The following is a 107,285-nucleotide window of genomic DNA, read 5'->3' as shown; positions in this document are numbered from 1 at the left end:
CCCTGTACGACCACCGAGACCACCTCGTCGGCGTCGTTTCGAACCGGTTGCAGCGAGATGTCGAGATGGATTCGCTCCCCGTCGCCGCCGACGTTCGTCGCCTCGAACCGGACGAACTCGCCGTCCGCGGCACGTTCGACGTGCGTCCGCAGTTCCGCCGCCTGCGCCTCGTCGTGGGTCCACCACGGCGTCTCCCAAAACAGTTCGTCGATTACCGCCGTCGCCTCGACACCGCCGAACGACAGCGCCGTGTCGTTGACCCGACGGAGCCGCCCTTCCGGCGTCAACACGCCGATGAACGAAGTGGGGTCCTCGAACATCGCCTCGTACTGCCACACCTTCGCTCGGTCGGACCCGCTCGCTCCCTCGGACATACCGTACCGCTGTGACCCGGCCGTTATCACTCTGACTCTTCGGTTCGACCCATCGTCGCCAGACAGAAGGCCTATAGGAGTACTCGGAAACGCCCGGGCATGAACGTGGACGAGGAGTTCACCTTACCGATTGCACTTTTCATGCTCGCCAGTCTCGCAAATATCGCCCTCGGCGTCTCGGTGCTCGCCGTCGCCTGGTTCGCCATCGGCGTCGCCTTCGCCGTCGTCGGCGTCGTCTTCGGCGGCGACGCCGACCCCGTCGCCGACCTGACGCGGCGGACGTAGCCTTTTTAGGTCGATTACGCACAGAACAGAGTATGTCTAACGCGAAAGGTGACCGTCGTGAACGCGAACTCGTCAACAAACTCGACGAGGCGGGCTTCGCGGTGATGCGCGCGCCCGCAAGCGGCGGCGCGACGACCCGCGAACTCCCGGACGTGCTCGCCGGCAACGGCGACCGGTTCTACGCGATCGAGGCGAAGTCGAGCGCGGGCGACCCCATCTATCTCACCGGCGAGGAGGTCGAAGCGCTCATCTTCTTCGCGCGGAACTTCGGCGCGAAGGCCCGTATCGCGGTCCGATTCGACCGCGAGAGCTGGTACTTCTTTCACCCCGGCGACCTCTACGTCACCGACGGCGGCAACTACCGAGTGAAAAAGGAGACGGCGCTGGCCGACGGCGAGGACTTCGCGGAGTTCGTCGGCCAGTCGACGAAGACGACTCTCGGCGACGTCGAACCCTGAACGATCGACGGCCGTCGTCGTCTCCCTCTCTGTTCTGCTCTCCTGTTTTCTCGTCTTCTCTGCTCTCCTGTCCTTCGTCTTCTCTTCCTCTTCGTCATCTCGCGTTCGTTCTCGCGTCGCTCCCGCTCTCGGTGCGACGGGTGGGGCGAAAAACGGCGCGTTGGTGCCCGAATCAGGCTTCCGCGAGCGGGAACTGCGACTGGAAGCTATCGGGCCGCGGCCGGTCGGTCTCCTCGCGGTCGACGTGGCGGAGCCGCGACGCCGGGAAGCTGTAGCGGCGGGCGCGGTCGAACTCCAGTTCGCCGTCGACGGCGCGGACCGACCCGAGGTAGACGGCTTCGACGACGGGTTCGTGGTCGCCGTAGTCGGCGTTGGTCTCGTAGTCGGCGACGGTGCGGCTGGTGCCGTCCTCGACGACGACTTCGTCGGCGCGGCGGTGGACGACGTTCGTGACGACGAGCGCTGATCCGCTCTCGCGGTCGCGGACGAACTCGCCGCTCTCGAAGTCGTCGTCCGCACAGAGCTGCGGGCCGGTCGTTTCGAACGGGACGAACACCGACTGGCCGCAGACCGCACAGACCGACCGTCGCTCGGTCGGCGCGGGTTGGCGTCGCTCGTTCACCTCGATGGCGACGCGGCGCAGGTGTTTGCAGCGTGCGCCGCGGATGGCGTAGTCGGGACAGGTGCACGAGCGCTCTTCGAGGTCGACGACGTACGTCCCGCTGTCGGTCTCGACGACGTAGCGGCGGTCTCTGAGCGGTCTGACGGCCATCGGGTCCGCACGGGCGCGCAGCGACCGACCTTCGTAGCCGTCGGCTGGTAACGTGGCCTTGCGAATCGCGGATGACGCGGATGCGTTTCGTGAGTGCGTCATGATTTCACCGGGGCGTGGGCGGCACTCCCCGTATCAGTAGAGAGGGTCCGGAGACACCTAAACCTTCGGCTAGTGCGTTCGAAACGCGCAAATTCGGCAAAATCGCTCACCTCGATTTGGCGGTCCCGAGCGAGTATCCATTGGAACGCTGAAACGTATCTCAACCTCGGAGGCGACCGCGAACCGGTGGACCGAGAACCGACGCCACCCGTGTTCTCCGACAGCGCGGCATCGAAGATGTTTTACTCCGTTCGCGGGAAGGCGGTGCCATGGAACTCGATGGGGAGACGCTGCGTGAAATCGTCGTCTCCGTTATCGCCGTCAGCCTCTTCATCGCCGCCGCCCTCTACATCGGGACGGCGTACGGCGGGTCGAACCTCGACCCGACCGGCGGACTCGCACTCGTCGCCAGCATCGCGCTGTTCGTCGTGCTGATGGCTATCGTCGGCGTCTTTCTCTCGCGGTAAGCGGCGGATTCGCCGCTCGCCACTCTCTCGTCCGAGAGGAATCAGTCGGCGGCGTTCGTCCCGCGTTCGCCCTCGTCGTCGAGCGCTCTGGCGTAGTACGCCAGCGGGTGCGTGATGGTCTCGCAGCGCTCGTCTTTGTTCACGCAGTCGCCGTAGGCGGCCATCGTCGCGCACGAGGGCGGGGCGTACTGCGTGCCCGCCTCGTCGCGTAGATACTCGGTCTGATAGCGAATCTCCTCCTCGTCGAGCGCAGAGTCGCGGTAGACGGCGACGATCTCGTCGGTGTCCATCCCGATGCCGGTGAGAAACGCCGTCAGCGCGAAGCGCGAGTGGTGGTCCAACTCCGCGCCGCGTCCGACGCGTTCGAGCAGATGTTTCATGCACGGCGGAAAGAGCTCGGGAACGACCGTGTCGATGCGGCCGACGGGTTTCCGGTCGGCCAGCAGGCCACGCAGCGAGTCGACTTCCGCGTCCAGCGCCTCGGCGATGGCGTCGTCGCCGACGACGAACGGGAGCCCCTCGGCCACTTGGCGGCGGACCGCCTCGCGGAGCAGTTCGTACAGTTCCTCGCGGATGATTCGCACCTCGCCGTCTGCGACTTCGCGGTTGACCAGTCGCCAGCGCTCGCCCCAACCGGGCTCGGAGAGGGTGAGATACGTACCGAGCGCGACGCGATAGGCGTCGTCCTTGCGCGTCTGCGCCGTCGCCTGCGCGTCGGCTTCGGGTCGCACCTGGTCGGTCAACTCGAACTCCGTGAGGAAGTCGTCGAGTTCGACCGTCACCGTGTCCGTGCTCTTGAGGCCGTCGTCGGTCGACTCGAAATCCTCGGTGAAGCGGTCGTACGCCGTCGCCGCCTCGGCTTGGGCGTACTTGCGAACGGCGGCGGGCGCGTCGATGAGCGAGACGAGGATGCGCGCGACGGGGTAGGAGAGCAGTTCGTCGCGGGTGGACCACTCGCCGGGCGTCTCGCTCTCGACGGTGCCGGCCATCAGCGCGCGTTCGACGCGTTCGAGGGCGCGCGAGACCGCGGGGTCGTCGGTCGTGACGAGTTCGGAGAGCGCCACACCGGACTGGCCGACGGCCTCTCTCGCGGCCGCGAAGAACGGGTAACGGGCGTGACGCGCGTTCATGGAGCGTACGGTTTCCGGTAGGCATGGATAAATACGGCGGTTGGCTGGCGCCCCCGCGAGCGTCCCTTAAACGTCGGTGAACTCAGGCGGTAGCGGAGCCGCTACGAGTACCGGTGACGGTCGGTTTTCGTAGAAGCGGATGCTGAGGTGTCCGCACGTCACTCGCCACGAGACGTCACTCGCCACGAGTGTGGATTTCACGCCGGTGCGGTCTGTTCCTGTCGGGAAAACAGCTTACAACCGCGTTCGAAGGTAGCTCAGCAGGCCGTCGTCGGATTTCCGTTCGATACCCTTGTCGGTCACAGAGTCGTCCTCCAACAGCTCGGTCGCTGGCCAGCCGTCGAGTTCCGTTCCCAGATAGTTCCGGCCGGTGTGTTGACCTCTCATAGCAACTGTACGAGGGACCGGACACGGAAAGATATCACGATAGTGATAATTCCACATTAACGATTGGGGAGGTTCGGAGTCGTTTCTTATCGATTTCCGCTGTCACGTTGCCTCGGATAGTGTCGAGTAGTCGTGTTCGTAGTGTTCAGTCAGCGGCAGAGTACCGCTACCGGGCGAACCGAGAGTCCGCACCGTCCGCCTCAGCCCTCCCCAGCCTCACAGTCGGCACGAGCGCCGACTGCTCCCTCGCGCATCTGTCGCGCTCAGGGAGGAGCGCTCCGGCGCGCGCCAGCGGACGGCTCTGTCCGTCCGCTCCCCGTGCGAGGTCTCCGAGAGCGAAGCGACCGGAGGCTCGGAGTGACTGCACCGTTCTAGTGGACGAGTGGACGGTGCGAACGAGTCGGTTGGGGAGAGTGAGGCGTCTCGGTGTGTCCGGCAATCGGAGTCGTCTCCCTCGTCTCGTTTCTCGAACTGCTGGTCGGGATGCCCGACCCTTCGACTCCCGGTCTGCCGTGGCTCCGACCGCGACCGTAGTCGGGCGATAGCAACCACGCAAGCTAAGGTCACCGACCGAAAACCACGGACAGACCGTGCCGCGCTTCGACTACCCCTGTCCGGGCTGTCTCACCACCAACAGCCTGCACGACGCCGACTGCCGCTTCGAGGGCACCGCGTGGCCCGAGGTGGAGAAAGCGTACACCGACATCGTCTCGCTGCTTTCGGCGGGGCCGAAACACGAAGAGAGCCTGCCCGACGCCGTCCACGGCGAGTGGGGACCGCTGCACGTCGCGGCGCTCGACCGCCTGAAGTACGACGAGCGACTGCGCGAGGAGAACGGTCGTCTCGAACTACTCACCGCCGCCGAGTACAAAGAGATGGTCTCGGAGCCGACCAGAGAGCCGATGAAGACCCTGTATCGAAAGGGCAGCTACCCCGGCTGTCACGACAACGCGGTGTTCGCGATGATCGCGTGGTACGAGATGGTCGGGCTCTCGTGGGCCGAGGCGAAGGAGAACGTCGTCACGTGGCTCCGCGAGAGCGGCACGTGGACCCGCGGCGGGTTCGAGGAGGCCTCGCCCGAACAGCTCGTCGAGAGCAAGCGACACGTCTACGAGGCCGGCTACGGCTGGAAGGAGAAAGCGCAGGCAGCGAAAGCCGTCATCGACCGGCACGGTTGAGCCGTATTCGGTGCGCGAACGCTCGTACCCTCCTTTCAACGACCTCTCAGCCGCGATAGAGTTAGGCCCGCAGACCGCCTCTCTGTCCCCAATGAGTACGCCTCGCGCAGCGACGGCGACAGACGCCGTACGGAACCCTCGCCGGGCGCTCGCTATCGTCGTCGCCGTCGTCTTCGTCGACCTCCTCGGCTTCGGGGTGGTCATCCCGATTCTCCCCTTCTACGTCCGGAGCTTCGGCGTCAGCGACGTGTTCATCGGCCTGCTCGCCGCCTCCTACTCGCTGCTGCAGTTCGGCTTCGCGCCGTTTCTCGGCCGCCTCTCCGACCAGCGGGGCCGCCGCCCGGTCATCATGCTCTCGCTCGCCGGAAGCGCCGTCGCGTGGACCATCTTCGGCCTCGCAGCGGAATTTTCGTCTCTTTTCGGCTTCACGGCGGGCGTCGCGGTGTTGTTCGTCTCACGGATGCTCGCCGGCGCGATGGGCGGCAACATCGCCGCCGCCCAGGCGTACATCGCCGACATCACGCCCGCCGAGCGTCGCGCCGAGGCGCTGGGTCTCGTCGGCGCCTCGTTCGCGCTCGGCTTCGTCTTCGGCCCCGCCATCGGTGGTCTGTTCGCCAGCGACGCCGTCGTCGCCGTTGCAGGGGACATATTCCCCACGTTCGTCCCCGCGACGCCCTTCTCGCTGCCGAGTTTCGCCGCCGCCGGCCTCAGCCTCCTCAGTTTGGGCTTCGCGGCCCTGTTCCTCGAAGAGCCGGCGCGGACGCGCGGCACCGCCCCCCGGACGACGCTCGTCTCGCAGTTCGCCGACGCGCTCGGAGACGGGAACCTCCGAGGTCTCGTCGTCTCGTTCTTCCTGGTCTCCGTCGCGTTCTCGGGCATCCAGGTGATGTTCATCCCGTTCGCGGCCGACGTCTACGGCTACCAGGAGACGCAGACGGCGTTCCTGCTCACCTACATCGGCGTGTTGGGCGTATTCAACCAGGGGCTCCTCGTCGGGCGGCTCTCGCGGCGCTACCGCGACTCCTCTATCGCCGTCGCCGGGGCAGTCGTACTGCTCGTTGCACTCGCCGCGATTCCGTTCTCGCCGCAACTCGGCGCGTTTCTCTCGATTCCGACCGACGCTGCCCCGGCGTACCTCACGCCCGCGCTTCTGGCGCTTCTGGTCGTCCTCGCGCTGCTGTCGCTCGGCAACAGCCTGCTGAACGTCGCGCTGACGACGCTCGTCTCGAAGGCGACGAGCGCCGAGACGCAAGGCAGCGCCTTCGGCGTCACGCAGGGTGCCGGAAGCTTGGGTCGGACCGTCGGCCCGCCCGCGATGGCGGCGTTGTACGTATTCACCTACTGGTCGCCGTTCGTCGCGGGGGCGCTGCTCATGCTCCCGATTCTGGCGATTCTCGTGGGTATCGCGCGCGGAAGGTTCGGCGTCCAGGCGGACGAGAGAGCGGACCGAGCGGTCGGCGAGACCGACGGTGGGGACACGGAAAACGAGTAGGTACGAAACGCGGTCGAAATCGGAGACGGAGAGAGAACGAGACGAAGTCGGAGCGACTCAGTCGCTCTGGATACGCGGAGCCAGCATGTACGTCACGTGGCCCATGCCCTCGCCGAACTCGTAGTGAAGTTTGACGGGGAACTCCTCGCCGAGTTCGACGGTGACCTCGGTGTCGGAGGGAATCGCCTTGTTCATGTCCTTGAGGTAGTCGAGGCTGAACAGCGAGTCGGCGGGACCGGCGACGAGGTCGATGAGGTCGTCGCGGCCGAGTTCGAGGTCGACGTCGTCGGTGTCGCCCTCGGCTTCGATGTGGAACGTCTCGTCGTCCTCGTCGACGCGGAGGCCGATGTGGTCCGACACCATGTCGGCGGCCTTGATACCGCGGTCGAGATGGGTGCCTTCGACGACGATGGTCGCCGGGAGGTCGAGATCCGGGATGTCCGGTTCCTGCCGGATGGAGTCGGGGTCGATGAGCGCGAGCGTGTAGGAGAGGCCCTCGATCTGGATGTGAAGCTTTCGCGTCTCCTCGTCGAGTTCGAGGTGGACGAGGTCGCCGGTGTTCGCCATCCCGGCGATGTCCTCCAGTCGGGAGAGGTTGACGCCGATGACGCCGCCGTCTGCTTCGTAGGACTCGAACGCCGCGGCGTCGAGCGAGAGGTCGACCATCCCCACGTTCGCGGGGTCGACGGCCCGAATTGCGAGTTCGTCCTCTTCGAGTCGTATCTTACACTCGTCGACCAGCACGCTCACGGAATCGAGCGCGTCCCGGAGCGTCGACGCGCTCACGATGGCCTGGAACATATGTGGCGACCTACGAGAGGGGTATTAAAAATACCCGCGGTTTAGTGCGTGCGCGTGCGCGCATGAGCCCCGTGAGTCGGGTGGTTTCACCGTTCGCGCGGCTCTCTGAAACGCCGCTTGCGTCCGCCGAAGCCTCCGAGCCGTGCCTGCATACGCAAGCAGTCGAACTGTCAGTCCCTCTGTTGTACGTTCGTTGAGCCATGACAGAACTCGAAACGTCGCGGGAGTTGTCGCGTGCGGAAGTCGCCGCGTATCTCCGTGAGTTCGCGGACGAACTCGACCGTCAAAGCGACGGCACCACCCAGCACGGAGACGAAGCACACCCAACGGAGACTCCCAATCGGACGACCGGAGGCTCGACCGATTCGCAGACGACGGGGACGACCGACGCGACTCGCACGTCGCGCAACTCGCCGGACACCGCGACGACGACGGAGGACAACACCGTCGACACCGCGGAGGCGACGTCCAGCGACGCGGCCGACGGCAACCGAAGCCACGCGGACACTGACTACCGGAAGGTGACGTTCCTCGTCGGTAACGACAGCGCCACCATCAACCCGCCGGAGACCGTCTCCTTCGACGTGGCCGTCGACTCCGACTCGTCGCTGATGGAGGCCGGCACCCGCGAGCGCGTCGATTTCTCTATCTCGTGGGACGCCGACAGCGTCCCCGAGGACGACGAACTGCGTATCGAGTAGTCGGCGGGCCGACTCGCTCGCCCCCGAACGAAGGCGTTTTTCGGCTTCGCGCGCAATCTCCGGCAAATGGCGCGCAAAGACGAATACTACAACCGGGCCAAGCAGGAGGGCTACCGCGCCCGCTCGGCCTACAAACTCCAGCAGCTCGACGAGACCGCGAACCTCCTCCACCGAGGGGCGTCGGTCGTCGACCTGGGGGCCGCCCCCGGCGGGTGGCTGCAAGTCGCCGCCGAGGAAGTCGGCCCCGAAGGCACCGTCGTCGGCGTCGACCTCCAGCGCATCAAGTCGTTAGAGGCCGACAACGTCGAGACGATTCGCGGCGACATGACCGAGAACGAGACGAAGGAGAAGTTGCTACAAATCGTCGGCGAGGACGGCGCGGACGTCGTCATTTCCGACATGGCACCGAACATGACCGGCGAGTACTCGCTGGACCACGCCCGCTCGGTGTACCTCGCCCGGCAGGCGTTCGAGGTGGCGATGGACGTGCTCGACGCCGGCGGCGACTTCGCCGTGAAGGTGTTCGACGGCCAGGACCTCCAAGACCTGAAAGACGACATCGAACCCGAGTTCCAGTACGTCCGCGAGGTCCGGCCGAAAGCCTCCCGAAAACAGTCCTCCGAACTCTACCTCGTCGCCAAGGGTCGAATCACCGCGCCCGTCGCCGTCGGCGACGAACTCAACCTCGAAATCACCGACACCGGAAACGAAGGCGACGGCATCGGCAGAGTCGACGGGTTCACCCTGTTCGTCGCCGACGCCGAGGAGGGCGAAACGGCCCGCGTCCGCGTCACCGACATCAAACCGAAGTTCGGCTTCGCCGAGCGCGTCGACGTGTAATCGGTCGGGCGCGCCGCCACGCCGCCACACCATCACGCTGCCGTTCTCTTCATCCCCACACGAAGTCGAGCGCCAACTCGGTCCGACACCGCTCGTCGGGTCTGACGCGTCCGTGACAGCGGCCGACGGCGACGATATCGCCGAACGAGAGGTACTGTTCGCAGTTCGGACAGCGGATGCCACCTTCCATCCAGTCGCTCTCGGTGAGACGCGTGCGACGTGTGGACTTCATGATTCTTGTTAGCTACTGTCGAGGATAAGTACCAATGTCGCGCTCCGAGATTGTCTCGGTCAGCAGCGCGTCGCCTCCCGGACGGGTACGCCGACCACGTCCGCTTACGCGCCGGCGTGCTCCGCTTACGCGTCGGCACACGCGGACACGCCCGCTACGCCGAAACCCGCTCTCGGTCGTCCGCCGACCGGCGGAGCAGGCCGACGACGGCGTAGACGAACGGCGTGTCCGCGACGGCGATGAGCAGTTTCAAGATGTACTGGCCGACGACGAGCGAAATCACGACCGGAACCGGCGTCGCCTGTCCGATACCGAGTACCGTCGGCGCGACGAGGAAGCCGACGGTGACGAACAACACCGTATCGAGCGCCTGACTCGTCGCCGTCGACGCGACGTTGCGGAGCCACAGATGGCTCCCGTCGGTCGCCTCGCGGATGCGGTGGAAGACGAGCACGTCCCAGTTCTGGCTGACGAGGTAGGCGACGAGGCTGCCGAGGACGATGTTCGCGCTCGGAGCGAGCACGGCCGCGAACTGGCCGCCGAACCCGGGGTCGAGCGCGGGCGCGGCGATGGTTCCGGCCACGAGCGCGAGCACGACGAGGTTCATCCCGAAGCCGACGTTCACCATCCGCTGGGCCGCCTTTCGTCCGTATAGCTCCGAGTAGCAGTCGGAGGCGAAGAACGTCAGCGCGTACGCCAGCGCCGCGCCGGGGAGCGCGAGGCTATCGCCGACGACGGGCAGCGACAGCGGCAGGTCGAACGCCAGCAGTTTCGCCGCGGTCAGTTGCGCGGTGACCAGCGCCGTGACGAACAACCCGACGAGCGCGACTTCGCCCGTCGTCAGGCGCGATTCACGCACTGTCGTCCTCGCTATCGTTCTTTCCGCCGACGTCGTCGTCGTCGTCCAATCGCCCGTGCCGGTCGTCTATCTCGTCAAGGAGGTCCAGCGTCTTGCGAATCGACGCCCGGATGGCGTCGCTTCGGTTGACGAACTTCTTGTCGTCGCCGACGTGTTCGTCGAGGTCCGCGAGCAACTCGTCGGGGACTTCGACGCTTATCTTAGCCATATCCGCCATATCGAAGGCGAGCACTTACGTGTTACACTCTCGGTCCGCCGTTCGGTGGCAAAATCGGCCGGCTGGGACGTGTTCTGTCATCGTCTTTCCGGAGGGTCACCCGCCGACTCCGAGCGTCGCGGCCGACGCGGACGGCCGCTCGATTCAGGCGTCGCTCGTTCCGGGGGCGGGCGCGAGGTCGCGCCGCCCGCCGAGCGTCAGCACGAACAACACCGCGAGGCCGACGCCGTAGGCGACCATCAGCGGAACCGTCACCATGAACATCGTGATGATGTCTGCCGGGGTGAAAAGCGCCGCGACGGTGAGAATCCCCACAGTGACTTCCCGCCAGCGCCCGCGCATCCGGCGGTACGAGAGGCCGATGGTGTTGAGAAGCACCATCAGAACGGGGATGTCGGCGAGGATGCCGATGCCGGCGGTGGTGAAGAAGATGAGCCAGAAGAAATCCGTGATCTGGTAGCTGATGACGACGTTCGCCGCCAGCGCGTCGGCGGCCAGATACGAGATGACCGTCGGGGCGACGTAGATGTAGCCGAGGTAGAGTCCGCCGAGGAGACCTGCCAGCAGGACGCCGGCCCACCCGAAGATGACGCTCCGGTGGCCGCGGACGAAGTTCCGCTCGCGGAGCGCGGGCCACGCGAAAAAGGCCAGAAGCGGGAGCGTCGCGATGACCGCGACGAGCGTCGAGAACTTCACCTCGAAGATGAGCGCCTCGACGGGGTGCAGCGTGATGACGTTCACCTCTTCGATGTCGAAGACTGCGGGCATCTGTGAGAGGAATCCCTTGTAGATTGCACCGATACCGCCGCTATAGAGCCACGCGAACGTCCCGGCGAGGACGAGCATGAACCAGCCGATGAGGATGAACGACCGCGAGCGGAGGCTGTCGACGATGAACGCGAGGTCCTTGTAGTAGCCGCCGATGTCGTCCTCGTCGCGCTCGCCGTCGGTGAGCCCCTCCAACAGCGTCCCGCTGGCTCTGGAGGCTCTGTCGCCCACGTCGTCTTCGACGACGCCGACGCCCGTCTCCCCCTCGGGTTCCTCTTCGCGGCTCTCCTCGGCCTCGTCGAACCGGTCGAGGATGGCTTGGGCTTTGGCGTTGTCCCCGTCGTCGATGGCGGCGCTGGCGTAGCCCATCGCCTCCTCCTCGGTGAGGCCGGCGAACGCCTCCGGTGGGGCCGCGCGGACGCCCGCCGCGTCGAGTCCGGTGAGGTCGATAGCCGCCGGGTCGCCCGTCTGCCCGCCGACCTGCGGGCCGGCGGTCGCTTCGATGTCGCGGTAGAGCCCGTAGAAGAGGCCGAGCAGCAGGCCGACGACGCCCGCGACGGCCGAGTAGACGAGAATCGTCGTCTCCGCTCCGTACGGGAGTTGGTCGGCGACCGGCACCACCCGATAGCTGCTGCCGAGCCACGCGAGACCACGGTTCACCTGTTCGACGCCGCCGTAGCTGTAGAACGCGTTGATCGCCCCGCCGAACAGCACGATGAAGCCGAGGATGACGTTCCACTGCGTGCGGACGGTCCGCCCGAGGTCTATCTGTTGGCTGCCCCGTTTGGCGGTGACGACCACCTTTGCGAGATAGAGGCTCACGCCGTAGAGCACCAAAAGCGGCACCGCCCACATAATCTGCGTGAACGGGTCCGGCGGCGAAAAGAACGCGCCGAAGACGAAGATGAGGACGACGGCGTGTCGCCACTTGTCGCGGAACGTCTCGTACTGGACGATACCGCTGTAGGAGAGCCCCGTGATGGCGAGCGGCATCTGGGCGGCGAACCCGAACGAGAGCGTGAGCAGGAAGATGAACTGCGCCCACTTCACGATGGAGTACCGCGGCGAGAAGCCGACGGAGATGGCGTTGCTCGCCAGGAACTTGAACATCAGCGGGAAGAACAGCGAGTAGCCGTACACCAGCCCCGCGAAGAACAGCGCCGCCGCCATGAGACCGATGACGACGATCTTCCACGGTTTGACCGGCGACTGCGGCCACATATCGCGCTCTTTGAGCGCGTCGCGAGAGAAGTAGATGAATATCGGAAGGGCGACGATGATGCCGGCGACGATGCTTATCTTCCCCTGGAGGAGGATAACGTCGAACGGCGTCTGCGCGATAAAGCGGACGTCCTCGGCCGTCGCCGCGTTCATCTGCGCCTGAGTGACGTTCTTCAGAAACTCCCAGACCCACAGTTGGAGCGCGTAGAACGTCCCGAGAAACCCGATAAGAAAGACGATAAAGACCTTCTGGAGGTCTTTTTGGGCCGAACGCAACATCGCGCCGGCCGTTTCCCGCCCCGCGTCGAGCGTCTGGCGGGTATCCTCGTCGAGCGCGCTGGACATAGGTGTAGGAAACCGTCTCGCGGTTATCAATCTTTTCTCACCGGTGCGCTGACGCGCAGATGAAAAAGGCCTATAACGGCACCGCGCCGTAGTGGAGATGAATGGGCGAGGAAGCGAACTCGACGCCCGGCTTCTCCGAGGTGTCCACGGATTCGACTGTCGAGTCGGTAGAGACGGCTGACGCCGACGTTTCGACATCGAAACCCGACGACGCCGTCGCTTCCGAACCGGACAAAGCGGTCGACGACGGCCTGTTCGGCGACGGTCCCGCCTCGGACCAAGAGATGCCGCTCACAGAGCACATCGAGGAGATGATGCGCCGCCTCGCCGTCGTCTTCCTCTTCGGCGGTCTCGCCACGCTCGCGGCCTATCCGGTCGCCGCCGATCTCATCAACTACCTGTGGGCGTCGTACATCCCCGACCCGGTGACCAACCGACCGCACGTCTACGGGCCGCTGGAACTCATTCTCACCGAACTGAAGGTGGCCGGCCTCGCCGGCGTTATCGTCGGCTTACCCGTCTTCGTCTACGAAACGTACCGATTCATGCACCCCGGGCTCTATCCCCGCGAGCGCCGCTACTATCTCGCCGCCATCCCCACGAGCCTCGTCCTCGCAGTCGTCGGTGCGGCGTTCTCGCACTTTCTCGTCCTCCCGTTCGTCTTCGACTACTTCACCGTCTACACGACGAGAGCCGTCGAAGTCGCCTTCGCGCTGAAGGACACGTTCAACCTCATCGTCCTTCTGACCGCGTACATGTCGGTGGTGTTCCAGATTCCGCTGTTCATCATGCTCGCGGTGATGATGAACCTCGTCACGCGACTCTGGATGGAGGACAAGCGGCTCCTGTTCTGGGGCGCGTTCGCCGGCATCTCCTTCATCGCGACGCCGGACCCGACGGGGATGGCTCCCATCATCGTCGCCGTCACGATGATCATCCTCTTCGAGGGGACGCTGGCGCTCCTTCGGTGGACCGGCAACTGACGTTTCGACCTCGACTGCGACTCCGCGTCCGCCGCCTCCGTCCTACGTCGACTTCGACTGCGACTCCGCGCGCTGCTTGAGCGCGTCGTTCATCCCGCGCAGTGCGTCGTCGAGCGCGTCGCGTTTCGGGAGCATCGCGGTGGCCGCGCCTCGGACGTTGGCAGTCTGTTCGAGACGCGTCCGCCCCGCCGAGAGCGGCTTCAATCTGAACTCGTGATCGACGGCGTACGCGCCGGGAATCGGCGAACGCGCCCGCCAGTGGATGCGCCGATTGGGTTTCACCGCCGTCACCTTCGCGGGGAACCGCATCGGCGAGACGCCCTTCGGGTCGAGTCTCACCGACAGCTTCGAGCCCTGTTTGGGTCGTCCCTCGACGCTGAGTGCAGGGTTCCACGCGTCGTACTCGTCGAAGTCGGTGAGCACGCGCCACACGGTCTTCGGCGATGCGTCGATTTCGGTCGACTCGGTTCGTTTCATTCGACACCTCTACTCGGTTTGCGCGGTTCAATCCCCCGACCGTCAAAAAGAGCGTCTGTAGCGGAGATGCGACCGTCTCCCGATGGTGAGTACGCTGCGGGCGACCTCGTCACTCCGGCGTCCCGACGTGCAGGGGGCGAGGGCGTGTCTCCGGAGAGGCCCCTGAAGAAGCGCGAAAGAGCGCGCCGCCGACTCAGTCGTCTTCACCGACCGGATACTCCCGGGCGAACACGTCGGCGACGAGTGGGTCGTCGTCCCCCTCTTGGCCGGCCTCGTACGCCGCGTTCGCCGGACTGACGCTTCCGGTGGCGTAGCCGTGGAGGTCGAGCGTCACGTGGTCGAAGCCGACCTCGGAGAGATGCTCGCGCGCCGCGCGAACGAAGTCGCCGTCGAGCGCCCGCTCGAACTCCTCTTCGGCGACCTCGATGCGCGCGAGGCCGTCGTGGTCGCGGACGCGGAACTGCGAGAACCCCCACGTTCGCAGCAGTCGCTCCGCCTTCTCGACGCGGGTCAGCCGCTCCTCGGTCACTTCGAGGCCGGTCGGAATCCGCGAGGAGAGGCAGGCCATCGACGGTTTGTCCGCGACTGAGAGGCCGTAGCGGTCGGCGATCTCTCTGACTTCCGCCTTCGTCACGTCGTGGGCCAGAAGCGGCGAGAACACCTCCAACTCCTTCACCGCGCGGAGGCCGGGCCGGTGTCCTTCGCCGGGGTCGGAGGCGTTCGTGCCGTCGCAGACGGTGCCGATGCCGAGGTCGCGGGCCGTCTCGTACATCTTGCCGAGGCGCATCGTCCGGCAGTGGTAACACCGTTCGCCGTCGTTGGCGACGAAGTCGGGGTTGTCGAGTTCGGAGAACTCTACGAGCTCGTGCCGGATGCCGATCTCCTCGGCGACGCGCCTCGCGTCGTCGAGCTCTTCGGCCGGGAGCGTCTCGCTTTTGGCGGTACAGGCGACCGCGTCGTCACCGAGAGCGTCGTACGCGAGCGCAGCGACGACGCTCGAATCGACGCCGCCGGAGAACGCGACGACGACGCCCTCGCGGTCGGCGAGGGCGTCGACGACGGCGTCGACTTTCGCATCGAGGTCCATGACCGCCGTTGGCCGCGCCGCGTCAAAAGCCCGTTGTCCACGGCACGGCCTCCGCCCCGGCGTCCGGGTGCGAGCGTTCGGCCCCAACAAACACTTTGCTGGCGACCCTACTCGACGTGAGGTGGCCGAGATGAGAAAGACACCCGGAACGGCGGACACGACGAACAACCTCGGCGGGTTCCCGAACGAGCACGACGGCGCGAACTACGTCGGGACGACCGCTCGCGGCGTGCCCGTCTACTACGACGACGCGTCCAACGAGCGACTCACGGCCGAGATGCAGGAGGGAGCCGACGCACCGAGTTGGACCGATCGCCAGCGACTCGGCGACGACGAGGGCCTGAGCGACGTCCTCGACGATTTCGAGTGGGACGAGCTCACCGACTACGCGAAGGCGCACCTCCCCGGCATGAGCGCCGACGACGAGTCGGCGTCCGGCGAGAACTAGCCGTCCTGGTCGGTCGAAACCCGACCCCATCCACGGCTTTTCAGGCCCAACGCTGACAGTAGCCGGTGTCGACGTTCTACGCGGAGACGATGACCGACTACGAGCTCCACGAACCCGAGTTCTCGGGGACGACGGAGGGAGAGTGGGACGCGCCGCAGGAACAGGACTTCGAGACGGACGAGCTCTCGGAGATCGCCGACCACTTTCTGCTCTCGGCATCGGGCTTTCCGCCCGAAACGTTCACCGACCTCAAACTCCCGGTCGTCGACCCCGACGGCGATCTGAACAAACGCGCGCTGCAGACCGCAAAGAGCGGCGGCCACGGCGTCGGCGCTATCGACGACATCGACGAGGAGACGAAGGCTAACACCGAAAACCTCATCGACGAACTGGCGAACGACAACTTCGAGGACGCAGCCTTCGACGACGAGTGAGCCTCGGAGTCCGCCTTCGTCGCTCGCCGCCGCCTGCTTTCGTCGCGTCGCTCCGCGAACGTTTTTATCACCCGGCGCGGTAATCGCGGGCGAATGGAGTTCGAGGCCATCCCGGGAGTCGGCGAGAAGACCGCCGCCTCGCTCGCCGAACTCGACGACGCCGAGTCGGCGCTCAGAGACGGCGACGTGGCGACGCTCTCGCGTGCGCCGGGTATCACCGAAGGACGCGCCGCCGCCATCGCTCGCGCGGCGATTCGAGCCGAACACGGCGACGACGGCGACTTCCTGGCGACCGACCGCGCCCGCGAACTCTACCGCGACGTCCTCGGGTTGCTACAGGAGCGCGCGGTCACCGAATACGCCGAGAAGCGCCTGGAGACGCTGTTCCCGACCGCCTCCGAGTCCAGAATCGAGGAGGTCAGGACGTTCGTCGAATCGGCGCTCGAACGCACGCCCGATCCGGCGGTCCTCGACGCCCTCGCCGACGTGGAGGCGCTCCGCGCGCCGTCGAATCTCCGCGTCCGCGAGCGCTGTCTCGCAACGGTCGACGCCGAGCGATACGCCGAGGCGAAGGCGACGTTTCCGGAACTCTCGGTCGAAATTGTCGAGGACGCCCACGACCTCGCGGAACTCGCGCGGTCGTACTCGACGGTCGTCGCCCTCGACGAGGCGTTCGCGGGCGTCGACGTCGACGGCGACGTGCGCGTCCGCCCCGACGCCGCAGACCAGCCCGAGGAGATCGTCCCCGAGCGCCTGCTCGCTTTCTTCGCGGAAAACCGCGAGCGTCTGCTCGCGGCCGTGTCGGTTCACGAGACCGCCGGCCTCGACCCGGCCTGTTCGCCCGAGAACCTCCGCGACGCGCTGACGCGCGTCGACGAGAACGGCGAACTCGTCGGCGACGCGGAACTCGACCGCCTCACCGCCGCCGTCGACGATCTCGACGCGGCCGTCTCGACCGCCGAGTCGGCGGCCAACGACCACCTCAGAACCGCCATCAGCGAGCAGGACGTGACCATCCAGGGCCAGGACTTCCTCTCGCTCGTCGAACAGGGTGCGCGCGTCGATAGCTTGCTCTCGCGCGAACTCGCCGACGAGTACGATACCGCCGTCGAGACGGCCCGCGAACACCTCGCAGACGCGCTCTTGCTGGAGGAGGGCGAGTACGACCTCGCCGAACGCGTCTTCGGCGGCGACCCGACCTTCCCGGTCGGCCACAACGAGGAGGCCGTCTCCAGACTCCGGACGGAGTTGAAAGCCGGCCGTGATCGCCGCGCGGCGACGCTGAAAGCCGACCTCGCGGCCGACTTGGCGGCGCTCCGAGACCCCGTCGAGACGCTCGTCGCCGATGCGCTGGAACTCGACGTCGAACTCGCCGTCTCCCGGTTCGCCCGCGACTTCGACTGCGCGCTTCCCGCGTTTTCCGGCTCGGGATTCGAGTTCGAGGCGGGCCGCTCGCCCCTCCTGGACGTGTCGTTCGAGGAGGTCGACCCCGTCGACTACGGCGTCTCCGGCGTGACGCTCCTGTCGGGCGTCAACAGCGGCGGGAAGACGTCGACGCTCGATCTGGTCGCCGTCGTCGTTATCCTCGGACAGATGGGGCTGCCCGTCCCGGCCGAACGCGCCCGCCTCGAACGCGTCTCCGAACTCCACTACTACGCAAAAAGTCAGGGGACGCTCGACGCCGGGGCGTTCGAGAGCACGCTCCGCGACTTCGCGGCGCTCACAACCGGCGCGTCGGGCCGTCTCGTCCTCGTCGACGAACTGGAGAGCATCACCGAACCCGGCGCGAGCGCCCGCATCATCGCCGGGATTCTGGAAGCGCTCCACGAACAGGGAACGACCGGCGTGTTCGTCTCCCACCTCGCCGACGAGATACGCGAGACCACCGACTTCGACGTCGCCGTCGACGGTATCGAGGCCGTCGGCCTCGTCGACGGGGAACTTCGGGTGAACCGCTCACCCGTCAAGGGCCACCTCGCGCGCTCGACGCCGGAACTCATCGTCGAGAAACTGGCCGGCGAGGCGCGAGACGACGCCGAACGAGCGAACGGCCGCGGCGACGAGGCGATGTCGCGTCGCGGGTTCTACGCGCGACTGCTGGAGAAGTTCTGAACGCTCGTCCGAACATTCAAATTCGTTTAAGTGTATGTTTAGGCTCTCTCAATCGCTGTGACGGCTTCTTTCACTTTCACTCCGGAGTTGGCAAACGGTTAAGTAGCCGCCGAAGCGTGGTGAAAGTGATGGCTGACGACCCCGACGGGGGGATGCTCTCGTGGGACGAGACGGTGTTCAGAGACGAACACGTCTTCGAGATCGACTACGTTCCAGAGACGTTCCGCCACCGCGAGAGCCAACTGCAGAGCCTGCAGTACGCGCTTCGTCCGGCCGTTCGCGGCGCACGCCCGCTCAACACGATGGTTCGCGGTCCGCCGGGGACCGGGAAGACGACCGCCGTTCAGAAGCTGTTCGGCGAACTCAGCGGGCAGACGGACGTGCGCACGGTTCGGGTCAACTGTCAGGTCGACTCGACGCGCTACGCCGTCTTCTCGCGCCTGTTCGAGAGCATCTTCGAGTACGAACCGCCGTCGTCGGGTATCTCGTTCAAGAAGCTGTTCGGCCAGATCACCGACCGGTTGGTCGAGGAGGACGACGTGCTCGTCGTGACGCTCGACGACGTGAACTACCTGTTCTACGAGAACGAGGCCTCGGACACGCTGTACTCGCTGCTTCGGGCCCACGAGGCGCACAGCGGCGCGCGCATCGGCGTCATCATCATCTCCTCGGACCTCTCTTTGGACATCATGGACGAACTCGACACCCGCGTCCAGAGCGTCTTCCGACCCGAGGAGGTGTACTTTCCCGTCTACGACACCGACGAGATCGTCGATATCCTCCGCGAACGCGCCCGAATCGGCTTCCACGACGGCGTCATCGGCGCGCCCGAACTCGACCGCGTCGCCGAACTCACCGCCGAGAGCGGCGACCTCCGCGTCGGCATCGATCTACTCCGCCGGGCGGGACTGAACGCCGAGATGCGCGCCTCGCGGACGGTGACGCTCGAAGACGTCGAACACGCTTACGACAAGTCGAAGTACGTCCACCTCTCGCGCAGCCTCCGCGGGCTGTCGGACTCCGAACGCGCGCTCGTCGGGGTGCTCGCCGACCACAACGGCGAGCAGGCGGGCGAAGTGTTCGAGGCGTTCCACGCCGACACGGGACTGGGCTACACGCGCTACTCCGAGATCATCAACAAACTCGACCAACTCGGCGTCATCAAAGCCGACTACGCCAACGTCGAGGGCCGCGGCCGCTCGCGGACGCTGACGCTCTCGTACGACCCCGACGCGGTGTTGGACCGTCTCGACTGACCTCCCGCATTTCGGTTCTCACTCGTCCATCTCGCGGGCCAGCGCCCCCGGAAAGCGCGTTCTGACGCCGCGGACGAGCACCGCGAGGACGAACGCTCCGATTCCGTTCGAGGCGAAATCCAGCGCGATATCGCGAACGCCGTGAATCGCCAGGTACGCCTGCCCGCCGAACACCCGCGCGGCCACCTCCGTCGAGAACTCCAGTATCTCCCAGACGACGCCGAACGCGAGCACGAAGACGAACATGTAGACGTAGACGAACTCGTCGGGGAACTCCACGTCGTCGGAGTGCAGTTCCAGCGCCCGCGTGACGGCGTAGCCGCATCCGGCGACGACGCTGCCGGAGAGCACGTGCGTCAGTTGGTCGTACCAGCCGAAGACATCGTACAGACCGACCATCCCGAGCGTGTGGAGAAACACCGCCGTCGTCACCCACAGCGTCAACCCCGCGTTCATCGGCAGGCCGTAGTCGCGCCGTAGCACCGCCGGCAGGAATGTGACGAGCAGCGGGAGCGTTCCGTTGACGACGAGTCCGAACTGTCCGCTGACGACGCCGTAGGCGGCGATACCCGCCAGGGCCAGCTGCATCAGCCGGACCGCGCCATGCTGATAAACGGCTGGAACGCCCAGACGCTCCGTGAGTACCGTCATCGGCGTTCACCCCCACCGAGGCGACGCTCGACGCCCTCGTCGACGGCCTCGTGAAAGCCGTACTCGAACACGACGCCGACGACCACCCCGACGGCCGTCGCGCCAACGAGTTCCCACATCACGGGGTCGACGCCGCCGAGGTACGACGTTCCGAAGTAGGCGTCCGAGACCCAGCGTAGAACCGTCCAGACGGCACCGACGGCCATCGTCGTCGTGGCGACGAACGCCGCCGAGAACCGCGGCGACATCTCGACTTCGGTGAACGCCTCCAGGTCGACGATGAGGATGAGTGTCACGGCGACGACCCAGAGATACGTCGAGACGACGCCGAACGGCGTGAACCGCTGTCCGACTGCCGCGACGACCGCCAGTCCGACGACGCTCCACGGAAGCGTTGCGCGTCGCTCCCGAGTGAGGAGCGCCGGAGCCGCGGCCAACAGCGCCGAGAGGAACGCGAACGTCGTCGTCGCGTCCGCACCGCTTCTGAGCCCCACGACGCTCACCGCGACCAGAGCGGCGACCAGCAGCCACGAGACGGCGACCTCCACTTCGCTCCTCGTTCGACCGAGCATGGTGGCACGTTCGGTCGCCACCCGTGTAATTTCCCCGCCGATTCTCACTGCGTGTTCGACAGGCCGCCGTCGACGACGATGGACTCGGCAGTGACGTAGTCCGAGAGGTCGCTGGCGAGGTACAGCGCCACGTCTGCGACGTCCTCCGGCTGACCGGAACGTCCGGCCGGAATCTGTTTCATGAACTGCTCTTCGCTCTCGGAGCCGATTATCGGCACGTCCTCGGTCGTCATCTTCGTCTCGATGAGGCCCGGATGGATAGCGTTGACGCGGATGCCGTCGCCGCCGAGCGCACTCGCCGTCGCGTACGTCAGCATCCGGACTGCGCCCTTCGTCCCGCAGTAGGTGACGTAGTCGCCGGAGCCCTCCAGTCCGGCGACGCTGGAGAGATTGATGATGCTGCCGCCGCCGTTCTCGCGCATCCGCGCCGCGGCCGCCTGCGTGCCGAAGAAGACGCCTTTGACGTTCACGTCGAACATCTGGTCGAACTGGTCTTCGGTGACGTCGGCGAACGCCTCGCTGCGGAAGATGCCCGCGTTGTTCACCATCACGTCCACACCGCCGAACTCCTCGGCGGCCTCGACGGCGTTCTTCAGGTCGTCGGTGTTCGACACGTCGCACTCGACGAACGTCGCCTCGGCGTCGGTCTCCTCCTGTACCTTCTCGTGCGTCGGCGTCCCGCCCTCTCGCGGTTCCTCGCGAATGTCGGCGACGACGATGTCTGCACCCTCGTGGGCGAACGCCATCGCCGTCGCTCGGCCGTTCCCGCTCGATGCACCGGTGATGACCGCCGCCTTGTCGGCTAGCATGTCTTCCATCGCGGGAGAATTTGCAACGGTGCTGTCAATAAGCCATTTCTCGACCTGACCGGAGAGTCAGCGACTGTGATGTGTTCTCACGGTGGCAGCGACGCGACGCTTCAGAACTCCTCGGCGCGCGGCCGTCGGTACCAAGCGTACGGACTCGACGCTCAAAGCGTCGGAGGTAGGCGGAAGCGTTGGCGGGCAGTGGAGTCGAGCGCCTCAGATGTACTCCGAGAGCGTCGCTATCGACGGCGCGACCAGCGACGGGACGATGTCGCTGGCCTCGACATCGGCGCGGTTGGCGTCGCCGGTGAGCACGCAGACGGACTCGCAGCCGATTCGGTCGGCCATCTGAAGCTCGGTTTTGAGTCGGTCGCCGACGACAACCACCTCGTCGGGTTCGTAGCCGTACTCCTCCATCGTGGGCAGAAGCATCTCCGGGTTGGGTTTGCCGAAGACGTGCGCCGGGGGGCGGCCGACGGCCGTCTCGACGAGCGCGCCGATAGAGCCGCAGTCGGGAATCGGCCCCTCGTTGGTCGGACAGACCGCGTCGGGGTGCGCGAGCAGGAACTCGGCCCCGTCGTGGATGGCCAGCGTCGCGCGGCGAACTTTCTCGTAGGTGAGTTCGGTGTCGAAGCCGACGACGACGTGCGTCGGCTCGTCGGATTCGACGGCGAAACCGCGCTCGCGGAGCGCGTCGCGCATCGCCTCGGTGCCGACGACGTACGTCTCTTCGGTGCCGATCGATTCGAGGTAGGCGATGACGCCGTCCGTCGAGAGGATGACCGACTCGGGTGTCGCCGAGATACCCAGTGTCCGGAGTTTCTCGGCGTAACCGGGTTTCCACCGCGAGGAGTTGTTCGAGAGGAAGAACACGTCGACGCCCGCCTCCCGGAGCTCGGAGACGACCTCCGCCGCGCCGGCGATGAGGTCGTCGCCGAGGTAGACGGTGCCGTCGAGGTCGAAGAACGCCGCCCGCTTCTCGCCGAGCGGACTCAGCGACGCGAACTGCCGGTCGGCCTCCGCGAGGTCCTCGAGGTTGTCGATTTCGACCCAGCCCGCGCCGGCGATGTCGACGGGGTCGACGTCGAAGCGGCCGCTTTTGAGCAGTCGGTCGATGGCGAGTTCGGTCCACCCGCCGTACTCGCCGTGTTGTTCGACGCTCCGTTCGATCTCGTCGAACAGCGCCGCCGAGAACGTCCCCGAGAATCGATACACGTCGATGGAGACGGCGTGCGCTTCCGAACTCGTGTACTCTTTCGAGATGCTAGAGATGCAGTCGCGGTCGTCGGCGGTCACTTTCATCGCCTCCTCGGAGAACAGCGAGGTGTCGCAGGCGATGGCGCTGTCGACGTCGACGTCGGCCAGCTTCGTTATCACCTCGGGGTCGAACACCACGTCGCCGTTGCTTAGGAAGAACGGTTCGCCGTCGAGAAGCGGCTCGACGAGCGACAGCGAGTACATGTTGTCCGTGTTGGCGTACACCTCGTTTTCGACGACCGTGACGGAGAACCCCTCGTAATCGGCGGCGACGCGTTCGGCCAACGCCCGCGTCTTCTCGGCCAGATAGCCGGCGACGACGACCGTTTCGTCGAGACCCGCCTCGGCGTACGCCCGGAGTTGGTACGCCAGAATCGGCGTGCCGTCGACGGTGACGCTACACTTCGGCTTGCGGAGCGTTATCGGCCGAAGTCGAGACCCGATGCCCGCGGCGAGAATGACTGCAGTGTTCGGATATGTCATTCCCGATGTGTACCACGCGAGGGACAATAAGTGAGGATTAACGTGTAACTGAATTAAAATTCTAAGAGAAAATCAAGTGAATATGACGTACGTCTACTTTAACACTTACTGCGGTGGCGCGTCCGGGGACTGCAGTGGCGGTTCCGCCGCCGTCGAGTCGGGTGTGACACCCCCACTCGCACCGTACTGTAGCAGGTTCGGGTAGTCGGCGATGATGCCGTCGACGCCAGCCCGCCGGAGCTGGTCGGCCTGGTACCAACTCTCGACGGTCCAGGCGTTTACGCGCCGTCCTTCCTCGTGGGCGAGTTCGACCAGGTCGATGGGGTCGAACGGCCCGGCGTGGTAGTCGGCGTTGAACAGCTCGGTTCCGTACACCATGTTCCACGGGACGTGCAGCACCTCGCAGTCGTGGCGTCTGGCGGTCCGAAAGCCCGCCTCGATGTCGTCCCAGAACACCGTCGCGATGGGGACCGAGCCGTCCAGCTCGCGGACGGCGGCGAGCGCCCCCTCGTGGAACGACGACACCAGCACCTCGTGGGAGGAGACGGCCAACTCCGAGAGCGTACGTTCGACGAACGGTTCCCACACCGCGCGTCGTTCGACGAGCTCGTCGGCGTCGAGAGACCCGTACCGGACGTCGTCGACGCCGGGGTTCTTGAACTCGACGTTGATACCGACGGACTCGGGGATCATATCGAGTATTTCGGCGAGCAGCGGCACCGACTCGCCGGTGCCGAGCACGTCGAGTTTCCGAAGCGTCTCGTACGGCGTCTCCCACACTTTCTGGTCGGCCAGCGTCGCCGGCGCGTTCGTCAGTCGACCGAGGTCGGTGTCGTGGAAGACGACGACTTCGCCCGTCGCCGTCGGCATCACGTCGAGTTCGACGACGTCGGCCTGCGGCGTTATCGTCGTCCCGTCGGCACCGACGGCACGTCCGAACGCCGCCCGCGTGTTCTCAGGGTAGACGCCCGCAAACCCGCGGTGGGCGATGAGCGACACATCCGCTTTCGTCCCAGTCGTCGTTTTCGGCCCTACTAGCTGTGCCATGCGTTCGTGTTTACAGTGTGTACCGTCACGTACATCAAACTATCTCCGTTAGTGTACATATCCCTCATAGCTGACTATATCTCTCCGGAGTTCAACACCCGTCACGGCCCATCGTGGCGGTTCACACCCGAGGTCACCCCCACACTGTTCTTTACTTTTCGGTTGACTGTCAACCACGTCGTTCGCTCACCGCCTCGTACACGGCGTCGGCGTAGCCGCCGCCGTCGTGGTCGAAAAACCGGTCTCGAACGGCGCGACGCTCGGCCGCGTAGTCGTCGCCGCCGTCGAGTGGCCCCTCGAGCGCGTCGAGCAGGTCGTCGAACTCCCGTGCGGTCGGCCCGGTCACCAACGCCTCGTAGTCGTAGTAGAAGCCTCGTTCGGCCCGATACGCCTCGAGGTCGTACGCGTAGCGAATCACCGGTCTGTCGAGAAGCAGGTAGTCGAACAGCACCGACGAGTAGTCCGTGATCAGGCCGTCCGTCGCCGGCAGCAGCGGGTAGACGTCGACCCCCGCGGGGAGTTCGAGCAGGTGGTCGAACGCCGAGATGTCGGCGTCCAGCCGCTCCTTCGGGTGGAGTTTGACGACGAGATAGGCGTCGTGCGCCGCGAACAGTCGGTCGAGCGCGGCGAAGTCGACGTGCTCGGACGCCTGCGCCGACGGGTTCTCGCGGAACGTCGGCATGTAGAGCCACACCCGGTGGTCCTCCGCGAGACGCTGTACCCGCTGCAGTTCCGTCTCGTCGGTGCAGAGCGTCGCCCCGGGCACCGACTCGAAGAACACGTCGGTCCGCGGATAGCCCGTCACGACGAGTCGGTCGTCCGGGAGGCCGAACCCCGTTCGGAACGACTCGCGCGCGCCCGACCCGGTGAGCGAGACGAGGTCGTACTGGTCGTAGAGGTAGCGCGAGAGCGCTCGCACCGGTCGGGGGCGCTCGGCCAGTTCGGCGTCCCACGAGATGTGTTTCAGCGGCACGCCGTGCCACAGCATCACGAGCGTCGCCCCGCCGACGGCGAATCGGTTCACGTCCTTGAGGTTGTGCGTCAGAAAGACCGCTCCCGCCCGGAGCTGTACCCAGACGCCGCGCGGCGAGAAGGCGTGGTACGCCTCGTAGCCGTGGCGTTGGAGTTCGCGGACGATAGCCCGGTTCTTCGTCACCCAGACGGGCCGAACGTCGGGTTTGTCGTCGGCGACCGAGAGGTAGAGATACTTGCTGTTCTCGCAGAAGTCGGTGCCGCCGCGCGCGCCGAACACCCATAGCGAGTCGTCGCGACCGACCCGTCGGGTGACCGCGCCGACGACGGCGACGGCGACGGCCTCGAAGAACAACGAGACGTAGTAGAGCCACCGTTGCTGACGAGTTCGCCCCTCCATTCCGTTTCCGTCGCGCGTCTCGTCTGCCTCGTCGGACTCGTCCGCCCCGACAGTCTCTGCCTCGTCCGCTTCGCCTGTCTCCGCCTTGTCCGTCTCTGACTCGTCGCGTCCGCCCGTGACCTCCCCGTGTGGCAACTCCTCGTCTCGCATCCTCAGGCGAGTACCTCGTCCAGTTTTCGTTTGCTGAGTTCGAGGTAGTCGGCGTCGAACGTGTACACTTCCGCGGAAACGGTGCCCCTCCAGTCGTCGAGAAGCGGCGCGAGAACCGTCTCGAAGTCCGTGGTTCCGGAGCCGGTCGGGACGTGTTCGTCCCGCGCGCCCCGGGCGTCGTTGACGTGGACGTGCGAGACGCGGTCGCGGTGGTCGTCGAGGAACGCCGCCGACGCCTCGGCGTCCATCCCGTCGACGCGGGCGTGACCGGTGTCGAACGTCATCGAGGCGTCGGTCTCCTCGAACACGCGGTCGAACTCGTGGACGGTGAAGGAGACGCCGGGGAGGTTCTCGACGCACACCTCGACGCCGACCTCCCGTCCGTGGTCGTCCAACTGCCGTATCGCGTCGAGCATCCGCGGGTGGGTCGTCTCGGCGTCCCACTCGGGGTACGTCGCGTGCGTGCTCGCGTGGAGGACGGCCTTTTTGGCGTCCATCTCCGCGGCGGCGTCGAGACACGCGCGGTGTTCGGCGAGCGCGGCCTCCCGGACGCCGTCGCGGGGCGTCCCGAGGTCCAGGTCGACGAACGGGAGGTGAACGAGTAGGTCGAGGTCGGCGCCGGCGACGGCGGCGGCGAACGAGTCGCGGTCCAATCGGCTCCGCTCCGTCGCGCCGTCCATGTACAGTTCGAGAAAGTCGAAGCCGAACGCGTCGGCCTGTTCGACAGCTTCGGACGCTGTCACGTCGCCGGAGTGCGTCTGCGTGACGAATCCACATCTGATGTCGGTCATCGGCTGTTCAGCCGTAATTTCGTGTGCGGCCATATAGGTCAGACGATTGATTACTCGTCGGCTACGCGGAGTGACTTCGCAGCCGGAGTGTCTGCGAAAGCGCACTGACTCACACACCGGACGGCCGCCGCCGAACCCCGGAGCGTTTTTGTCGTCGTCGCCGAAGCTTCGTCTATGAAGACGACGGGCGGCAGCGACGAGGCGAAACGGCGCGCGGGCGAGAGCGCGGCCGACCTCGTGACCGACGGGATGGTCGTCGGACTCGGGACGGGAAGCACGGCGGTGCACGCGATTCGCGCGCTCGGGCGGAAGGTCGACGCCGGACTCGACGTGCGCGGCGTCCCCACTTCGTTCGCCTCGCGGGAACTCGCCCGCGACGTCGGCGTTCCGCTCACCTCGCTCGACGAAATCGACGCCGTCGACCTCGCTATCGACGGCGCGGACCAGGTAGCGGGATTCGACCTCGTGAAAGGCGGCGGCGCGGCCCACGCCCGCGAGAAGGTCGTCGACGCGTTCGCCGACCGGTTCGTCGTCGTCGCCGACCCCTCCAAACTCGCGGAGACGCTCTCGCATCCGGTTCCGATAGAGGTGCTGCCGGACGCGCGCTCGACGGTCGCCGCGACCGTCGGAGACGCCGGAGGCGACCCGACGCTTCGGGAGGCCGAGCGGAAGGACGGGCCGGTCGTCACCGACAACGGCAACTTCGTGCTCGACTGCGAGTTCGGCGAGATAACCGACGCGGCGGCGCTTTCGCGGACGCTCTCGGCGATCCCCGGCGTCGTCGAACACGGCCTGTTCGTCGGTCTCGCCGACGAGGTTCACGTCGGCAGTGACGACGACGTGCGCGTCGAGACGCGGTAGCACCACTCGCAAACGGCGTTCGCCTCAAGACGCGAACGCCGTCGCTGCCGGTCGTGGCTGCGAAAAAAATGGTGGTTTATTCGCCGATTTAGAGGTCGCGCGGCTGGACCGTCTTTCGGTCGTTGTCCTCGGCGCGACGGGCGGCGTCGTCGAGAAGCTCTTTGACTTCCTCGTCGAGCGCATCGTAGAAATCCGATGCGACGTTTTTGTCATCGAGCGCTTCCTTAACAGCTGCCTTGACGATAAGGTCTGCCATGCAGGCGTGGCTACCGGGCCCTTATTAATAAGATTTCCCAAATTGCGCCGTCAGCCCCCCTCGCGGTCGTTCGCGCCCAAATCCGCCGTTGGATTTAAGTACTACGGGGTCGTTGGGCCGGAAACGACAGTTACGAGTGCCCTGCGGGCGGAGCATCGGCTATGCGAGACATCCTGGAATCCGTCGCGGCCGGCGAGCTTTCGCCGGCGGCGGCCGAAGCCCGACTGTCGGGCTATGCGAGTACCGACGCGGGGCGCTTCGACGCCGCCCGCGAGCACCGACGCGGCGTCCCGGAGGCGATTCTCGCGGACGGCAAGACGCCCGAGGAGACGGCGTCGCTCGTTCTCACAGCGATCGAAACGACCGGTAGGGCGCTCGTCACCCGAACCGACGGAGCGACGGTCGAAACCGTCCGCACGCGCGTCGACGCGGAGGTTCCCGACGCGACAGTCGAGACCGACGAGCGCGCACGCACCCTCGTCGCGCGTGCGCCTGACCACGAGCGTCCGTCGCTCGACGCGACGGTGGCCGTCGTCACCGCCGGCACCTCCGACGCCGCCGCCGCGGGCGAGGCGACGGCGGTCCTCCGAGAGATGGGCGCGCACGTCGACCGCATCAGCGACGTCGGCGTCGCCAACATCGACCGCGTCCTCGATCAGCGCGACGCGCTCCGCGCGGCCGACGCGCTCGTCGTCGCCGCCGGGCGGGAGGGCGCGCTCCCCACCGTCGTCGCCGGGATGGTCGACGCGCCCGTCATCGCGCTGCCCGTCTCCGTGGGCTACGGGTTCGGCGGCGAGGGCGAGGCGGCGCTCTTGGGGATGCTCCAGTCGTGTTCGGTGCTCTCGGTCGTCAACGTCGACGCCGGGTTCGTCGCGGGCGCGCAGGCCGGTCTTATCGCGCAAGCCGTCGGTAGCGCCCGCGAAACGTAACTCACCACCACGCGAAGCCTTCTACGCCGAACCGACGCCGTTTAGCGCTGCCGCCGTCTGCGTCGGTCTGTGCACTACGTCTACGTCGTCGAGTGCGCCGACGGCAGTTACTACACCGGCTACACGACCGACGTACAGCGACGCGTCGCCGAGCACGACGCGGGCGACGGTGCGAAGTACACCCGCGGTCGGACGCCGGTCGAACTCGTCCACTCGGAGTCGTACCCCTCGAAATCCGCCGCGATGCGGCGGGAGTACGAGATAAAACAGCTCTCGCGGCGACAGAAGGAGCGCCTCGTCGACGGCGACTGAACGGCCGTCTGTCGTGTCACGACTTCCTCCAGAGGACGGACATCCCCTACACGCTCGGCCGCGTTCGGACGCTGCGCGACCGGACCTCCGCGATTGCGGCCATCGACGCTCACTCGCTCGTGAACGGACTGTTCCCGGCGCTCATCTGTCGTGCGTGTTCGGCCACCGTTCGACCGAGTTTCTCGATTCGCTCTTCGAGCGCTTCGTCGACGAGTTCGTACGCCGGTTGCCCGTTCGTCGCCGGCTCGCTTCGGCCCTCGAACTTCTCGTAGGCTTTGCGGATGCCGACCTGGTTCGGGACGACGTAGCCGTGGACGCCGCGGACCGTGCTGCGCATGTGTTCGAGCGTGCTCCCGTAGGAGCCGCCGCCGGCAGTGGCCAGCAGACCGACGACCGTGTCCTCGTACTCGTCGAACGAGCAGTAGTCGTGGAAACTGCGAAACGTCGAGGAGTACGACCCGTGGTAGACCGGCGACCCGAGGAGGACGCCGTCGGCCTCGCGCATGCGGCGCATGAGGTCGGCGGACTCGCCTTGTTCGTCTTTGTCGGGGTGGTAGAGCGGGAGGTCGACCGCACCGAGGTCGATGAAGTCGGTTTCGACGCCGGTCTCGGCGGCGGCGTTCAGCGCATACTTCAGTGCCTCGCGGGTGTAGCTTCCGTCACGGCGACTCCCGGACACTGCGACGACGCGTGTCATTACTTTCGTTTCGGTACGAGCGCTCAAAAGGGCATTGAACGGTCGCATATGCCGTCTGGTCGTTGACACGCCGAGCTCGCCCGCCCACCGCGGCGTTCGGTTCGTCGCCCGCCGTTTCGACTCGAAGCCTGCAGGTGGTTTTTTTGCCGCTGCCCGGGACGTAACCGTATGGACGCGATCTCTTTCGGAACCGACGGATGGCGAGCGACGCTCGATACGTTCACCGACGACCGAGTCCGCATCGTCGGACAGGCCGTCGCCGACTACCTCCGCGACGAGGGGTACGACGACCCCGTCGCCGTCGGCTACGACGCCCGCGAGTCCTCGCCCGGATTCGCCGAGAGTCTCGCCGAGGTGCTCGCGGACAACGGGTTCAACGTTCTGCTGCCGGAACGCGACTGCCCGACGCCCGTTCTCGCGTGGAACATCGTCTCGCGCAGTCTCTCGGGCGCGCTGATGGTGACGGCGTCGCACAACCCGCCGGAGTACAACGGCGTGAAGTTCATCCCCGAGAACGGCGCGCCCGCGCTCCCGGAGGTGACGATGGCCGTCGAGGAGCGTCTCGCGGAACCGCGCGACCCCGTCGACGACCGCGGCGAGGTGCGGCGCGTCGACTTCGTCTCCGAGCACGCCGACCACGCCCGCGACCTCGTCGAAGCGGACCTCTCGGGGACGACCGTCGTCTACGACGCGATGCACGGCAGCGGCCGCGGCGTCACCGACGCCCTGCTCGAATCGGCCGGGGCCGAGGTGATTCGCCTCCGCTGCGACGACGACCCGACGTTCGGCGGCGAGTCACCGGAACCGAGCGAGGAACTGCTCTCCGACCTCGTCTCGGCCGTCTCCGAACACGACGCGGCCCTCGGCATCGCCAACGACGGCGACGCGGACCGACTCGCCGTCGTCACGCCCGAACGCGGTTTTCTCGACGAGAACCTCTTCTTCGCCGCGCTGTACGACGCGCTACTGGAGGAGGAGTCGGGACCGGCGATCCGGACGGTGTCGACGACGTTCCTCATCGACCGGATCGCCGAAGCCCACGGCGAGGAGGTCGTCGAGACGGCGGTCGGGTTCAAGTGGGTCGCGCAGGCGATGAGCGAACACGACGCGCTCGTCGGCGGCGAGGAGTCGGGCGGCTTCAGCGTCCGCGGGCACATCAGAGAGAAAGACGGCGTCCTCGTCTCGCTTCTCGCGGCCGCCATCGCCGCCGAGGAGTCGTTCGACTCGCGGGTCGACCGCCTCGAAGCCAAACACGGCGAGATTTACGCCGACAAGGTGAGCGTCGACTGCCCCGACTCGGAGAAGGCGCGCGTCTTAGAAGACCTCTCCGGCGAGATTCCCGACGAGGTCGCGGGCCGAGACGTCTCGAAGGTCGTCACGCTCGACGGGTTCAAACTCCTGCTCGAAGACGGGTCGTGGCTGCTCGTCCGCCCGAGCGGCACGGAACCGAAGATGCGCGTCTACGCCGAATCCGACAGCGCCGACAGCGTCACCGACCTGCTCGTCGAGGGCCGTACGCTCGTCGCGTCGCTCGTCTGAGAGCCGATGTCCCGCGATCTCTCGGTCCGACCGGCCTCGAAGTCGGCGCTCGACTCCGTCGCGTCGATGCTCCGCCGGGCCGGACTCCTGGCGGACGACGTGCGGACAGCGCCCGCGCAGTTCTTCGTGGCCGCCGTCGACGGCGAGCCCGTCGGCGTCAGCGGGGTCGAACTGCACGGTAACGCCGCTCTCCTCCGTTCGGTGGCCGTCGTAGCGGACGCCCGCGGGTCGGGATACGGGCGTGCGCTCACCGCCGCGGCCGCCGACCACGCCGCCGAGCGGGATGCCGAAACGCTGTATCTCCTCACCGAGACCGCACCCGGCTACTTCGAGTCGCTCGGTTTCCGACGGTGCACGCGAGACGACGCCCCGGCGACGATACGAGAGACGACCGAGTTCGCCGAACTCTGCCCCGAGTCGGCCGTCTGCATGCGCGCACCGACCGCGACGGTCCTCGAAGCCGCCCGCGACGGCGGTCGGACCGATTAGTCGCGCGCTCGCTTCTCGCCCCACAGTCGCCCGTTTCGCTCGCGTATCTCGAACCCCAGTGATTCGTAGAACTCGCGTACTCGCGGGTCGAACTCCGCCGTGAGGTGGCCGGTTCGAGAGAGCGCGTCGCGGACGAGGGCGGTTCCGACGCCCGCCGCCCGGTGCTGTCGGCGCACGGCGACGGCGTCGACGTGGTCGTCGTCGCGGACGAGCGCGCCCACGACGTGACCGCTCCGCTCGGCGACGAGCACCGAGTCGGTGCCGAGTCGTCTCCGGACGCTCTCGGCGTCGAGTTCGAGCACCGCGCCGTCGAGAACACGCATCACGTCGACGAGTTCGTCTGTCTCCGCGACGCGGACGGTGGTCTCTCGTTCTCCGTCGCTCACAGCCGGTTGAGTTCAGCGAGTAGCTCGTCGATGGTCGGGCGGTCCCACGGCGTCGCCCCGCGGTGGACGTAGGCGCGCCGGGGTGGGTCGCGCTCGCGCAGGTCGACGATGACCGTGGTCGGCATCCGACCCACGAAGTCGTGGAGGCGGCCGACCGCGCCGAAGCGGACGCGCTGGCCGTACCGGTCGCCGAGGCGACTCTCTTCGTCGGCGACGAGCGGGAACGATGCGCCGTCGCGGAGCCAGTCGCGGGCGCGCCCCGGCGACTCCGGGAGCACGGAGACGACCTCCGCGCCTCGCTCTCTGAACTCGGCGTAGCGCTCCGAGACGGCCGTCACCTGGCGGCGGCAATTGCCGCAGTAAAAATCGCGCTGAAAGAGGATGACGACCGCCTCGTTCACGTCGGCGAGCGACCCGAGCGTGAGCGGGTCCGGGCCGGGGCCGACGTTCGGGAGTTCGAAGTCGAGGTCCGCGTTGGCGCTCATGGGCGCTCATTCGGCGAGAACGGCGAAAAATCTGGGGGCCAAGCCGTCTCGCGCGTCGTCCTCTCTCCCTCGTACCGGCGCTCTCGACGTGCGCCTACCGACTCCCGCCTTTGATGAGCCGAAGTATCTTCACCCGGTCGGCCTCGACGGGTTGGTCCTCGGGCACCGGGCGGCCGCCGACGAGCACCGACACCTCGTGGGGGCTGAGGTCGACGGCAGAGACCAGGTCGGCGTACGTCGCGTCGCCGGCAACGGTCACCTCGTGGCTCCCCTCGCCGACGACTTCCACGCTCACGTCCATATCCGCGATGGGGTCCGGGGCGGTTTCAGCGTTTCCGTCCGGTGCTTTCCTCTCACTGCGCGGTCGTCTCGGGGAGTTTATGGGGTGACCGACTCCTTGCTATGGTATGAGCGAGGCCGAGGGAACGCCGGGTCGAGAAATCTGGATCGAGAAGTACCGCCCGCAGACGCTCGACGAGGTGGTCGGACAGGACCGTATCGTCGAACGCCTCCAGAGCTACATCGAACAACGCGACCTGCCGCACCTGCTGTTCGCGGGGCCGGCGGGGGTCGGGAAGACGACCTGTGCCACCGCCATCGCCCGCGAGGTGTACGGCGAGGACTGGCGGGGGAACTTCCTGGAACTCAACGCCTCCGACGAGCGCGGCATTGACGTGGTGCGCGACCGCATCAAGAACTTCGCGCGCGCCTCCTTCGGCGGCCACGACTACCGCATCATCTTCCTCGACGAGGCCGACTCGCTGACCAACGACGCCCAGTCGGCGCTGCGCCGGACGATGGAGCAGTTCGCCGACAACACCCGCTTCATCCTCTCGTGTAACTACTCCTCGAAGATCATCGACCCCATCCAATCGCGGTGTGCGGTGTTCCGCTTTTCGCCGCTCGGCGACGCGGCCGTCGAGGAGACGGTCCGCCACATCGCCGAGGTGGAGGGAATCGACCTGACCGACGAGGGGGCCGACGCGCTCGTCTACGCGGCCAACGGCGACATGCGCCGCGGCATCAACTCGCTGCAGGCGGCGGCGACCACCGGCGAGACGGTGGACGAGGAGGCCGTCTACGCGATCACCTCCACCGCCCGCCCCGAGGACATCGAGGAGATGGTGACCCGGGCGCTCGACGGCGACTTCGCGGCCGCGCGCTCGAAACTCGACCACCTGCTCACCGACGTGGGGATGGCCGGCGGCGACATCATCGACCAACTGCACCGCTCGGTGTGGGAGTTCGACCTCGACGACCGCGCGGCGGTCCGCCTGATGGAGCGCATCGGCGAGGCCGACTACCGCATCACCGAAGGTGCGAACGAGCAGGTCCAACTGGAGGCGCTTCTGGCGTCGCTGGCGCTCGACGACTGACGACTCGCGTCGACGCTCCTGGTCGCGTCGTCCGTTCGACGGCTCGTTTCGACCACTGAGAACATCAGCAGAATTTATATATCAATCGGTAGTATTCAGAGACGGGGTGGTGTCGATAACTCGGACACCGGCGCCTCGGTGCGACAGTTGTCGTACCAAGTGCGTTTTTCTCGCGTTCACCGACCCGAGCTAGCGACTCGTTTCGTGAGACGCCGTTCGCCCCGAAGAGTTCCTGCGTCGTTCAGGCCTCAGGTTCAATGTTAATGTACGAGACGCGGTCGTCCGCCGCTTCGAGTTTCGACTTTATCTCTGCGATATCGGTGTCGATGTCGCCCGTGATGAGCTCGCCGTCGAACTTCGCTTCCACGGTGATGAGCGCTTTTCCGGCACCGACGTACACCGAGCGGAAACTGTCGATACCCGTCACGCCCGGATGCTCGGCGACGACTGCGCGGAGTTTCTCCTCGACGTCTTTCGGGAGACTCTCGCCGATGAGCAGGCGTTTGTTCTCCCACGCCAGCGCGATGGCAAAGCCCATCAGCAGGAACCCGATGACGAGCGACGCAACCGCGTCGTAAATCGGCGCTTGGAGGATGTACGACAGCAGGACGCCGACCAGCGCGATAGCCGCCCCGCCGAGTGCGATAGCGTCCTCGGTGAACGCCGTGAGCGTCGTCACGTCGCTGGTCTTGCGGAACGCTTCGGGGATGCCGCTCCACCCGTACTCGTCTATCTGTCTCTGGAGCTCGGCGTTGGCTTTCACGAACGCGTACGTCTCGAAGGCGATGGCACCGACGAGGATGACGACGTTCACCCAGACGGAGTTGAACGTAACTCCGAGCAGCTCGATCATCTGATACCCGGCGCCGTGCCCGGGGTGCATGATGGCGTCGTAGCCGTGCTTGGCGCTCTCCCAGCCGGCGATGCCGAACAGCATCACCGCGACGAGGAAGCTGTAGAAGAACTGTGACTTCCCGTAGCCGAACGGGTGCTGTCTGGTCGGGTCTTTGCCGCTGAAACGGATGCCGACGAGCAGGAACACCTGATTACCGGTGTCGGAGATGGAGTGATACGTCTCTGAAAGCATCGACGGGCTGCCGGTCACGAGAAAGCCGAGAAACTTTAGAATCGCGATAGCCCCGTTGGCTATCAGCGCGGCGATGACGACCGATTTGCTCCCTGCCATGGTCAATCGGTCACAACACTAACTGATAGCCGTTTTGCCCGCACGGGCAAGCCAGCGGGTAGTTTCAGTATCCGCCGGTCCTTACACCCGCTGTGCTCACCGTCGTCTCCGACACACACGGGACCGAGTCGCATCGGTTACGAGGCAGGACGCTGCAGGCCGTCCGCGACGCAGAGATGGTCGTCCACGCCGGCGACTTCATGACCGAGACGGTGCTCGACGCGTTCGTCGACGAGTCCGCGACGTTCCGCGGCGTCTCCGGCAACAACGACGACACCGGAATCCGCAAGCGACTGCCCGCCGCCCGGACCGTCGAGTACGCCGGCGTTCGCTTCGCCGTCACGCACACCCGCCGCGGCGGCGACACGGCGCTCACGCTGTTCGGGCGCGAACGCGACGCCGACGCGGTCATCTACGGCCACAGCCACCGACCGGGGTTCGACGCGACGGGACCGCTGGCGCTTCTGAACCCGGGCAGTCACGCCGAACCGCGCGGCTACCGGGCGGCGCACGCCGAGTTGGTGCCCGAAGGCGCTGGCCTCCGCGGTCACCTCTGCACGCCGGACGGCGACGCGTTCGAGACGTTCCGCATCGACCCGAAGTAGCCGACGCAGCCGGGGATTTCGGATGCTGAGGATGCTGAGGGTGAGAGGGAGGAGGGCGAGTGGAGGGCCGGGAGGGTGGAGGGCCGTGAACCGCCCCGTCGGTCCGTTCGGTCGACACGCGGACCGGCGCGACGCCGAGGGGGGCGACGGTCACGGTGGGCCGAAGCGAGGCGGTTGCACTCTCATCTATCGGCCCAGATGTCAAATACGCACCGTAAGGTCAAACGCTCGTTTTACCTATCGGCGAGAACGCACGTACAGCGCGACCAGAAGCACCGCGACGCCGCCGAGAAAGAACAGAAAGCCCGGCGAGACGGCGAGGACGTCGACGAGCGACTGTCCGCCGGCGTCGAGCAGTTCGCCCGACACCTCCGTCGCGCTGTCGGCGGCCGCCTGCGTCGTCGTCCTCCCGCCGTCGGCCGCCGTCTCGGCGAACGTCTCGGTCGCCGCGTCGGACTGCGCCGTCTCCGCCGGCGTCCGCGTCGCCGCCGCACCCTCCTCCACCGTCGTCTCCGCTTCCGGCGCTCCGGCGGTCGTCGCGTCTGCGGTTTCGGTCGGTTCCGAGACCGTCACGCTCTCGTTGCCGTCGGCGCTGACGTCGTACTCGCCGGCGTCGCCGTCGTCACTCTCCTCGGCGTCCGCGCCGTCTCCCGCGTCGCCGCCGACACCACCTCCGCCGGTCGCGCTGTCGCCGTCACCCGACCCGGCCGTGTACTCGCCGCTCTGGCCCCCGGCCCCGCCCTCGGAGCCGGTGGCGAACGGCGAGAAGTCGGCCGTCGGGCCGCCGAGCAGGCGGTCGACGACGAGACTCGCGACGCCGAGCACGCCGACGCCGCCGACGAGCCGAGAGAGGAGCGCGCGGAGGCCGTTCGTCTCCTCCTCTCGGCCGGCGACGACGACCAAGGCACTGTCGGAGGGGCCGTACACTTTCATCTCGCGGCCTTTCTCGGAGTAGGCGGTGCCGACGACTTCGACGATACCCGCGTCTTCGAGGCTGCCGAGGTGGTACTGGACGTTCTGCAGCGACGTGTCGACGCGCTCGGCGAGGGCGGCGGGCGTCGTCGGTTCCTCGTGCAGCGCCGCGAGGACGCGCCGGGCGGTCCGCGACGACAGCGCCGAGAGCAGCTCGTCGGCGGCGTCGCTGTCGAGGCCGATGACGCGTGGGTCGCCGGGGTCTGCGTCGGAGGTGTCCGGAGTGGAGGGCAACAGGCCGGCCATCGACCCACGGTTCTGAGGCGGCACACAAGAGCGTTCCCCTCACGTCGGCGTCTCTCCCGGGCGAAACGGCTATAGGGCCGCCGCGGCGAGTGGTCGCTATGTCTGAATCCTCGTCCGTCGTCGCCCAGGGGTCTCTCGTCGACACCGTCGTCGAGGCGCTCGGGAACGACCCGGTGTTCGTCGGCCTCGTTCTCGCCATGCTGCTTTTCGTCTTCTTCATGTACCTCTTCGTCCGTCGGACGGTCACGGGCCTCCAGCAGGGGTATCAGGAAGGGCGCCAACGCTGACTCGACCCGCGCCTCGGACGAGCCGAACTCGCCTCGAAACTCGCCGACTCCCGGTAGGCACTTGTAAGCTGCGCGCACAGCAAAGAACAGAATGGTAGCCGTCGAGACGGTTGCGACGTTCGCCGTTGCGGCCCTCGCCAGTCTGTTCATGGCGTGGGCCATCGGGGCCGGGTCGTCGGGGTCGACGCCGTTCGCCCCCGCCGTCGGAGCGAACGCTATCTCGGTGATGCGCGCGGGCTTCATCGTCGGCATTCTCGGCTTCGCGGGCGCGGTGCTACAGGGCGCGAGCGTCACCGAGGCGGTCGGAACCGAACTCATCGTCGGCGTCGAGCTGTCGGCCATCGCGGCGACGGTCGGACTGCTGACGGCCGCCGCGCTCGTCGCAGTCGGCGTCTTCACTGGCTACCCCATCGCCACGGCGTTCACCGTCACCGGTGCCGTCGTCGGGGTGGGGCTCGCCCTCGGCGGCGCGCCTGCCTGGGCGAAGTACCAGGAAATCGTCGCGCTGTGGGTGCTCACGCCGTTCGTCGGCGGCGGTATCGCCTACGCGACGGCCAAGACGCTCCGAAGCGAACGCGTCGCCGAGCGCCTCGCGGTTCCGTTTCTCGCGGGTCTCGTCGGCGCGCTGGTCGCCAACGTCCAGTTCTCGGTGCTCGGGCCGGGAAGCGCCGGAGCGAGTATCGCCGTCGCGACGGCGACCCGCCTCGGCATCCCGTCGGTGTCGGGACTCCCGGTCGGCCGCATCCTCGTCACGCTCGTGCTCGCGGCGCTCGTCGTCGCGGCACTCTACCGAGAGATGGTACGCGACGCCGCCGCCGGGCAGCGGCGGTTTCTCCTGGCGCTCGGCGGACTCGTCGCTTTCTCGGCCGGCGGCAGTCAGGTCGGCCTCGCCATCGGCCCGCTCGTCCCCCTTCTGGGCCCGTCGACGCCGATTCCGCTGGTAGTCGTCCTCGTCGGCGGCGGACTCGGGCTGTTGGCGGGGTCGTGGACCGGCGCGCCCCGGATGATAAAGGCCATCGCTCAGGACTACTCCTCGCTCGGCCCGCGTCGGTCCATCGCCGCGCTCATCCCCTCGTTCGCCATCGCGCAGGCGGCCGTCGCCTTCGGTATCCCCGTCTCGTTCAACGAGATTATCGTCAGCGCCATCATCGGCAGCGGCTACGCCGCCGGCGGCAGCGGCGTGAGTCGACAGAAGATGCTGTACACGGTACTCGCGTGGGTCGGGTCGCTGGCGCTTGCACTGGCGCTCGGCTACGGACTTTTCACCGGCATCGAGATGCTCTTGTCGGCGTGAGACCGCCTCTCCGCCGCTTCCGGCGTGAACTGGATGGCGGGGGGTAGTGATAACGTCGGGAATCGTCGACCAGCGACCGGTTCGCCGTCGCGGTCGCGTACTGTCCCGACCGTCGTCCGACGCGCCTCACGTTCGACGCGGTTGGTCGGGTTCCGAGGACTGCTCGCGGTCGTCTTCTTCCTCCGTCTCCTCTTCGTTCTCGGTCGTCGATTCGGGTGTCGTGATACGCGCGCGCATGATGCGGGTGTTATCGACCTCCTCGATGTGGATGACGACGCCGTCGTACTCGATCTCCTCGCCCTCCTCGACGAGTCGACCCGCGCGGTTGAAGATGAAGCCCGCGAGCGTCTCGAACTCCTCGCCCTCCGGGAGTTCGAGCTCCAGCACTTCGTTCACTTCGTCGATGTTGACCTCGCCGCGCACGAGCGTCGTGCGTTCGTCGACGGTGTCGAACGCCTCCTCCTCGTCGCCTTCGAGGATGTCGCCGACGATCTCCTCGGCGACGTCTTCGAGCGTGATGATACCCTCGGTGGTGCCGAACTCGTCGATGACGACGACCATCTGGAGGCGGTTGTCCTGCATCTCCGCGAGCAGTTCGTCGACGTTCTTCGACTCGGGAACGTGCAGTGTCGGGTTAACCACGTCGCTAAGGTCGCTGCCACCTTCGCCGTAGTGCTGTTCACGGACGAGGTTGCGGACGTTGACGATGCCGATGATGTTGTCGAGGTTGCCGTCGTAGACGGGAATGCGCTCGTGGTCGGCCTGGACGCACGTCTCGATGGCCTCCTCGATGGTGGCGTCCTTCGGGACGGCGGTCACGTCGAGACGCGGCGTCATCACCTCTTTGGCGATGGTGTTCGTGAAGCGGAAGATGCGGTCGAGCATCTCGCGCTCCTCCTCCTCGATGACGCCCTCGCGCTCGCCCGTCTCGATCATGTCCTGAATCTCGTCGCGGGTGATGTACGACGACTCGATGGAGGACTGTCCACCGGTGACTTTGTTGACGACCCGCGTCAGGTAGTCGAAGAAGACGACCAGCGGGTAGAGGACGTACTCGGAGTACTTCAGGGGACGAGCGATGCGCAGCGCCCACGACTCGGTGTTCTCGACCGCGTAGGACTTCGGCGCGCTCTCGCCGAACAGCAACACGAGCGTCGTGATGCCGAGCGTCGAGATGAGCACCGATTCGAGGCCACTGAAGTTGTAGTACGCCAGCAACCCGGTAGTGATGGAGGACATGGCGATGTTGACGATATTGTTGCCGACGAGGATCGTCACGAGCAAGCGGTGTGGGTTCTGCTTCAGCGACTGCACCGTCTTCGCGTTCGGGACGTTGTCTTCGACGAGCGAGTCGACGCGGTGTATCGCCAGCGAGAACATCGCGATCTCCGAGGAGGAGAAAAACGCCGACAGCGTGATGAGAATCCCGATGGTGACGATACCGGCGACGGCGACGGTCGTCGAGTTGACCGGGATGGGACCAATCGCTTGTGCGGACTGAAGAGACAGAGAATGAGCTGTAAGTAGCAACGGCAAACCCATGTGACACGTGTTCTTATCTTGGACTCGAATTAAGAGTTGTCCTCCTCAGCAGTCGGGTTCCGCGAGCGAAGCGCTTAGGCCGCGAACGTCCTTACCGTATCGTATGTCAGACGAACCTGCGATTACCCTGTACCGACTACAGGCGTGTCCGTACTGCGAGCGCGTCGTCCGCAAACTCCAGGAGTACGACCTCGACTACCGGTCGCGGTTCATCGAACCGATGCACTCCCAGCGCAACGTCGTCAAGCGAATCTCGGGTAAACGAACCGTCCCGGCCATCGTCGACGAGAACACCGGCCTGACGATGTCGGAGTCGGCGAACATCGTCGAGTACCTCGACAAGACGTACGGCGACGGGGGTGCGGCGTAATGGCCGACTTCGAGGTCGTCGACCTCCCCGAGACCGACCACGTCGACGTCGGCGACACGGCACCCGACTTCACCCGCCCGCTCGTCAACACCGAGTTCTGGGAGGACGCGTCGCTCTCGGAGCTCACCGACGACGGCCCCGTCCTCCTCGTCTTCTACGCGATGGACGGCGCGTTCCCGGCGACGTACATGTGGAACGAGATGCGCGACCGACAGTGGGGCGACCGGCTGACCGTCGTCGGCCTCTCCATCTCCTCGCCGTACGAGCACAAGACGCTCATCGAGGAGCGCGAGATGCCGTACTCGCTGTTTTCGGACCCACAAAACGGCGTCGCCGCCGACTACGGCGTCGAGAACGACCTCGACGGGATGGCGGGCGTGAGCGAGGCCCGCCCGGCGGTGTTTCTGCTCGACGACGACCGGACCGTCGAGTACGCCTGGGTAGCAAGCGAGTGGCCCGACTTCCCGGACTACGACGAAGTCGAATCGGCCATCGACGACCTGGTCTGAGCGCGAGCTCGAGCGCCGACCGAACGCAGCACGCTTTTTTCCCTGACCGGCTATCCACGGACATGGACACAGTCGCAGACGCCGCCACCGCCGTCGAACGCGGGGAGGCGGTCGTCTACCCGACGGAGACGGTGTACGGACTCGGCGCGAACGCCCTCGACGCCGATGCCGTCGAGCGGGTGTTCGAGTTGAAGGGTCGGGCCCGAGACAAGCCGCTGTCGCTCGGCGTCCCGAGCGTCGACGCGGCGCTGTCGCACACCGACCCGACTGACCGCGAAGTGCGATTCATGCGTGAGTTCCTCCCGGGTCCGGTCACCGTCGTCACCGCTCGCCGGGAGAGGGTTCCGGACGTTCTCACCGCCGGTCGCGAGCGCGTCGGTATCCGGGTCCCGGACCACGAGTTGGCGCTCGAACTCCTCTCGCAACTCGCGCCGACGCCGCTGACCGCGACCAGCGCCAACCGGAGCGGGGCCGGGAGCGTCCGCCGCGTCGACGAACTCGACCCGGAAATCCGCGATGCGGTGGGTGCCGTCCTCGACGGCGGCAAGACGCCCGGCACCGAGAGCACGGTAGTCGACGTGGGCGAGAACGTCATCCATCGCCGCGGGGCGCGCGCCGACGACATCGAGGCGTGGCTGGCGCGAGAGTGAACGCTCCGGTGTCAGCGCTCACAGCCCGAGCAGCGACCGCAGCGACCGCGTTCTGACGCCGCACCGACTCCGATACTCGCACGACGAACACTTGTCGCTGCCGCGGAGTCGCGGCGGGGGACCGTCCATCGACCGAACCGTCCGAACCGCGGTGCGGTACACCGCCTTCGCTCGGGTCGTCAGCCGAACCGTTCGGACGACGCCGACCGCCGGATACTCGACGAGCGCCCGCGGCACTTCGCGCTCTTGCTCCCAGGAGAGCGCTTTCGCCGCGGCGACGGCGCGCACTTTCTGCGGCTTCCACACTCCCTGCTCGGGCGGCTCTCCGGGCGAGACGAGCGTCGGAACCGGCGGGTCGTCTTCGGACTCGCCCGGGAGAATCTTGTGCGCGATGCCGCGGGCGTCCCTCCCGCGGAGGAGACGCTCGCGCTCTCTCGGGTCGCAGAGGGCCGTCCACTCGTCGCGTTCGCGGAGGCGGCGGAGCGCCCCGCGGTAGTCGTCGGGTTCGACGGCGACTGGGAGTGCTCGAATCGTCTCGTCGTCGGCATCGAGCAGTTCCTCGTAACGAAACGCCAACTCTCGCACCTCGGCGACCTCCGGCGGCGGCCCGCGCTTGTCGTCGCGGCGGGCGTAGTACAGTTGCCGCGGGCAGTACGTCGCCCGCGAAAGGTCTGTGAACGTTGGCACGAAACAGATTGGTCCCATTTCGGTACTTGAACCTACGGCTGGTGGTGTTGCGATGCGGGCGAGTACTGTGCGGAGCGGTTCGAAAGTGGTCCACCCAGTTTACCGTTCCGCACGCGAGGCCGAAGGCCGAGCGAGCGGCCTTTTTCATCGACGTTTTTCGAGGAGGGTTCCCGCAGCGTGGCTCCGCCACGCGAGGAAATCCGACGAAGAAAAAGGTCGGTTTAGAAGGATACGTTCGTCTCGATGTCTTCGGTCGCCTCTTTCAGGCCGTCCTCGCGGGCGGTCTCGGCGAGACGCGCCGAGAGGTCCGAGTCGGTGAGCAGTTCGGCGAACTCGTCGCGGAAGCGGTCGTTCGCCCGCGTCGAGCGCTGGTCGGCTTCCACGACGGCCGAGTACCGACGGACGGTCGCCTCGTCGCTGTCGAGTTCGGCGGCCCGTTCGCTCATCGGCACGTCGTCGACGACGAGCGTCCGAAGGTCGTCGAGTGCGAACGGCGCGTCGCGGTCCGACTCACTCACGAGGTGGAGGTCCATCCGCGCGTCGAACAGTTCCGACTCGTCGAGATTCAGTTCTGCGGCCAGTTCCTCGTTCGACTGCTCGTCGTAGAATCCGCGAACGACCTGCACGAGCGTCGCGGTTTCGAGGTCGCTCGTGAACTCGTAGCGACTCCGCATCCTCGTGACGAGTTCGTCGAGTCGGCGCTCGATGTTCTCCTCGTCTTCGGTCAGGGATCCCCGCTTTTCCTCCTGACTCTCAGTGACGGTGTCCGAACCGGTGGTATCGATGAAGATGTCCCGGAGTTCCGCCGTCTTCTCGTCCATGGTGGCTATTAGACATCCCTGCCGTACAAAAGCCTACTGCCAACTCACACGGAGTACAGAGTGTCGTAAACCGTGGTGTTAAAGTGGGTTTACGAGACAATCGAACCATGGCTACATCGACGGACAACGTCGAACTCGTCGGCGACGAGACGGTGAAAAACGTCGCCCGCGCCGCGCTGTTCGCGGCGCTGATGGGCGCGTTCGCCTACGTCTCGTTTCCGAATCCCATCTCTCCCGCGCCGGTCACCTTGCAGGTGCTCGGCGTCTTCCTCGCAGGAATCATGCTCGGCCCCGTCTGGGGTGGCGCGGCGATGGTGCTGTACCTCGCCGCCGGCGCGGCGGGCGTCCCCGTCTTCGCGGGCGGCGGTGCCGGCTTCGGCTCGCTGCTGGCGGACCCGACGCTCGGCTACCTCTGGTCGTACCCCGTCGCCGCCGCCCTCGTCGGCGTCGTCGTCCACCGCGGCGTCTCACTCCGCGACTACCGCGCGGCGAGCACGCCGCTGCTCGTCGGTGCGATGGTCGCCGGTACCGTCGTCATCTACGCGCTCGGGGTGGCCGGGCTGATGGCCGTCCTCGGTATCGGCGTCGGCGAGGCGTTTGCCGTCGGCGCGGCCGCGTTCCTCCCCACCGACGCGCTGAAAATCGCCGCCGCCGTCGGCATCGTCCGTTCGGACGCCATCGCCGCCGCGTAGATGATTCGGGTCCGAAACCTCTCGCACCGCTACGGCGACACCGTCGCCGTCGACGACGTGTCGCTCACCGTCGACGACGGCGAGTTCGTCCTGCTCGTCGGCGCGAATGGGTCGGGAAAGTCGACGCTCGTCCGCCACTTCAACGGCCTCCTCGACCCCGACGCGGGCGAGGTGTCGGTCGACGGCACAGCAGTCCACGAGGACCTCGTCGCCGCCCGAACAGCCGTCGGGATGGTGTTTCAGGACCCGCGCGACCAACTCGTCGCGGCTACTATCGGTGCGGACGTGGCGTTCGGGCCCGAGAACCTCGGCCTCTCTCGCCCCGAAATCGACCGTCGCGTCGACGCCGCGCTCTCGGCGGTCAACCTCCAAGGGAGAGGAGACGAGCGCGTGGCCGACCTCTCGGGGGGCGAGCGCGAACGCGTCGCTATCGCGGGCGCGCTGGCGATGGACCCGACGCACCTCGTGCTGGACGAACCGTTCACCGGCCTCGACGAACCCGCGCGGCGCTCGGTTCTCGACCGCCTCCGGTCGCTTCACGCGAGGGGGACGAGCGTCGTCGTCGTCACGCACGACCTGCGCGACCTCCTCTCGCTCTCGGACCGGGTCGTGGCGATGGCCGACGGGCGGGTCGTCGTCGACGGCGACCCCGAATCGGCGTCGACCCGCGAAGCGCTCGCGGACCTCGACGTGCGCGTCCCGCCCGCCGACTCGTGTTGAGCTACATGCCCGGCGACTCGCTCGCCCACCGTCTCGACCCGCGGACCAAACTGCTCGTGCAGTTCGCCTTCGTCGCCGCCGCGTTCGCTCACGAGACGCCGAGAGGCCTCCTCGTGCTCTCGGCTGTGACCGCCGCGCTTCTCCTCTCTTCAGGTCTCTCGCCGCTGGCGGCGCTCCGGGAGTATCGGTTCGTCCTCCCGTTTCTGGTCGCCGGACCGCTCGTCTCGGCGCTGACGCTCGGGCCGCTGTGGGTCGTCGTCGCCGACGCCTACGACCCCGCACTCGCCAGTTATCGCGCACTCCTCGTGCTGTTCGTCACCGCCGCCTACGTTCGGTCGACGCCCGTCCGCGACACCCGAGCGGCCATCCAGCGTACCGTCCCCGGCAAACTCGGACCGTTTCTCGGCATGGGAATCGCGCTCGTCTTCCGCTTTTTTCCCCTCCTACTCTCGGATCTGCAGCGGACGCGCGAGGCGATGGCCGCCCGCCTCGGCGACGAGCGACCGGTCGTCGAGCGAATTCGACTCACGTCGGTTGCGGGACTGAACCGCGCGTTCGGCCGGGCCGACCGACTGTCGCTCGCGCTTCGCGCCCGCTGTTTCGCGTGGAATCCGACGCTCCCGACGCTGCGGTTCGGCTGTCTGGACTCGCTCGGGTTTGCCGTCGCGGTAGTTCTCGCGCTGTGGGCGCTTCTCTGACCGCCACGCCGTCTATCGCTCCCGCCCGCTTCGTGCTCTCTCGCGCGGCGAAGCCGGTGGCAAGATTTAACCGGTCCGTACCCCGGTGATTGAGTATGATAGATTTGCAGGTAGGCGGCATGCTCGCGCCGTCTCCGAGCGTTCCAGCGACGCTCCTGCAGTCGGGGACGCCGACGCGGGAGACGTTCTGGACCATCAGCCACGTCGGCGAAGCCGTCTTCTACTGGCTGGCGGCGCTGGTGATTCTGGTCTTCGCCTACGGCGTCTACGAGCGATTCGCCCGCTACACCCGGGGCAGCGACGAACCCTTCGACCGTCTCACCAACCTCCCCGAGCGAGTTAACACCGCGGCGCGAATCGTCCTCTCGAACGAGAAGCAGTTCGACCGCGACCTCTACGCGGGCGTGATGCACGCGTTCATCCTCTGGGGCTTTCTGACGCTGCTCATCGGGACGACCATCCTGATGGTGGATATGGACCTCTGGACGAAACTGCTCGGCCAGGGGTCGTTCTTCCGGGGCGAGTTCTACCTCTCGTACTCGCTCGTGATGGACGCGATGGGCTTTCTGTTCGTCGTCGGCGTCTCCATGGCGCTGTACCGACGGTACGTCGTCCGTCACGACCGACTCTGGGGAAAACACACCTCGATGGAGGACGACGCGTTCATCTGGACGCTGTTTCTGCTCGGCGTCGGCGGCTACCTCATCGAGGCCCTCCGCATCGTCGGCACCGGCTTCCCCGAGTTCGAGACGGTGAGCTTCGTCGGCTACTTCCTCGCGCTCGTCTTCGACGGCGCGGGGATGTCGGCCGGACAGGCCGAGTCGCTGTACTGGTTCGGCTGGTGGAGTCACTCGCTTCTCGCGCTCGGCTTCATCGCGTGGATTCCCTACGCGAAGCCGTTCCACATGCTCTCGTCGTTCGCCAACGTCGTCACCCGCGACGAGCGGGCGGGAAAGCGCCTCCCGGGCGTCCCCGCCGACCTGGACCACGTCAACGCCGACTCCATCGACGACTTCTCCTGGAAGGAGATACTCGACCAGGACGCCTGCACGAAGTGCGGCCGCTGTTCGTCGGTCTGCCCGGCGAAGGCCTCCGGCCGACCGCTCGACCCGCGCGACGTGATTCTCGACCTGAAATCCTACCGCGAGTCGCTCGACGCCGGCGAGACCGAGCAGAAACCCATCGTCGCCGACGGCGGGAACGCGGTTATCGCCGCCGAGACGATGGAGTCGTGCATGGCCTGTATGGCCTGCATGGACGCCTGTCCGGTCGAGATCGAGCACCTGAACTCCTTCACGCGGATGAACCGCCAGCTCACCGACGAGGGGGCGGTGCAGTCGAACATGCAGGACGTCTTCGGTAATCTGATGCAGAAGGGCAACACGTTCGGCGACCCGCCGCGCAAGCGCGCCGACTGGGCGACGGACCTCGACTTCGAGCTCACCGACGCCCGCGAGGAGGAAGTCGAGTTCCTCTGGTACGTCGGCGACTACCCGAGCTACGACGACCGGAACAAGAAGGTCGCGCGCTCTCTCGCCACGCTGTTCGAGCGCGCCGGCGTCTCCTTCGGCATCCTCTTCGACGACGAGAAGTTCGACGGCAACGACATCCGTCGCGTCGGCGAGGAGTTCCTCTACCTCGAACTCGCCGGCCACCACGTCGAGACGTTCGAGGAGTGCGAGTTCGAGAAAATCGTCTGCACGGACCCGCACTCGTACAACACGATGAAGAACGAGTACCCCGAGATCGACTTCGGCGAGTTCGCCGACGACCCCGTGATGCCGTTCGAGTACGACGAGTTCTGGAACCAGGGAGGCGAAATTCCGGTGTACCACTGGTCGCAGGTCGTCGAACAGCTCGTCAACGACGGCCGCCTCGGTCTCGACGGCACGGAGCTCGACTACACGGTCACCTACCACGACCCCTGCCATCTCGGCCGCTACAACGACGTGTACGAAGCCCCGCGCGACATCATCCGCGCGACGGGCTGCGACCTCTACGAGATGCCGCGCAACCGCGCCGACTCCTTCTGCTGCGGGGGCGGCGGCGGCGGTCTCTGGATGGAGTTCGACGAAGAGCCGAAACCCAGCGAAGAACGGCTCCGCGAGGCGCTCGAAGACACCGACGCCGGGTCGGCCGTCGAGAAGTTCGTCGTCGCCTGCCCGATGTGCATGACGATGTACGAGGACGGCCGAAAGACGGGGAACTTCGAAGACGACCTCGAAATCGTCGACGTCGCCGAGCTGCTCATCGAAGCGCTCGACGCGAAGGAAGCGCGAGCGTCGTCGGTCGGTGAAGACGGTCGTCCGGCGACGGCCGACTGAACCGACTTATCCGCCGTCTCTCACGCTCGGTCGCCCTTGTACTCCTTTTTGAAGCCGCGGAACTCGGTGCGGTGAGCCTCCTCGTCGGCGAGGATGGTCACGCCGATGTCCTCGGTGACGGGGTCGCCCGCCTCCTCGGCCTGCTTGATGAGCGTCCGGTACGTCTCGATGGCGTCCTCCTCGGCGTCGAGCACGCCGTCGATAACGGAGTACACGTCCGTCGTGTCCTCCGGCGGTTGAAGCGTCTCCTGGCTGGGTTTGAACTCGGCGGAGCCCGGTGGCTGTTCGTCGAGCTGTTTCAGGCGTTCACCGAGCATCTCCGCGTGACTGAGTTCCTCCTGGATGTCCTCGTGGAGCGACTCCTTGACTTCCTCGGCGCTCACGCCGTCGAGGACGATGGAGTTCGTCAGGTAGTTCATCACCGTCTCGATCTCGTCCATGTACGCCTGTTTCAGCGTGTCCGTGACATCTTCAGAGGTCATACAGGTCACGTGCCACGGCCACGAAGTTCTAACTACACATCGGTCGGCGTACCGGACTATCAGTCGCTGGTGACTGTCGCGCGGAGAAACGACGGCTCGCTCAGTCCCGACTCGCGTCCACGTCGATTGCGTCGACGGGGCAGATGTCGACACAGAGCATGCAGTCGATACACTGGTCTTCGTAGGTCGGTTCGACTTTCTTCTCGCTCTCGGGGTGGCCGGGGGTGTCCACCCACGTGAACACGTCGACGGGGCAGTTTTCGAGACACGCGCCGTCGGCGAAGCAGATGTCGTAGTCGACGGCCACGTGCGTGCCGTGGATGCCGAGTTTCTCCGGCGGGTCGACGGGCCCCCACACGTCGACGCCGTTCTCCTCGCCGATTTTCTCTCGATTTGCGTCGAAGTTCGGGTCGATTCCCATTACCGAACGGTGAGAGAGTCAGCTACTTAAGCGCACGTCTCCGCGAGCGGAGTGAAACGACGGCGTCTCCGCGAGATTTTATGCTCTCAGAAGGCGTTCTCATCCCTCGATTCGGTCGAATCAAGTGGTTTTCTCATCTGGATTGATAGCGGTCGGTGCCGAACTCGGCGTATGGAACCTGTCAACGACGACGACCTCGACTGGAGCGAGACCGAGCGCGACGACACCCACTTTCGCCGGAAGAAACTCGCCAGCGCCGCCGGCGGCAAGCGTCTCGGCTGTAGCCTCTACGAACTCCCGCCCGGCGGTAACTCGTGGCCGTACCACTTTCACACGGGCAACGAGGAGGCCATCTACGTGCTCTCCGGTCGCGGCATACTCCGCCTCGACGGCGACGAGCACGACCTGCGCGAAGGCGACTACGTCGCCCTCCCGGCCGGCGAGGAGAGCGCCCACCGGGTCCGCAACGAGTCCGAGACACCGCTTTGCTACCTGATGCTGTCGACGATGGACGATCCGGAGGTGAGCGTCTACCCCGACTCGCGGAAGATCGGCATCTTCGCCGGGTCGGCCCCCGGCAGCGACGCCCCGCGAGTCGTCGAGGGCTACTACCGCCGCGACGACACCGTCAGCTACTGGGAGGAGTGAAAAACGGAGAACATTAAGGGAGCGGCCGTCGAACGGGAGCGTATGTCCGCGCCACGTCTCGTGTACGACGACGACTGCGGTTTCTGCACGTGGTGTGCCGTCGTCGCCGGCCGCTACGGGGGGTTCGAGCTGGTCGGCTTCGCAGAACTCACGGACGACCACCTCACTCACCTTCCGGCGGACTACGAGACGTGCGCGCACCTCCTCATCGACGACACGGTCTACTCCTGCGGGGCGGCCGCGGAGCGAGCGCTCGCGGCGTCACATCCCGTCTTCAAAGGAGTGTTCTCGGTACTTCGGCGAGTACCGGCGTATCCGTCGGTCCGCGAGCGACTCTATCGATGGGCCGCCGACCGACGGGCGGTGTGGGGACGTCTCGTCAGCCGGTCGTCGATCTGACGGGGGCGGCGAGACGGCGGCGCGTTCGCTCGGTTCGGGGACCGAGGGCGACTGTCAATCGATGGTTCGGCGGATGTAGCCGAGTACGGCTTCGCCGGGTTCGACGTCACGTTCGGGTGCGGAATCCAGATACGTCGCAAGCATCTGTCGGAGTCTCCGGAGTTCGCTGCCGGTGAACGTTTCGTCCTCTTCGACCTTCTCGCGGAGGGCGTGTTCCTGCATCGGTCTCTGCCCAGTGTCGAGCGTGCGCTCGATGGCCGCGAGAACGGCGGCGTGGACGACCCACGACTCGGCGTGCGTGAGGTCGAGTTCGGCTGAGCCGTTGTACGCTGGAGTGGTCATGGCTCGTCCGACGCTACGTCGTCGACAGGTAAAGCCTGCCCGCCCGTGTCACAACCGAAACGTACATCCCCAACCGGAAGAGGTGCCCGATTTCCAACGTCTGCGGCGTATCCAGAAAAGTGGTTCAGAAATTGACTGTAAGATAGTCGGACTCGTTGTCGACGCGGCCGCGATTTCTCACGACACGTCTACTCGAACGCCGCAATTCCGGTTGCTCACCGCGATTGCGATATCTCGCGACACACTACTCGAACGCCGCAATCCCGGTTGCTCACCGCGATTGCGATATCTCGCGACACACTACTCGAACGCCGCAATCCCGGTGAGATCCTTCCCCAACACCAGGGTGTGGATGTCGTGGGTACCCTCGTAGGTGTACACCGTCTCCAGATTCGAGAGGTGCCGCATCGGCGAGTAGTCGGTCGTGATGCCGTTGCCGCCGAGCATCTCGCGGGCGATTCGCGCCTGATCGCGCGCCATCCGCACGTTGTTGCGCTTGGCCATCGACACCTGCTCGGATCGGAGATCGCCGCGCTCTTTCAACTCGGCGAGACGGTACGCCAGCAGTTGGCTCGTCGTGATTTGAGTCGCCATCTCCGCGAGTTTCTCCTGTTGAATCTGGAAGCGCGCGATGGGACCGCCGAACTGCTCGCGGTCGGTTGCGTACTGCCGCGCCGTCTCGAAACAGTCGCGCGCGGCCCCGACCGCGCCCCACGCGATGCCGAACCGCGCCTGCGTGAGACACGACAGCGGGCCCTTCAGCCCCTCGACGCCCGGGAGGACGTTCTCCTCGGGAATGCGGACGTCGTTGAGACCGATTTCGCCCGTGATGGACGCGCGCATCGAGAGTTTGTCGTCTATCTTGTTCGTCGTCACGCCGTCGCGGTCGGTTTCGACGAGGAAGCCGCGAATCGGTGACCCGTCGGCGGAGGCGTCGCGCGCCCAGACCACGGCGACGTCGGCGATGGGCGAGTTCGTGATCCACGTCTTCGAGCCGTTGAGGACGTACTCGTCGCCGTCCCGAGAAGCGTTCGTCGCTTCTCGGGGGTCAGCCGAGGCTTCCTCGGCGGAGTCGCGCTCCGCACGGGTCTCCATCCCCGCGGGGTTCGACCCGTGGTTCGGCTCGGTCAGCCCGAAACAGCCGACGGCGTCGCCGGTTCCCAGATCCGGCAGCCAGCGCTCTTTCTGCTCTTCGCTGCCGAAAGCGTGGATGGGGTACATCACGAGCGCACCCTGCACGCTCGCCATCGACCGGATGCCCGCGTCGCCGGCCTCCAACTCCTGCATCAGCAGTCCGTAGGCGCGCTCGCCCACGTCCGGGAGGCCGTAGCCGTCGAGGTTCGGCGCGTAGAAGCCGAGTTCGCCCATCTCACCGATGAGTTCCTCGGGGAACGTCCCCGCCTCGTAGTGGTCGCCGATCTCCGGCTTGACCTTCTCGTCGACGAATCGGCGGGCGGTGTCGCGAATCATCCGCTCCTCCTCGTCGAGGTCGGCCTCCAGATCTACGTAATCGAGCATGTACGACTCTGCGCGGCGTCGTGTGAAAAAGCGTTCGCAAATGTTGCCTGTTGACGCGCCGGACGGGTCGTCTCGGCGCTAGGACTCTCCGGCCGTCACGTCCACCACGTCGGCGATATACGGGAGGTCGTCGCGCTTCTCGAAGCGGAAAACGACCCGGTTTCCCGGGTCGACGCGGTTGAAGCCCTCTCGGTCGATTCGGTAGCCGTAGGAGTTCCCCGTCGGTACGTCCGCGACGTTCTCGGGTTCGTACAGCGTGAGAACGATGCTGTACTCGACTCGTTCGTACGCGGACCCCAACGTCGTGGCCATCCCCTCGCTGACCGAAAGCGAGCCGTCTTCGAAAGTCGACGACCCGTCGTCGTCGTATCGAATCGTCTGAAGGCCGAGCGAAATCGGTGCGCGGTTGACGACCGGGCCGTCTGTCGGCCGGACTTCTGCGTACGGACGGTTGCTCCGCTCGTCGGTCACACGGACGTTCTTCCACTCGACGGCCGCGACGACGGTCGGTGACGAGAAGACGTCGGTTCCGAGACAGCCAGCAGTCGCCAGCGACCCGGCGGCGACTCCACAGGTTGCGAGGAATTTGCGCCGCTTGTTGGAGGACATCACCGCGTCAGTTCCGTCGAAATTGATAAGTGTCTTGTTACTTCGCGTCCCTTCAGATTTCGGCCGCCCGCTTGGTGCGGCGTTCCTCGCGGACGCGCTTCGCGTGCGCGACGAAGTTGTCGAACAACTGTTTAGCCTCGCAGGCGGCGTCGAACTTCTTAGTCGTGATGCCCGCGAGCACCGTGTTGACCCGCTCGTCGCCGAGTCGCTCGCGCTTGCCGTCGGTCACCTCGCGCGCGGTTTCCGTGTCGTACTCGGGGTGGAACTGCACGCCGTAGCTGTTGCCCTTTCGGAAGGCGTGGACGCCAAACTCGTTTTTGGCCAGTAGCTCCGCACCCGGCGGCAGTTCGAGGACGGCGTCGCCGTGAGTCGTGAAGACGGTGAAGCGCTCGCCGATGCCGTCGAACAGCGGGTCGTTGTCGAGGTGTTCGATCTCGTTGTAACCGATTTCGAACTGGTCCATCCCGCCGACGCGGCCGCCGAGCGCCTCTGCGAGCACTTGGTGGCCGTAACAGACGCCGAGAATCGGGATGTCTCTCTCGGCAGCCTCGGCGACGTAGTCGACGAGCGGCGGAATCCACTCTTCGTCCCAGTACACCGACGCGCGGGAACCGGTGACGACGACGCCGTCGTACTCGTAGCTGTCGGGCAGCTCTCCCTCGCTGGCGGCGAACTCCACGAGGTCGGCGTCGAGTTCGCGTCTGAAGTTTCGTCTGGTGCTTTCGCTGCCGTGAGAGGCGTCGAGAAGCGCAAAGCGGAGTCTGCTCATGCTGGAGCATCAGGCTCTCGGGCCTGAAAGGCGTTGCGTCCGGGCGAATCCTGCCGACGTCTGTGTGGCGCGTCTCAGAGGTACTCCACGTCGGAGTGGTCCTCTAGAAACGCCAGGAGGCAGTCGTTGACGTCCTTCGACGCCTCGACGCCGACGAGGTGACCCGCGTCCTCGACTGCCTCGAACGTCCCTCGCGGGAGGTCGTCGGCGAGCTCGCGGCCGCGTTCGACGGGCCACGTCGAATCCGCGGTCCCGTGGAGGACGAGACTCGGAACCGTCACCTCGTACAGTCGGTCGCTCACGTCGAATCGCTCGACGGCGCTCGTCTGTGCGTCCCACGCCCCCGGCGACGCGTCCTCGTCGGCGCGCCACGCGACGATTCGGTCGACGGCGTCGGGATGGCGCTCGACGAACGACGACGAGAGGGCCGCTTCGGTCGCCCGGCGGAGGTCGTCTCGGTCGTCGGGACTCCCGTACAGCGGCGTGAACTCCAACCCATCTCCCGTCGCGGCGGTACTCAGAAGCGTCAAACTCGCCACGCGGTTCGACGAGAGCGCGGTCCGGAGTGCGACCATCCCACCGAGACCCGCGCCGACGAGATGCGCCTTCCGGACGCCGTGGTCTGCGAGGACGACTTCGAGGTCCTGTGCGAGTTCGCCGACGGTGTACGATCCGTCCGGAGCGTCCGACTGCCCGACGCCGCGCTGGTCGTAGACGAGGCTCTCGAACGGACCGGCGACGGCGGCGTGCTGCCAGCCCCACTGCCACGCGCCGTACCCCGCGTCGCCGACGAACGCGACGGTTTCGCCGTCGCCGTCGGTCTGGTAGTGAAGCGAGACGCTGCCGTTCGTTGCAGTAGCCATTGTCGGTAGCTCACGCGTCGACACCGTCAGCGTTGCGTCTGCGGATCGCGAAAAAAGCGTACCCGCCTACGCGTTCAGGACGTTCCGGAGCACGTCCGGCGCGCGTTCGAGCGCTTCGTCGAGGTCGTCGGCGTTCGGACCGCCGCCTTGCGCGAAGTCCGCGGGGCCGCCGCCGCCGCCACCGACCATCCCGGCGAGTTCGCCGACGACTTCGCCGGCGTTGATGGCGACACCGTCGGGGACGCTGACGACGAACTGGGCGCTGCCGCCGGCCCCGCTGCCGAGCACGGCGACTTTCCCCTCCTCGGAGAGCGCGTTGGCCGTCGCGCGGAGCTCGTCGGTGTCGCCGTCGAATCGCTGGACGACTGCTGGCGTGCCGCCGACGTCTATCTCCTCGGCCTCGGCCGCGGCGCGCGCCTCGGCGAGTTCCCGCTTGAGGCGGTCGATCTGCTTGCCGCGCTCCTTCCACTCGGTGAAGAACCGCTCGGCGGTCTCGGGGACGTCCTCGGGGTTGACGTCGAGAACTTCCGCGGCCTCGTACAGCGCGTTCTCCGTCTGATGGGTCGCGCGAATCGCGGCGTCGCCCGCGGCGAAGACGATACGCTCGACGCCGTCCTGCACCGGCTCGGTCGAGAGAATTTTGATAGTGCCGATGTCGCCGGTGCGCTTGACGTGGGTGCCGCCGCAGGCCTGGATGTCGTCGGCGACCTGGATGAGTCGAATCTGCTCGCCTGGCGGGATGCCGCCCTGGTAGAGGTCGAAGCCGTACTTCTCCTGGGCGTCGTTGCGGTCGGGCCACTCCTGTTTCACCGGGATGTTGTCGCGGACGAGTCGGTTGGCGACGCGCTCTATCTCCTCGACCTGCTCGCGCGTGAGGCGCTCGTAGTGGGTGATGTCGAAGCGTGACCGCTCGACACCCTTCTGCGCACCCGCCTGCCGGACGTGGTCGCCGACGACCTCTCGGGCCGCGTAGCCGACGATGTGCGTCGCGGTGTGGTGCTGCATGAGGCTGCGGCGGCGGTCGATGTCGACCCGGCCGCGGACGAACTCGCCCTTACCGGGGTCGGCGTCGGTCCGGTGGAGGATGACGCCGTCGCGGCGCTGGACGTCGCTCACCTCGACGGAGCCGTCGTCGGAGACGAGGTGGCCGTAGTCGGCGGGCTGGCCGCCGCCTTCGGGGTAGAACATCGTCTGGTCCAACACGACGTCGTAGCCGTCCTCGCGCTCGAACACGTCGAGGACGACGGCCTCGAACTCCGTGCGCTCCTGGTCGTCGTAGTAGAGCTGTTCGGTTTCGGGCAGGTCCGAGAACCGTTGGTCGCGCTCGGTCGCCTCCTCGGTCTGCTGGGGCGTCTCGTGGCGCGCGGCGACGAGCGAGTAGAAGTCGTCGGGAATCTCGACGTCGACGTCGCGCTCGTCGGCTATCTCCCGCACCATGTCCGGCTGGATGCCGTGGCTGTCGTACAGTTCGATGAGCTCCTGCGTCGGAATCGGCTCGCCCCTCTCGGCGTACTCCTCGGCCAGTTGGCGGACGCGGCGGCCGCCGCGTTCGAGCGTCTCTCTGTATTTGCGCTCCTCGGTGCGGACGATGTCCCGAATCGTGTCGCGGTTCTCGTAGCCGAGGCGCTTGGCCTGCATGTCGACGAGTTCGTCCAGCGGCGCGTCGACGCCGACGTTGTCGACCAGCCGCTTCGTTCGTCGGAGGACCATCCGCGAGAGGTAGCCTGTCCCCACGTTCGAGGGGACGATGCCGTCACCGAACATGTACGCGAGCGCCCGGCAGTGGTCCGCGATGGCGTAGATGTCCTCCAGCGGCCGCATCAGCGCCGTCAACTCGTCGGCGTCGACGTCGAGCTGCTCGGCGATCTCCGAACGCGCCGTCTTCATGTCCTCGGCCTCGTCGATGTCCATGACGCCCGCCAGTTTCGCGGCGCGGTGGACGAGCCCCTCTTCCTCGTCGCTGTGGTCGATTCCCGCGTTCTCCTTGAGGAACCGAATCATGTCGGGATAGACGGCCTCGTACACCGTCGGCGTCCCCTGGCTCATCCACGTCCAGCGCTCGAGGCCGTAGCCGGTGTCGACGATGTACGTGTCCATCGGCGAGTAGCGGTTGCCGTCCTTCAGCTCGTACTCGCCGTCGGGGTCCTGTTCCATCGACATGAAGACGAGCGTCGCCAGCTCTGCGCCTTTGTAGATGACTTCGATGGCGGGTCCGGCGTTGCCGCCGCCGACCCACGGGTCCTCGATGTACGTGATCTCCTCGATGTTCGCGCCGAGACTCTCGAAGAACTCGTCGCAGTACTGTACCGTCTCGTCCTTCCAGTACACCTCGCCCTCGTAGGCGTACTGGTCGCCGACCTCCTCGCGTGCGTTGAACGCGTGGTGGGCCATCATCTCGAACGCCATCGTGTGCCGACCCGTCTTGCCGACGTTGTCGATGTCCTGCATCCGGATGCACGGCTGGCTGATACAGAGGGGGTTCGCCGGCGGCGGCGTCTCGCCCGACGTGACGAGCGGTTGGAAGTCGTAGATGGACGCCTGCGTCAACAGCACGTCGTCGCGCCAGCGGTTCGCCGCGACCGGGTACGGTTCGATGCGGGTGTGGCCGTTCTCCTCGAAAAAGGAGAGGAACTCCTCGCGCATCTCCTCCATCGTGTGCGACTCGGCGAACCCGGGGTCGCCGATGAAACTGTACTCGTCGCACGGCGGTTCGCCGCACGTCTCGCGGTCGTGATCCCGCGTCCAGAAGTGGGCACCGCAGGAGACGCACTCCTTGCGATCGAACTCGTTCTCCTCGAAATAGTCGAGACGATACTCCGATTCGAGACTGCTCATTGGTTCTGTTTGGCCCATGACCGGCTAAAAGGGTTCGGGAACGCCGGGCGCGCTCTCCGATCGATTCGTCGGGAGCAAGCGTTAGGCGATGGGCGTACCTTCCCGAAGCTCTGGAGAGGACCCAGACCCGAGGGCTTCCCGACGGACGCTTGCTGCGATGGCGCGACGGCCCCTCGTGATGCGGTATCGGACCCCGAGCCGCCCGAATAGCCATCTCTCGGGCCCAGAAGATGACGTATTTGGATTTTCTCGTCGGTCGACTTGCTCCGGAATCATTATATTGCTGCTGGAACACTCACTGGAGTAATACTGTCTCCCATGTCATCCGAACCGTCGGTCAGGGTACTTCTCGTCGCAGACGCTCCAGTCGAGAGCGTCGATACGGTCCTCGACGCCGACGAGACGCTCTCGGTCCGCCGATGCGGCTTCGATGCCGTCGACGACCACCTCGCGGACGTCGACTGTCTCGTTCTCACCGACACGTTCTCACTCTCGGGTGCCGCGCGCGAGATTCCGACGGTTCTCTGTACGCACGGGTCGCCGACTACGGTCGACAGACCAGCGCGATACGACGCGTTCGCGCCCGCCGAGACGCCGTCGGTGCTGCCGGCGCAGGTTCGGTGGGCGACGCGCCGCAACGACAGCGTAAATCGCCGTCGAATCGCCAAACTACACGAGGGAGCCGCGACGCTCATCGCCGCTCGCTCCGCCGACGAACTGTACCACTCCACCGTCGACATCGCTTGCCGCATTCTCGCGTTCGACACCTGCTTCGTTGCCGTCGTGGAAAGCGAACCGACGGCCGCGCGGCTGGACGACGACGCGGTCGACGAGTGGGTCGTCCCGAAGGCGATTCGGCCGCCGTCGGCGCACGTCGACGAGATTCCAGTGTCGGACGGCGTCGCGGGGCAGACGTACCGAACCGGCGAGTCGTTGCTCGTCGACGACCTGCGTGCACACCCGCTGGCCAAACCCTCGGACCCCGCTTACCGGTCGGGTATCAGCGTCGCACTCGGCGACGACGCAGTCTTTCAGGCGACTGCGACCCGGCCCGACGCGTTCGACGAGACGGACCTCCACCTCGCGGAGCTGCTCGTGACGTACGCGACGGAGACGCTGTCTCGCATCCGCTCGGAGGAGGCGCTTCGGCAGCGCCGCGAGGACATCGCCCGCCTTCACGACGCTACGGCGGATCTCGTCGGCTGTGCGGACGAAGACGAACTGTACCGGCGCGCGATCGCCGCCGCCGAGAACGTGCTCTCGCTCGACTCCTGTTACGTCCGGACGGTCGAGGACGGTCGGTTCGTCGTCCGCGCGGAGTCCGACCGCTCTCCCGACTGGGAGATGGCCGCCATTCCCGTCGACTACGGCGTTACTGGTCGAACGCTCCGTGAAAACAGGTCGTTTCTGGTCGAAGACGTTCGAAGCGACCGGCGCGCCGACCCCGTAGACTCGGGCTATCGGTCGGTACTCAGCATCCCCATCGGCGACGCGGGCGTGTTTCAAGCGCTGTCGGCGACGCCCGGCGCGTTCGACGAAAAGGATCTGGAGTTCGCCGAGATTCTGGTCTCCTACGTTCGGACGACGCAGTCGCGCATCCGTTCCGAGCGGGCGCTCCGCACGAGAGAACAGGAACTCACCGCCGAGCGCGACCGATTCAGCGCGCTGTTCGAGAACGTCCCCGACGCCGCCGTCGCCTACGAGTTCGTCGACGGCGAACCCATCGTCAGGCGCGTCAACTCGGCGTTCGAGGAGATATTCGGCTACGACGCCGACACCATCGTCGGCGAGAACGTCGACGAGTACATCGTCGGCGAGAGCGTCGACGAAGCCGACCCGAGCTCCGCCCCGCGACTCAACCGGCAACTGCAGGACGGCGAGAATCTGCGCCGCGAATGTCGACGACTCACGGCCGACGGCCCGCGGGAGTTCCTGCTCCACGTCGTCCCGCTGGCCATCGGCGAGACGAACGTCGCCGGCTTCGCCATCTACACCGACATCACCGAGCGAACCCGCCGTGAGAAGCGCCTCACCAGACAGAACGAGCAGTTAGAGGAGTTCGCCCACATCGTCTCTCACGACCTGCGAAACCCCTTGTCGGTCGCCGTCGGCCACCTCTCGCTCGCGCGCGAGACCGGCTCCGAGGAGTCGTTCGAGGCCGTCGAGCGGTCGTTGGGCCGGATGGACGACCTCATCGACGACCTGCTCTCGCTGGCGCGGGCGGGCCGAACCGTCGAGGAGCGGACGCCGCTGGACGCCACCGAGATCGCGGCGCGGGCGTGGAGCGGCGTCGACACCGCGGACGCGACGATTCACTCCGAGGGGCCGATACCCGTCGACGCCGACGAGAGCCGACTGCGCGAACTGTTTGAGAACCTCTTTCGCAACGCAATCGAACACGGCGGCGACGCGGTCACCGTCTCGGTCGGTCCGGCCGACGACGGGTTCTTCGTCGCCGACGACGGCCCCGGCGTCGACGAGGCCGACCGTGAACGCGTCTTCGACCGCGGCTTTTCGACCGGTGGCGACGGCATCGGTGTCGGCCTCCACATCGTCCGCACTATCGCGGAGGCGCACGACTGGTCGGTGACCGTCTGCGACAGCCCCGACGGCGGCGCTTGCTTCCACTTCGTCACCGACGAAGCGGGCGAGCAAGCCGACGCATCCGACGCCGACCTCTCGGAGGAGGCGTTTCCGACGCTCGATACGAACCGCGCCGCGCGCGGCAAGTAAACCGTCGCATCCGCGCGGCGAGCAACCCGCTCGAAGTGAGTCTCGCTCTCGAACGGTGCAGTTCTACGCCGACTCGACGGCCGCGGCGATGTGGTCGAGCGCGTCCTCGACGTCTGACGCCGAGACGCCCCAGTTCGTGCAGAGTCGGACGGTCGTGTCGCCGAACGCGCCGCAGGCGACGCCCTCGTCGACGCAGGCGTCGACGAACTCGTTCGCGGTGAGACCCGCGCCGGCCACGTCGACGACGACGATGTTCGAGTCGGGGACGGTGGCGGTGAGACCCGGGAGATCGTCCAGTCCAGCCGCGAGCGTTCGGGCGTTCTCGTGGTCCTCGGCGAGTCGGTCGACGTTTTCGAGCGCCAGGAGGCCGGGCGCGGCGATGACACCGGCCTGCCGCATCCCGCCGCCGAGCAGTTTTCGCGTACGGCGCGCGCGGTCGATGTACGCCGCGTCGCCGGCGAGAACCGAGCCGACGGGCGCGCCGAGGCCCTTCGAGAGACAGAACATCACGCTGTCGACGTTCTCGACGAGCGCCTTCGGGTCCTCGTCGAGCGAGACGGCGGCGTTGAAGATGCGCGCGCCGTCGAGGTGGACCGGCACGCCGAGGTCGTGGGCGGCCTCGGCCGCGGCGTCGATGTGCTCCTTCGGGACGGCGACGCCGCCGCGGCTGTTGTGGGTGTTTTCGAGCGTCAGCAAGCCGGTGCCGGGTCGGTGGAGGTCCTCTTCGACGTAGCGCTCGCGCACCTGCTCGGGCGTGGGAACGCACCGGTCGCCGCAGTCGATGGTCCGGACCTGCAGTTGGGAGAGTTGGGCGATACCGCCGAGTTCCCACTTGACGACGTGGGCTTCCTCGTCGCAGAGCAGTTCCTGACCGCGGTCGGTGTGGACTCTGGCGGCGATCTGGTTCCCCATCGTCCCCGAAGGGACGTACAGAGCGGCTTCCTTGCCGACGAGGTCGGCGGCGCGGCGTTCGAGTTCGTTGACTGTGGGGTCGTCGCGGTAGACGTCGTCGCCGACGTCGGCGTCGCGGGCGGCCTCGCGCATCTCCTCGCTCGGCCTCGTGACGGTGTCGCTGCGGAGGTCTATCATCGTCGGAGTCCTCTCGCCGGACGCGCAAATAGTCGCGGGTCTCGGCGACGGTTGTGGTTTCTCCGACCGCTTCGAATCGGCGTGCCCGTCCCCCGAACGGTATCGATAGTAACGACCGTAACGCAACGTCGCTATCAACCTCGTTCGGAACGATTCGGTGTGAACACTGATTCGGAAACGACGCCCCGACGAACGTGGTTCCGACGGCCCACGCCGCACGCGCGCGCCGTCGCTGAGGCGCTGTTCGTCACGCTGCTGTGGTCGAGTTCGTACGTGCTCGTCAGAACCGGGCTCGAATCGATACCACCGCTGACGTTCGCCGGTCTCCGGTACGCGCTGGCGGCGGTTCTCCTGTGGCCGCTGCTGCTCTGCCGCGGAAGCCTTTCGTCGGTACGGGGTCTCTCGCGGCGCGAGTGGATTGTGATCGGTTCGCTCGGCGTGACGATGTACGCGCTGACGCAGGGCGCACAGTTCGTCGCCCTCGTCTCGCTGCGGGCGGCGACGGTCAGTCTCGCGCTCACGCTCACACCCGTCGTCGTGGCCATCGTGGGCGTCGCCGTCCTCGCCGAGCGACCGACCGTTCGGCAGTGGGTCGGCGTCGCCGCCCTCGTCGTCGGCGCGGGCCTGTACGTCGGTCCGGTTACGGTGGGCGGCGACGGTGCGGGAACGGGGCTCGCGGCGGCCGCCGCCGCCCTCGGCGGCAACGCGGCAGCCGCACTTCTCGGCCGCCGCGTCAACCGCGACGGTCCTTCACCTCTGGTCGTGACGACGCTCTCGATGACGGTCGGCGGCGGGTTGCTTCTCGCCGTCGGGACGACGCTCCAAGGCGTTCCCGTGCTGTCGCATCGGTCGTGGCTCATCGTCGGGTGGCTCGCGGCCGTCAACACGGCGTTTGCGTTCACGCTCTGGAACCGAACGCTGCGGACGCTCTCGGCCGTCGAGTCGAGCGCCATCAACAACACGATGCTCGTCCAAGTGGCGGTTCTTGGCTGGCTCTTTCTCGGCGAACCGCTCTCGCCGACCGCGTGGGTCGGCCTGCTGCTCGCGGCAGCGGGCGCGTTCGCGGTTCAACGCCGATGAGCGAACTCGGCGTCGTCTCCGCCGACCCCTGTCGCCAGTTCGATACGCTGATGATTGACGGTACCGAGCGCCCGGTATGACTCCGAACGACTCGATTCCGCTGCGTGTGCAGGTGGTTCCGCTCGGGTTCGAGTACGCTCGGTTTCGGGACCCGGTGTTTCGGTGGCGCGCGGACAAGGTCGTCGCCATCGAACACGTCGATGCCGCCGATATCGACTATCTGGACGCGTTTCTCGCCGAACTTGAGGGGAACGATCGTATCGACCTCGAACTCCGAACATGCGACATTTTCGACCTCTACGACGCGCTCGGAAGCATCGCCGGGACCATCGACGACCACGCCGACGACGAGGTGTTCGTCAACCTCTCGGGCGGCAGCAAAGTAACCGCCATCGCGGGGATGATCGCCTGCATGGCGACCGGCGCGACACCGTTCTACGCCAAACCCGACTACGGGCCCGACGGCCGGGCGGTCCCCGCGGAGCCACTGCACGACGCGGTCGAGTCGGTGTTCGCGCTCCCGACGTATCCCATCGACGCGCCCTCGCCGACGCTCGTCGCGTTCCTCTCGTACATCGGCGCCGAGACCGACGAGGCGACCGGCCCCGGCGGCCGCTCCCGCGGACCGAACAAGAAGGACCTCATCGACTTCGCGCGTGAACACGACTTCGACTTCGTCGCGACCTCGGAGGCGACGACCGAGAAAGCCTACTACCGACTGCTCGACTCGCGCGTCCTCGACCCGCTTCTCGCCCGCGGCTACGTCGAAACCGAGCGAATCGGCCGCCGGACGCACGTCACGCTCACGAGCGACGGCGAGAACGCGCTCCGGGCGTTCCGGCATCTGGTCACGTGAGTACCAGTCTACGGCCAGCGACAGCGGTGGCGCGCGGCTCCGTCGCCCTTCGTGGCGACGGGTCGCGCGTGAGGGATGAGTGAGCGTCGACGCGAAGCAGAGACGTGAGCGAATCGGTTGGGGAGGATGTGGCTGGTGCGGTGCTGTGCGGTCTCTCGGCGCGCCCGGATGCAGCGACACAACCTGCACTTATGGTCTATCTCGTAGCGGTCTCGACCTCTACGTGAGCATCCACACACGGACCCATCCTCTTCGCCCCGAATTCACGAAACGCAGACGACAACTCCGAAAACCGTAACCCCCCACCGAAAGAATCCCCGACCCATGGACCCGCGTATCCGCGAACACGCACAGACCATCGTCGATCACTCGACGGATATCGAAGCGGGCGACAACGTCGTCGTCCACATGCCGAGCGAGGCCGAGGACCTCGCCGTCGCGCTCCACGAACTCATCGGCGACCGCGGGGCGAACCCCATCTACCTCAACAACTCCGACCGCGCCGAGCGGGCGTTCCTGCGCGCGCGCGAAGACGACTTCGACACCCCGGCGCACAAACTCGCGCTCTACGAGGAGATGGACGTCTACATCGTCGCGCGAAGCGGCGGCAACGTCTCCGAGAAAGCCGACGTCGACCCCGAGACCAACGCCGCCTTCCGCCGCGCCGAGCGCGAAATTCTCCACGAGCGCCTCTCGAAGACGTGGTGTCTCACCCAGTATCCGACGACGGGCCACGCCCAGCTCGCCGGAATGAGCACCGAAGCCTACGAGAACTTCGTCTGGGACGCCGTCACGCTCGACTGGGCCGCCCAGCGGGAGTTCCAACAGCAGATGGTCGACATCATGAACGACGCCGACGAGGTGCGCATCCGGTCGGGCGAGGAGACCGACCTCACGATGCGTCTCGCGGGCAACGAGACCATCAACGACTACGGCGAGGCGAACCTCCCCGGCGGCGAGGTGTTCACCGCGCCGGTCAAGGACAGCGTCGAGGGCGACGTCTACTTCGACATGCCGCTGTACCGCTACGGCCGCGAAATCGAGGACGCGCGCCTGACGTTCGAGGACGGAAAGGTCGTCTCCTACAGCGCCGAGCGCAACGAGGAACTGCTTTCGAGCATCCTCGACACCGACGAGGGGTCGCGCTACCTCGGCGAACTCGGCATCGGGATGAACCGCGCCATCGACCAGTTCACCTACAACATGCTGTTCGACGAGAAGATGGGCGACACCGTCCACATGGCCGTCGGCAGCGCCTACGAGGAGTGCGTCGGCGAGGAGAACGAACTCAACGAGTCCGCCGAGCACGTCGACATGATCGTCGACATGAGCGAGAACTCCGCCATCGAAGTCGACGGCGACGTGGTGCAGCGTAACGGCACGTTCGTCTTCGAAGAAGACTTCGAATGAGAATCCATTAGAACCTCGTACTCCCTCCGTTTTCGGTGTTTAGACACTTGTCCGAGCGGAGCGCCGCTGCATCAGCGCTCCGGCGATCGTCCAGAGGCCACCGAGAACGGATACTGCCGTCCCGACGAGTGTGAGAGCAACCCATGCTCCCCACAGATACAGTGTGACATCGAAGAAACTGACCGAAACCGAAGTTTCGAACCACTGAGGGAGTCTCCCGAGACCTGAGCCGAGGAACAACAATACCGTTCCGGCGACGTTCGCCGCGGCCCCCAACTGCAGTATGAGTCGTTGGCGCGGTTCGAGACGCGCAAACCGCTCGGCCACCGCCAAAATCAATGCGCTTGCAGCGACGAACGTCGCTGCGAGTCCCAAGGCGAGTCCGAAAGCGACGAGCAGTCCGGCGACGAACCCGTCGCCGCGCGGTCCCGTTGAGGCAGACGAGAGTGTAGACCAACTGTAAACAAACGTCGCAAGCGCAGCGAGAATTCCGCCGGCAGCGACGCCGATGGACCGGGTACTGGGACGCATACGTTACTGTTCCGACTAGTTCGTAGTAAGTATTCTCTCGCTGCTAGCCGTCAAAAACCGAGCGTTTATTTCGTCTTCCGGGGGGTTCACGCCGCGTGTATCATCTTTCGTACGTCCTCTTCCGACGGCGAGATACCGTGGTTCGACTTCGCGTGTGTCTGGACGAATTCGATGAGTTCGGCTTCGTCCTCCGAGACGATGTCGAAGTCGCAGTCGAATCCGTGTTCCCGGCAGGTCACCCTGTTGCTCACTTCGGTTCGCTTGCGACACGTCGTCTGGCGGCGTAAATCGGCATCTCTGCGTTCTGACCCGCTTCGATTACTCAGTGTCGAGTCGTCGCCCTCAAAAGGGGTCCGCCCGCGGGCGAAACACCGCCCGCGAACGAAGCGCCGTGGGCTACGCGACTCCGCCGCGAGAGCGTCCGAGACGGGACCGCAGCCGCAGTCCCAGGAGACGGACGAACTTTCCCGGCGAGTCGGGGAAGAGACCCAGCTGTTCGAGAAACGCCATCCGGTCCCAAATCGTCCACATCTCGACGCACCGACCCGCTTCGAATCGGGCGAAGTTCGCCCCGGAGAGTTCGAACGACTCGCCGGTCGCCGGGAGGCCGATCTCGGTCGCCGCCCCCGTCTGAGTCCCGCGTTGGGTGAACCGCGCTGCGACCGTCTCGCCAGTCTCGAACACCTCGTGGAGTTCGGTCTCGAAGTCCGGGACGACACCGAAACTCTCTTCGAGATACGTTCGGTAGGCGTCGCGTCCTTCGAACGTGCCGAACGGGGTGTGAACCACCGCATCGGCGGCGAAGAGGTCGTCGAACCCGGAGAGCTCCCCGGCCCAGACCTCCTCGATAATCCGCTCGAAGCGACTCGCATTCGTCTCTACGCCCGATTCTGTCTGTGTCATACGAACTAGATATTCGCCTCGAAACGAGATATCTCTTCGCTCGAGTCGCCGGCGGGTGCCACCCTCGCGTGCGCAACACAGGATCTCCCCTCTATCGGCCCCGGGGGGGTCCCCGGACGGTGTCGCGGTCGAGGCGCTATCGAGCAGTTACACTCGAAGGTAGCGGACGTGGTTCACCGAGAAACGAGCCAACTCGCGCCGCGTCTACTCCTCGATGTCGAGGTCGAACTGCTGGTTCTCGACGACGGCGTTGAGAACGACGCTCGTGTTCGACTCGCGGATGTCGGCGTCGGTGAGCAGCTCCTTGATCTGCCTGTTCATGCCGTCGGTGTCGGTGAACTTGCCGATGGCGATGACGTCGTAGTCGCCCGTCACCTCGTACACCGAAATCATCTGCTTCTGTTCCTGCAGGCGGTCGGTGATGTCGGGGAGCGCGCTCCCCTCGACTTTCAGTTGGATGATCGCCGTCACGTCGTAGCCGAGCGCGCCGTAGTTGACGATGGGGGTGTAGCCTTCGACGACGCCTTCCGCCTCCAGATCGCGGAGGTGGTTCGAGATGGTCGTGACCGACACGTCCAGTTCTTCGGCGAGACTGCGGAGACTCGCACGCCCGTCGCCGAGCAGTGCGTTGATGAGTTTTGCATCGAGGTTTTCGTACGTCATCACACCCACGCACACACTGGGGGCATTAGAATTTAACGAATATCCAATTCTACCCCGATGTCGGACGTTTTGCGGTAAGCGATAAGGTCTTTATACTGGGTGTACACGCATTGGCTGTCCAGAAACATGACGGACGAAAACGTATCTCCAGACGGGGGGTTGAGTGCCGAAGCGCAGGGAGTCATCGACGAGATCGAGGAGCAGAACGTCGATTTCCTCCGCCTGCAGTTCACCGACATTCTCGGGACGGTGAAGAACGTCGCCGTCCCGGCCAGTCAGGCCGAAAAGGCGTTCACCGAAGGCATCTACTTCGACGGATCGAGCATCGAAGGGTTCGTGCGCATCCAGGAGTCCGACATGCGCCTCAAGCCGGACCCGTCGACGTTCGCGATTCTGCCGTGGCGGCAGCGCGAGGAGGGCGCATCCGCCCGACTCATCTGCGACGTCATCAACACCTCGACGGGCGAACCGTTCAAGGGTGACCCCCGCTACGTGCTGAAGCAGGCTATCGCCCGCGCCGAAGAGATGGGCTACGACATCAACGCCGCGCCCGAACCCGAGTTCTTCCTCTTCGAGGAGGACGAGGAGGGCCGCGCGACGACGAAGACCAACGACGCCGGCGGCTACTTCGACCTCGCGCCGAAAGACCTCGCCTCCGACGTCCGTCGCGACATCATCTACGGCCTCGAATCGATGGGCTTCGAGATCGAAGCCAGCCACCACGAGGTCGCCGAGGGCCAACACGAGATCAACTTCACCTACGACGACGCGCTGACGACGGCCGACAACGTCGGCACGTTCCGCACGGTCGTTCGCGCCATCGCCGCCGAACACGACCTGCACGCGACGTTCATGCCAAAGCCCATCGCGAAGATCAACGGCTCGGGGATGCACACCCACATCTCGCTGTTCGAAAACGGCGAGAACGCGTTCCACGACGACGACGACGAGTTCAACCTCTCGGAGACCGCGAAACAGTTCCTCCAGGGCATCCTCGAACACGCGCCCGCCATCACCGCCGTCTCGAATCCGACGGTGAACAGCTACAAGCGCCTCGTCCCCGGCTACGAGGCCCCCGTCTACGTCGCCTGGTCCGACCGCAACCGCTCGGCGCTCATCCGCAAACCGGCCGCGCGCGTCCCGGCCGCGAGCCGTATCGAAGCGCGCTTCCCCGACCCGTCGTGTAACCCGTACCTCGCGCTCGCCGCGCTCATCCACGCCGGGCTCGACGGCATCGAGCGGGAACTCGAAGCGCCCGACCCCGTCCGCGAGAACATCTACGAGTTCGACGAACAGAAGCGCGAAGAGTACGGCATCGAGACGCTCCCGTCGAACCTCGGCGAGGCGCTCGACGCGCTCGAAGAGGACGAGGTCGTCCAGAGCGCGCTCGGCGAACACATCTACGAGAAGTTCCACGAGGCGAAGTCGCAGGAGTACGACGACTTCCGCATTGACGTCTCCCAGTGGGAGCTCGACCGCTACCTCGAAACGTTCTAAACGGTCGACTCAGGTCGTCCGAGACGTTCCACCGCCGCTTTTTTCGCCACCGACACGCGCCGCCAGCGTCGGCAAGGCCACGAGAAGCGAGATTCCCACCGCCCCCGCGACGAGCGAGGCGACCAGACCCGGTTCCGCGAAGTACGCGGTCGTCCACGGCACCCCCGAGAGGACGACGCCGACGACCGCCACGGGGAACGAGACGGCCGTTCCGGAGGCGTCGAGACGCCCCCACACGACCCCGCCGGCTATCGCCGCGCCCAGCGCCATCGCAACCGGACCGAGTTCCGATGGGACGCCGCTGTACGCCACCGCGGCGAGTCCGACCGCGGCCGCAACTGCCGCGACGGCGAACGCGCGGGCGGGGTCGCCGTCGGCGATGCGGAGCGCCACCGCGAGATACGCCATCCCGACGCCGACGCCGACGGCTACGTCCACGAGATAGTGGACCCCGAGGACGAGTCGCGCGAGACAGACGAGGCCGATTACCGTCCCCGCGACGAGCGTCCGCTTGCGCCGGTTCCAGACGTCGAGCACCGCCGCCGCGCCGCCGTAGGCGACGGTCGTTCCGATGGCGTGCCCGCTCGGAAATCCGAAGCCACTGCCCGTGGCGACGTCGAGGTACGCCGCCTCCAGCATCGGCGGTATCCACGTCGGGATCGACGCCGTCCCCGCGTCTGGCGGCCGCGGAAACGCGAATACCGCCTTCAGCGCGAGCGTCAGCGCCAGCGCGCCGATGGAGAGCGCAACCAGCAGCGCACCCGCTCGTCGGGGATTCGAGGCGACTCGCTCGCCGGCGAGTAAGTACAGGAAGCCGAGTACCGCGAAGAGAAACCAGACGTCGCCGAGTTGCGTGAGGAGCGCGAACACGGCGACGGCCGACTCCGGAAGGTTCGAGAGCGTCTCGGTGAGACCCAGTCCACGCATCGGTTGCTGTTTCGGTGCGACTCGCTTAGGAGCGTCGCTTGCGGACCCAGTCGGCGGCCCGACTCGGAACGCCGAGCGCGTTGAGCCCGACGCCGACGACGACGAAGATGACGTAGAGACCGAGCGTCGACAGGAAGATGATGAGCATCGCCAGCACGGCGATGAGCGGCGCTTCGCCGAGGTAGTAGAACGCCCCGAGCGTCAGCACCGTCCCGTAGAGGAGCACGAGGTACGGACCCCAGCCGCGGGCCTTCCCGCGGCGCATTCGGCCGCGGACGTACCGTTTGAGCTCTGCTTCCAACTCCGGTTTCTTGACGGTTCGCTCGTCGACGTCCGACTCGAAGGCGTCGAGCTCCGCCTGTAGCTCCTCGACCCGACGCGACAGTTCGGAGATGTCAGGCGCACCGCTCGGTTCGACGTCCTCGTCCCGTTTGACCTCCTCCTCGGACATGTCGGTTGGTTTCTCCTGTCGGGCCCCTTCCTGTTGTACCTGCCGGTCCGTGAGACGGTTCGAGAGAACGGCATTCACCACCGCGCCGACGAGGATGATGGTGCCGCCGAAGTAGAACCAGGTGAGAAGCAGCAGGATACCGCCGAGCAGCCCGCCGACGCCGCTGGAGGCGGCGGCGTAGATGCCGAACACCGCGCCCAGAACCGACCACCCGACGGCGGCGAACACCGTTCCTGGGAGCACCTCTCTGGGGGTGACGTCCACGTCCGGAAAGACGTAGTACAGCGGGAAGAACGCCACACAGAGCGTCAGAAGCAGCATGAGCGGTCCGATGAGACCGATATACGGAATCGGCAGCAGAGCGATGACCGCACTGACGGTGATGACGCCGACGACGCCCGCGCCGATGGCACCGATGACGATGAGACCGTCCTTCACTTGGTCGGCGATGCCGCCGGTTTCGGAGCCGTACACCCGCGAGAAGGCGGTGTCGACGCCGCGGAACAGTTTGAGCGCACCCCACGTCGTGAGGAGGAGACTCACCACGCCGAGGCCGCCCTGAGCCGCCTGGTCGGTCAGTGCGCTGACAACCGCATCCTGCGCCGACGGAACGAGGTACTGCTCGGCCAGCGCCATGACTTCGGTTCTCAGCGATTCGCCCCCGACGAGTCCCGCGAGGACGACGGCGAGCACTAACAGCGGTATCAGCGAGACGAACGCGTAGTAGGAGATGCTCGCTGCCAGAAACGTCACTTCGCGCTCCTGCACCTCCGTCACGATGGCCCGCGCGGTACCGAGGTAACCGGAAGACGAGTTGAGAGATGCCGATGACACATGGCAGTGTTCAGCAACTATCTACAAGTAATCGATGGACACTATCAGCAGCGGCGGCGAGCGTATCGCGCCGTCGACGTCGCGGGTCGTCTCGACGTTCAGCTCACTCCGGTCGCGTCGCCTCGCGCATCTCGGCGACGCTCGCGTTCGTCTTGAACGCGGTGCCGCTGTAGTGGGCCTTCGACGCCTCGAACCCGGCGTCTCTGAGGTCCGAGAGGAACTCGTCCATCGCGTTCGCCGAGCGGTTCCACTGCTTGCAGAGCCGATGCTGGTCGTAGTGCGTCGGTTCGTCCAGCTCCTCGGCGATGGCCGACAGCATCCGCGCCGCGCGTTTTTTCGTCTCCATCTCGTCGTCGAGGTGCGAGCGGACCGACAGCGCGAACTCGCTTTCGGCAGTTTCGCCGAGCCATATCGGCCCGGCCGACAGCAGGCGGTTGCTCTCGCAGTGGGGACACGTCTCCGGCGGATGCGACAGCAGACCGAACTCGTGCGTCCGGGCGAGGCAGTCCTCGCAGCTGTGGACGTAGCCCAACTGCTCGACGAGCGCGTCGGCGCTCGTCGCGCGGTGGTCGAGTTCGAGATAGGTCCGCGCGTAGTGACGCGACACGTGCGAGAGAACGGGCTTCGCCGCGATATCGTAGCGCGCGGCGGTCCGAACCAGCGCCGACAGGAGGACGCGAAGCCCCATCTCGGCGTGGAAGTCGGTGTTCTGCGGGAGCGTCGAGTACTTTCGGATGCCGCTGTTCTGGTGCGCCCCGCAGAGCGGCGCGGTGTCGGTGGCGGTGACGCAGACCAGATTCCGCGCGTTCGACAGCGCCGCGTCCGCGAAGGGGATGGGCGTCCCGAACGGGTCGACGTCGACCACGTCGTACACCTCGCGGTCCCCGTAGAGGAGGGCGTTGACGTTCCGTTCGACGATCTCGCCCTCCAGCCCGTTCCGCTCCAAATTCGACCGCGCGAGCTCGATAGCCTCCGAATCGATGTCCGCACCCGTGACGCGCCAGCCGTCGGCGGCGGCGCGGACGGCGCGAATTCCGCTCGCGGTCATCCCGTCGAGGTACGTCTCCGCGCGCGGTTCTCGCTCTCTGTACGCGCGGAGCGTCGCCACCGTCACGTCGCGGTTCAGTTCCTGCGTCGGGTTGAAGAACACCCCGTCGCCCGCGCCCTCGCTGGCCCCGTCGCGGGAGTCGGCGACTTCGATGTCGACGCCGCCTTCGCGTATCTGCATACTCGGAGTCGCCCGCCGGCGGCGAAAAGTGACGCGGTCCGGGTTCGCTCTGCATCGCGCGCATGCGGAGTTGATACTCGCCGCGAGAATCCGAACCGAAACCGCGCCGACGCGACGCTGCTCTACGGGGACCAGCACCCGTACGCTGCCGGGTGTTACGCACTCTACTGTGAGGGCCCCGAGGGAATCCAAGTCGGAGTCGTCGGCCCGGAGCGACACCGCCTCGTCGCCACCAGCATCGAACGCGTTTTGTGGGGGCCCCGAGAATCCGGCGTCGTGAACGGCGGCGACGGCGACGACGACTGGCAGGCCGCACTCGCGGAGGCCGGAAAGCTCACCGGCCCGGCAGTCGAGACGCTCGTCTCCGTGCACGGGACGCGAGCGACGCAGGCCATCGAGGCCGTCTCGGAGCGCCGCGTCAAGCGCTACCGGGATTTCACCGTCGTCGTCGGCTACGCCGAGGAGTACGTCGTTGAAGAGGGCGGCTGTACCTGCAAGGACAGTTCGTACAATCTCGACCCCGACGACCCCGACCAGCGGTGTTGGCACGCGCTCGCCGTCGACATCGCCGACGCGTTGGAGCTCGTCGACTACCACGACATGTGGTACTCCGACGTGCGCGAGTTCCTCTGACCCGCCCCCTGGTCAGGAGTCTCCGAGTCCTCTGACCTCGAAATCGGCGCGCCGACAGTCGGGGCAGTACTTTACCCCGTACGGTCGGAGCGTTCCGTCGTCGCGCTTCTCGCCGGGTAGCGCCCGTGTGCAGTGTTTGCAGATGAGGAGTACTTTCTGGGACACGTCTGGACTGTGTTGCCGCGTGATTGTCGGCGCGAGTCGGTTGCGTCTGTGTGAGTTATTATCTATCTATTCTCAAATCACTGATGATCTCCCGTCGCTTCAAATATACAGGTTTCCACTCTACTCACGTTGAGAGTTTGAAGACGGAACGCTTTCGCCTCTCCCCTGCGACTACGGACGTATGCCAACCATCGACGAGAAGCGAGTCTACGCCGACAAAACCGGCAAGACGGAGCTGTTCGTCGCCGCGGCGCTCGGCGTCGTCGTCGTCGACGTCTCCGACGACCGAATCGGCGGCTTCGGCATCGACCGCCGGTGCACGGCGCTCGACGTCGCCACCGACGGCAGCCGAGTCGCCGTCGCCACCGACGACGCGGTGCTCCTCGACGGCGACGGCGAAGGGTTCGAGGAGATGGGATTCGGGTCGGCCGTCGCCGTCGGCTTCGACGGCGAGGCGCTGCTCGCCGCCGACGAATCCGGTCGCGTCGCGCGCCGCCCCGTCGACGCGGCGGACGATTCGAGGACGTGGACAGTCGTGGGCGAAGTCGAGAACCCGCAAGCGATGGACGGCGCGCTCGTCGCGGCCGCCGACGGCGTCTACCGGGTCGACGGCGAGGGGCTCTCGCACGTCGGTCTCGACGACGCCCGCGACGTGTCGGCGGCGGGCGTCCCGCTGGCGGCGACCGGCTCCGGCCTCTACGCGCTCGGAAACGGCTGGATGGAGGCGCTCTCGGGGTCGTTCCGCGTCGTGGCGAGCGACGGGCGGCGCGCCCACGCCGTCGGCGACGGTCGCGTCTTCTCGCGCACGGAGGAGAACGAGTGGGAGACCGTCGACGTGCCCGTCGACGACCTCGTCGCCGGCGTAGCCTACGGTCCGGCGACGTACGCCGTCACCGAGGCGGGGACGCTGCTTCTGGACGTCGGCGACGGCTGGCGCTCGCAGACGCTCGGCCTCGACGGCATCGCGGGCGTCGGCGTCCGTTTCACCGAGGAGTGAGCAGTGAGAGACGGACCCACCGCGCGACGGTAACGAAAACGGGTTTAGGCCGGAACGAGGAGACGCACCTATGATAGTGTCCGGTTCCACCTCGCAGGCGCTGTCGGCCGCGATCGCCGCCGAGACGGACGAGTCGCTGGCCGTCGCGGAGTACGACCGCTTCCCCGACGGCGAACTGCTCGCCTCGATTCCCGGGTTCGACGGCGACCGGGCCGTCGTCGTCTGCGCGACCACCTCCTCGGACGCGCATCTCGAACTGTTGCAGTTGCAGGACGCCGCCCGCGAGGCCGGCGCGACGGAAGTCGTCACCGTCGTCCCCTACATGGGGTATAGCCGACAGGACAGCGCGTTCAAACGGGGCCAACCGGTCTCCGCTCGCGCCGTCGCTCGCGCCATCGGTTCCGGCACCGACCGCGTCGTGCTCGTGACGCCGCACGAGGAGAGCGTCGCCGACTTTTTCGATGTCCCGTGCGAGACGGTCGACGCCTCGTCGCTGCTCGCCGACCCCTTGCCCGAGAATCTCGAAAACCCGCTGTTCCTCGGCCCGGATGAGAGCGCCCAGGAACTCGCCGAGTGCGTCCGCGACGTCTACGGCGCGGGTGACACCGACTACTTCGAGAAGACGCGCGACTACGACACCGGCGAGGTGAGCGTCGAACCGAGCGACGCCTCCGTCGTCGATCGGGACGTGGTGGTCGTCGACGACATCATCGCCACCGGTTCGACGATGAGCGAGGCGGTGGGTTCGCTCGCCGACCGGGGCGCGAACGACGTTTTCGCCACCTGCGTTCACCCGGTGCTCACGGGGAACGCGCGGACGAAGCTCGCCGCCGCGGGTATCGAGGCGGTGTACGGAACGGACACGGTCGAACGAGACGTGAGCGCGGTCAGCGCTGCGTCCGTCGTCGCCGACGCGCTCTGAGGTCAGGAACTACTCGGCCAGACGAGCGAGAAGCTGTTTTCCGCGCGGAAGCGCTTCGGTGAACCCCATCAGATACGGACCGAAGTAGAACGCCATCAGTCCGATAACGGCGAGCCAAAGCGCCAACACGGTGTCGCCGGTGGCCATCGTTTCGAGCGCGAGCTGTTCGATGTAGAAGCCGAGCGTCGAGAGGGCGGCAGCGCCGCTGGCGAAGAACAACACCGAGACGAACTCCGGCAGCAGTTCGAGGAGTGATTCGAGCATATCCCTCCTCTCCGTCTCTCCCACCTCACTCTTTCGCTCTCGGGAGGCGAGAGCGAAACGGTTTTTCGGGTCGGTCGTAGAGCGAGTGTATGACCGGTCGTTACGGCAACCTCGACTACCCCCGCCTGACGAAATCCGCGTTCCTCTTCGGCGTCACCCTCTTTGCGGTGGGTGCGTTCGCCGAACTCGCCGGCCACGCCGCCTTCGGAACGCTCCCCGCGTGGCAGGATACGCTGTTTCTCGACATGGAGATCCTCGGCATCGCCATCGCACTGCTCTCGCCGTTCGTCTTCGGTATCGCGCTCCCGCTGACGGAGTAGCGACGTTCGGGCGGCGACGGCACGCGCCGGTCGACCCGGTGCGAACACTTATCGACTGACGAACGTGAACTGTCGGTATGGTTCGTAGTCTCTGGGAGGTGTTCCTCGCTCTCGTCGGACGCGGAGGCGAGAACTCCGAAGAAGACGAGAACGCCCGGTTCGTTCCGTCGCCGCTGGACCTGTCGGTCCGGACCGCCCACGGGGGGAACGACGACGAAGTCGTGCGCGAACTCTCGAAAATCGACGAACAGGCGAAGGAGATAGAAGAGCGACGACGCGGCCGTTGAACGGCAACCGGCCGCCCGGTCCAAATCTCACGTCAGCACAATGCCCACCCACCCCGACGAACGCGAGAAGAACGTCCTCGAACCGGAGTGTGGACGCTGTCCCGCGCTCGTCGAGTCGCGCACCTGTATCTCGTGGGGTAACGGACCCGTAGACGCCGACGTGGTCGTCGTCGGCGAAGCCCCCGGCGCGGGCGACCCGGACGCCGACACGTGGAAGGGCGGTAACCACACCGGCTTTGCCTACACCTCCAAACACTCCGGGCGTCGCGTCCGTTCGCTGTTCGAGTCGCTCGGCTATGCCGAGCGGACGTACTACACGAACGCAGTGAACTGCTTTCCCGAGGGCGACGACGGGTCGAACCGCGAACCGACGCCCGGGGAGCGGCGTAGCTGCCGCGTCCACCTCGAAACCGAACTCGGACAGGTGTCGCCCGAGCTCGTCGTCACGACCGGTAAACACGCGACGGCGACGCTTCTGGCATTCGACGACGAGAGCCTGGACGGCTTCCTCGACCGGGTGTTAGAGCCATTCGACTCCCGGACCCTCGGCGTCCGCGTGCTGCCGCTCTTGCACCCGTCGTATCAGGAGGTGTGGCTCTCGCGGTTGGGTTACACGACGGAGACGTACCGCGATGCAATCGCCGAGCACCTGCCCTGAGTCGCCGGTGCGTCGCCGGCCTGTCGTCGCCTCACCCTGAGGCTTCACCCCCTCGACTTATCCCCTCGACTCACCGCGCCACCGCACCGACCGCTTCGCCCCCGTCAGAACTTTCTTGCCGACGGCGAGAGACGCTCACACCATGGCCGACGACTGTATCTTCTGCAAAATCGTCGCAGGCGACATCCCCGGACGAACCGTCTACGAAACTGAGGACGTGCTGGCGTTTCTCGACGCGAACCCGCTGGCGGCGGGCCACACGCTCGTCGTCCCGAAAGACCACGCCGAGCGACTCGACGACCTCTCGGCGGACGACGCGGCCGAGCTGTTCGCGGCGGTCCACGAACTCACCCCGCGCGTGGAGTCGGCCGTCGACGCCGACGCGGTCACCGTCGGCGTCAACGACGGCAGCGCCGCCGGCCAGGAGGTCCCGCACGTCCACGTCCACCTCGTCCCGCGCTTCGACGGCGACGGCGGCGGCCCGATTCACGCCGTCGCCGGCGAGCGACCCGACCTCTCGGACGAGGAACTCGACGCCATCGCCGACGACATCGCCGAGTGAGCGTCGGCGGTCCACCAAGACGGCGGTGAGAGATTTCCGTCCAGCCGAACTGTTCAAAAAACCGTAGACTTTTAGCCGGATGCCGGCACCAACTCGGCGTATGGCTGACACGGTCTGCGCTGCGCTCGTCGGGGCGACCGGCGGCGCGGGAACGACGCGGACGGCGCTCGAACTGGCGGCGACGCTCGCAAACGACGGACGCGACGTGGCGATACTCGACGCCGCCTTCGCGACACAGGGGTTGGCGGACTACTTCGACGGTCGACTCCGCCCCGACATGACGAGGCTTCTGGTCGACCCCGAGACGTCGCTCGACGCCGGCCTCGTCGAGTGTTCGCTCCCCGAGCGGGTTCCCGGTCGCGTCGCCTGCGTTCCGGCCAGTGCGCCGTTCGAACGTCTCGCCCGCGCGAAGACAGCCGAGGCGGCCCGCCGGTTCGAGGCACGCATCGCCGAGGCCGGCGACGCCTTCGACCACGTCCTCCTCGACGTCCCCCCGGTCGCCGCCAATCAGGCGATCGCGGCCGCCGACGCCGCACAACGAGTCGTCACCGTCGCCCCCGCGACCGACCGCGGCGCGGAAGCGAACCGCCGTATCCGCGACAGACTCGCCGACCTCGGCATCGAGACGCACGCGACGCTCGCCACTCGCGGGCGGTTCGAGGCTGCCGACGCGTTCGTCCCCGCCACCGACGCGCCGTTTCCGGCGTCGCTCGACACCGCCGGGACGTTCGCGCCGACGGTCGCACACGCCGCCGAGACGACGGTGACGGCGGAACTCGACCTCGAATTCGAAGAGCAGAGCGTTCTCGACAGCGTCGACGGCTATCTTCCGTCGTCGCTGCGGCGGTTGACGAAGTAGCGGCTCAGAAAAACTCGCTGGGGTCGCTCATCGTCTCCGCCAGCGCATCCCGTTTCGCCACCGTCGCGTTCGTGCCGGGCGTTAGCTCGCCCGCTGTCGCGTCGGTCAGTTCCTCGATGGGCTCGTGCGTCTCGACGTACGCCGCGAGCGCGAACTCCGTCTTCGAGACGCCGGTGAGCGTCCGCGCTTCGGTTCGGGGGAGTTCGCCGTCGAGCCAGTCCCGAAGAATCTCGCGCGCCGTCGGACCCAGCGGCGTCACGCCCGTCACGCCGCAGCGGTGCAGCGCCTTCGCGGCGGTCATCGGGGCGACGCCCGCCTCGCGTGCGCTCTCGCCGACGCTCGCGCCGCCCGCGTACGCGTCGAACACGGTCGCGGCCGCGTCGGCCTCGCACGGGAGCGCCTCCGCGTGCGCGTCGAACCGCTCTCGGAGTGCGACGCCGGTGTCGTCGACGGTGGGAACGCCGCGCGTCTCCTGTTCGGCGGTCACCTCGATGCCCGCGGCGATGTCGGCCAGTCCCATACGAATCCGAGGTGCCGCCCCTTCGCACTAAAAGTTATCGACAGAGAAGAATATCCAACGACGAACAACGAGAACGTATCGGTGACCGATACGCTCTCCCGGCCCTCACACCCGGATTTCCGGCGATTTCTCCCGTGTTTAAATACTTCATCGGGACCGAGTTTCGAGTATGAGCAAGACACAGGCGACCGGTTGCCCCGAATGCGACGGCCGACTCCGGAAAGATAGCAGCGAGACGGTGTGTGCGAACTGTGGCCTCGTCGTCGCCGCCGACCACATCGACCACGGCCCCGAGTGGCGCTCGTTCGCCGACGACGAGACGAACCCCGAACGGACCGGCGCACCGCTGACGCGCTCGCGGCACGACCGCGGTCTCTCGACGGAGATCGGTCGGTCGACCCGTGTCAAAGGACGCAAGCGCCGCCGGTTGGCGCGGATGCGCCGCCAGCACAACCGCGCGCGCATCTCCTCGAAGCGCGAGCGAAACCAGGTGTACGCCTTCACCGAAATCCGCCGACTGACCGGCGCGCTGTCGCTGCCGGACCGCGTGCGCGACCACGCCTGTTCGCTGCTTCGCTCCGCGCAGAACGAGAACCTACTCCGCGGACGCTCGCTGGAGGGGTTCTCCTCGGCGTGCGTCTACGCCGCCTGCCGCGTCGCCGGCGTCTCGCGGACCGTCGACGAGGTGCTCGACGTCGCCCGCGCGACGGAGAACGAACACGGCGCGGCGTACGACGCGCTCAACCGCGACCTGGGGCTTCCGGTCGGGCCCGTTTCACCGGCCGAGTACGTCCCGCGCTTTGCGAGCGAGCTCGATTTGGACTCCTCGGTCGAACGCCGCGCCCGCGAACTCGCCGCCGAGAGCCACGACAGCGGCCTCGCGTCGGGTCGAAATCCGAGCGGCGTCGCCGCCGCCTGTCTCTACGCGGCCGCCCGCGAACTCGACGCGGCGGTGACCCAACAGGAGGCGGCCGACACCGCGGGTGTCACGCCCGTCACGCTCCGGAGCACCTACTACGACCTGCGCGACTGAGCGGACTCTTTCTCCCTCGACCTCACCGCTCACAGACGCGAACCGCCGCCGCGACCTGCCGGAACGCTGCTGCCGCCTCGCTCCCGGGAGCGGCGGTAACGACGGGACGCTCGTCTTCGACGGACTCGCCGACTCGCGGGTCCGCGCGGACGGTTTCGGTCGGCGCGCCCAGCGCTCGGCTGACGGTGCGTTCGGGGGCGTCGTCGACGACGCGGTTCAACACGACGCCGACGAGACCCGAATCGAGCTCGCGGGCGAGTTCCCGACTCCGAACCGCGTCGGCGAGCGCGAACGGTTTCGGCGAGGCGACAACGACGCACGCGTCCGCCAGCGCCAGCGGAACGCCGACATCGGCGCGCATCCCCGCCGGGCAGTCGACGACGACCGTTTCGTACTCCCGCTCGATAGGGTCCAGCGCCGCCGCCAACGACGTGAGGTCCGCCGCCCGCGCGCCGGCCAGCGACCGCCCGCACGCGAGTGCGTCGACCGGTCCGTGTCGAACCGCTTCGAGCGGCGCGGCGCGTCCCGCCAGCACGTCGTGGAGGTCGGGGCCCCGCTTCGACGGGAGGTCGGCCATCCCGAGGTCCGCGTCGACGACGATACTCCGTCTCCGCTCGCCACCTTCGTCGAGGGCCGCGGCCAGGTTGTACGCGACTGTCGACTTGCCGACGCCGCCTTTCCCGCCGACGACGGCGAGAATCACGCGAGCCTCCGGAGGGCGTCGACCGGAACGTCCGTCGACTCGACCCGGTCGGCGAGTCGTTCGGCGCTCGCCGCAACCGCGTGGAGCGCCGCGGCGTCGCGTTCGAGTCGCGCGGGTAGTCGCTCCGCTGCACCGAGGCCGCCGAGCGCTTCGAGCGCCGTCGTCGCCTCCGCGACGGACGCGTCGGTGAGCGTCTCCGCCTGGTCGACGCGGCCTCGAACCTCGTGGAACCACGCGTCGACCGACTGGGGAACCTCGGCCGGTTCCGCCCGACGTTCCGTTCGGACGCGGTCGTCGTCCCGTTCGGGACTCCCGCTTTCGCGGCTGTCGGTTCTGTCCCCGCTGCCGCCTTCGTCGCCCGACTCGGGATACGCGAGGGCTTCCCGCGGCGGGCGTGCGACGCCACACCGTCTCAGGGCGTCCTCGGCCGTCGGCGTCGCGTCTCGACGCTCCGGTCCGTCTGCACGACCCGCAGAGACGAGTTCGACCGGCGGTTCGTCGGCGGCGGCCGGACAGGCGTAGCCCACCGAAGCGGACTCTTTGGCGGGGACGACCGTCTCGTACCCGGTATCGTCCCATCCGGCCTCCGGAACGCCCGCACGCCGCGGCGGCAACACCGGCCCGGCGAGTCGGTTCTCGACGCGGACACGTCGGTCGGCACCCCTGTCGTTTGTCACTCGGACGGTCACGAACGAGATACCGTCGGCGTGGTCGACGCTCCAGGTGAGTTCCATACGCCGGTCTGCCGCGTGACCGTATTTAAATCCGGACGACGGGTGCGTCGAGGGCGTCCGCGGCCGCGTCGGCGTCGTCGAACCGGTCGACGCAGAGCACGACGGGCGCGTCGAGGTCGGCGACGCGAACCGCGGCGAGTCGGGCGCTCACGGGGTCGCCGCGGAACTCCCCCGGCGTCGAACCCGGTTCGGCTTCGCCGGGTAGCGACCGCAGCGCCGACGCGAACTCGTTGTACACGCTCTCGGCGAGACGGCGGCGGGCCGCGCGTGCGAGGTTGGCCGCACGGTCCTCGAGTCGGAGTCGTCGTTCGCGAGCGTCTCGCGCGGCGGCCGCCTCGCGTTCGGCGCGTTCGAGCGCCTGTTCGGCAGCGATTCGTTCCGTTTCGACTTCGGCGAGTCGCCCGGCCGTCTCCGAGAGCGTCTGCCGGACGCTGTCGACGCTCGCGCCCGCCTCTCGGCGGGCTTGGAGCCTACCTCGAAGTTCGGCGACGCGCTCTCGGAGGCGCTCTTCGTCCGCACCGACGCGGGCGACGCGGCGACGGGCCGCGGTCGTCTCGACCGTCGGCACGTCGAGTTCCGCGAGCGCCGCTTCGACGCTCGCCCGTTCGTCGTCTTCGGGTGTGGCCTGCCCGCGCGACCGCGCCGCCGCCTCCAGCGAGCGCACGACGGAGGTCGTGGGTTCCCCGCGGATACACCACAGCGTCTCGTAGCCCTCGCTCGGTTTCGGGCTCTCTACGACGACGCGATCGTTGACGTCCCCCATCGCGGCGGCTTCGTACACGGCCGCCGGCGCGACGCTCTCCGCCCGGAGGTCGACTCCCCGGCCGCTGTACGCCCTCGTCCCCACGCGAACCGTCACGACGCTCACAGCTCTCGGTCGCGCATCCGCTCGGGGCTCGGATAGTCGGTTCCCGTCGCGAACTTCGCGTACGGCGTGCTCGGCGAATCGCGGGCCTCGTAGGCCATCGCGGCCTCGCGTATCTCTTCGTCCACCTCGGTGAACTCGTTGAACGGTTCGGTCTGTGACAGTTGCACGTCGCCGCCGTGTTTCGCGCGCAGTCGGAGTGCGAGAAACGCGCCCAGTTCGGTCGCCGCGAACAGCGCCGCGCGGCCGAACCGCCTGACGACGACCGTCTCGTGACTTTGGCAGACGTTCCGGAGTGTCGCTCGCGCGGCCTGTGAGTACGTGACGACCAGCAGCACGGATACCGCTGTATCCGTCGTAAAATTAAAACCTTCGGAGTCAGCGACACCTGACGTGTCGGCCGCCGTCGCGGAGCTCGACGACGGCGTCGCAGAGCGAGACGATGCTCTCGACGGTCTGTTCGTCGTGTGCGCCGGGGTCCATGTGGAAGTGCGCGACGGCGCCGGTGGCATACAGTCGACCGGTGAGGACGTGGAGGAACTCGTAGGCCGTCTGGAGCTCGACGTACTGCAGCATCGCCGTCAACGAGTCGACGCAGACGACGGTCCGGTTGCCGTTGTCCTCCCAGCGACTCAGATGCTCGGTGATGCTGATGCCGAGTCCCGTGAGGTCGTTCGGGTTGGCGACGGTTTCGACGCCCGCGTTGAGTTCCTGGTCGCCCGCTCCCGCCGGGGCCGGTGCGCTGACAGAGCGCATCGAGTCGCCAACGCTGACGACGCCGACGCTCGCCGGCGGGTGCTCGCTGTGGGTTCGCCACCGGCGCAGTTGCGCGTCCGGCGACTTCGTGTACGACACCCACAGCGCGTTCTTGTCGACGTCGTCGGGGTGTAACAGCTCGATACACGTGTCGCTCTCGCCTTCACCGAGCGACGGGGATAAAAGGAGGATGCTCGACGCTTCGTCGAACACGGTCTCCATGGGCGTCTCCTTACCTGTCACGACTGGGTACCTTCCTCACGTTGTCTTTTTGATGTATCGCCGCAACAGACTAAAGTGTTTGCACATCGGTCTCACGGCTCTCTCCCCGTTCGCCGCATCTCGGCGGTCAGTCCGTCTCGACGACCTCGAACGTGAGACCGCTCCCGCCGTCGAGCAGTGTCCGAATCCGTTCTTCGGCTTCGCGTTCGGAGTCGGCAACGACGACGAGACCGTCCGCCCGGTCGTCGCCGCGCGCTCGGTACGCCGAGAGACCGTCGACCTCGAACTCGGTCGCGTACGTTCGTAGGACGGTGACGACACGGCGTTCGGCGCTCGCCAGATCGACTTCGCCCTCTTCGAACGCTCGAAGCGCCTCCTCGACGTTTCGGAGTGCGGAGATTCGGTCCATGCTCACGTCGTCCGGAGGTGGCCCTGCGTCGGTTCGTACAGTTCGCCCTTCCGTTTGAGCCCCTCTATCTCCTGTTCGGCCTTCTGTTCGCTGATGCCGAGTTTCTCTTCCGCCTCTTCGAGGATGACCTCCACCGGCGCGCCGCCGTCGTACTCGCTTTCGATGTCGCCGATGAGTTTCCGGAGGTTCATCTTCCGGTCGCGCTGGGTCTTCGACTGCCCCGTCTCGACGACGTCGGCGTCGAACTGCCCCGTCTCGGGGTCGACACCGATGTCCTGTAGCGTCGAACGAGCGAGTTCGACGGCGCGTTCTGCGTCCTCTTCGTCGACTGTGTCGGAGAGTCGGATGCGCGCACTCGCCTCCGCGAGGCGCACGAGCGCCTCCAGTTTCCGGGCGGTGACCGGGACGGGGGCGTCCTCGTCGGCGCCTTTCGCGCGCAGGTCGACGTAGAAGTCCCGAATCGTCTGCATCGCGACGTCGGTCATCGTCGGGTAACAGTTGCGCTTCGCGTACGCGATGTACTTTCGCAGCAGGTCCGCGTCGATGGCCGGAGCGACCTCCTCGGTGACCGCGTCGACTTCCTTCTGAGTGAAGTTCGAGGTCGTGAGGTTCGTCCGCTGGGTGTTCAATTCACCCGCGTAGTTCGTCTGCAGGATGTGTTCGGCCAGTTTGCTGTCGTGGTCGGGGTCGGGCTGGTCGGTGACGGTGAAGATGAGGTCGAACCGCGAGATGAGCGCCGGTTCGAGGTTGATCTGCTCGCCGATGGATTCGTACTGGTCGAAGCGACCGTACTTCGGGTTCGCCGCGCCGAGCAGCGAACATCTGGATTTGAGCGTCGCGTTGATGCCCGCCTTCGACACCGAAATCTTCTGCTGTTCGAGCGCTTCGTGCATCGCCGAGCGGTCCTCGGGGCGCATCTTGTCCAACTCGTCGACCGCCGCGATGCCTTTGTCCGCGAGCACGAGCGCGCCGGCTTCGAGCGACCACTGCTGGCCGTCGCCGAAGTCGTCACGGACGGCGGCGGCGGTGAGACCCGCCGAGGACGACCCTTTGCCCGAGGTGTAGACGGAGCGAGGCGCGATGTTCTGGATGTAGGAGAGCATCTGCGACTTCCCGGTACCGGGGTCGCCGATGAGAAGCATGTGGAGGTCGCCGCGGATGCGAGAGCCGTCGGGCAGATGTTTGGTGACGCCCGAAAACAGTTGGAGGATCATGGCGAGTTTCTCCTTCTCGTAGCCGTAGATGGCGGGCGCGACGGAGGCGACCATCTCGTCGTAGATGTTCGGGTGCGAGGAGAGTTCGATGATCTCCTGTTTGTCCTCGTCGGTGATGTCCATGTCCTCGAACTCCTCGTCCTCGATGGTCACCGAAACCCCGTCCATGTAGAGGTCGAAGATGGGCGACTTCTCCTGGCCGTTTTTCATCTGCTCGATGTGGAGCACTCCGACCATGGTGACGTGGTCGCCGGCGGTCACCTTCCCCGTGATGTCGTCTTCGACGTTGATGTCGATGCTCTGGGGCGTCTCGCCGCCGCGGAGACCCTCGGGACTCTCCTGGATTCGAAGCTTCTGTGAGTCGATGAACTCCGACTGGTCGAAACTGACCATGAACGGTCCCTGTCGCTCACAGCCCTGACACTCGTGCGGTTCCTGAAAACTGCCGTCGGACTGCGGGATGTACGCCATCGTCCCGCAGCGTTGGCACTCGAACGCCGCCTGCGTTACTTTCGGCCGAACGTCGGTCGCTTTGCGAACGATGCCCTGGATGCTCACCATCTTCCCGACGTGGTCGTCGTGGACGCGGATACCGCGAATCGCGATGCTCTCGGGGAGGTTGTCGAGACGGACGTGCGCCTGGCCGAGGCTGACGTCTGCGGGGAGATCGTAGAGGCGGAGGGCTTCCTCGGCGTACTCCTGCATCTGCTCGGGGTGCGAGAGGTAGTCGTCGGCGAGATCCGGGTCGAACCGATAGAGGTCGTCGTAGTCGATGAGGAGCGAGCGCTGCTCGTTGGGGTAGTTCTGGGCGAGTTGGCCGATGCGGTCCCGATAGTAGTTGCGGTAGAACTGGATGAACCGCTCGGTCAACTCCTGATTCGATGCCTGCGCCATTGACACAGGCTTAGACCCTCCCCCTGTAAGAAGTATCGCCTTGGGGCGGAAGTGATCGCCGGTTGATGCGGACGCCTCTGAGAACTGTTAACAGTCGTAGATGCGTAGACGACCGTGAGGCCCATGTTCACCCAGATCACCGCCCGCGAACTGGCCGAAAAGCAAGACCACGGCGAGGAGTATCTCCTGGTCGACACACGGCCCGAAGACAGCTACGTCGCCTGGCACGTCGAAGGCGCGGAGAACCTCCCCTTCGGTCCGGCGGAGACGCTCGACGAGGAAGTCGAGCGAACCATCGACGACTGGGCCGACGGGAGACCCATCGTCACTATCTGCGGGAAGGGGGCGACGTCGACGACGCTCGCGTCGGAACTCGACGCCAGCGGCTACGACGAGGTGTCGGTCGTCAAAGGGGGAATGCGCGACTGGAACGCGCTGTACGAACGCGCGCCCGTCGAGACGGGAAACGACGACCCGGTCGTCGTCCAGTTCCAGCGCCGCGCGAAGGGCTGTCTGAGCTATCTCGTCGGGTCACGGAGTGCGGGCGAAGCCGTCGTCGTCGACGCGACCCAGCACACCGACCAGTACGTCGTCACGGCCGCCGAACTCGATCTGGAGATTACGCACGTCCTCGACACGCACGTCCACGCCGACCACATCTCCGGCGGCCGCGCGCTCGCCGAGGCGCTAGACGTGCCCTATCACCTCGGCGAACAGGCGGCGGAACGCGACCTCGACTTCGAATTCGACCTGCTCGCAGACGGCGAGTCGATCTCGCTCGGCGACCTCGACGTGACGGCGCTGCACGCGCCCGGTCACACCTCCGAGATGGTCGTCTACCGCGTCGGCGACGAGGCGGTGCTGACGGGCGACGCGCTGTTTCTGGACTCGCTCGGCCGCACGGAACTGGAGTTCGGCGATGACGACGCGACGAAAGGCGCCGAGATGGCGTACGACACGCTCCACGAGACGCTGCTGTCGCTGTCCGACGAGATTACGGTTTTGCCGGGTCACGTGACGGTGACGAACGACGGCCGCTTCGAGCACGGGTCGCCGGGCGAACCGGTCGAAGCGTCGCTCTCGGACGTTCGGGAGTCGCTCTCGCTAGTCGGGTTGGGGCGCGACGAGTTCGTCGAGCGGATGGTCGAGAACACGCCCGAGAAACCCGACAACTACGGGACCATCATCGGACTGAATCGCGGGGTCGAGTCGGTCGGGAGCGACCGCGAGGCGGAGATGCTGGAGACGGGTGCGAACAACTGCGCGGCGTAGGTTTCTAAAAACCAGTCGCTGTTTTTCGATCGGTGCGACAGTGCTGGCAGCACTGTTGTAGCGAGAACTGGACCGTCGTGACAGCGTGTGAAAATGAATATCTCTGCTTGCATCTATATCTAGTGTTCGATGACGACAGACGTCAATCAGACACCATACTCCTCTGCTGACTCGACTCCTCGGGGAGGACCCGAGGTAGTCGACTATCAGTTACCCGCCCTGCGTCGACGCACAGTGATGAAGCTCCTCGGCGCTGGGACCGCGCTCACGGCAACGACCGGTTCCGCGTTCGCGCAGTCGCCCCAGAGCGACACCACACCCGTCCGACCCGGTTTCGGGTATGCGGACCTCTCCAGGAGGGACCCACCCGTCGAACCCGACCACGAAGTCGTGTTGACCGTTCGCGCCCCCTCCGAAACGTTCACGCAGGGCGAGTGGTTCTTCGACCCGACCGGTCTGTACATCCAACCCGGTGAGACGGTTCGGTTCACCGTCCAGCGCGAGATTCACACGGTGTCGTCGTACCATCCGGTGTTCGGCTACAAACTCCGTACCCCGAGGGCCGAACCCGTGATTTCGTCGCCGGTTCTCTGGCCGCAGACGTACTTCCTCTACACGTTCGAGCACGAGGGCGTCTACGACCTGATGTGTCTGCCGCACGAGTTCCTCGGCATGGTTATGCGCATCGTCTGCGGTGCGGCGACCGGACCGGGGACGGAACCGATTACGCCGCCCGAGGAACTCGACGGGGCGACGTTGTACCCGCCCACCGATCTCGGCGCGAGTGTACTGCGCGCGCCGGCGCTCGATCCCGAGCGTATCGTCGAAGTCGGTCGCGTCGCGTGGGACGATATCGCTCCCGAGTTCAAGGTGGGCGCGCAGACGGGTGGAGGGCACTGAGAGCGATTCTTCGGGGTGTCCGCTCCGAAGACCGGCTCGCTTAATCAATCGAGAGAGTCGAGTGTTGTCCGCAACGATTGTAGCTCAGAGTCGGAGCGCAGTGGCGGATTCGAGTCGACCATCCGTCGATAGTATTCAGTCGCCGCGTCAACGACCGCTTCGGTCCAGCTGTCCACTGGAACGGTCACGGCCCTGACGGAGGACAATCGTTTTTCGGGGCTTCGTACACCCTCTACGGTGAGACAGTGCGCGAGTTCCACGTGGTCAACTCGCGGTTCGATGGTGGTCCACGTCGGGCCGTCACAATGCTCGACCACGTATCGGTCTACGGAATCGAACCCACCGAGTGGAACGTATCCTTCTCCCGTGTGGAGGTCCTCAACCACTGCGAGATACTGGCCGAACACGTCGGTCATGTATCCGCCTGCGCCGTGGCCCGGTTTCGAGTTCCCCATCAGGTACTCTCCGTCGACGACTATCTTCATCGCCATCAGGGGGTCCGGACTAGGTTGGTCCGCGTCGACGACCTGCCTTCGAAACCGTTCGCCGTACTCCACAATCACGGAGACGGATGGAGAGGGCTCTTCGGTCATCGTCCACGTTATCTCAGACACGCCGATAACTCTATCCGAAGCCGTCGAAGACACTGTGCCGCGACGAGCTAAGCGAGTCGCGGCCTTTTTGGTCCAGATTTTCACGCCGAGCGGGTCGCGCGAAGCGCGACCCCGAGGCGGAAAAAAGGTGGGATGGGACCACCCGGATTCGAACCGGGGTCACGGGCACCCAAGGCCCGAAGTATACCAGGCTAACCCATGGTCCCGCATCAGTACAGAATCGGCATCCAGTGTAAAGCGTTTCGTTCCTCCTTTCTACCCCGTGACGGGGAAAAACACCGTGATACCGAGTGTCGTGACGACGGCGAACAGCAACTGTAGCGGTGCACCGACGCGGACGTAGTCGGTGAACTTGTAGCCGCCGGGACCGTAGACGAACAGATTCGTCTGGTAGCCGACGGGCGTCATGAACGCCGTCGACGCTGCGAACGTCACGGCGATGACGAACGAGAAGGGATTCGCCCCGATCTGCGTCGCGGCCTCCACCGCCACCGGAACCATGAGCACGACGCTGGCGTTGTTCGAGATGACGTTCGTCAGAAGCGCCGTCACGACGTAGAACAGCGCGAGCACCCCTAGCATGGGGAGCGTCGTGGCGCTGGCGACGACGGCGTCGGCGAGCAACCTGTCCGCACCCGTCTCCTGCATGGCGACGCCGAGAGGGATGACGCCCGCGAGCAGGAAGATGATGTCCCACTGCACGGCGTCGTAAATCTCGGTCGGCTTCAGACACCGCGTCGCCACCATCGCCAGCGACCCCGCCAGCGCCGCGACGACGATCTCGATCGGCGTGAGCGCCGCGACGGCGACAACGAGCGCGACGATCCCGACGGCGATCGGAATCTTCGACTCGCGGAAGTTGTGGCGCTGTATCTCCTGGGCGACGATGAAGTCGCGGTTGCGGTCGAGACGTTCGACGCTATCGCTCGACGCCTGCACGAGCAGCGTGTCGCCGACCTGCAACGCGACGTCGTCCATCCGCCGGCGGATGAGTTCGCCGCCGCGCCGCAGCGCCAACACGGTCGCGTCGTAGCGCTGTCGGAAGCCGATGGAGGAGAGCGATTCGCCGACGAGCGCCGACTGCGGGGCGACGACGACTTCGACGAGGTTCTGTCCGGACTCGCCGGCCTCCAGCGTCTCCTCGTCGACGCGGACCGGCACGAGGTCCAGTCCCTCCACGTCCAACAGTTCGATCAGGGTGTCGCGGTCGGTCCGGGCGGCGAACGCGTCGCCCGCCTGAATCTCTTTCGGCCCGAGCGGTTCGAGGAACACCTCGCCGTCACGAATCAACTGGAGCAAGTCCACGTCGAGTGCGGTTTCGACGAGCGCGTCCTGCACTCGCTGGCCGACGAGGGGGGAGTTCTCTCGGACGAGCACTTCGGTGAGATACTCGGCCATCTCGAACTCCTCTGTGAGGTCCGACTGCGGTCTGATGCGCGCGGGGGTGAGATACCGGCCGACCGTGAGTAAGTACGCGGTGCCGACGAGGGTCACCACGATTCCGAGTCCGGTGAACTCGAACATCGAGAACGCGCCGACGCCGAGACGCGCCGAGATGTCGCTCGCGAGGATGTTCGTCGACGTTCCGATGAGCGTGAGCGTACCCCCGAACATCGACGCGTACGATAGCGGCAGCAGCAGTTTCGACGGCGAGGTCCGACCGCGCTCGGCGAGGTCGGTCACCATCGGGAGGAGAATCGCAACGGCCGCGGTGTTGTTGATGAACCCCGAGATCGGGGCGACGAGGCCGACGACGGCACCCAGCTGGCGGCTCTCGCTCTCACGGGTGATTGCCGCGATTTTCGCACCGAGTATCTGGACGACACCGGTCCGCTGGACGCCCTCGCTGAGGATGAACATCGCCAGCACGGTGAGCGTCGCTCGACTCGCAAACCCCGACAGTCCCTGCTCGACCGAAATCATCACAATCGGTGCGGCGAGCAGTCCGGCCGACGCGAGCGCTTCGGTCACCGGCTGGACGAGCATCAACGTCACCATTATCCCGAGCGCGGTCACGTCGACTGGAACCGGTTCCGTCGCAAAGAGGACGAGCGCAACGAGAATGACGAGAAAGACGAAGACAATTCCCGGTGTTATCGCTGCCACGCGCCCTCAGACGGTCTCCGCCGGCAAAAGAGTGAGGTATTCGCAAGGAGGCGCGGGGGTCGGCTGAACGTATTTCCGCGTCGGTTCTGTAGCCACCCCGCCGATGGCTCATCCTCTGACCCCGATGGTCGCAAGCGTCGCGGCGCTCCAGACGGGCGTCGCGTCGCTGCCGCCGGTGACGCTAGAGATGGCCGTGGTCTTTCTCGTCGTCGTGGCCACGTTCGTGCTCTTCGTCACGGAGGCGCTCCCCGCGGATATAACGGCCATCATGTCGATGGTTACGCTTGTCGTGCTCGGTCCGGTGACGGGCGTGTCGGTCGAAGAGGGGTTCTCGGGCTTTGCGAACGATGCGACGCTGACGGTGTTGGCGATGCTCATCATCAGCAACGGAGTCCAGCGGACCGGTATCGTCCAGATTCTCGGGTCGAAGATGGCGGTATTCGCCGGGACCGACGAGCGCAGACAGTTGCTCGCGACGGTGGGTGTCGCGGGTATTCCGTCGGCGTTTCTCAACAACACGCCCATCGTCGCGATGCTCATCCCCGTCGTTTCCGATCTCGCGCGCGACAGCCGAGTCTCCCCGTCGAAGCTACTCATCCCGCTGTCGTACGCGTCGATGTTCGGCGGGATGCTCACGCTCATCGGGACCTCCACCAACATCCTCGCGAGCGAGGTGTCCGCGCGCCTCATCGACCGCCCGTTTTCGATGTTCGAGTTCACCCACTTGGGTCTCCTCGTCTTCGTCACTGGAACGCTGTACCTGCTCACGGTCGGCCGGCGACTCGTCCCGGAGCGCATCTCGGCCGACGAGGGCTACGTCGAGGAGTACGACCTCGGGGCGTATCTGACGGAAGTCGTCGTCGACGCCGACTCGCCGATGGCCGGTCAGACGGTCCGCTCGGCGCTCGACGAGACGCCGCTCGACGTCGATGTCGTACAGTTGTTCCGCGACGGCGAGTCGTTCTCGCCGCCGCTGACAGACGCCGTCGTCCACCCGGGGGACCGGCTGCTCGTCCGCGCGGACCTCGACACACTCCGGATGCTCATGGCGATGGAAGGCGTCTCGCTCGTCCCGGAGACGAGTAGCGCGGTGGGGACCGCGTCGCCGACGGCCGAGACGCAGACCATCGAGGCCGAACTCCCGCAGCAGTCGCTGGTCGAAGTCGTCGTCCCGTCGTGGTCGGCGCTCGTCGGCGAGACGCTGGCGAGTTCGACGTTTGGCGAGCGCTACGACGCGACGGTGCTCGCGATTCGCCGCGGCCCGGATGTCGTCAACGAGCGATTTGACCGAATGCGACTCCGCAGCGGCGACACAATGCTCCTACGGGCGTCCGAGAGCGCCATCGACCGGCTGGCGAGCAACCGCGACTTCATCCTGCTTCGGGAAGTCGAAGAGAAGTCGTACCGAACGTCGAAGATTCCCGTCGCCGTCGCCATCGTCGTCGCCGTCGTCGGTCTCGCGACGTTCGACGTGTTGGACATCCTCGTCGCGGCGTTCGGCGGTATCGTCGCGATGGTGCTCGCGGACGTCGTCCACCCGAGCGAGCTGTACGACTCCGTTCCTTGGGACGTTATCTTCCTGCTCGCGGGCGTCATCCCTCTCGGCATCGCGCTCGAACAGACGGGCGGCGCGGACTTCATCGGCGCACTCGTCGCCTCGACGGCGGCGTTTCTCCCCCCGGTGGGCGTGCTCTGGGTGTTTTATGCCGTGACTGTGCTCGTGACGGCGCTCATCAGCAACAACGCGAGTGTCGTGCTCATGATTCCGGTCGCCGTCGAGGCGGCGCGGACGCTCGGCGTCGACCCGTTCCCGTTCGTCCTCGCGGTGACGTTCGCCGCCAGCGCCGACTTCTCGACGCCCATCGGCTACCAGACGAATCTCATGGTGTACGGTCCCGGCGGCTACCGGTTCACCGACTACGCCCGCGTCGGCGCACCGCTACAGCTGCTCCTCTCGGTCGTGACGGTCGGCGGTATCGCGCTCTTCTGGGGCGCGTGAGTCCGGCGCGCCGCTTCAGAGGTCGTCCTCGGCCAGTTCCATCTCGGCGACGATGGCGTAGGGGTCCAGTCCGTTGCGTACCCCGTCCAAAATCCGGAACGCGTCGTCGGGCGCGAGGAAGTGCCGCGTGATGGCTCGGCCCAGTGGAGTCGGGTCGAAGCCGTCGATGAACTTCCACTCCAACAACTTGCCGACGGCGTGTTTCGTCGGAATTTCGCCGAGCATTCGGTCGTTCAGTCGCTTCGCGCGCTTGCCGGCGACGGTGATGTTCGCCAGCGTCTCCTCGACGGCGGCGGACTCGTCGTAGAGGGTCGACACGTCCTCCATCTCGCCCTTCAGGAGCATGAACGCGACTTCGTCCTCGCTCATCTCCATCGACCCGTGGTAGGCGGCGTCGGGTTCGACCAGCATGTACACCTTCCCCTTGTCGTGGTAATCCGGCCGTCCGGCGCGGCCGAGCATCTGGCTGAACTCCTGGACGGAGAGCCACTCGATGCCCATCGCCAGCGAGTCGAAGACGACCTGCGAGGCGGGGAAGTCGACGCCCGCCGCCAGCGCCGCCGTCGTCACGACGGCGGCCAGGTCCTGGTTCGCGAACTTCCGTTCGACCGTCTTCCGCCGCCTGTAGTCGAGCCCGGCGTGATACGGCGCGGCGTCGTACTCCAGTTTCCGCGAGATCTCGTGGCAGCGCCGCCGCGAGTTGGTGAAGATGATGGTCTGGCCGCGGTAGCCCTTCGAGGATTTGGTGTCGAACTCGCGGCGCACGAGTTTGTTCTCGATTCTGACCTTCTCCTGGCCGTCGGCGAACGTGAGGTGCCGTTCGATGGGGACGGGCCGCTCCTCGAACTCGATGAGCGTCGCCGCCAGTCGCCGCGCCAGCCACTCGGGGTTGCCGACGGTCGCAGAGAGGTAGATCCACTGCGCACCCTCGTAGTTCTCGCGGCGCTCGGACCGATCTTCGCAGTAGTACTTCAGCCGCGAGATGAGCCCGTCGAGGCGGTGGCCGCGCTCGTCTTCCTTCAGCGTGTGCACCTCGTCGATGACGACGCTGCCGATGTCGCCGAGGTCTTTGCCCGTCCGCAGCGCGTGGTCGATCCCCTCGTACGTGCCGACGATGATGTCGGCGTTCGGGTCGAAGCGGTTGCCGTCGTCGTTGATGCGCGACGCCCCCACCCGAATCGTGACGTTCGCGAGGTGGCCGTATCGCTCTCTGAAGTCGTCGTACTTCTGGTTGGCGAGCGCGACGAGGGGAACGAGAAACAGCAGTTTCCCCTTCCCTTCCAAGACGCGGTTCAGCCCGGCGAGTTCGCCGACGAGCGTCTTTCCGGTCGCCGTCGCGCTGACGACGAGTTGGTCCTGCCCGTCGAGTAGGCCGTTTTTGACCGAGAGGCTCTGGACCGGCAGGAGCGTGTCGAACCGCTCCTCGGTCATCCCCTGTAGTTTCGGGTGCAGGTCCAGACTGCTCGTCGGGACCGGGTCGACGTCCTCGACGGTGGCGCTTATCTCGTCGAATTTCGTCAGGTCGGGGTCGAGATTTCCCTGTAGCAGGTTCGTGATGCGGTCGAGGTCTTGGACATCGAGGAGGAGCTCTTCGAGGCGCTCTTGCGCCGCCGCGGTCAGGTTGCCCTTGAACGAGAGCTCGCGCTCCAGTTCGCGAATCGCGCAGTCGGGACAGATGTACTCCCTGTCCATCTTGATAGCCGTCTCCTCGGTGATGGGCGAGTAGCGGCTGCCGGAGGCGCAGAACCGACAGGTCCGGACGACGAGCGCGTCGAGTTGGTAGCCGTCGAGCATCTCCTGTAGCTCGCTCCGGCCGCTGCGCGAGGTCTGTTGGGAGATGCGGATGCGCGACGCTCGGCGGGCCAGTTCGACGAACTGGTCGGGGCTTCGCGGTTCCTCGTTGGAGCCGTCGACGATGCGGAACTTGCCCGGTCGGGGACCGGCGTTCGTCTCCTTAAGGTCGAGTCGGCCCCGGAAGAGGCGGTCGTCGTCGCGGGTGGCGACGACGGTGTAGTCGTCGCGGCCGCCGCTCTCGTGGAGGAACAGCGTGTCGACGTGGGCGACCTGCTGAGACACGTCGAGTGGTACGAGAACGAGGTATTTCAGGGATTCGACTCTCGGAAGCGACGCTCCGAAGCGACGCCGATCCGGCCGCCGGTTCCGGAACGGCTCTGTCTCGGTTCTCGACGACTCGACTCTCGGCTACTCCTCGACCAACTCGATGCTGTCGTCGCCGTTCGGCACCGCACAGAGGAACGCGCCCGCCTCCTCGCTCTCGTTTCGATACCAGTGGACGGCGCCCGCGGGGATGAGAAGCGAGTCGCCCGCCGACACCTCGTACTCATCGCCGCCAATACCGACGGTGTACGCGCCGTCGAGGACGTACTGCTCGTGTTCGACCTCGTTGGTGTGCTTCGGTACCGAAGCTCCCGGATCGAGAGTGAACCGTCGAATCGCAAAGTGTGGTGCGCCGTCGGCATCGCTGAGAAGCACGCCTTTGTTCATCCCCTCGGCCGCGCCGACGGATTCGTACTCGACGTCCGACTCACGCTTTACGACCGCCCCTCCGTCGCCGACGTTACTGGACTCCATATCCGCGTCTACGACCTCCGGGGCGTAAGCGTTTCCCGACACGCATCGGAGCCACGCCCGAGTTTAAGAACGTCCGGACCCTAACCTGTCGTATGCGAGGCATTCGAATCGGGAGCGCCTTCGGCATCCCCATCCTGTTGGACTTCACGTTCCTGCTGGTGCTACCGCTTTTTGCGTATCTCATCGGACTCGACGTCGGTTCGCTGGTGGGGACGGTCAACAACCTGTTCGGATCGTCGCTCGACGCCGACGCGCTCACGGCGGGACCGATGCCGTGGCTACTCGGCAGCGCCGCTGCCATCGGACTGTTCGCCTGCGTCCTCCTCCACGAGTTCGGTCACTCGCTCGTCGCGCTCCGGTACGGCTACGAGATAGAATCCATCACGCTCTGGTTGTTCGGCGGCGTCGCCCGCTTCACCGAGATTCCCGAGAACTGGAAGCAGGAACTCAACGTCGCGCTCGCCGGTCCGATCGTCAGCGTCGCCCTCGGCGTCATCTCGTACGTCGGGTTTCTCGCGCTTCCGTCGAGTCTCGACGCCCTCAAGTTCGTGCTCGGCTACCTCGCGCTGACGAACGTGCTTCTGGCGGTGTTCAACATGCTCCCGGGGTTCCCGATGGACGGCGGTCGCGTCCTCCGCGCGCTCTTGGCCCGCTCGCGGTCGTACGCCCGAGCGACCCAGATCGCGGCCGAAGTCGGCAAGGGGTTCGCGTTCCTGCTCGGTCTCTTCGGGCTCTTCGCCAATCTGTGGCTCGTCGCGCTCGCGTTCTTCATCTACATCGGCGCGTCCAGCGAGGCCCAACAGACCGTGATGAAGGCGGCGTTCCAGGACGTGACCGTCCGCGACATCATGACCGACAAGGAGGACCTCCACACCGTCGAAGAAGACGCGAGCATCGCCGAACTGATGAACCGGATGTTCACCGAGCGACACACGGGCTACCCCGTACTGCGGGACGGCCGCCTCACCGGAATGGTGACGCTCAACGACGCCCGCTCGGTCGACGAGGTCGAACGCGACGCCTACCGGGTCGAGGACGTAATGTCGCGCGACATCGCCAGCGTCACCCCCGAACTCGACGCGATGGAGGCGCTACAGATGATGCAGGAGAACGGCGTCGGCCGTCTGCCCGTCATCGACGCCAGCGGCGACATCGTCGGGATCGTCTCGCGGACGGATCTGATGACCGCGTTCAACATCATCCAGACCAGCGGTTCGCCCGACTCCATTCGGTCGCTCCGCTCTTCGAATCCGCCAGGGTCGCTCTGAGGTGACCGACGACTCCGGAACGCCGGCCGGACCGAACGCGCCGACGCTGCTCTCGCCGGTCGAGCGCTCAAAACTCGATTCCGGAGACGACGCCCGCTTCTACGCCTCGTCTCGGTTCGTCCACCACGTCGACGAGCCGTTCCGAACGAAACTGACCGAACTGTACCGACGGGAACTCGACCCCGACGACACCGTCCTCGATCTGATGAGCAGTTGGGTGTCGCATCTCCCGGCCGACGCCGAGTACGACCGCGTCGTCGGCCACGGACTGAATTGCGACGAGTTAGCCGAAAATCCCCGGTTGGACGAGTTCTTCGTCCGAAATCTCAACGAAACCCCTTCGCTTCCGGTGGAACCCGCCTCGGTCGACGCCGTCCTCCTCGCGGTGTCGGTACAGTATCTCCAGTATCCCGGTCCCGTCTTCGCCGAGATTCGGCGCGTTCTCCGCCCGGGCGGCGTCTGCGTCGTCTCCTTCTCGAACCGGATGTTCGCTCGGAAGGCGATTCGCGCGTGGCGAACCGCGTCGATGGACGGACGGGCGGCGTTGGTCCGACGGTACGTCGAGCGAGTCGGCGGATTCGACGACCGCCGCGTCGTCTCGGCGGTCGAGGCGGGAACGGACCCGTTCTACGCGGTAGTCGCGAGGCGAACCACCGCGTAGTTCGAGGTGCCGGTCCCTCCGAGACGTGTCGGCTGAACGCCGGGTACCCGTAGTGAATTGGTACTGTCTTTTACCGTGTACACCCCGTCGCTAGGAGTTATGCGCGGAGTACTCAACGAACAGACGAAGACCGTTCACAAACCAAACGACCACGCTTACCGACTCGCCGCTTGCGGGGCGCTGTTTCACGTCTCCGAGAAGTCGACGGTCGTTGTCGATTTGACGGACGCCGTCGACGAGGGCGGCGCATCGCGGTGTGGGCGCTGCTTCGAGGACGGGGGCGGGTACTGAGCTCTCGGCTCGCTGTCTCTCGTCGGACTTCCCCACGCTCCGCGTTCGTTCGCGGTGCTCGCTGACGCGAGCACACGCTCACGAGGAAACGCTCGGAAGAAGGTCCAGGTGCGAGAATCGAACCACCGAGAGACGGTCGCTCACTCCGTCGCGCTGCGACTCTCGTGGTTCGCTCTCTTCCGATAGACCTTCGTCTCCTCGCTTTGCTCGGAGACAGAACAGTCGAGGTGCGAGAATCGAACCACGGTCGTTCCGCTCGCTCCGTTCGCTCCACTCCCTGATTCGATTCTCTCTGTCGGACTGTCGACGTTCACGGATACTCGCGACGCGCTCTTCGAGCGCAGTCGCTCGTGTGGTAGTTCCCGTCAGAAAGGTCCAGGTGCGAGAATCGAACCCGCGTCTCAGCCTCCACAAGGCTGAAGGATGGTCCACTACCCCAACCCGGACACACCCACTCGTACTTCGCTGTGACTCAAATACGTTACGACTTGCTGGAGATTCGCCATCCGACGACAGGGCGCACGCCTACGCAGCTCCGCTCCGAGAGCCGAGACGCTTTTGGGGCCGACCCGACTATCACCGCCTAACAGTGGCCATCACGGACAAAATCTACCTGAAGAACCACCGCCAGATCGCCTCCCAACTGGAGACGAGCATCCCGAAGGGAGCGTTCAAGGGCGCGACGCTGGACGTGCTCTACACCGGCGACGGCCTCGAAAAACTCGACGAGGCGACCCGCGAGCGCGTGCTGGACTTCGCGCAGGATTTTCTCGACTGCGACTGCGACACGAACCCTTACTGCGGCCACCCCGAGCGGAAGTTCGTCAGCTACCTCTTGGACCTCCGCGCGCAGGGACTCGGCCCCGACGCCATCGTCGACGTGATGACCGACGACTACATGCTGTACGCGTATCCCGGCGACGTCCTCTCGTTTCTCGATCAGTCGGTGCGCACCCTCGAAGCAGTGGAGTCACTCGCGGCCGTCGACGGCAACCGGGAGATGCAGCAGCAATCCGCCGAGGCGAAGCGGTCGCTGACGCGGTAAGCGAGGAGACGGAACATCCGGAGACCCTCAGCCGAGTCGGAACGGCTGGTCGTCGCGTTCGCCGTCCAACTCCTCTAACTGGATGACGTCCTCGTCGTCGCCGTCGAGCTCTTCGAGTTGCTCGCGGAGGTAGTTGACGTAGCGTTTGTGTTCCTCCAGCTGTTCGCGGAGGTGTTCGGTCTCCAGTTCGAGGCGCTCGTGCTCGCGGATGAAGCTCTTTGGCACCTCGACTGTCGGCGGGAAACTGGTCGTGCCGTCGTCGTGACTCCGTTCTAACTCGTTTTCGGGGACGACTCGCACCTGGCCGTCGTGGGCAACGAGCGTGTCTACGTAGTCACGAAACACCGCCGAGAGCGAGATATCTCGCTCCTCGGCGATCTCGCGGAGTGTCTCGAACGCGTCCTCGTTGACGCGAAACGAGATGGTCTTGTTCTTGTTGCCCATGTTCTGAGGTTGGGGCTTCGTGATACTTAATCGTTCGTCAGACGAGTAACCAGTCCGTTCGGCTGTACGTCACGTTCCGAACCCTGTCGTCGACTACTCGTCACCCCGTGCCAGACCGTGTGAACGTCTCCGCACTGCGGTCGTCGACGTCGAACTGCACGCCGGTCACGTCGACGACGGAATCGACGACGCTGACGCGGTCGGAGGCGACGACGCGCACTCCGTCGCGCCCGGGTCCCGGTTGTCGAATCTCACAGTCTCGGAGCGTCGAATCGTGTCGCCGGTTCCGCACGTCGACGGCCATCCGGCCGAACGTCCCGACCCCCGTCGCGTCGCCGTGAACCGTTACGCCGACGAGTTCGAGTCGCCGGTCGAGCGTCGACGAGTCGACCGTCTCGCCGCGCTCGACCATCGACGGTGCGTAGAACTGCCCGTCTTTCGCCGCCAGCGACCGCACCGCGTTGACACCGTCGGCGTCGACGCAGACGTTCGTTTCTTCGACGCGGAGTCGACCCGCTTTCGCGCCGTGGACGATGGCACCCGAGACGCTCGGTACGGCGTCTGACTTCCTTTCTCCGTCACTGAACGCGTCGCCGACGAGCACGTCGCAGTCGACGACGCGCGTGAACTCGCCTTCGCGCGCCCAGATGCCTCGCGTCGTCGACTCGTCCGGAACCGCCGCCGGGTCGTCGAGCGCCACCTCGACGTTCTCGACCAGCGCGTTCGGTCCGCCCGTCCGAACCTGCGCGATGTTGCTGTTCGCGTACCGCCCGCCGCGGACGACGAGCGGTCCGGCGTGGGCGCTGGCATACAGCCCTTCGGTCCATCCCTCCACCCGGCAGTCGACGAACGCGACGGTGCCGCCGGGCCGGAAGTCGTCGCTCGCTTCGAGCGTCGGGTCGACGAAGACGGCCGACGCCGTCCCGCCGTCGCGCAGGTCCACGCGCTCGACCAGCAGTTCGGTCGACTCGCCGGCACATTCGAGGAGTACGGCTTGATTCCGCGTCTGATCGCCGGAGCGACTGTCTCCCGAGTAGTCGTTTGGGTCGTACGCGCCGACGACGCGGTAGTCGCGCAGACAGTTCGTCCCGCCGTCGACGACGAGTTTCGTCCGCGCGGGGTTCTCTGCACTCTGTTCGAGTCCGAACCCCTCTACGTGGACATCGCTGGCGTCGCGGAGCTGAATCACGTCGTGGAGACCCGCGCCGTTCGAGACGAGCGTCGCGCCGTCGGGTGCGTACAGCGCCGCGTTCGAAAGTCCTTGCTTCGAAACTGGTTCGAGCAGGTACGTGCCGGGCGAAAAGCGGACGAGCGTGTCGTCGTCGAGGTGCGGCGCAACGTCGAACGGTCTCTCACCGTCTGGGTCGGCCCCCGCGTCGACGGCGTCGACGACGGTGTCGTACTCGGAGGGTTCGGGCGAATCGACGGCGGGCGTAGCTGGCGGCTCTCGCATGGCGGCTGTGGAGGATACGGTCGCGGGGCGTATCAGTGGCGGGGCCGGCGGTCAGCAGGGACCGGATTGCGACGCCGTCGGGTCAGGTGTGGGCTCCGACTCAGGCGTGGCCTTCCCGACGGGTCGGCCCGTTCTCGGACTCGGGCGGGGTCGCTTCGTCGCCGTTGGACTCCTTCGAGTCGGCCTCCTCCGCGTAGGCGTCGATTCGCGCGTCGTCGAGGCGTTCTTCGGCGTTCTCCTCCTCGTCGTCGACGCCCATCGCCTCGTACACGCGCCGCCAGTCGGCGCTCGGCGAGTCGCGGTCAGTCGGCATCGCCGCCTCCCTCGTCCGCCTGCGCCGCGGTGCAGCGGAAACAACCGCCGCGGAGTCGGGGGTCGACACTCTCGAACCCGCAACGCTCGCACCGCCAGTAGCGATGGTCGAGGCGGCCGTGGTCGTCGTAGGCGCGGTGCGGTCCGGTGACGTTCTGTGTTCGGTGCTCGCTTTCCGTAGCTTCTTGTGAGAGTGGGCAATCAGTGCTCACTGGGCTTTCCGTGGTAGGGATGCCCGGCGTCCGGGTGCTGCAACACCCGACGCGTTTCCGTTCGCGCCGTGCCGGGCGGCGTTCTGTCGTCGATCCTCTTCGTAGCCGTCGCTCTCCGTGCGACTTCCTCGTCAGGTTCCAGTCCGACCGGACCACCGCGTTACGACCGCGGCTCCGAACCGGACGCGCCGGGGGAATGCGTGCGCGCACTCGGTCCGGAGCGTGGTCGGTGGTGTGTCGCTTGCGATGGCAGCCGACTAGGCGACTAGGCGATTACGCTTCGGCTTCCAGTTCGTCGGTCGTCTCGAGGCTCTGGAGCGCGGCGATGGCGGTCTGGCGGTAGCTGTCGACCGGGAGGTCGTACTGCTCGCGGGCCATCCGGCCGTACTCGTTGCCTTCCTCCTCAAAGCGCTCGACGCGCTCGAGCGTGCGCTCTGCGGTTTCGACGACCCAGCGGTCGCGCGTCGCGGCGTCGACTTCGCTGATGGACTCGGGACGGACCGAGACGTTCACTGTCCCGTCGTCGGTCTCGTACGTCCGCGGTTTGCCGACGATGGAGACGTACGCGGGCGCGTCGAGGTCGCGGAGCGTGCTCGCGGCTTCGGGCTGGTACTGCCCGGCGTAGACGAAGAACGTCCCGGTGGGGTCGACGATACGGCCCCGCCAGTACTCGTTGTCCTCGCCGACGTCTTCTTTCTCGGTCAGCGTGCCGACGAGGAACACGCGGTTCGCCTGCGCGCCCGAGGGCAGAAGCAGGTAGACGGGCGCGCGCTCGTCGTCGGACTCTTTGAACGTGTATGCAGCGTCGTTGAACTCTTGGGCGAAGACGCGTCGGGCGACTTCGCGGGTGGGTGCGGATTGACTCATGTTACATCGACCTCGCTTTGATGAGCACGGCCTCGGCGTCGACCGGACCGGTGAGCTGTTCGAACTCGTTGACGAGCACGTAGCGCCCGAGCGTCGGCCCGGAGACGCGGTAGTAGCGTCCGAGCACGTCCTCGGCCATCTCGTCGGCGACGATGGTCGTGTCGAGCGCGTCCATCGCCATCTGTTTGGCCTCCTCCAGCGCGATGCCGGTGAGTTCCTCGGTCATCTCCTTGTTGAAGATGATCTCCTGGACTTCGTTGCCGTCGTCGAGGACGCCCTTGATGCGCAGGTCGAACTCGCCTTCGACGTTACCGTGCTCCGAACACCGGCCGTTCTGGAGCACGCGCGTGCAGCCCTCCTCGGGGCAGCGCTTGATGAGTCCCGACCCGCTCTGGATGTCGACGAAGGCGCCCTCGACGCTCACCGAGTCGTCGCCCACTTCGATCTCCTCGTCGAGTTCGGTGATGGTCGTCGTCCGGTTGAGCTTCACCGAGTACCGACCCTGGTACTCGTCGGTGACGACGTTCTGAAGCGAGTACACCGCTCCTTCCTCCAGTTCCGGAAGCTCTGACGTGGTGAACGAGACGAACTTGATGGTGCCGGACTCGTCGCCCAGCAGGCCGACCTGCGAGATGGAGTCGCTGCGCGGCTCCCACAGTTCGACGAGTTTGACCGTGAGGTCGACCCACTGCTCGTCCTCGTCGATGTCCGACACCTGGACGGCCTGGCTCCCGCCGCCGCCGGAGCGAATCGCGTCGCGTTCGAGTCCCGCCTCGTCGAGGTAGTGGTTGACGACGCTCCGTCGCGCTTCGTCCACGGGGACCTTGTACTCGTTGACGAGGTTGTCCAGTCGCTCTTCGATGTCGTCTTCGTCCACGTCGAGGTGGTCCGAGAACTGTTCCGCAATCTCCGCTGCGTGTGTACGCAAATCTGTCATGTGGTCTCACTGCCTCTTCTCTGGTTTTCTATGAGAGGCATACGCCCGTTGGCTCCTACTGGTATAAAAAGTTCCGGCACCGCAATGAAAGTGAAGACCGGTGGTTGGCGGCTTCTCTCGCCGCTCTGCGTCGGACGCGCGTCTGACACGCTGGGCGCTCGAATTCGGCCGTTTTGGCGGGTACTTTTGCCGACAATCGCCGGTCGTCCGTTCGACGAGCGAAAGTGAACGCATCGACTCCACGAGGATTATTACCGCTCGGCCGCAATCCGAGCGCATGGACCCGCGCCTCGAACGATTCGTCCGGCAGACGTTCCGCAAGGCGGGTCGGCAGTGGGCCGAGTCGAAACGCGCCTACCGCGAGGGACAGTCCGGCGGCGTCCCCGACGCGCTCCCCGTCGACGAGGAGGGCCGTGCCAAACTCGTCTGCCGCCGCTACGCCGAGCGGAGAGCCGTCGGCATCGACGACGAGGGTCGACCCTCCTGTTTCGACGCCGACCACCCCGACTGTCAGGGCTGTGCCGAAGACGTCCGCGCGGGCGTCGTCGAGACGTGGTGAGTTCTGTCGCTCGACTCCCCGGTAGTTTTGCTCCCCGCCCGAGTCCGTAGCCCATGGACAGACCGCTCGTCGCGCTCGTGCTCGCAGGCGGCACCGGCACCCGACTGTATCCCGCCAGCCGGAGCCACCGCCCCAAGCAGTTTCTCTCCGTGACCGGCGACGACTCGCTGCTCTCGCAGACGGCCGAACGCGCGAGTTTCGCCGACGACCTATTCGTCTGTACCCGCGCCGACTTCGCCGACGAAATTCCCGAGCACGCCCCCGAGGCGACGGTCCTCGTCGAACCCGAGGGGAAGGACACCGGCCCGGCGCTGACGTACGCAACCCACCGAATCCGCGAGGAAGTCGGCGACTGCGTCGTGCTCGTGCTCCCGAGCGACCACACGGTTTCCGGAAACTTCGAATCCGTCGCCCGCGCGGGTGCTCGCGTCGCCGCCGAGACGGGCGCGCTCGTCACCTTCGGCGTCGAACCGACGCGCCCCGACACGGGGTACGGCTACATCGAACCCGGCGAGAAGCGAGAAGAACCCGAACCGCACGCCGAACTCGCGGCGTTTCACGAGAAACCCGACGCCGAAACCGCGTCCGAGTACGTCGACGCGGGGTACCTATGGAACGCGGGTATCTTCGCGTGGACGCCCGACGCGTTCCTCACCGCCGCCCGCGACACCGAACTCGCGCCGCTCGTCGACGCGCTCGACGACGGCGACGCAGCGGGGGGATTCGCCGCCGTCGACGACGTGAGCGTCGACTACGCGGTGATGGAACGCACCGACCACGCCGCCGTCGTCTCCGCCACCTTCGACTGGGACGACTTGGGGTCGTGGGACGCCCTGGAGCGCGTGTTCGACGCGGACGAGGACGGCAACGTCGCGCTCGGTGACTACCTCGCCATCGACGCCGCGGATAACGTCGTCGCCAGCGACGACAAACACGTCTCCTTGGTGGGTGTGGAGGGACTGGCCGTCGTCGCCTACGACGACCGGGTGCTCGTGGTGTCGAAGGGAAGGGCACAGCGCGTTCGGGAGGTCGTTTCGGTGTTGAAGGAAGAAGGGCGGTTCTGACGCTCGGAGCGCTCAGGAGCGCATCTTTCCGCCGTCGACGGGGAGCGCGACGCCGTTGACGAAACTCGCGCGGTCGCTGGCGAGGAACGCGACGGTATCGCCCAACTCCTCGGGCTTGCCGATGCGACCCATCGGAATGCCGTCGGACCAGCCCTGCAGCCCCTCCTCGTAGCTGTCGACGTCGCCGCGTTCGACGGCGTCTTCGACCAGTTCCTCGACGCGCGAGGTCTCGTGTGCGCCCGGCAAGACGGCGTTGACTCGGACGTCCGGCGCGAGCTCCCGCGAGAGCGATTTGACGAGGCCGATGACGCCGCGGCGGACACTGTTCGAGAGGATGAGGTCGTCGATGACCTCGCGGACGCTCGTCGAGGTGATGCAGGTGATGGTGCCCGCGTCGCTCTCCTTCAGGTGGGGTTCGGCCTCCTTGACGGTCCAGACGGCGCTCATCACGAGCAGGTCGTACGCGTCGTACCAGTCTTCCTCGGACGTGTCGTCGAAACTGCCGCTCGGCGGACCGCCCGCGGAGGTGACGAGGTGGTCCAGTTGGCCGAACTCCTCGACGGTCGCCTCCACGAGCGCCGCGACGTCGTCGCGGTCGGTGAGGTCCGTCGGCACCGCGAGCACGTCGCCGTCGCCGACGGAGTCGAGCTCCTCGGCCGCCGCGTCGAGGCGCTCCTCGTCGCGGCCGCAGATGACCACGTGTGCGCCCTCCGCCGCCAGCGACTCGGCGCTCGCGTTACCGAGACCGCTCGAACTCGCCGTCAGCAGTGCTACGTCTCCGGATACTCCGAGATCCATGTTGTGTGGGAGGTGGCCCCACACAGAAAGCGTCTCCTAAGTCGGCAACCCCCGTGAGTGTCGTCCGTTTTCGCGCGTTCGTCTCTCGGTCGCTTACGCCGACCGCCGAACCCGAACCGCGCCTTCGCTCGTGACGCCGACGAGAAGCGGCACTCGAACCTCACGCCCGCGGATGGCGTCGCCCGCGGCGTCGCTGACGATCTTCATCAGATCCGGTGCGGTGTGGTTCACCTTGACGCCGGCGGCGTCGCAGGCGTCGTACACCCGCTTCGGGACGTCGTAGAGGTCGGTTCCTTCGGGGACTTCCACGCGGACTGGGGCGGTCAGCGCCTCGGCGAACGCCACCGTCTCGCGGGCTTTCTCGACGTTGTCGCGGGCGCTTGCTTCGATGCTGGAGACGTTCGCGCGCGAAGTGCCGAGAAACTCCGCGATGTCGGACTGGCGGACGCCGCGCTCGCGGAGCGCGAGCACCTCGGCCTGTCGCTGCGTCAGGACGCTCTCGTCGGGCGCAAAGCCCGCCTGTTGGAGTATCTCGGTCACGTCCTGTTCGTCCATACGCGTGCGTCGAACGCCGTCGTGAAAAAGGGTACAGAAAAACCGAAAGTCGGAACTGTCCGTGGGTGCCGCGTCGGCGGCGAGCGCTGCTTACGAGCCCCAGAAGTTGTCGCGGCTGCCGAGCGCCGTGGGCCGCTTCGGCCCCTCGTCGTCGCCGCTCCGTTCGGGCTCCGGCTCTTCCTCCTCGGGGTCCATCGGGAGTCGCTCCACCTCGTCGGCGCGGGCGTGACTCGATTTCACCTTCGTGATCTTCACCAGCGCTCGCGCGTCGGGGAGAATCCCGTCGACGAACACGATGAACCCGTCTTCGGTCCGCCCGACGCCCGCGCCGCTCTCGTGGATGTCGGTCACTTCGACGACGACCTCCTCACCGGGTTTGACGGGTTGTTGCTTCAGGTCGCGGATGGGCATGCTGTAATGGTTGCACCACTCGGCCCCGCCGCGGTCACCGTAGTGTTGACATCCCATCCCTTGGATTCGCTCTGAAAAACTCGGGCATTCGTCGGCCAGTGGACAGTCCGGCATGGACGTAACTACTCAGGGTGCGGTCTAAACGCTTGTGTATCGCCCTCCGGGTCGAAACCCGTTTTGCCGCTCCGACCGAACGCCGCCCCATGAGCCGACGCGTCCCGGAGTTCGCGCTCGTCGCCGGGGCGTTTCTCTCGCTGTCGCTTCTCGTCTCGTCGCTCGTCCTCTCCGGCGACGTGCTGCGGTCGACGCTCGCCGCCGTCGCCCTCGGCTACCCGTTCGCCGCCTACGCCGTCGTCCACGACGAGGACCCGACGAACGTCCTCCCGCCGACGGCCGTACTCGCGCTCGGCGGGCTCGTCGGCCTCGTCCTCCTCGGTGAGGCGACGCTGGGCGGCGTTCGGGCGTTGACGCCGGTGGCGGGAGTCACGTTCGGCGTGCTACTGGCGCTTTTGGCGCTGTTACCGCCGCTTGCCTACTATCTTCGGTACGGGTCGCCGCTGAACCCGCTCTCGCCCGCACGAACCGCGTTCGGCTGTCTCGGCTTCGCCGTCGGACTTCTCGCGGTCGGCTCCTTCGCCGACACCGTGCTGTACGCGACGGCGGACGCGCTCCTCGTCTCGCTCACCGGCGCGCTGTACGCCGCTCGTAAGGGCGTCGTTCCGTCGCCGTCGACCCGCCGACTGTTGATCTTCGGCGGCGTCGCCGCGGGCGTCTGTCTGCTCGCCGCCGGCAGCGTGCTCGGCGTGACGCTCGACGAGTGGGTCGTCGTCGCAGCGGCGCTCGTGTTCGGCCCGAGTGCGTACTACGCGCTCACCGTGGAGTACGTCTGAGAACCCGGAGCCCCTCGACCGAATCTACGCCAACGGCGTCCGCTCGACCACGGTACCGTCGACGGTCGGATACTGCTCGACGATTTCGCCTTTCTCCACGTCGCCCTCCTGAACCATCTCTTCGAGCAGCCACCACGCGAGTTCGACGTGGTCGGACTTGACGGTGTAGAACTCCTCGGGGACGCCGAGTTCCCGGAGGCGCGCTTCGGGCTCCCACGTCTTGCCGTAGACGAGGGTGCCGTCGTCGGTTATCTCGTCGAACTCCCGGCGGATGTTGCGGGCCATCCGCTTCAAGCGGTTTCTGTGCTGGGCGGCGTCCTTGAACACGGAGGTACAGAAGTAGACGCGCTCGTGGTCGCCCATCACGTCCAAGATCGCCTCTTTCGAGCCGTCGACGGCCGACATGTGACCCTCTTGGAGTTCGTAGCCCTTCTCCTGCATCCGGCGATAGTTTCCGTCGGACATCTCGAACTCGTTGATGTTGCAGAAGTCGGCCGCGCCCTCGTCGAGGAACTCCAGGAACTCCTCCTCGGCGCGGATACCGGGAATCTCGAAGGCGGGCGTCAGCCCCTCCTCGCGGGCGATGTACAGGATCTCCTCCCATTCGGTGCCGTGCATCTCGCCCCACAGCTCCAGCGGCGGGTGGAACCGAATCTCGTCGAGGCCGGCTTCCGAGAGGCGGCGCATGTTCTCGCGGCCGCCCGTGATGCCCGTGTAGAGGTGGGTGTGGTGGTCCTCGCCGAACTCCGATTTCAGCAGGCGGAGGTACCGACAGGTCTTGTCGAGCGCCTCCTGCGGTTCGCCGCCTGTGATGGAGGTACCGAGCGCGTCCATCCGCTTGGCCTCGCGGACGATATCCTCGTCTTCCTCGACGAGACGCTCGTTTGCGTACACGTCGGTGACGTTCTTTCGGTTCTCGCCGAGAGGGCAGTAGAAACAGTCCCGCTGGTCACAGTACCCGTAGACGAAGAGCACCATCTTGCCTCCCATAGCGCACTGTTCGCAGCCCTTCGAAATCATTCGCTTGTTAGCGGTGTATTCGGCGCAGCGTCAAAAGGCGTGCGACTCGTCTCTCGACTGCGTGTGCTGCGTGTTCCCATTCGGCGCGTCCTTCGCTCTGTGACCGCTATTCGTCGGCATCGGCGTGTTCTTTCTCGTCGCCGGTGGCGCTCGTCTCTGTCGAACCGCTGCCGACTCCGAGGAGCGCTCTTGCCCCTCGAACGCCGATAACCGGCCGACCGGAGACCACCCACGCTCCCGAAAACAAATATAGCATGCTGGCGTAGCCGCTGACGATGCTGCTCGTCCTCTGTGTCGACCTCGACGACGACCTCGGCCGCAAGACCGGTATGAAGACGCCGGTTGTGGGCCGAGAGGCCGTCGAGGAGGCCGCGGTGGCGCTCGCAACCGCCGACCCGGAGGACTCCGACGTGAACGTGCTGTTCCAGGGCATCCACGTCCACGACGACCTCCTCGCGGAGTTCGAAGACGGCGCCCCGGAGGACGCCGAGGAGGTCGAAGTCGCCGCCGTCACCGGCCTCAACGGCAACGACGTGAAGGCCAACCGCGCCGTCGGCGAGGAGGTCGACGAGGTGCTGGCGAGCCTCCAGACCGGCGAGAACGTCCGCGCCGTCGTCATCACCGACGGCGCACAGGACGAGTCCGTGCTGCCGGTCATCCGCTCGCGGGTCCCCATCGACAGCGTCCGCCGCGTCGTCGTCCGGCAGGCCCAGGACCTGGAGTCGATGTACTACACCATCAAGCAGGTGCTCGACGACCCCGAGACCCGCGGGACGATTCTCGTCCCTCTCGGCATTCTCCTGCTCATCTACCCGTTCGTCACCATTGCGACGCTGTTCGACATCGAGGGGGCGACCGTGCTCGGCCTCATCTCCGCCTTGCTGGGACTCTACGTCCTCTTTCGGGGACTCGGAATGGAGCGGTTCGTCGACGACGCCGCGGCGCGTGCGCGCAACATCCTGTACGCCGGACGGGTGACGCTCATCACGTACGTGGTCGCCGCGGCCCTCATCATCGTCGGTGGTGCGCAGGGCGTCGAAACCATACGGGCCGTCGAAAGCGCCGTGGGCGGGTCGCTCACGGTACCGGCGCTGCTCGCGGCGTTCGTCCACGGGGCGGTGCAGTGGTTCGCCGCCGCGGGCATCACAAGCAGCCTCGGGCAGGTGACCGACGAGTATCTCGTCGACGAGTTCAAGTGGCGCTACCTCAACGCGCCGTTCTACGTCGTCGCCATCGCACTCGTGCTGTACGCCCTGTCGGGTTTCTTCCTCTCGGGACTGTTCCCGTCCGGCGAGTCGGTGGCGCTGGTCCGGACGCTCTCGTTGACGGATCTCGCGCTGGCGCTCACGGCGGGGACGCTCCTCGGGGTGTTGAGCACGCTCACCTTCGCCATCGCGGAGTCGAAGTACCCGACTGGGGCCG

Annotated in this window: 120 protein-coding genes, 2 tRNA genes and 2 pseudogenes (2 of these 124 running past the window's edge); 55 read left to right on the top strand and 69 right to left on the bottom strand. The window is 66.3% G+C overall.

What is annotated here, in order from left to right; translation table 11 throughout:
- Window positions 1-374 carry the 5' portion of a sensor histidine kinase gene (locus LAQ73_RS06710; protein WP_224270463.1) on the bottom strand. The gene continues 1,138 nt to the left of window position 1, outside the view, so only the first 374 of its 1,512 coding nucleotides appear in the window; its start codon is at window positions 372-374; the stop codon falls past the left edge of the window.
- A 99-nt stretch (window positions 375-473) separates the two neighbouring features.
- On the opposite strand from LAQ73_RS06710, the gene LAQ73_RS06705 reads away from it, so the two are divergent.
- A complete protein-coding gene (locus LAQ73_RS06705; protein ID WP_224270462.1) occupies window positions 474-659 on the top strand; it encodes a hypothetical protein in 186 nt (61 codons plus the stop codon).
- Between the two features lie 32 nt (window positions 660-691).
- Complete coding sequence (hjc, locus tag LAQ73_RS06700; protein WP_224270461.1) at window positions 692-1,117, top strand: Holliday junction resolvase Hjc; 426 nt, start codon at window positions 692-694, stop codon at window positions 1,115-1,117.
- A 172-nt stretch (window positions 1,118-1,289) separates the two neighbouring features.
- On the opposite strand, the gene LAQ73_RS06695 is transcribed toward hjc, so the two are convergent.
- A complete protein-coding gene (locus tag LAQ73_RS06695) occupies window positions 1,290-1,991 on the bottom strand; it encodes an SWIM zinc finger family protein (protein ID WP_224270460.1) in 702 nt (233 codons plus the stop codon).
- 269 nt (window positions 1,992-2,260) lie between these two features.
- Here LAQ73_RS06695 and LAQ73_RS06690 point away from each other — a divergent pair, with 269 nt between their 5' ends.
- Window positions 2,261-2,458, top strand: coding sequence for a DUF7472 family protein (locus LAQ73_RS06690; RefSeq protein WP_224270459.1), 198 nt, complete (start codon window positions 2,261-2,263; stop codon window positions 2,456-2,458).
- Between the two features lie 41 nt (window positions 2,459-2,499).
- Here the strand turns inward: LAQ73_RS06690 and LAQ73_RS06685 are convergent, their stop codons facing one another.
- Both LAQ73_RS06685 and LAQ73_RS06680 read right to left on the bottom strand, forming a co-directional pair.
- Window positions 2,500-3,588, bottom strand: a complete 1,089-nt coding sequence (locus LAQ73_RS06685) for a DNA primase large subunit PriL (protein WP_224270458.1) — start codon at window positions 3,586-3,588, stop codon at window positions 2,500-2,502.
- Window positions 3,589-3,822: 234 nt separating this feature from the next.
- On the bottom strand, window positions 3,823-3,975 hold the full coding sequence (locus LAQ73_RS06680) for a hypothetical protein (protein ID WP_224270457.1): 153 nt from the start codon (window positions 3,973-3,975) through the stop codon (window positions 3,823-3,825).
- Window positions 3,976-4,565: 590 nt separating this feature from the next.
- Here LAQ73_RS06680 and LAQ73_RS06675 point away from each other — a divergent pair.
- Window positions 4,566-5,153 carry a DUF7474 family protein gene (locus tag LAQ73_RS06675; RefSeq protein ID WP_224270456.1) on the top strand — a complete coding sequence of 196 codons (588 nt, stop codon included), beginning with the start codon at window positions 4,566-4,568 and terminating at the stop codon, window positions 5,151-5,153.
- Between the two features lie 91 nt (window positions 5,154-5,244).
- On the top strand, window positions 5,245-6,645 hold the full coding sequence (locus LAQ73_RS06670) for an MFS transporter (protein ID WP_224270455.1): 1,401 nt from the start codon (window positions 5,245-5,247) through the stop codon (window positions 6,643-6,645).
- 57 nt (window positions 6,646-6,702) lie between these two features.
- Here the strand turns inward: LAQ73_RS06670 and LAQ73_RS06665 are convergent, their stop codons facing one another.
- On the bottom strand, window positions 6,703-7,446 hold the full coding sequence (locus LAQ73_RS06665; protein ID WP_224270454.1) for a DNA polymerase sliding clamp: 744 nt from the start codon (window positions 7,444-7,446) through the stop codon (window positions 6,703-6,705).
- Window positions 7,447-7,646: 200 nt separating this feature from the next.
- Between LAQ73_RS06665 and LAQ73_RS06660 the strand changes: the two genes are divergently transcribed.
- Entirely contained in the window at window positions 7,647-8,147 is a 501-nt protein-coding gene (locus LAQ73_RS06660; RefSeq protein ID WP_224270453.1) for a hypothetical protein, read from the top strand.
- Window positions 8,148-8,213: 66 nt separating this feature from the next.
- Entirely contained in the window at window positions 8,214-8,987 is a 774-nt protein-coding gene (locus tag LAQ73_RS06655) for an RlmE family RNA methyltransferase (protein ID WP_224270452.1), read from the top strand.
- 49 nt (window positions 8,988-9,036) lie between these two features.
- On the opposite strand, the gene LAQ73_RS06650 is transcribed toward LAQ73_RS06655, so the two are convergent.
- From LAQ73_RS06650 to LAQ73_RS06635, 4 genes are all read right to left on the bottom strand, one after another.
- Window positions 9,037-9,219, bottom strand: coding sequence for a hypothetical protein (locus tag LAQ73_RS06650; protein WP_224270451.1), 183 nt, complete (start codon window positions 9,217-9,219; stop codon window positions 9,037-9,039).
- 154 nt (window positions 9,220-9,373) lie between these two features.
- Window positions 9,374-10,078 (bottom strand): queuosine precursor transporter, encoded by a 705-nt coding sequence (locus LAQ73_RS06645; RefSeq protein WP_224270450.1) that lies wholly within the window; start codon window positions 10,076-10,078, stop codon window positions 9,374-9,376.
- Window positions 10,071-10,286: a ribbon-helix-helix domain-containing protein gene (locus LAQ73_RS06640; RefSeq protein ID WP_224270449.1), complete on the bottom strand. Its 216-nt coding sequence runs from the start codon at window positions 10,284-10,286 to the stop codon at window positions 10,071-10,073. Before LAQ73_RS06640 ends, LAQ73_RS06645 begins: the two co-directional genes overlap by 8 nt.
- Before the next feature lie 153 nt (window positions 10,287-10,439).
- On the bottom strand, window positions 10,440-12,629 hold the full coding sequence (locus LAQ73_RS06635; RefSeq protein ID WP_224270448.1) for a twin-arginine translocase subunit TatC: 2,190 nt from the start codon (window positions 12,627-12,629) through the stop codon (window positions 10,440-10,442).
- Window positions 12,630-12,886: 257 nt separating this feature from the next.
- On the opposite strand from LAQ73_RS06635, the pseudogene tatC reads away from it, so the two are divergent.
- Window positions 12,887-13,612: pseudogene (gene tatC / locus LAQ73_RS06630) on the top strand (twin-arginine translocase subunit TatC); the annotation flags it as partial.
- Window positions 13,613-13,654: 42 nt separating this feature from the next.
- Here the strand turns inward: tatC and LAQ73_RS06625 are convergent.
- Together LAQ73_RS06625 and larE are read right to left on the bottom strand one after the other, a co-directional pair.
- Window positions 13,655-14,089, bottom strand: coding sequence for an SRPBCC domain-containing protein (locus tag LAQ73_RS06625; RefSeq protein ID WP_224270447.1), 435 nt, complete (start codon window positions 14,087-14,089; stop codon window positions 13,655-13,657).
- 193 nt (window positions 14,090-14,282) lie between these two features.
- On the bottom strand, window positions 14,283-15,176 hold the full coding sequence (larE, locus tag LAQ73_RS06620; protein WP_224270446.1) for an ATP-dependent sacrificial sulfur transferase LarE: 894 nt from the start codon (window positions 15,174-15,176) through the stop codon (window positions 14,283-14,285).
- A 130-nt stretch (window positions 15,177-15,306) separates the two neighbouring features.
- On the opposite strand from larE, the gene LAQ73_RS06615 reads away from it, so the two are divergent.
- The 4 genes from LAQ73_RS06615 to LAQ73_RS06600 all read left to right on the top strand — a co-directional run bounded on the left by LAQ73_RS06615 (window position 15,307) and on the right by LAQ73_RS06600 (window position 19,426).
- The gene (locus LAQ73_RS06615; RefSeq protein ID WP_224270445.1) at window positions 15,307-15,624 is read left to right on the top strand and encodes a hypothetical protein; all 318 of its coding nucleotides are present in this window, start codon (window positions 15,307-15,309) and stop codon (window positions 15,622-15,624) included.
- Between the two features lie 65 nt (window positions 15,625-15,689).
- Window positions 15,690-16,058, top strand: coding sequence for a hypothetical protein (locus LAQ73_RS06610; RefSeq protein WP_224270444.1), 369 nt, complete (start codon window positions 15,690-15,692; stop codon window positions 16,056-16,058).
- Between the two features lie 93 nt (window positions 16,059-16,151).
- A complete protein-coding gene (locus LAQ73_RS06605; RefSeq protein WP_224270443.1) occupies window positions 16,152-18,170 on the top strand; it encodes a MutS-related protein in 2,019 nt (672 codons plus the stop codon).
- A 128-nt stretch (window positions 18,171-18,298) separates the two neighbouring features.
- The gene (locus LAQ73_RS06600) at window positions 18,299-19,426 is read left to right on the top strand and encodes an ORC1-type DNA replication protein (protein ID WP_224270442.1); all 1,128 of its coding nucleotides are present in this window, start codon (window positions 18,299-18,301) and stop codon (window positions 19,424-19,426) included.
- Window positions 19,427-19,444: 18 nt separating this feature from the next.
- On the opposite strand, the gene LAQ73_RS06595 is transcribed toward LAQ73_RS06600, so the two are convergent.
- The 7 genes from LAQ73_RS06595 to LAQ73_RS06565 all read right to left on the bottom strand — a co-directional run bounded on the left by LAQ73_RS06595 (window position 19,445) and on the right by LAQ73_RS06565 (window position 26,555).
- Window positions 19,445-20,014, bottom strand: a complete 570-nt coding sequence (locus LAQ73_RS06595) for a DUF2238 domain-containing protein (RefSeq protein ID WP_224270441.1) — start codon at window positions 20,012-20,014, stop codon at window positions 19,445-19,447.
- 59 nt (window positions 20,015-20,073) lie between these two features.
- Window positions 20,074-20,649, bottom strand: coding sequence for a hypothetical protein (locus LAQ73_RS06590; RefSeq protein WP_224270440.1), 576 nt, complete (start codon window positions 20,647-20,649; stop codon window positions 20,074-20,076).
- Window positions 20,650-20,693: 44 nt separating this feature from the next.
- Window positions 20,694-21,467, bottom strand: coding sequence for an SDR family oxidoreductase (locus LAQ73_RS06585; protein WP_224270439.1), 774 nt, complete (start codon window positions 21,465-21,467; stop codon window positions 20,694-20,696).
- A gap of 204 nt (window positions 21,468-21,671) precedes the next feature.
- Window positions 21,672-23,195, bottom strand: a complete 1,524-nt coding sequence (locus LAQ73_RS06580; RefSeq protein WP_224270438.1) for an HAD-IIA family hydrolase — start codon at window positions 23,193-23,195, stop codon at window positions 21,672-21,674.
- Window positions 23,196-23,300: 105 nt separating this feature from the next.
- Window positions 23,301-24,194: a glycerophosphodiester phosphodiesterase gene (locus LAQ73_RS06575; protein WP_224270437.1), complete on the bottom strand. Its 894-nt coding sequence runs from the start codon at window positions 24,192-24,194 to the stop codon at window positions 23,301-23,303.
- A gap of 217 nt (window positions 24,195-24,411) precedes the next feature.
- Complete coding sequence (locus tag LAQ73_RS06570) at window positions 24,412-25,764, bottom strand: CDP-glycerol glycerophosphotransferase family protein (RefSeq protein ID WP_224270436.1); 1,353 nt, start codon at window positions 25,762-25,764, stop codon at window positions 24,412-24,414.
- 2 nt (window positions 25,765-25,766) lie between these two features.
- The gene (locus LAQ73_RS06565; protein ID WP_224270435.1) at window positions 25,767-26,555 is read right to left on the bottom strand and encodes a sugar phosphate isomerase/epimerase family protein; all 789 of its coding nucleotides are present in this window, start codon (window positions 26,553-26,555) and stop codon (window positions 25,767-25,769) included.
- Window positions 26,556-26,729: 174 nt separating this feature from the next.
- Here LAQ73_RS06565 and rpiA point away from each other — a divergent pair, with 174 nt between their 5' ends.
- Window positions 26,730-27,416 (top strand): ribose-5-phosphate isomerase RpiA, encoded by a 687-nt coding sequence (gene rpiA / locus LAQ73_RS06560; RefSeq protein ID WP_224270434.1) that lies wholly within the window; start codon window positions 26,730-26,732, stop codon window positions 27,414-27,416.
- An 88-nt stretch (window positions 27,417-27,504) separates the two neighbouring features.
- On the opposite strand, the gene LAQ73_RS06555 is transcribed toward rpiA, so the two are convergent.
- Entirely contained in the window at window positions 27,505-27,672 is a 168-nt protein-coding gene (locus LAQ73_RS06555; RefSeq protein ID WP_224270433.1) for a DUF1931 domain-containing protein, read from the bottom strand.
- Window positions 27,673-27,833: 161 nt separating this feature from the next.
- On the opposite strand from LAQ73_RS06555, the gene larB reads away from it, so the two are divergent.
- Window positions 27,834-28,601: a nickel pincer cofactor biosynthesis protein LarB gene (gene larB / locus LAQ73_RS06550; protein ID WP_224270432.1), complete on the top strand. Its 768-nt coding sequence runs from the start codon at window positions 27,834-27,836 to the stop codon at window positions 28,599-28,601.
- A gap of 69 nt (window positions 28,602-28,670) precedes the next feature.
- Entirely contained in the window at window positions 28,671-28,913 is a 243-nt protein-coding gene (locus LAQ73_RS06545) for a GIY-YIG nuclease family protein (protein WP_224270431.1), read from the top strand.
- 109 nt (window positions 28,914-29,022) lie between these two features.
- Here the strand turns inward: LAQ73_RS06545 and LAQ73_RS06540 are convergent, their stop codons facing one another.
- A complete protein-coding gene (locus LAQ73_RS06540) occupies window positions 29,023-29,610 on the bottom strand; it encodes an NADPH-dependent FMN reductase (RefSeq protein ID WP_224270430.1) in 588 nt (195 codons plus the stop codon).
- Between the two features lie 168 nt (window positions 29,611-29,778).
- Between LAQ73_RS06540 and LAQ73_RS06535 the strand changes: the two genes are divergently transcribed.
- Together LAQ73_RS06535 and arsN2 are read left to right on the top strand one after the other, a co-directional pair.
- A complete protein-coding gene (locus tag LAQ73_RS06535) occupies window positions 29,779-31,149 on the top strand; it encodes a phosphoglucomutase/phosphomannomutase family protein (RefSeq protein ID WP_224270429.1) in 1,371 nt (456 codons plus the stop codon).
- 6 nt (window positions 31,150-31,155) lie between these two features.
- Window positions 31,156-31,638 (top strand): arsenic resistance N-acetyltransferase ArsN2, encoded by a 483-nt coding sequence (arsN2, locus tag LAQ73_RS06530; protein ID WP_224270428.1) that lies wholly within the window; start codon window positions 31,156-31,158, stop codon window positions 31,636-31,638.
- On the opposite strand, the gene LAQ73_RS06525 is transcribed toward arsN2, so the two are convergent.
- The 3 genes from LAQ73_RS06525 to samp2 all read right to left on the bottom strand — a co-directional run bounded on the left by LAQ73_RS06525 (window position 31,635) and on the right by samp2 (window position 32,810).
- A complete protein-coding gene (locus tag LAQ73_RS06525) occupies window positions 31,635-32,024 on the bottom strand; it encodes a GNAT family N-acetyltransferase (protein WP_425601122.1) in 390 nt (129 codons plus the stop codon). The genes arsN2 and LAQ73_RS06525 overlap by 4 nt on opposite strands.
- Window positions 32,021-32,509, bottom strand: a complete 489-nt coding sequence (locus tag LAQ73_RS06520; RefSeq protein ID WP_224270427.1) for a peroxiredoxin family protein — start codon at window positions 32,507-32,509, stop codon at window positions 32,021-32,023. The genes LAQ73_RS06525 and LAQ73_RS06520 overlap by 4 nt, the downstream gene beginning before the upstream one ends.
- 94 nt (window positions 32,510-32,603) lie before the next feature.
- The gene (samp2, locus tag LAQ73_RS06515) at window positions 32,604-32,810 is read right to left on the bottom strand and encodes a ubiquitin-like small modifier protein SAMP2 (protein ID WP_224270426.1); all 207 of its coding nucleotides are present in this window, start codon (window positions 32,808-32,810) and stop codon (window positions 32,604-32,606) included.
- Window positions 32,811-32,916: 106 nt separating this feature from the next.
- Here samp2 and LAQ73_RS06510 point away from each other — a divergent pair, with 106 nt between their 5' ends.
- Window positions 32,917-33,885 (top strand): replication factor C small subunit, encoded by a 969-nt coding sequence (locus LAQ73_RS06510; RefSeq protein WP_224270425.1) that lies wholly within the window; start codon window positions 32,917-32,919, stop codon window positions 33,883-33,885.
- Between the two features lie 241 nt (window positions 33,886-34,126).
- Here LAQ73_RS06510 and LAQ73_RS06505 read toward each other — a convergent pair whose 3' ends face one another.
- Window positions 34,127-35,071, bottom strand: coding sequence for a cation diffusion facilitator family transporter (locus tag LAQ73_RS06505; RefSeq protein WP_224270424.1), 945 nt, complete (start codon window positions 35,069-35,071; stop codon window positions 34,127-34,129).
- 92 nt (window positions 35,072-35,163) lie between these two features.
- On the opposite strand from LAQ73_RS06505, the gene LAQ73_RS06500 reads away from it, so the two are divergent.
- A complete protein-coding gene (locus tag LAQ73_RS06500) occupies window positions 35,164-35,676 on the top strand; it encodes a metallophosphoesterase (protein WP_224270423.1) in 513 nt (170 codons plus the stop codon).
- Between the two features lie 237 nt (window positions 35,677-35,913).
- Here the strand turns inward: LAQ73_RS06500 and LAQ73_RS06495 are convergent, their stop codons facing one another.
- Complete coding sequence (locus LAQ73_RS06495) at window positions 35,914-36,894, bottom strand: helix-turn-helix domain-containing protein (RefSeq protein ID WP_224270422.1); 981 nt, start codon at window positions 36,892-36,894, stop codon at window positions 35,914-35,916.
- 98 nt (window positions 36,895-36,992) lie between these two features.
- On the opposite strand from LAQ73_RS06495, the gene LAQ73_RS06490 reads away from it, so the two are divergent.
- Window positions 36,993-37,181, top strand: a complete 189-nt coding sequence (locus tag LAQ73_RS06490) for a DUF7859 family protein (RefSeq protein WP_224270421.1) — start codon at window positions 36,993-36,995, stop codon at window positions 37,179-37,181.
- A gap of 91 nt (window positions 37,182-37,272) precedes the next feature.
- Window positions 37,273-38,475 (top strand): inorganic phosphate transporter, encoded by a 1,203-nt coding sequence (locus tag LAQ73_RS06485; protein ID WP_224270420.1) that lies wholly within the window; start codon window positions 37,273-37,275, stop codon window positions 38,473-38,475.
- A 126-nt stretch (window positions 38,476-38,601) separates the two neighbouring features.
- On the opposite strand, the gene LAQ73_RS06480 is transcribed toward LAQ73_RS06485, so the two are convergent.
- Window positions 38,602-40,017 (bottom strand): hemolysin family protein, encoded by a 1,416-nt coding sequence (locus LAQ73_RS06480; RefSeq protein ID WP_224270419.1) that lies wholly within the window; start codon window positions 40,015-40,017, stop codon window positions 38,602-38,604.
- Window positions 40,018-40,120: 103 nt separating this feature from the next.
- Here LAQ73_RS06480 and LAQ73_RS06475 point away from each other — a divergent pair, with 103 nt between their 5' ends.
- The 3 genes from LAQ73_RS06475 (at window position 40,121) to LAQ73_RS06465 (ending at window position 41,546) form a co-directional block, all read left to right on the top strand.
- The gene (locus LAQ73_RS06475; RefSeq protein WP_224270418.1) at window positions 40,121-40,387 is read left to right on the top strand and encodes a glutathione S-transferase N-terminal domain-containing protein; all 267 of its coding nucleotides are present in this window, start codon (window positions 40,121-40,123) and stop codon (window positions 40,385-40,387) included.
- A complete protein-coding gene (locus LAQ73_RS06470) occupies window positions 40,387-40,896 on the top strand; it encodes a redoxin domain-containing protein (RefSeq protein ID WP_224270417.1) in 510 nt (169 codons plus the stop codon). Before LAQ73_RS06475 ends, LAQ73_RS06470 begins: the two co-directional genes overlap by 1 nt.
- A gap of 62 nt (window positions 40,897-40,958) precedes the next feature.
- Window positions 40,959-41,546 (top strand): L-threonylcarbamoyladenylate synthase, encoded by a 588-nt coding sequence (locus tag LAQ73_RS06465; RefSeq protein WP_224270416.1) that lies wholly within the window; start codon window positions 40,959-40,961, stop codon window positions 41,544-41,546.
- Between the two features lie 18 nt (window positions 41,547-41,564).
- Here LAQ73_RS06465 and LAQ73_RS06460 read toward each other — a convergent pair whose 3' ends face one another.
- Both LAQ73_RS06460 and LAQ73_RS06455 read right to left on the bottom strand, forming a co-directional pair.
- Window positions 41,565-42,233 carry a CRISPR-associated protein Cas4 gene (locus LAQ73_RS06460; RefSeq protein WP_224270415.1) on the bottom strand — a complete coding sequence of 223 codons (669 nt, stop codon included), beginning with the start codon at window positions 42,231-42,233 and terminating at the stop codon, window positions 41,565-41,567.
- 221 nt (window positions 42,234-42,454) lie between these two features.
- Complete coding sequence (locus LAQ73_RS06455; protein ID WP_224270414.1) at window positions 42,455-43,054, bottom strand: conditioned medium-induced protein 4; 600 nt, start codon at window positions 43,052-43,054, stop codon at window positions 42,455-42,457.
- 107 nt (window positions 43,055-43,161) lie between these two features.
- On the opposite strand from LAQ73_RS06455, the gene LAQ73_RS06450 reads away from it, so the two are divergent.
- The 4 genes from LAQ73_RS06450 to LAQ73_RS06435 all read left to right on the top strand — a co-directional run bounded on the left by LAQ73_RS06450 (window position 43,162) and on the right by LAQ73_RS06435 (window position 47,488).
- Window positions 43,162-43,746: a biotin transporter BioY gene (locus LAQ73_RS06450; protein ID WP_224270413.1), complete on the top strand. Its 585-nt coding sequence runs from the start codon at window positions 43,162-43,164 to the stop codon at window positions 43,744-43,746.
- Window positions 43,747-44,466, top strand: coding sequence for an energy-coupling factor ABC transporter ATP-binding protein (locus tag LAQ73_RS06445; protein ID WP_224270412.1), 720 nt, complete (start codon window positions 43,747-43,749; stop codon window positions 44,464-44,466).
- Window positions 44,460-45,164 carry an energy-coupling factor transporter transmembrane component T family protein gene (locus LAQ73_RS06440; protein WP_224270411.1) on the top strand — a complete coding sequence of 235 codons (705 nt, stop codon included), beginning with the start codon at window positions 44,460-44,462 and terminating at the stop codon, window positions 45,162-45,164. Before LAQ73_RS06445 ends, LAQ73_RS06440 begins: the two co-directional genes overlap by 7 nt.
- Before the next feature lie 119 nt (window positions 45,165-45,283).
- Window positions 45,284-47,488, top strand: coding sequence for a (Fe-S)-binding protein (locus tag LAQ73_RS06435; protein WP_224270724.1), 2,205 nt, complete (start codon window positions 45,284-45,286; stop codon window positions 47,486-47,488).
- A gap of 20 nt (window positions 47,489-47,508) precedes the next feature.
- On the opposite strand, the gene LAQ73_RS06430 is transcribed toward LAQ73_RS06435, so the two are convergent.
- Together LAQ73_RS06430 and LAQ73_RS06425 are read right to left on the bottom strand one after the other, a co-directional pair.
- Window positions 47,509-47,970 carry a ferritin-like domain-containing protein gene (locus LAQ73_RS06430; RefSeq protein WP_224270410.1) on the bottom strand — a complete coding sequence of 154 codons (462 nt, stop codon included), beginning with the start codon at window positions 47,968-47,970 and terminating at the stop codon, window positions 47,509-47,511.
- Window positions 47,971-48,070: 100 nt separating this feature from the next.
- Window positions 48,071-48,391 carry a 4Fe-4S dicluster domain-containing protein gene (locus tag LAQ73_RS06425; protein WP_224270409.1) on the bottom strand — a complete coding sequence of 107 codons (321 nt, stop codon included), beginning with the start codon at window positions 48,389-48,391 and terminating at the stop codon, window positions 48,071-48,073.
- Window positions 48,392-48,562: 171 nt separating this feature from the next.
- Between LAQ73_RS06425 and LAQ73_RS06420 the strand changes: the two genes are divergently transcribed.
- The gene (locus LAQ73_RS06420; protein ID WP_224270408.1) at window positions 48,563-49,039 is read left to right on the top strand and encodes a cupin domain-containing protein; all 477 of its coding nucleotides are present in this window, start codon (window positions 48,563-48,565) and stop codon (window positions 49,037-49,039) included.
- A gap of 42 nt (window positions 49,040-49,081) precedes the next feature.
- Window positions 49,082-49,438 (top strand): DCC1-like thiol-disulfide oxidoreductase family protein, encoded by a 357-nt coding sequence (locus tag LAQ73_RS06415; RefSeq protein ID WP_224270407.1) that lies wholly within the window; start codon window positions 49,082-49,084, stop codon window positions 49,436-49,438.
- A 54-nt stretch (window positions 49,439-49,492) separates the two neighbouring features.
- Here LAQ73_RS06415 and LAQ73_RS06410 read toward each other — a convergent pair whose 3' ends face one another.
- From LAQ73_RS06410 to alaS, 6 genes are all read right to left on the bottom strand, one after another.
- Window positions 49,493-49,780, bottom strand: coding sequence for a DUF7853 family protein (locus tag LAQ73_RS06410; protein WP_224270406.1), 288 nt, complete (start codon window positions 49,778-49,780; stop codon window positions 49,493-49,495).
- Window positions 49,781-50,080: 300 nt separating this feature from the next.
- Window positions 50,081-51,298, bottom strand: coding sequence for an acyl-CoA dehydrogenase family protein (locus LAQ73_RS06405; RefSeq protein ID WP_224270405.1), 1,218 nt, complete (start codon window positions 51,296-51,298; stop codon window positions 50,081-50,083).
- Between the two features lie 78 nt (window positions 51,299-51,376).
- Complete coding sequence (locus tag LAQ73_RS06400) at window positions 51,377-51,907, bottom strand: twin-arginine translocation signal domain-containing protein (protein WP_224270404.1); 531 nt, start codon at window positions 51,905-51,907, stop codon at window positions 51,377-51,379.
- A 52-nt stretch (window positions 51,908-51,959) separates the two neighbouring features.
- On the bottom strand, window positions 51,960-52,676 hold the full coding sequence (locus LAQ73_RS06395) for a type 1 glutamine amidotransferase (protein ID WP_224270403.1): 717 nt from the start codon (window positions 52,674-52,676) through the stop codon (window positions 51,960-51,962).
- A gap of 74 nt (window positions 52,677-52,750) precedes the next feature.
- A complete protein-coding gene (locus LAQ73_RS06390) occupies window positions 52,751-53,539 on the bottom strand; it encodes an alpha/beta fold hydrolase (protein WP_224270402.1) in 789 nt (262 codons plus the stop codon).
- A 66-nt stretch (window positions 53,540-53,605) separates the two neighbouring features.
- Window positions 53,606-56,374: an alanine--tRNA ligase gene (gene alaS / locus LAQ73_RS06385; RefSeq protein ID WP_224270401.1), complete on the bottom strand. Its 2,769-nt coding sequence runs from the start codon at window positions 56,372-56,374 to the stop codon at window positions 53,606-53,608.
- Window positions 56,375-56,692: 318 nt separating this feature from the next.
- Between alaS and LAQ73_RS06380 the strand changes: the two genes are divergently transcribed.
- Window positions 56,693-59,107, top strand: a complete 2,415-nt coding sequence (locus LAQ73_RS06380) for a GAF domain-containing sensor histidine kinase (RefSeq protein ID WP_224270400.1) — start codon at window positions 56,693-56,695, stop codon at window positions 59,105-59,107.
- A gap of 63 nt (window positions 59,108-59,170) precedes the next feature.
- Here LAQ73_RS06380 and LAQ73_RS06375 read toward each other — a convergent pair whose 3' ends face one another.
- Window positions 59,171-60,196, bottom strand: a complete 1,026-nt coding sequence (locus LAQ73_RS06375; RefSeq protein WP_224270399.1) for a threonine aldolase family protein — start codon at window positions 60,194-60,196, stop codon at window positions 59,171-59,173.
- Window positions 60,197-60,355: 159 nt separating this feature from the next.
- Here LAQ73_RS06375 and LAQ73_RS06370 point away from each other — a divergent pair, with 159 nt between their 5' ends.
- The 3 genes from LAQ73_RS06370 to LAQ73_RS06360 all read left to right on the top strand — a co-directional run bounded on the left by LAQ73_RS06370 (window position 60,356) and on the right by LAQ73_RS06360 (window position 63,542).
- The gene (locus LAQ73_RS06370; RefSeq protein ID WP_224270398.1) at window positions 60,356-61,276 is read left to right on the top strand and encodes a DMT family transporter; all 921 of its coding nucleotides are present in this window, start codon (window positions 60,356-60,358) and stop codon (window positions 61,274-61,276) included.
- A 76-nt stretch (window positions 61,277-61,352) separates the two neighbouring features.
- A complete protein-coding gene (locus LAQ73_RS06365) occupies window positions 61,353-62,132 on the top strand; it encodes an HFX_2341 family transcriptional regulator domain-containing protein (protein ID WP_224270397.1) in 780 nt (259 codons plus the stop codon).
- A gap of 324 nt (window positions 62,133-62,456) precedes the next feature.
- Window positions 62,457-63,542, top strand: coding sequence for an aminopeptidase (locus tag LAQ73_RS06360; RefSeq protein WP_224270396.1), 1,086 nt, complete (start codon window positions 62,457-62,459; stop codon window positions 63,540-63,542).
- Between the two features lie 39 nt (window positions 63,543-63,581).
- On the opposite strand, the gene LAQ73_RS06355 is transcribed toward LAQ73_RS06360, so the two are convergent.
- From LAQ73_RS06355 to lrp, 4 genes are all read right to left on the bottom strand, one after another.
- Window positions 63,582-64,073 (bottom strand): hypothetical protein, encoded by a 492-nt coding sequence (locus LAQ73_RS06355; RefSeq protein ID WP_224270395.1) that lies wholly within the window; start codon window positions 64,071-64,073, stop codon window positions 63,582-63,584.
- A gap of 86 nt (window positions 64,074-64,159) precedes the next feature.
- On the bottom strand, window positions 64,160-64,312 hold the full coding sequence (locus LAQ73_RS06350; RefSeq protein ID WP_224270394.1) for a DUF1059 domain-containing protein: 153 nt from the start codon (window positions 64,310-64,312) through the stop codon (window positions 64,160-64,162).
- A 157-nt stretch (window positions 64,313-64,469) separates the two neighbouring features.
- A complete protein-coding gene (locus LAQ73_RS06345) occupies window positions 64,470-64,976 on the bottom strand; it encodes an ester cyclase (RefSeq protein WP_224270393.1) in 507 nt (168 codons plus the stop codon).
- Window positions 64,977-65,180: 204 nt separating this feature from the next.
- The gene (gene lrp, locus LAQ73_RS06340; protein ID WP_224270392.1) at window positions 65,181-65,639 is read right to left on the bottom strand and encodes an HTH-type transcriptional regulator Lrp; all 459 of its coding nucleotides are present in this window, start codon (window positions 65,637-65,639) and stop codon (window positions 65,181-65,183) included.
- Window positions 65,640-65,765: 126 nt separating this feature from the next.
- Between lrp and glnA the strand changes: the two genes are divergently transcribed.
- On the top strand, window positions 65,766-67,136 hold the full coding sequence (gene glnA / locus LAQ73_RS06335; RefSeq protein WP_224270391.1) for a type I glutamate--ammonia ligase: 1,371 nt from the start codon (window positions 65,766-65,768) through the stop codon (window positions 67,134-67,136).
- A gap of 9 nt (window positions 67,137-67,145) precedes the next feature.
- On the opposite strand, the gene LAQ73_RS06330 is transcribed toward glnA, so the two are convergent.
- The 3 genes from LAQ73_RS06330 to LAQ73_RS06320 all read right to left on the bottom strand — a co-directional run bounded on the left by LAQ73_RS06330 (window position 67,146) and on the right by LAQ73_RS06320 (window position 70,576).
- Complete coding sequence (locus LAQ73_RS06330) at window positions 67,146-68,063, bottom strand: phosphatase PAP2 family protein (protein WP_224270390.1); 918 nt, start codon at window positions 68,061-68,063, stop codon at window positions 67,146-67,148.
- Between the two features lie 25 nt (window positions 68,064-68,088).
- The gene (locus LAQ73_RS06325) at window positions 68,089-69,348 is read right to left on the bottom strand and encodes a YihY/virulence factor BrkB family protein (RefSeq protein WP_224270389.1); all 1,260 of its coding nucleotides are present in this window, start codon (window positions 69,346-69,348) and stop codon (window positions 68,089-68,091) included.
- Window positions 69,349-69,451: 103 nt separating this feature from the next.
- Window positions 69,452-70,576 carry a tRNA (guanine(26)-N(2))-dimethyltransferase gene (locus LAQ73_RS06320; RefSeq protein WP_224270388.1) on the bottom strand — a complete coding sequence of 375 codons (1,125 nt, stop codon included), beginning with the start codon at window positions 70,574-70,576 and terminating at the stop codon, window positions 69,452-69,454.
- Between the two features lie 276 nt (window positions 70,577-70,852).
- Here LAQ73_RS06320 and LAQ73_RS06315 point away from each other — a divergent pair, with 276 nt between their 5' ends.
- The 3 genes from LAQ73_RS06315 to prs all read left to right on the top strand — a co-directional run bounded on the left by LAQ73_RS06315 (window position 70,853) and on the right by prs (window position 73,293).
- Complete coding sequence (locus LAQ73_RS06315) at window positions 70,853-71,209, top strand: hypothetical protein (RefSeq protein WP_224270387.1); 357 nt, start codon at window positions 70,853-70,855, stop codon at window positions 71,207-71,209.
- Window positions 71,210-71,555: 346 nt separating this feature from the next.
- On the top strand, window positions 71,556-72,371 hold the full coding sequence (locus LAQ73_RS06310; RefSeq protein WP_224270386.1) for an HVO_0234 family beta-propeller protein: 816 nt from the start codon (window positions 71,556-71,558) through the stop codon (window positions 72,369-72,371).
- A gap of 70 nt (window positions 72,372-72,441) precedes the next feature.
- Entirely contained in the window at window positions 72,442-73,293 is an 852-nt protein-coding gene (gene prs / locus LAQ73_RS06305) for a ribose-phosphate diphosphokinase (protein WP_224270385.1), read from the top strand.
- Window positions 73,294-73,302: 9 nt separating this feature from the next.
- Here prs and LAQ73_RS06300 read toward each other — a convergent pair whose 3' ends face one another.
- A complete protein-coding gene (locus LAQ73_RS06300; RefSeq protein ID WP_224270384.1) occupies window positions 73,303-73,557 on the bottom strand; it encodes a DUF8151 family protein in 255 nt (84 codons plus the stop codon).
- Between the two features lie 89 nt (window positions 73,558-73,646).
- Here LAQ73_RS06300 and LAQ73_RS06295 point away from each other — a divergent pair, with 89 nt between their 5' ends.
- The 5 genes from LAQ73_RS06295 to LAQ73_RS06275 all read left to right on the top strand — a co-directional run bounded on the left by LAQ73_RS06295 (window position 73,647) and on the right by LAQ73_RS06275 (window position 76,243).
- Window positions 73,647-73,877: a DUF7860 family protein gene (locus LAQ73_RS06295; RefSeq protein WP_224270383.1), complete on the top strand. Its 231-nt coding sequence runs from the start codon at window positions 73,647-73,649 to the stop codon at window positions 73,875-73,877.
- 77 nt (window positions 73,878-73,954) lie between these two features.
- The gene (locus LAQ73_RS06290) at window positions 73,955-74,164 is read left to right on the top strand and encodes a hypothetical protein (RefSeq protein ID WP_224270382.1); all 210 of its coding nucleotides are present in this window, start codon (window positions 73,955-73,957) and stop codon (window positions 74,162-74,164) included.
- 40 nt (window positions 74,165-74,204) lie between these two features.
- Window positions 74,205-74,822: a uracil-DNA glycosylase gene (locus LAQ73_RS06285; RefSeq protein ID WP_224270381.1), complete on the top strand. Its 618-nt coding sequence runs from the start codon at window positions 74,205-74,207 to the stop codon at window positions 74,820-74,822.
- A 142-nt stretch (window positions 74,823-74,964) separates the two neighbouring features.
- Complete coding sequence (locus tag LAQ73_RS06280; RefSeq protein ID WP_224270380.1) at window positions 74,965-75,384, top strand: HIT family protein; 420 nt, start codon at window positions 74,965-74,967, stop codon at window positions 75,382-75,384.
- 100 nt (window positions 75,385-75,484) lie between these two features.
- On the top strand, window positions 75,485-76,243 hold the full coding sequence (locus tag LAQ73_RS06275; protein ID WP_224270379.1) for a CpaE/TadZ family protein: 759 nt from the start codon (window positions 75,485-75,487) through the stop codon (window positions 76,241-76,243).
- Between the two features lie 4 nt (window positions 76,244-76,247).
- Here the strand turns inward: LAQ73_RS06275 and LAQ73_RS06270 are convergent, their stop codons facing one another.
- The gene (locus LAQ73_RS06270) at window positions 76,248-76,763 is read right to left on the bottom strand and encodes a DUF7858 family protein (RefSeq protein WP_224270378.1); all 516 of its coding nucleotides are present in this window, start codon (window positions 76,761-76,763) and stop codon (window positions 76,248-76,250) included.
- Window positions 76,764-76,932: 169 nt separating this feature from the next.
- Between LAQ73_RS06270 and LAQ73_RS06265 the strand changes: the two genes are divergently transcribed.
- Window positions 76,933-77,796: a transcription initiation factor IIB gene (locus tag LAQ73_RS06265; protein ID WP_224270377.1), complete on the top strand. Its 864-nt coding sequence runs from the start codon at window positions 76,933-76,935 to the stop codon at window positions 77,794-77,796.
- A gap of 22 nt (window positions 77,797-77,818) precedes the next feature.
- Here LAQ73_RS06265 and LAQ73_RS06260 read toward each other — a convergent pair whose 3' ends face one another.
- From LAQ73_RS06260 to LAQ73_RS06230, 7 genes are all read right to left on the bottom strand, one after another.
- Window positions 77,819-78,499, bottom strand: coding sequence for a MinD/ParA family ATP-binding protein (locus LAQ73_RS06260; protein WP_224270376.1), 681 nt, complete (start codon window positions 78,497-78,499; stop codon window positions 77,819-77,821).
- Window positions 78,496-79,233, bottom strand: coding sequence for a DUF7857 domain-containing protein (locus LAQ73_RS06255; RefSeq protein WP_224270375.1), 738 nt, complete (start codon window positions 79,231-79,233; stop codon window positions 78,496-78,498). Before LAQ73_RS06255 ends, LAQ73_RS06260 begins: the two co-directional genes overlap by 4 nt.
- Before the next feature lie 25 nt (window positions 79,234-79,258).
- Window positions 79,259-80,101, bottom strand: coding sequence for a DUF7856 family protein (locus LAQ73_RS06250; protein WP_224270374.1), 843 nt, complete (start codon window positions 80,099-80,101; stop codon window positions 79,259-79,261).
- The gene (locus LAQ73_RS06245) at window positions 80,098-80,436 is read right to left on the bottom strand and encodes a DUF7855 family protein (RefSeq protein ID WP_224270373.1); all 339 of its coding nucleotides are present in this window, start codon (window positions 80,434-80,436) and stop codon (window positions 80,098-80,100) included. Before LAQ73_RS06245 ends, LAQ73_RS06250 begins: the two co-directional genes overlap by 4 nt.
- Window positions 80,437-80,476: 40 nt before the next feature.
- The gene (locus tag LAQ73_RS06240; RefSeq protein WP_224270372.1) at window positions 80,477-81,076 is read right to left on the bottom strand and encodes a DUF7504 family protein; all 600 of its coding nucleotides are present in this window, start codon (window positions 81,074-81,076) and stop codon (window positions 80,477-80,479) included.
- A 127-nt stretch (window positions 81,077-81,203) separates the two neighbouring features.
- A complete protein-coding gene (locus tag LAQ73_RS06235) occupies window positions 81,204-81,485 on the bottom strand; it encodes a DUF7854 family protein (RefSeq protein ID WP_224270371.1) in 282 nt (93 codons plus the stop codon).
- 2 nt (window positions 81,486-81,487) lie between these two features.
- Window positions 81,488-83,593 carry a minichromosome maintenance protein MCM gene (locus LAQ73_RS06230; protein WP_224270370.1) on the bottom strand — a complete coding sequence of 702 codons (2,106 nt, stop codon included), beginning with the start codon at window positions 83,591-83,593 and terminating at the stop codon, window positions 81,488-81,490.
- A gap of 123 nt (window positions 83,594-83,716) precedes the next feature.
- Between LAQ73_RS06230 and LAQ73_RS06225 the strand changes: the two genes are divergently transcribed.
- On the top strand, window positions 83,717-84,865 hold the full coding sequence (locus LAQ73_RS06225) for an MBL fold metallo-hydrolase (RefSeq protein WP_224270369.1): 1,149 nt from the start codon (window positions 83,717-83,719) through the stop codon (window positions 84,863-84,865).
- A gap of 237 nt (window positions 84,866-85,102) precedes the next feature.
- A complete protein-coding gene (locus tag LAQ73_RS06220; RefSeq protein ID WP_224270368.1) occupies window positions 85,103-85,765 on the top strand; it encodes a cupredoxin domain-containing protein in 663 nt (220 codons plus the stop codon).
- Window positions 85,766-85,809: 44 nt separating this feature from the next.
- Here LAQ73_RS06220 and LAQ73_RS06215 read toward each other — a convergent pair whose 3' ends face one another.
- The 3 genes from LAQ73_RS06215 to LAQ73_RS06205 form a co-directional block, all read right to left on the bottom strand.
- Window positions 85,810-86,358: a hypothetical protein gene (locus tag LAQ73_RS06215; RefSeq protein ID WP_224270367.1), complete on the bottom strand. Its 549-nt coding sequence runs from the start codon at window positions 86,356-86,358 to the stop codon at window positions 85,810-85,812.
- A 154-nt stretch (window positions 86,359-86,512) separates the two neighbouring features.
- Window positions 86,513-86,585 (bottom strand) — tRNA-Pro (locus tag LAQ73_RS06210).
- A 49-nt stretch (window positions 86,586-86,634) separates the two neighbouring features.
- On the bottom strand, window positions 86,635-88,485 hold the full coding sequence (locus LAQ73_RS06205) for an SLC13 family permease (protein ID WP_224270366.1): 1,851 nt from the start codon (window positions 88,483-88,485) through the stop codon (window positions 86,635-86,637).
- A gap of 103 nt (window positions 88,486-88,588) precedes the next feature.
- Here LAQ73_RS06205 and LAQ73_RS06200 point away from each other — a divergent pair, with 103 nt between their 5' ends.
- A complete protein-coding gene (locus LAQ73_RS06200; RefSeq protein ID WP_345778394.1) occupies window positions 88,589-90,484 on the top strand; it encodes an SLC13 family permease in 1,896 nt (631 codons plus the stop codon).
- 15 nt (window positions 90,485-90,499) lie between these two features.
- Here LAQ73_RS06200 and LAQ73_RS06195 read toward each other — a convergent pair whose 3' ends face one another.
- Window positions 90,500-92,560: a DEAD/DEAH box helicase gene (locus tag LAQ73_RS06195; RefSeq protein ID WP_224270365.1), complete on the bottom strand. Its 2,061-nt coding sequence runs from the start codon at window positions 92,558-92,560 to the stop codon at window positions 90,500-90,502.
- A gap of 126 nt (window positions 92,561-92,686) precedes the next feature.
- Window positions 92,687-93,076, bottom strand: coding sequence for a cupin domain-containing protein (locus LAQ73_RS06190; protein ID WP_224270364.1), 390 nt, complete (start codon window positions 93,074-93,076; stop codon window positions 92,687-92,689).
- Between the two features lie 92 nt (window positions 93,077-93,168).
- Between LAQ73_RS06190 and LAQ73_RS06185 the strand changes: the two genes are divergently transcribed.
- The 3 genes from LAQ73_RS06185 (at window position 93,169) to LAQ73_RS06175 (ending at window position 95,296) form a co-directional block, all read left to right on the top strand.
- Window positions 93,169-94,344, top strand: coding sequence for a CBS domain-containing protein (locus LAQ73_RS06185; RefSeq protein ID WP_224270363.1), 1,176 nt, complete (start codon window positions 93,169-93,171; stop codon window positions 94,342-94,344).
- A gap of 1 nt (window position 94,345) precedes the next feature.
- Window positions 94,346-95,005: a methyltransferase domain-containing protein gene (locus tag LAQ73_RS06180; protein WP_224270362.1), complete on the top strand. Its 660-nt coding sequence runs from the start codon at window positions 94,346-94,348 to the stop codon at window positions 95,003-95,005.
- A 99-nt stretch (window positions 95,006-95,104) separates the two neighbouring features.
- Entirely contained in the window at window positions 95,105-95,296 is a 192-nt protein-coding gene (locus tag LAQ73_RS06175; RefSeq protein ID WP_224270361.1) for a hypothetical protein, read from the top strand.
- A gap of 373 nt (window positions 95,297-95,669) precedes the next feature.
- Here LAQ73_RS06175 and LAQ73_RS06170 read toward each other — a convergent pair.
- Window positions 95,670-95,742 (bottom strand) — tRNA-His (locus tag LAQ73_RS06170).
- A gap of 143 nt (window positions 95,743-95,885) precedes the next feature.
- Between LAQ73_RS06170 and LAQ73_RS06165 the strand changes: the two genes are divergently transcribed.
- Window positions 95,886-96,341 (top strand): DUF5814 domain-containing protein, encoded by a 456-nt coding sequence (locus LAQ73_RS06165; protein WP_224270360.1) that lies wholly within the window; start codon window positions 95,886-95,888, stop codon window positions 96,339-96,341.
- A gap of 27 nt (window positions 96,342-96,368) precedes the next feature.
- Here the strand turns inward: LAQ73_RS06165 and LAQ73_RS06160 are convergent, their stop codons facing one another.
- From LAQ73_RS06160 to LAQ73_RS06135, 6 genes are all read right to left on the bottom strand, one after another.
- Window positions 96,369-96,785, bottom strand: coding sequence for a DUF8146 domain-containing protein (locus LAQ73_RS06160; RefSeq protein ID WP_224270359.1), 417 nt, complete (start codon window positions 96,783-96,785; stop codon window positions 96,369-96,371).
- Window positions 96,786-96,885: 100 nt separating this feature from the next.
- Window positions 96,886-98,238, bottom strand: a complete 1,353-nt coding sequence (locus LAQ73_RS06155) for an RNA-binding protein (RefSeq protein WP_224270358.1) — start codon at window positions 98,236-98,238, stop codon at window positions 96,886-96,888.
- 100 nt (window positions 98,239-98,338) lie between these two features.
- Window positions 98,339-98,551 carry a hypothetical protein gene (locus LAQ73_RS06150; protein ID WP_224270357.1) on the bottom strand — a complete coding sequence of 71 codons (213 nt, stop codon included), beginning with the start codon at window positions 98,549-98,551 and terminating at the stop codon, window positions 98,339-98,341.
- Window positions 98,541-98,762, bottom strand: a complete 222-nt coding sequence (locus LAQ73_RS06145) for a DUF8118 domain-containing protein (protein ID WP_224270356.1) — start codon at window positions 98,760-98,762, stop codon at window positions 98,541-98,543. Before LAQ73_RS06145 ends, LAQ73_RS06150 begins: the two co-directional genes overlap by 11 nt.
- 273 nt (window positions 98,763-99,035) lie before the next feature.
- Entirely contained in the window at window positions 99,036-99,629 is a 594-nt protein-coding gene (locus LAQ73_RS06140; RefSeq protein ID WP_224270355.1) for an RPA family protein, read from the bottom strand.
- A 1-nt stretch (window position 99,630) separates the two neighbouring features.
- Window positions 99,631-100,566 carry a replication factor A gene (locus LAQ73_RS06135; protein ID WP_224270354.1) on the bottom strand — a complete coding sequence of 312 codons (936 nt, stop codon included), beginning with the start codon at window positions 100,564-100,566 and terminating at the stop codon, window positions 99,631-99,633.
- Window positions 100,567-100,843: 277 nt separating this feature from the next.
- On the opposite strand from LAQ73_RS06135, the gene LAQ73_RS06130 reads away from it, so the two are divergent.
- Entirely contained in the window at window positions 100,844-101,125 is a 282-nt protein-coding gene (locus LAQ73_RS06130; protein WP_224270353.1) for a DUF7091 family protein, read from the top strand.
- A gap of 53 nt (window positions 101,126-101,178) precedes the next feature.
- The gene (locus tag LAQ73_RS06125) at window positions 101,179-102,189 is read left to right on the top strand and encodes a mannose-1-phosphate guanylyltransferase (protein ID WP_224270352.1); all 1,011 of its coding nucleotides are present in this window, start codon (window positions 101,179-101,181) and stop codon (window positions 102,187-102,189) included.
- A 12-nt stretch (window positions 102,190-102,201) separates the two neighbouring features.
- On the opposite strand, the gene LAQ73_RS06120 is transcribed toward LAQ73_RS06125, so the two are convergent.
- The 3 genes and pseudogenes from LAQ73_RS06120 to LAQ73_RS06110 all read right to left on the bottom strand — a co-directional run bounded on the left by LAQ73_RS06120 (window position 102,202) and on the right by LAQ73_RS06110 (window position 104,067).
- Window positions 102,202-102,987, bottom strand: a complete 786-nt coding sequence (locus LAQ73_RS06120) for an SDR family oxidoreductase (protein WP_224270351.1) — start codon at window positions 102,985-102,987, stop codon at window positions 102,202-102,204.
- A 93-nt stretch (window positions 102,988-103,080) separates the two neighbouring features.
- A pseudogene (locus tag LAQ73_RS06115) lies at window positions 103,081-103,545 on the bottom strand (Tfx family DNA-binding protein); the annotation flags it as partial.
- Between the two features lie 87 nt (window positions 103,546-103,632).
- Window positions 103,633-104,067: a TRAM domain-containing protein gene (locus LAQ73_RS06110; RefSeq protein ID WP_224270349.1), complete on the bottom strand. Its 435-nt coding sequence runs from the start codon at window positions 104,065-104,067 to the stop codon at window positions 103,633-103,635.
- An 89-nt stretch (window positions 104,068-104,156) separates the two neighbouring features.
- Between LAQ73_RS06110 and LAQ73_RS06105 the strand changes: the two genes are divergently transcribed.
- Complete coding sequence (locus LAQ73_RS06105; RefSeq protein WP_224270348.1) at window positions 104,157-104,843, top strand: hypothetical protein; 687 nt, start codon at window positions 104,157-104,159, stop codon at window positions 104,841-104,843.
- A gap of 24 nt (window positions 104,844-104,867) precedes the next feature.
- Here LAQ73_RS06105 and LAQ73_RS06100 read toward each other — a convergent pair whose 3' ends face one another.
- Window positions 104,868-105,863 (bottom strand): radical SAM protein, encoded by a 996-nt coding sequence (locus LAQ73_RS06100; protein ID WP_224270347.1) that lies wholly within the window; start codon window positions 105,861-105,863, stop codon window positions 104,868-104,870.
- Window positions 105,864-106,138: 275 nt separating this feature from the next.
- Here LAQ73_RS06100 and LAQ73_RS06095 point away from each other — a divergent pair, with 275 nt between their 5' ends.
- Window positions 106,139-107,285, top strand: the 5' portion of a protein-coding gene (locus tag LAQ73_RS06095) for a DUF373 family protein (protein WP_224270346.1). It continues 11 nt past the right edge of the window; only the first 1,147 of its 1,158 coding nucleotides appear in the window; the start codon lies at window positions 106,139-106,141; its stop codon lies beyond the right edge, outside the window.

Source organism: Haloprofundus salinisoli, assembly GCF_020097815.1.
Taxonomy (GTDB): domain Archaea; phylum Halobacteriota; class Halobacteria; order Halobacteriales; family Haloferacaceae; genus Haloprofundus; species Haloprofundus salinisoli.
Note: the sequence above shows the minus strand (reverse complement) of the source record. Positions and strands in the feature narration are given on the sequence as shown.

What these genes read in the sequence shown, in the direction of transcription:
- LAQ73_RS06705 (WP_224270462.1), top strand. Translation starts at nt 474, where the DNA reads ATGAACGTGGACGAGGAGTTCACCTTACCGATTGCACTTTTCATGCTC.
- hjc (WP_224270461.1), top strand. Translation starts at nt 692, where the DNA reads ATGTCTAACGCGAAAGGTGACCGTCGTGAACGCGAACTCGTCAACAAA.
- LAQ73_RS06695 (WP_224270460.1), bottom strand. Translation starts at nt 1,991, where the DNA reads ATGACGCACTCACGAAACGCATCCGCGTCATCCGCGATTCGCAAGGCC.
- LAQ73_RS06690 (WP_224270459.1), top strand. Translation starts at nt 2,261, where the DNA reads ATGGAACTCGATGGGGAGACGCTGCGTGAAATCGTCGTCTCCGTTATC.
- LAQ73_RS06685 (WP_224270458.1), bottom strand. Translation starts at nt 3,588, where the DNA reads ATGAACGCGCGTCACGCCCGTTACCCGTTCTTCGCGGCCGCGAGAGAG.
- LAQ73_RS06680 (WP_224270457.1), bottom strand. Translation starts at nt 3,975, where the DNA reads ATGAGAGGTCAACACACCGGCCGGAACTATCTGGGAACGGAACTCGAC.
- LAQ73_RS06670 (WP_224270455.1), top strand. Translation starts at nt 5,245, where the DNA reads ATGAGTACGCCTCGCGCAGCGACGGCGACAGACGCCGTACGGAACCCT.
- LAQ73_RS06665 (WP_224270454.1), bottom strand. Translation starts at nt 7,446, where the DNA reads ATGTTCCAGGCCATCGTGAGCGCGTCGACGCTCCGGGACGCGCTCGAT.
- LAQ73_RS06660 (WP_224270453.1), top strand. Translation starts at nt 7,647, where the DNA reads ATGACAGAACTCGAAACGTCGCGGGAGTTGTCGCGTGCGGAAGTCGCC.
- LAQ73_RS06655 (WP_224270452.1), top strand. Translation starts at nt 8,214, where the DNA reads ATGGCGCGCAAAGACGAATACTACAACCGGGCCAAGCAGGAGGGCTAC.
- LAQ73_RS06650 (WP_224270451.1), bottom strand. Translation starts at nt 9,219, where the DNA reads ATGAAGTCCACACGTCGCACGCGTCTCACCGAGAGCGACTGGATGGAA.
- LAQ73_RS06640 (WP_224270449.1), bottom strand. Translation starts at nt 10,286, where the DNA reads ATGGCTAAGATAAGCGTCGAAGTCCCCGACGAGTTGCTCGCGGACCTC.
- LAQ73_RS06635 (WP_224270448.1), bottom strand. Translation starts at nt 12,629, where the DNA reads ATGTCCAGCGCGCTCGACGAGGATACCCGCCAGACGCTCGACGCGGGG.
- LAQ73_RS06625 (WP_224270447.1), bottom strand. Translation starts at nt 14,089, where the DNA reads ATGAAACGAACCGAGTCGACCGAAATCGACGCATCGCCGAAGACCGTG.
- larE (WP_224270446.1), bottom strand. Translation starts at nt 15,176, where the DNA reads ATGGACCTCGATGCGAAAGTCGACGCCGTCGTCGACGCCCTCGCCGAC.
- LAQ73_RS06615 (WP_224270445.1), top strand. Translation starts at nt 15,307, where the DNA reads ATGAGAAAGACACCCGGAACGGCGGACACGACGAACAACCTCGGCGGG.
- LAQ73_RS06605 (WP_224270443.1), top strand. Translation starts at nt 16,152, where the DNA reads ATGGAGTTCGAGGCCATCCCGGGAGTCGGCGAGAAGACCGCCGCCTCG.
- LAQ73_RS06600 (WP_224270442.1), top strand. Translation starts at nt 18,299, where the DNA reads ATGGCTGACGACCCCGACGGGGGGATGCTCTCGTGGGACGAGACGGTG.
- LAQ73_RS06595 (WP_224270441.1), bottom strand. Translation starts at nt 20,014, where the DNA reads ATGCAGCTGGCCCTGGCGGGTATCGCCGCCTACGGCGTCGTCAGCGGA.
- LAQ73_RS06590 (WP_224270440.1), bottom strand. Translation starts at nt 20,649, where the DNA reads ATGCTCGGTCGAACGAGGAGCGAAGTGGAGGTCGCCGTCTCGTGGCTG.
- LAQ73_RS06585 (WP_224270439.1), bottom strand. Translation starts at nt 21,467, where the DNA reads ATGGAAGACATGCTAGCCGACAAGGCGGCGGTCATCACCGGTGCATCG.
- LAQ73_RS06580 (WP_224270438.1), bottom strand. Translation starts at nt 23,195, where the DNA reads ATGACATATCCGAACACTGCAGTCATTCTCGCCGCGGGCATCGGGTCT.
- LAQ73_RS06570 (WP_224270436.1), bottom strand. Translation starts at nt 25,764, where the DNA reads ATGCGAGACGAGGAGTTGCCACACGGGGAGGTCACGGGCGGACGCGAC.
- LAQ73_RS06565 (WP_224270435.1), bottom strand. Translation starts at nt 26,555, where the DNA reads ATGACCGACATCAGATGTGGATTCGTCACGCAGACGCACTCCGGCGAC.
- rpiA (WP_224270434.1), top strand. Translation starts at nt 26,730, where the DNA reads ATGAAGACGACGGGCGGCAGCGACGAGGCGAAACGGCGCGCGGGCGAG.
- LAQ73_RS06555 (WP_224270433.1), bottom strand. Translation starts at nt 27,672, where the DNA reads ATGGCAGACCTTATCGTCAAGGCAGCTGTTAAGGAAGCGCTCGATGAC.
- larB (WP_224270432.1), top strand. Translation starts at nt 27,834, where the DNA reads ATGCGAGACATCCTGGAATCCGTCGCGGCCGGCGAGCTTTCGCCGGCG.
- LAQ73_RS06540 (WP_224270430.1), bottom strand. Translation starts at nt 29,610, where the DNA reads ATGACACGCGTCGTCGCAGTGTCCGGGAGTCGCCGTGACGGAAGCTAC.
- LAQ73_RS06535 (WP_224270429.1), top strand. Translation starts at nt 29,779, where the DNA reads ATGGACGCGATCTCTTTCGGAACCGACGGATGGCGAGCGACGCTCGAT.
- arsN2 (WP_224270428.1), top strand. Translation starts at nt 31,156, where the DNA reads ATGTCCCGCGATCTCTCGGTCCGACCGGCCTCGAAGTCGGCGCTCGAC.
- LAQ73_RS06520 (WP_224270427.1), bottom strand. Translation starts at nt 32,509, where the DNA reads ATGAGCGCCAACGCGGACCTCGACTTCGAACTCCCGAACGTCGGCCCC.
- samp2 (WP_224270426.1), bottom strand. Translation starts at nt 32,810, where the DNA reads ATGGACGTGAGCGTGGAAGTCGTCGGCGAGGGGAGCCACGAGGTGACC.
- LAQ73_RS06510 (WP_224270425.1), top strand. Translation starts at nt 32,917, where the DNA reads ATGAGCGAGGCCGAGGGAACGCCGGGTCGAGAAATCTGGATCGAGAAG.
- LAQ73_RS06505 (WP_224270424.1), bottom strand. Translation starts at nt 35,071, where the DNA reads ATGGCAGGGAGCAAATCGGTCGTCATCGCCGCGCTGATAGCCAACGGG.
- LAQ73_RS06495 (WP_224270422.1), bottom strand. Translation starts at nt 36,894, where the DNA reads ATGGCCGGCCTGTTGCCCTCCACTCCGGACACCTCCGACGCAGACCCC.
- LAQ73_RS06490 (WP_224270421.1), top strand. Translation starts at nt 36,993, where the DNA reads ATGTCTGAATCCTCGTCCGTCGTCGCCCAGGGGTCTCTCGTCGACACC.
- LAQ73_RS06485 (WP_224270420.1), top strand. Translation starts at nt 37,273, where the DNA reads ATGGTAGCCGTCGAGACGGTTGCGACGTTCGCCGTTGCGGCCCTCGCC.
- LAQ73_RS06480 (WP_224270419.1), bottom strand. Translation starts at nt 40,017, where the DNA reads ATGGGTTTGCCGTTGCTACTTACAGCTCATTCTCTGTCTCTTCAGTCC.
- LAQ73_RS06475 (WP_224270418.1), top strand. Translation starts at nt 40,121, where the DNA reads ATGTCAGACGAACCTGCGATTACCCTGTACCGACTACAGGCGTGTCCG.
- LAQ73_RS06470 (WP_224270417.1), top strand. Translation starts at nt 40,387, where the DNA reads ATGGCCGACTTCGAGGTCGTCGACCTCCCCGAGACCGACCACGTCGAC.
- LAQ73_RS06465 (WP_224270416.1), top strand. Translation starts at nt 40,959, where the DNA reads ATGGACACAGTCGCAGACGCCGCCACCGCCGTCGAACGCGGGGAGGCG.
- LAQ73_RS06455 (WP_224270414.1), bottom strand. Translation starts at nt 43,054, where the DNA reads ATGGACGAGAAGACGGCGGAACTCCGGGACATCTTCATCGATACCACC.
- LAQ73_RS06450 (WP_224270413.1), top strand. Translation starts at nt 43,162, where the DNA reads ATGGCTACATCGACGGACAACGTCGAACTCGTCGGCGACGAGACGGTG.
- LAQ73_RS06445 (WP_224270412.1), top strand. Translation starts at nt 43,747, where the DNA reads ATGATTCGGGTCCGAAACCTCTCGCACCGCTACGGCGACACCGTCGCC.
- LAQ73_RS06435 (WP_224270724.1), top strand. Translation starts at nt 45,284, where the DNA reads ATGCTCGCGCCGTCTCCGAGCGTTCCAGCGACGCTCCTGCAGTCGGGG.
- LAQ73_RS06430 (WP_224270410.1), bottom strand. Translation starts at nt 47,970, where the DNA reads ATGACCTCTGAAGATGTCACGGACACGCTGAAACAGGCGTACATGGAC.
- LAQ73_RS06425 (WP_224270409.1), bottom strand. Translation starts at nt 48,391, where the DNA reads ATGGGAATCGACCCGAACTTCGACGCAAATCGAGAGAAAATCGGCGAG.
- LAQ73_RS06420 (WP_224270408.1), top strand. Translation starts at nt 48,563, where the DNA reads ATGGAACCTGTCAACGACGACGACCTCGACTGGAGCGAGACCGAGCGC.
- LAQ73_RS06415 (WP_224270407.1), top strand. Translation starts at nt 49,082, where the DNA reads ATGTCCGCGCCACGTCTCGTGTACGACGACGACTGCGGTTTCTGCACG.
- LAQ73_RS06410 (WP_224270406.1), bottom strand. Translation starts at nt 49,780, where the DNA reads ATGACCACTCCAGCGTACAACGGCTCAGCCGAACTCGACCTCACGCAC.
- LAQ73_RS06405 (WP_224270405.1), bottom strand. Translation starts at nt 51,298, where the DNA reads ATGCTCGATTACGTAGATCTGGAGGCCGACCTCGACGAGGAGGAGCGG.
- LAQ73_RS06400 (WP_224270404.1), bottom strand. Translation starts at nt 51,907, where the DNA reads ATGTCCTCCAACAAGCGGCGCAAATTCCTCGCAACCTGTGGAGTCGCC.
- LAQ73_RS06395 (WP_224270403.1), bottom strand. Translation starts at nt 52,676, where the DNA reads ATGAGCAGACTCCGCTTTGCGCTTCTCGACGCCTCTCACGGCAGCGAA.
- LAQ73_RS06390 (WP_224270402.1), bottom strand. Translation starts at nt 53,539, where the DNA reads ATGGCTACTGCAACGAACGGCAGCGTCTCGCTTCACTACCAGACCGAC.
- alaS (WP_224270401.1), bottom strand. Translation starts at nt 56,374, where the DNA reads ATGAGCAGTCTCGAATCGGAGTATCGTCTCGACTATTTCGAGGAGAAC.
- LAQ73_RS06380 (WP_224270400.1), top strand. Translation starts at nt 56,693, where the DNA reads ATGTCATCCGAACCGTCGGTCAGGGTACTTCTCGTCGCAGACGCTCCA.
- LAQ73_RS06375 (WP_224270399.1), bottom strand. Translation starts at nt 60,196, where the DNA reads ATGATAGACCTCCGCAGCGACACCGTCACGAGGCCGAGCGAGGAGATG.
- LAQ73_RS06365 (WP_224270397.1), top strand. Translation starts at nt 61,353, where the DNA reads ATGACTCCGAACGACTCGATTCCGCTGCGTGTGCAGGTGGTTCCGCTC.
- LAQ73_RS06360 (WP_224270396.1), top strand. Translation starts at nt 62,457, where the DNA reads ATGGACCCGCGTATCCGCGAACACGCACAGACCATCGTCGATCACTCG.
- LAQ73_RS06355 (WP_224270395.1), bottom strand. Translation starts at nt 64,073, where the DNA reads ATGCGTCCCAGTACCCGGTCCATCGGCGTCGCTGCCGGCGGAATTCTC.
- LAQ73_RS06345 (WP_224270393.1), bottom strand. Translation starts at nt 64,976, where the DNA reads ATGACACAGACAGAATCGGGCGTAGAGACGAATGCGAGTCGCTTCGAG.
- lrp (WP_224270392.1), bottom strand. Translation starts at nt 65,639, where the DNA reads ATGACGTACGAAAACCTCGATGCAAAACTCATCAACGCACTGCTCGGC.
- glnA (WP_224270391.1), top strand. Translation starts at nt 65,766, where the DNA reads ATGACGGACGAAAACGTATCTCCAGACGGGGGGTTGAGTGCCGAAGCG.
- LAQ73_RS06330 (WP_224270390.1), bottom strand. Translation starts at nt 68,063, where the DNA reads ATGCGTGGACTGGGTCTCACCGAGACGCTCTCGAACCTTCCGGAGTCG.
- LAQ73_RS06320 (WP_224270388.1), bottom strand. Translation starts at nt 70,576, where the DNA reads ATGCAGATACGCGAAGGCGGCGTCGACATCGAAGTCGCCGACTCCCGC.
- LAQ73_RS06310 (WP_224270386.1), top strand. Translation starts at nt 71,556, where the DNA reads ATGCCAACCATCGACGAGAAGCGAGTCTACGCCGACAAAACCGGCAAG.
- prs (WP_224270385.1), top strand. Translation starts at nt 72,442, where the DNA reads ATGATAGTGTCCGGTTCCACCTCGCAGGCGCTGTCGGCCGCGATCGCC.
- LAQ73_RS06300 (WP_224270384.1), bottom strand. Translation starts at nt 73,557, where the DNA reads ATGCTCGAATCACTCCTCGAACTGCTGCCGGAGTTCGTCTCGGTGTTG.
- LAQ73_RS06295 (WP_224270383.1), top strand. Translation starts at nt 73,647, where the DNA reads ATGACCGGTCGTTACGGCAACCTCGACTACCCCCGCCTGACGAAATCC.
- LAQ73_RS06290 (WP_224270382.1), top strand. Translation starts at nt 73,955, where the DNA reads ATGGTTCGTAGTCTCTGGGAGGTGTTCCTCGCTCTCGTCGGACGCGGA.
- LAQ73_RS06285 (WP_224270381.1), top strand. Translation starts at nt 74,205, where the DNA reads ATGCCCACCCACCCCGACGAACGCGAGAAGAACGTCCTCGAACCGGAG.
- LAQ73_RS06280 (WP_224270380.1), top strand. Translation starts at nt 74,965, where the DNA reads ATGGCCGACGACTGTATCTTCTGCAAAATCGTCGCAGGCGACATCCCC.
- LAQ73_RS06275 (WP_224270379.1), top strand. Translation starts at nt 75,485, where the DNA reads ATGGCTGACACGGTCTGCGCTGCGCTCGTCGGGGCGACCGGCGGCGCG.
- LAQ73_RS06270 (WP_224270378.1), bottom strand. Translation starts at nt 76,763, where the DNA reads ATGGGACTGGCCGACATCGCCGCGGGCATCGAGGTGACCGCCGAACAG.
- LAQ73_RS06265 (WP_224270377.1), top strand. Translation starts at nt 76,933, where the DNA reads ATGAGCAAGACACAGGCGACCGGTTGCCCCGAATGCGACGGCCGACTC.
- LAQ73_RS06255 (WP_224270375.1), bottom strand. Translation starts at nt 79,233, where the DNA reads ATGGAACTCACCTGGAGCGTCGACCACGCCGACGGTATCTCGTTCGTG.
- LAQ73_RS06240 (WP_224270372.1), bottom strand. Translation starts at nt 81,076, where the DNA reads ATGGAGACCGTGTTCGACGAAGCGTCGAGCATCCTCCTTTTATCCCCG.
- LAQ73_RS06235 (WP_224270371.1), bottom strand. Translation starts at nt 81,485, where the DNA reads ATGGACCGAATCTCCGCACTCCGAAACGTCGAGGAGGCGCTTCGAGCG.
- LAQ73_RS06230 (WP_224270370.1), bottom strand. Translation starts at nt 83,593, where the DNA reads ATGGCGCAGGCATCGAATCAGGAGTTGACCGAGCGGTTCATCCAGTTC.
- LAQ73_RS06225 (WP_224270369.1), top strand. Translation starts at nt 83,717, where the DNA reads ATGTTCACCCAGATCACCGCCCGCGAACTGGCCGAAAAGCAAGACCAC.
- LAQ73_RS06220 (WP_224270368.1), top strand. Translation starts at nt 85,103, where the DNA reads ATGAAGCTCCTCGGCGCTGGGACCGCGCTCACGGCAACGACCGGTTCC.
- LAQ73_RS06215 (WP_224270367.1), bottom strand. Translation starts at nt 86,358, where the DNA reads ATGACCGAAGAGCCCTCTCCATCCGTCTCCGTGATTGTGGAGTACGGC.
- LAQ73_RS06200 (WP_345778394.1), top strand. Translation starts at nt 88,589, where the DNA reads ATGGCTCATCCTCTGACCCCGATGGTCGCAAGCGTCGCGGCGCTCCAG.
- LAQ73_RS06190 (WP_224270364.1), bottom strand. Translation starts at nt 93,076, where the DNA reads ATGGAGTCCAGTAACGTCGGCGACGGAGGGGCGGTCGTAAAGCGTGAG.
- LAQ73_RS06185 (WP_224270363.1), top strand. Translation starts at nt 93,169, where the DNA reads ATGCGAGGCATTCGAATCGGGAGCGCCTTCGGCATCCCCATCCTGTTG.
- LAQ73_RS06175 (WP_224270361.1), top strand. Translation starts at nt 95,105, where the DNA reads ATGCGCGGAGTACTCAACGAACAGACGAAGACCGTTCACAAACCAAAC.
- LAQ73_RS06160 (WP_224270359.1), bottom strand. Translation starts at nt 96,785, where the DNA reads ATGGGCAACAAGAACAAGACCATCTCGTTTCGCGTCAACGAGGACGCG.
- LAQ73_RS06155 (WP_224270358.1), bottom strand. Translation starts at nt 98,238, where the DNA reads ATGCGAGAGCCGCCAGCTACGCCCGCCGTCGATTCGCCCGAACCCTCC.
- LAQ73_RS06150 (WP_224270357.1), bottom strand. Translation starts at nt 98,551, where the DNA reads ATGCCGACTGACCGCGACTCGCCGAGCGCCGACTGGCGGCGCGTGTAC.
- LAQ73_RS06140 (WP_224270355.1), bottom strand. Translation starts at nt 99,629, where the DNA reads ATGAGTCAATCCGCACCCACCCGCGAAGTCGCCCGACGCGTCTTCGCC.
- LAQ73_RS06135 (WP_224270354.1), bottom strand. Translation starts at nt 100,566, where the DNA reads ATGACAGATTTGCGTACACACGCAGCGGAGATTGCGGAACAGTTCTCG.
- LAQ73_RS06130 (WP_224270353.1), top strand. Translation starts at nt 100,844, where the DNA reads ATGGACCCGCGCCTCGAACGATTCGTCCGGCAGACGTTCCGCAAGGCG.
- LAQ73_RS06125 (WP_224270352.1), top strand. Translation starts at nt 101,179, where the DNA reads ATGGACAGACCGCTCGTCGCGCTCGTGCTCGCAGGCGGCACCGGCACC.
- LAQ73_RS06120 (WP_224270351.1), bottom strand. Translation starts at nt 102,987, where the DNA reads ATGGATCTCGGAGTATCCGGAGACGTAGCACTGCTGACGGCGAGTTCG.
- LAQ73_RS06110 (WP_224270349.1), bottom strand. Translation starts at nt 104,067, where the DNA reads ATGCCGGACTGTCCACTGGCCGACGAATGCCCGAGTTTTTCAGAGCGA.
- LAQ73_RS06105 (WP_224270348.1), top strand. Translation starts at nt 104,157, where the DNA reads ATGAGCCGACGCGTCCCGGAGTTCGCGCTCGTCGCCGGGGCGTTTCTC.
- LAQ73_RS06100 (WP_224270347.1), bottom strand. Translation starts at nt 105,863, where the DNA reads ATGATTTCGAAGGGCTGCGAACAGTGCGCTATGGGAGGCAAGATGGTG.